99 protein-coding genes, 1 tRNA gene and 1 riboswitch (1 of these 101 running past the window's edge) are annotated in these 115343 nt (G+C 67.7%); of the genes, 49 read left to right on the forward strand and 51 right to left on the reverse strand.

What is annotated here, in order from left to right; all coding sequences use genetic code 11:
* The 7 genes from VI08_RS00880 to VI08_RS00910 all read right to left on the reverse strand — a co-directional run.
* Positions 1-1857: AAA family ATPase (locus tag VI08_RS00880; RefSeq protein ID WP_045827657.1), on the reverse strand; the 1857-nt coding region annotated here is incomplete at its 3' end.
* 202 nt (positions 1858-2059) lie between these two features.
* Positions 2060-2302: a BolA family protein gene (locus VI08_RS00885; RefSeq protein ID WP_045827740.1), complete on the reverse strand. Its 243-nt coding sequence runs from the start codon at positions 2300-2302 to the stop codon at positions 2060-2062.
* A 17-nt stretch (positions 2303-2319) separates the two neighbouring features.
* Positions 2320-2619 (reverse strand): YciI family protein, encoded by a 300-nt coding sequence (locus VI08_RS00890; RefSeq protein ID WP_045827658.1) that lies wholly within the window; start codon positions 2617-2619, stop codon positions 2320-2322.
* Between the two features lie 4 nt (positions 2620-2623).
* Positions 2624-4153 carry a lysine--tRNA ligase gene (gene lysS, locus VI08_RS00895; RefSeq protein ID WP_045827659.1) on the reverse strand — a complete coding sequence of 510 codons (1530 nt, stop codon included), beginning with the start codon at positions 4151-4153 and terminating at the stop codon, positions 2624-2626.
* 62 nt (positions 4154-4215) lie between these two features.
* Positions 4216-5341, reverse strand: a protein-coding gene (prfB, locus tag VI08_RS00900) for a peptide chain release factor 2 (RefSeq protein ID WP_157006193.1) whose coding sequence is annotated in 2 segments (ribosomal slippage) — positions 4216-5265 and positions 5267-5341 — 1125 coding nt in all. Because the reading frame shifts where the segments join, the coding sequence is not laid out codon by codon here.
* An 85-nt stretch (positions 5342-5426) separates the two neighbouring features.
* Positions 5427-7097 carry an asparagine synthase B gene (asnB, locus tag VI08_RS00905; RefSeq protein WP_045827660.1) on the reverse strand — a complete coding sequence of 557 codons (1671 nt, stop codon included), beginning with the start codon at positions 7095-7097 and terminating at the stop codon, positions 5427-5429.
* 310 nt (positions 7098-7407) lie between these two features.
* The gene (locus VI08_RS00910) at positions 7408-8760 is read right to left on the reverse strand and encodes a formimidoylglutamate deiminase (RefSeq protein ID WP_045827661.1); all 1353 of its coding nucleotides are present in this window, start codon (positions 8758-8760) and stop codon (positions 7408-7410) included.
* A 155-nt stretch (positions 8761-8915) separates the two neighbouring features.
* Between VI08_RS00910 and VI08_RS00915 the strand changes: the two genes are divergently transcribed.
* The 8 genes from VI08_RS00915 (at position 8916) to VI08_RS00950 (ending at position 19648) form a co-directional block, all read left to right on the forward strand.
* Entirely contained in the window at positions 8916-10487 is a 1572-nt protein-coding gene (locus VI08_RS00915; RefSeq protein WP_045827662.1) for a bifunctional GNAT family N-acetyltransferase/carbon-nitrogen hydrolase family protein, read from the forward strand.
* Positions 10488-10549: 62 nt separating this feature from the next.
* A complete protein-coding gene (locus VI08_RS00920; protein ID WP_045827742.1) occupies positions 10550-11863 on the forward strand; it encodes a chloride channel protein in 1314 nt (437 codons plus the stop codon).
* Positions 11860-13095, forward strand: coding sequence for an imidazolonepropionase (hutI, locus tag VI08_RS00925; RefSeq protein WP_045827663.1), 1236 nt, complete (start codon positions 11860-11862; stop codon positions 13093-13095). The genes VI08_RS00920 and hutI overlap by 4 nt, the downstream gene beginning before the upstream one ends.
* A gap of 224 nt (positions 13096-13319) precedes the next feature.
* The gene (locus VI08_RS00930; protein ID WP_157006196.1) at positions 13320-14792 is read left to right on the forward strand and encodes a hypothetical protein; all 1473 of its coding nucleotides are present in this window, start codon (positions 13320-13322) and stop codon (positions 14790-14792) included.
* Positions 14789-15499, forward strand: coding sequence for a hypothetical protein (locus VI08_RS00935; RefSeq protein ID WP_045827665.1), 711 nt, complete (start codon positions 14789-14791; stop codon positions 15497-15499). The genes VI08_RS00930 and VI08_RS00935 overlap by 4 nt, the downstream gene beginning before the upstream one ends.
* A gap of 263 nt (positions 15500-15762) precedes the next feature.
* Entirely contained in the window at positions 15763-17253 is a 1491-nt protein-coding gene (locus VI08_RS00940; protein ID WP_045827666.1) for a DUF4331 domain-containing protein, read from the forward strand.
* Between the two features lie 104 nt (positions 17254-17357).
* A complete protein-coding gene (locus tag VI08_RS00945) occupies positions 17358-18491 on the forward strand; it encodes a hypothetical protein (protein WP_052697603.1) in 1134 nt (377 codons plus the stop codon).
* Positions 18492-18499: 8 nt separating this feature from the next.
* The gene (locus tag VI08_RS00950) at positions 18500-19648 is read left to right on the forward strand and encodes a HupE/UreJ family protein (protein ID WP_198148807.1); all 1149 of its coding nucleotides are present in this window, start codon (positions 18500-18502) and stop codon (positions 19646-19648) included.
* 1 nt (position 19649) lies between these two features.
* On the opposite strand, the gene VI08_RS00955 is transcribed toward VI08_RS00950, so the two are convergent.
* The 4 genes from VI08_RS00955 to VI08_RS00965 all read right to left on the reverse strand — a co-directional run bounded on the left by VI08_RS00955 (position 19650) and on the right by VI08_RS00965 (position 23549).
* The gene (locus VI08_RS00955) at positions 19650-21728 is read right to left on the reverse strand and encodes a TonB-dependent receptor (RefSeq protein ID WP_052697604.1); all 2079 of its coding nucleotides are present in this window, start codon (positions 21726-21728) and stop codon (positions 19650-19652) included.
* A gap of 125 nt (positions 21729-21853) precedes the next feature.
* On the reverse strand, positions 21854-22012 hold the full coding sequence (locus tag VI08_RS21100) for a 30S ribosomal protein THX (RefSeq protein WP_084621150.1): 159 nt from the start codon (positions 22010-22012) through the stop codon (positions 21854-21856).
* A gap of 80 nt (positions 22013-22092) precedes the next feature.
* Positions 22093-23064, reverse strand: coding sequence for a cation diffusion facilitator family transporter (locus tag VI08_RS00960; protein ID WP_045827669.1), 972 nt, complete (start codon positions 23062-23064; stop codon positions 22093-22095).
* A gap of 38 nt (positions 23065-23102) precedes the next feature.
* On the reverse strand, positions 23103-23549 hold the full coding sequence (locus tag VI08_RS00965; RefSeq protein WP_045827744.1) for a MerC domain-containing protein: 447 nt from the start codon (positions 23547-23549) through the stop codon (positions 23103-23105).
* Positions 23550-23755: 206 nt separating this feature from the next.
* Here VI08_RS00965 and VI08_RS00970 point away from each other — a divergent pair, with 206 nt between their 5' ends.
* A complete protein-coding gene (locus tag VI08_RS00970; RefSeq protein ID WP_045827670.1) occupies positions 23756-25747 on the forward strand; it encodes a TonB-dependent receptor in 1992 nt (663 codons plus the stop codon).
* A gap of 137 nt (positions 25748-25884) precedes the next feature.
* On the opposite strand, the gene VI08_RS00975 is transcribed toward VI08_RS00970, so the two are convergent.
* From VI08_RS00975 to gltX, 3 genes are all read right to left on the reverse strand, one after another.
* Positions 25885-26364 (reverse strand): transcriptional repressor, encoded by a 480-nt coding sequence (locus VI08_RS00975; protein WP_045827671.1) that lies wholly within the window; start codon positions 26362-26364, stop codon positions 25885-25887.
* Between the two features lie 25 nt (positions 26365-26389).
* Positions 26390-26599, reverse strand: a complete 210-nt coding sequence (locus VI08_RS00980; protein WP_232309403.1) for a hypothetical protein — start codon at positions 26597-26599, stop codon at positions 26390-26392.
* Positions 26600-26673: 74 nt separating this feature from the next.
* Positions 26674-28074, reverse strand: a complete 1401-nt coding sequence (gene gltX, locus VI08_RS00985; protein ID WP_045827672.1) for a glutamate--tRNA ligase — start codon at positions 28072-28074, stop codon at positions 26674-26676.
* A gap of 170 nt (positions 28075-28244) precedes the next feature.
* Here gltX and VI08_RS00990 point away from each other — a divergent pair, with 170 nt between their 5' ends.
* The 3 genes from VI08_RS00990 to VI08_RS21580 all read left to right on the forward strand — a co-directional run bounded on the left by VI08_RS00990 (position 28245) and on the right by VI08_RS21580 (position 30336).
* The gene (locus VI08_RS00990) at positions 28245-29405 is read left to right on the forward strand and encodes a glycosyltransferase family 4 protein (RefSeq protein WP_045827673.1); all 1161 of its coding nucleotides are present in this window, start codon (positions 28245-28247) and stop codon (positions 29403-29405) included.
* Positions 29377-29913 (forward strand): phosphatase PAP2 family protein, encoded by a 537-nt coding sequence (locus tag VI08_RS00995; protein WP_045827674.1) that lies wholly within the window; start codon positions 29377-29379, stop codon positions 29911-29913. Before VI08_RS00990 ends, VI08_RS00995 begins: the two co-directional genes overlap by 29 nt.
* A gap of 66 nt (positions 29914-29979) precedes the next feature.
* Complete coding sequence (locus VI08_RS21580; protein WP_157006199.1) at positions 29980-30336, forward strand: hypothetical protein; 357 nt, start codon at positions 29980-29982, stop codon at positions 30334-30336.
* 152 nt (positions 30337-30488) lie between these two features.
* On the opposite strand, the gene VI08_RS21585 is transcribed toward VI08_RS21580, so the two are convergent.
* The 12 genes from VI08_RS21585 to prmB all read right to left on the reverse strand — a co-directional run bounded on the left by VI08_RS21585 (position 30489) and on the right by prmB (position 42389).
* The gene (locus tag VI08_RS21585; RefSeq protein WP_157006202.1) at positions 30489-30641 is read right to left on the reverse strand and encodes a hypothetical protein; all 153 of its coding nucleotides are present in this window, start codon (positions 30639-30641) and stop codon (positions 30489-30491) included.
* Positions 30642-30796: 155 nt separating this feature from the next.
* Positions 30797-31672 (reverse strand): acetyl-CoA carboxylase, carboxyltransferase subunit beta, encoded by an 876-nt coding sequence (accD, locus tag VI08_RS01005; RefSeq protein ID WP_045827676.1) that lies wholly within the window; start codon positions 31670-31672, stop codon positions 30797-30799.
* Positions 31673-31732: 60 nt separating this feature from the next.
* Positions 31733-32533 (reverse strand): tryptophan synthase subunit alpha, encoded by an 801-nt coding sequence (trpA, locus tag VI08_RS01010; RefSeq protein ID WP_045827677.1) that lies wholly within the window; start codon positions 32531-32533, stop codon positions 31733-31735.
* Positions 32533-33744: a tryptophan synthase subunit beta gene (gene trpB / locus VI08_RS01015; protein WP_045827678.1), complete on the reverse strand. Its 1212-nt coding sequence runs from the start codon at positions 33742-33744 to the stop codon at positions 32533-32535. The genes trpA and trpB overlap by 1 nt, the downstream gene beginning before the upstream one ends.
* 28 nt (positions 33745-33772) lie before the next feature.
* Entirely contained in the window at positions 33773-34396 is a 624-nt protein-coding gene (locus tag VI08_RS01020) for a phosphoribosylanthranilate isomerase (protein WP_045827679.1), read from the reverse strand.
* Complete coding sequence (gene truA, locus VI08_RS01025; RefSeq protein ID WP_045827680.1) at positions 34393-35160, reverse strand: tRNA pseudouridine(38-40) synthase TruA; 768 nt, start codon at positions 35158-35160, stop codon at positions 34393-34395. Before truA ends, VI08_RS01020 begins: the two co-directional genes overlap by 4 nt.
* Before the next feature lie 58 nt (positions 35161-35218).
* Complete coding sequence (locus tag VI08_RS01030; protein WP_045827681.1) at positions 35219-37813, reverse strand: FimV/HubP family polar landmark protein; 2595 nt, start codon at positions 37811-37813, stop codon at positions 35219-35221.
* 185 nt (positions 37814-37998) lie between these two features.
* Entirely contained in the window at positions 37999-38286 is a 288-nt protein-coding gene (locus VI08_RS01035; RefSeq protein WP_045827682.1) for a hypothetical protein, read from the reverse strand.
* The gene (locus VI08_RS01040) at positions 38286-39314 is read right to left on the reverse strand and encodes an aspartate-semialdehyde dehydrogenase (protein ID WP_045827683.1); all 1029 of its coding nucleotides are present in this window, start codon (positions 39312-39314) and stop codon (positions 38286-38288) included. The genes VI08_RS01035 and VI08_RS01040 overlap by 1 nt, the downstream gene beginning before the upstream one ends.
* A 30-nt stretch (positions 39315-39344) precedes the next feature.
* A complete protein-coding gene (locus VI08_RS01045; protein WP_045827684.1) occupies positions 39345-40343 on the reverse strand; it encodes a 2-hydroxyacid dehydrogenase in 999 nt (332 codons plus the stop codon).
* A gap of 3 nt (positions 40344-40346) precedes the next feature.
* Entirely contained in the window at positions 40347-41450 is a 1104-nt protein-coding gene (gene aroC, locus VI08_RS01050; protein WP_045827685.1) for a chorismate synthase, read from the reverse strand.
* Positions 41451-41468: 18 nt separating this feature from the next.
* Positions 41469-42389 (reverse strand): 50S ribosomal protein L3 N(5)-glutamine methyltransferase, encoded by a 921-nt coding sequence (gene prmB, locus VI08_RS01055; RefSeq protein WP_045827686.1) that lies wholly within the window; start codon positions 42387-42389, stop codon positions 41469-41471.
* 208 nt (positions 42390-42597) lie between these two features.
* Between prmB and VI08_RS01060 the strand changes: the two genes are divergently transcribed.
* Entirely contained in the window at positions 42598-44085 is a 1488-nt protein-coding gene (locus VI08_RS01060) for a hypothetical protein (RefSeq protein ID WP_052697606.1), read from the forward strand.
* Between the two features lie 18 nt (positions 44086-44103).
* Here VI08_RS01060 and VI08_RS01065 read toward each other — a convergent pair whose 3' ends face one another.
* Positions 44104-46224: a phosphocholine-specific phospholipase C gene (locus VI08_RS01065; protein WP_045827687.1), complete on the reverse strand. Its 2121-nt coding sequence runs from the start codon at positions 46222-46224 to the stop codon at positions 44104-44106.
* Positions 46225-46226: 2 nt separating this feature from the next.
* Positions 46227-47024: a histidinol-phosphatase gene (hisN, locus tag VI08_RS01070; protein WP_045827688.1), complete on the reverse strand. Its 798-nt coding sequence runs from the start codon at positions 47022-47024 to the stop codon at positions 46227-46229.
* Positions 47025-47200: 176 nt separating this feature from the next.
* On the opposite strand from hisN, the gene VI08_RS01075 reads away from it, so the two are divergent.
* The 6 genes from VI08_RS01075 (at position 47201) to VI08_RS01100 (ending at position 56701) form a co-directional block, all read left to right on the forward strand.
* Positions 47201-48202, forward strand: a complete 1002-nt coding sequence (locus tag VI08_RS01075; RefSeq protein WP_045827689.1) for an extracellular solute-binding protein — start codon at positions 47201-47203, stop codon at positions 48200-48202.
* Positions 48203-48232: 30 nt separating this feature from the next.
* Positions 48233-49234 carry an ABC transporter ATP-binding protein gene (locus VI08_RS01080; RefSeq protein WP_045827690.1) on the forward strand — a complete coding sequence of 334 codons (1002 nt, stop codon included), beginning with the start codon at positions 48233-48235 and terminating at the stop codon, positions 49232-49234.
* Positions 49231-50886 (forward strand): ABC transporter permease subunit, encoded by a 1656-nt coding sequence (locus tag VI08_RS01085; RefSeq protein WP_045827747.1) that lies wholly within the window; start codon positions 49231-49233, stop codon positions 50884-50886. The genes VI08_RS01080 and VI08_RS01085 overlap by 4 nt, the downstream gene beginning before the upstream one ends.
* On the forward strand, positions 50876-51631 hold the full coding sequence (locus VI08_RS01090; protein WP_045827691.1) for a DeoR/GlpR family DNA-binding transcription regulator: 756 nt from the start codon (positions 50876-50878) through the stop codon (positions 51629-51631). Before VI08_RS01085 ends, VI08_RS01090 begins: the two co-directional genes overlap by 11 nt.
* Positions 51632-51729: 98 nt before the next feature.
* Positions 51730-54747, forward strand: a complete 3018-nt coding sequence (locus VI08_RS01095; protein WP_045827692.1) for a TonB-dependent receptor — start codon at positions 51730-51732, stop codon at positions 54745-54747.
* A 10-nt stretch (positions 54748-54757) separates the two neighbouring features.
* Positions 54758-56701, forward strand: a complete 1944-nt coding sequence (locus VI08_RS01100) for a CocE/NonD family hydrolase (protein WP_045827693.1) — start codon at positions 54758-54760, stop codon at positions 56699-56701.
* Between the two features lie 93 nt (positions 56702-56794).
* Here VI08_RS01100 and VI08_RS01105 read toward each other — a convergent pair whose 3' ends face one another.
* Entirely contained in the window at positions 56795-62257 is a 5463-nt protein-coding gene (locus VI08_RS01105; RefSeq protein WP_052697608.1) for an autotransporter outer membrane beta-barrel domain-containing protein, read from the reverse strand.
* Positions 62258-62498: 241 nt separating this feature from the next.
* Here VI08_RS01105 and asd point away from each other — a divergent pair, with 241 nt between their 5' ends.
* Together asd and VI08_RS01115 are read left to right on the forward strand one after the other, a co-directional pair.
* The gene (gene asd, locus VI08_RS01110) at positions 62499-63344 is read left to right on the forward strand and encodes an archaetidylserine decarboxylase (RefSeq protein WP_045827694.1); all 846 of its coding nucleotides are present in this window, start codon (positions 62499-62501) and stop codon (positions 63342-63344) included.
* A gap of 138 nt (positions 63345-63482) precedes the next feature.
* Positions 63483-63926, forward strand: a complete 444-nt coding sequence (locus VI08_RS01115) for a hypothetical protein (protein WP_045827695.1) — start codon at positions 63483-63485, stop codon at positions 63924-63926.
* Between the two features lie 13 nt (positions 63927-63939).
* Here VI08_RS01115 and VI08_RS01120 read toward each other — a convergent pair whose 3' ends face one another.
* A complete protein-coding gene (locus tag VI08_RS01120; RefSeq protein ID WP_045827696.1) occupies positions 63940-65526 on the reverse strand; it encodes a transglycosylase SLT domain-containing protein in 1587 nt (528 codons plus the stop codon).
* A 132-nt stretch (positions 65527-65658) separates the two neighbouring features.
* On the opposite strand from VI08_RS01120, the gene VI08_RS01125 reads away from it, so the two are divergent.
* The 3 genes from VI08_RS01125 to greB are packed head-to-tail and all read left to right on the forward strand — an operon-like array spanning position 65659 to position 68920.
* A complete protein-coding gene (locus tag VI08_RS01125; protein ID WP_045827697.1) occupies positions 65659-67158 on the forward strand; it encodes a helicase HerA-like domain-containing protein in 1500 nt (499 codons plus the stop codon).
* A 2-nt stretch (positions 67159-67160) separates the two neighbouring features.
* Positions 67161-68423, forward strand: coding sequence for a hypothetical protein (locus tag VI08_RS01130; RefSeq protein WP_045827698.1), 1263 nt, complete (start codon positions 67161-67163; stop codon positions 68421-68423).
* A complete protein-coding gene (gene greB / locus VI08_RS01135; protein WP_045827699.1) occupies positions 68420-68920 on the forward strand; it encodes a transcription elongation factor GreB in 501 nt (166 codons plus the stop codon). The genes VI08_RS01130 and greB overlap by 4 nt, the downstream gene beginning before the upstream one ends.
* A gap of 119 nt (positions 68921-69039) precedes the next feature.
* Here the strand turns inward: greB and VI08_RS01140 are convergent, their stop codons facing one another.
* Positions 69040-72648 (reverse strand): ATP-binding protein, encoded by a 3609-nt coding sequence (locus VI08_RS01140; protein WP_198148808.1) that lies wholly within the window; start codon positions 72646-72648, stop codon positions 69040-69042.
* Between the two features lie 84 nt (positions 72649-72732).
* On the opposite strand from VI08_RS01140, the gene VI08_RS01145 reads away from it, so the two are divergent.
* Positions 72733-73368, forward strand: coding sequence for a response regulator transcription factor (locus VI08_RS01145; RefSeq protein WP_045827701.1), 636 nt, complete (start codon positions 72733-72735; stop codon positions 73366-73368).
* On the opposite strand, the gene VI08_RS01150 is transcribed toward VI08_RS01145, so the two are convergent.
* Both VI08_RS01150 and rimO read right to left on the reverse strand, forming a co-directional pair.
* A complete protein-coding gene (locus VI08_RS01150) occupies positions 73365-74162 on the reverse strand; it encodes a DUF3025 domain-containing protein (RefSeq protein WP_045827702.1) in 798 nt (265 codons plus the stop codon). The genes VI08_RS01145 and VI08_RS01150 overlap by 4 nt on opposite strands.
* Before the next feature lie 5 nt (positions 74163-74167).
* Positions 74168-75490: a 30S ribosomal protein S12 methylthiotransferase RimO gene (rimO, locus tag VI08_RS01155; RefSeq protein WP_045827703.1), complete on the reverse strand. Its 1323-nt coding sequence runs from the start codon at positions 75488-75490 to the stop codon at positions 74168-74170.
* 156 nt (positions 75491-75646) lie between these two features.
* On the opposite strand from rimO, the gene VI08_RS01160 reads away from it, so the two are divergent.
* A complete protein-coding gene (locus tag VI08_RS01160) occupies positions 75647-76318 on the forward strand; it encodes a dienelactone hydrolase family protein (RefSeq protein ID WP_045827704.1) in 672 nt (223 codons plus the stop codon).
* The gene (locus tag VI08_RS01165; protein ID WP_045827705.1) at positions 76315-76722 is read left to right on the forward strand and encodes an HIT domain-containing protein; all 408 of its coding nucleotides are present in this window, start codon (positions 76315-76317) and stop codon (positions 76720-76722) included. Before VI08_RS01160 ends, VI08_RS01165 begins: the two co-directional genes overlap by 4 nt.
* A gap of 130 nt (positions 76723-76852) precedes the next feature.
* Here the strand turns inward: VI08_RS01165 and VI08_RS01170 are convergent, their stop codons facing one another.
* The 3 genes from VI08_RS01170 to apbC form a co-directional block, all read right to left on the reverse strand.
* A complete protein-coding gene (locus VI08_RS01170) occupies positions 76853-77353 on the reverse strand; it encodes a hypothetical protein (protein WP_045827706.1) in 501 nt (166 codons plus the stop codon).
* Positions 77354-77439: 86 nt separating this feature from the next.
* On the reverse strand, positions 77440-78006 hold the full coding sequence (gene dcd / locus VI08_RS01175; protein ID WP_045827707.1) for a dCTP deaminase: 567 nt from the start codon (positions 78004-78006) through the stop codon (positions 77440-77442).
* Between the two features lie 33 nt (positions 78007-78039).
* Positions 78040-79125, reverse strand: coding sequence for an iron-sulfur cluster carrier protein ApbC (apbC, locus tag VI08_RS01180; RefSeq protein ID WP_045827708.1), 1086 nt, complete (start codon positions 79123-79125; stop codon positions 78040-78042).
* A 244-nt stretch (positions 79126-79369) separates the two neighbouring features.
* Here apbC and VI08_RS01185 point away from each other — a divergent pair, with 244 nt between their 5' ends.
* The 4 genes from VI08_RS01185 to nth are packed head-to-tail and all read left to right on the forward strand — an operon-like array spanning position 79370 to position 83246.
* On the forward strand, positions 79370-79816 hold the full coding sequence (locus tag VI08_RS01185) for a DUF2147 domain-containing protein (protein ID WP_045827709.1): 447 nt from the start codon (positions 79370-79372) through the stop codon (positions 79814-79816).
* Between the two features lie 53 nt (positions 79817-79869).
* Positions 79870-81981, forward strand: a complete 2112-nt coding sequence (metG, locus tag VI08_RS01190; protein WP_045827710.1) for a methionine--tRNA ligase — start codon at positions 79870-79872, stop codon at positions 81979-81981.
* Between the two features lie 24 nt (positions 81982-82005).
* Complete coding sequence (locus VI08_RS01195; RefSeq protein ID WP_045827711.1) at positions 82006-82614, forward strand: RnfABCDGE type electron transport complex subunit B; 609 nt, start codon at positions 82006-82008, stop codon at positions 82612-82614.
* On the forward strand, positions 82611-83246 hold the full coding sequence (gene nth, locus VI08_RS01200; RefSeq protein ID WP_045827712.1) for an endonuclease III: 636 nt from the start codon (positions 82611-82613) through the stop codon (positions 83244-83246). The genes VI08_RS01195 and nth overlap by 4 nt, the downstream gene beginning before the upstream one ends.
* A gap of 160 nt (positions 83247-83406) precedes the next feature.
* On the opposite strand, the gene VI08_RS01205 is transcribed toward nth, so the two are convergent.
* From VI08_RS01205 to VI08_RS01220, 4 genes are all read right to left on the reverse strand, one after another.
* Positions 83407-84927: a SulP family inorganic anion transporter gene (locus VI08_RS01205; protein ID WP_045827713.1), complete on the reverse strand. Its 1521-nt coding sequence runs from the start codon at positions 84925-84927 to the stop codon at positions 83407-83409.
* 15 nt (positions 84928-84942) lie between these two features.
* Positions 84943-85632: a carbonic anhydrase gene (locus tag VI08_RS01210; protein ID WP_045827714.1), complete on the reverse strand. Its 690-nt coding sequence runs from the start codon at positions 85630-85632 to the stop codon at positions 84943-84945.
* A gap of 212 nt (positions 85633-85844) precedes the next feature.
* Positions 85845-86189: a hypothetical protein gene (locus VI08_RS01215; RefSeq protein ID WP_157006208.1), complete on the reverse strand. Its 345-nt coding sequence runs from the start codon at positions 86187-86189 to the stop codon at positions 85845-85847.
* Between the two features lie 264 nt (positions 86190-86453).
* Positions 86454-87842, reverse strand: coding sequence for a hypothetical protein (locus VI08_RS01220; protein WP_045827716.1), 1389 nt, complete (start codon positions 87840-87842; stop codon positions 86454-86456).
* A 214-nt stretch (positions 87843-88056) separates the two neighbouring features.
* On the opposite strand from VI08_RS01220, the gene rnt reads away from it, so the two are divergent.
* From rnt to phoU, 6 genes are all read left to right on the forward strand, one after another.
* Positions 88057-88716, forward strand: a complete 660-nt coding sequence (rnt, locus tag VI08_RS01225; RefSeq protein ID WP_045827717.1) for a ribonuclease T — start codon at positions 88057-88059, stop codon at positions 88714-88716.
* A 146-nt stretch (positions 88717-88862) separates the two neighbouring features.
* A complete protein-coding gene (gene pstS / locus VI08_RS01230; protein ID WP_045827718.1) occupies positions 88863-89885 on the forward strand; it encodes a phosphate ABC transporter substrate-binding protein PstS in 1023 nt (340 codons plus the stop codon).
* 119 nt (positions 89886-90004) lie between these two features.
* The gene (gene pstC, locus VI08_RS01235) at positions 90005-91036 is read left to right on the forward strand and encodes a phosphate ABC transporter permease subunit PstC (RefSeq protein WP_045827719.1); all 1032 of its coding nucleotides are present in this window, start codon (positions 90005-90007) and stop codon (positions 91034-91036) included.
* Positions 91036-91902, forward strand: coding sequence for a phosphate ABC transporter permease PstA (pstA, locus tag VI08_RS01240; RefSeq protein ID WP_045827720.1), 867 nt, complete (start codon positions 91036-91038; stop codon positions 91900-91902). Before pstC ends, pstA begins: the two co-directional genes overlap by 1 nt.
* 82 nt (positions 91903-91984) lie before the next feature.
* Positions 91985-92728: a phosphate ABC transporter ATP-binding protein PstB gene (gene pstB, locus VI08_RS01245; protein WP_232309407.1), complete on the forward strand. Its 744-nt coding sequence runs from the start codon at positions 91985-91987 to the stop codon at positions 92726-92728.
* Positions 92729-92750: 22 nt separating this feature from the next.
* Positions 92751-93467, forward strand: coding sequence for a phosphate signaling complex protein PhoU (phoU, locus tag VI08_RS01250; RefSeq protein WP_045827721.1), 717 nt, complete (start codon positions 92751-92753; stop codon positions 93465-93467).
* Between the two features lie 110 nt (positions 93468-93577).
* On the opposite strand, the gene sugE is transcribed toward phoU, so the two are convergent.
* The 4 genes from sugE to rnr all read right to left on the reverse strand — a co-directional run bounded on the left by sugE (position 93578) and on the right by rnr (position 98089).
* Entirely contained in the window at positions 93578-93895 is a 318-nt protein-coding gene (gene sugE, locus VI08_RS01255; protein WP_045827722.1) for a quaternary ammonium compound efflux SMR transporter SugE, read from the reverse strand.
* A 247-nt stretch (positions 93896-94142) separates the two neighbouring features.
* Positions 94143-94415: a CBU_0592 family membrane protein gene (locus VI08_RS01260; RefSeq protein WP_045827723.1), complete on the reverse strand. Its 273-nt coding sequence runs from the start codon at positions 94413-94415 to the stop codon at positions 94143-94145.
* Positions 94412-95161, reverse strand: a complete 750-nt coding sequence (gene rlmB / locus VI08_RS01265) for a 23S rRNA (guanosine(2251)-2'-O)-methyltransferase RlmB (protein ID WP_045827724.1) — start codon at positions 95159-95161, stop codon at positions 94412-94414. Before rlmB ends, VI08_RS01260 begins: the two co-directional genes overlap by 4 nt.
* Before the next feature lie 3 nt (positions 95162-95164).
* A complete protein-coding gene (rnr, locus tag VI08_RS01270) occupies positions 95165-98089 on the reverse strand; it encodes a ribonuclease R (protein WP_428992124.1) in 2925 nt (974 codons plus the stop codon).
* A 127-nt stretch (positions 98090-98216) separates the two neighbouring features.
* Here rnr and VI08_RS01275 point away from each other — a divergent pair.
* The 3 genes from VI08_RS01275 (at position 98217) to VI08_RS01285 (ending at position 99070) form a co-directional block, all read left to right on the forward strand.
* Positions 98217-98301 (forward strand) — tRNA-Leu (locus tag VI08_RS01275).
* A gap of 147 nt (positions 98302-98448) precedes the next feature.
* Positions 98449-98679 carry a hypothetical protein gene (locus VI08_RS21590; protein WP_045827725.1) on the forward strand — a complete coding sequence of 77 codons (231 nt, stop codon included), beginning with the start codon at positions 98449-98451 and terminating at the stop codon, positions 98677-98679.
* Positions 98680-98689: 10 nt separating this feature from the next.
* Entirely contained in the window at positions 98690-99070 is a 381-nt protein-coding gene (locus VI08_RS01285; RefSeq protein ID WP_052697609.1) for a hypothetical protein, read from the forward strand.
* On the opposite strand, the gene VI08_RS21935 is transcribed toward VI08_RS01285, so the two are convergent.
* On the reverse strand, positions 99037-99351 hold the full coding sequence (locus tag VI08_RS21935) for a hypothetical protein (protein ID WP_198148809.1): 315 nt from the start codon (positions 99349-99351) through the stop codon (positions 99037-99039). The genes VI08_RS01285 and VI08_RS21935 overlap by 34 nt on opposite strands.
* A 159-nt stretch (positions 99352-99510) precedes the next feature.
* On the opposite strand from VI08_RS21935, the gene lptA reads away from it, so the two are divergent.
* Complete coding sequence (gene lptA, locus VI08_RS01295) at positions 99511-100017, forward strand: lipopolysaccharide transport periplasmic protein LptA (RefSeq protein ID WP_198148810.1); 507 nt, start codon at positions 99511-99513, stop codon at positions 100015-100017.
* Between the two features lie 12 nt (positions 100018-100029).
* Here lptA and VI08_RS01300 read toward each other — a convergent pair whose 3' ends face one another.
* From VI08_RS01300 to VI08_RS01310, 3 genes are all read right to left on the reverse strand, one after another.
* On the reverse strand, positions 100030-100704 hold the full coding sequence (locus VI08_RS01300; protein WP_045827728.1) for a hypothetical protein: 675 nt from the start codon (positions 100702-100704) through the stop codon (positions 100030-100032).
* 38 nt (positions 100705-100742) lie between these two features.
* Positions 100743-101519 (reverse strand): DUF4349 domain-containing protein, encoded by a 777-nt coding sequence (locus tag VI08_RS01305; protein WP_045827729.1) that lies wholly within the window; start codon positions 101517-101519, stop codon positions 100743-100745.
* A 90-nt stretch (positions 101520-101609) separates the two neighbouring features.
* Positions 101610-103580: a CocE/NonD family hydrolase gene (locus VI08_RS01310; protein ID WP_052697612.1), complete on the reverse strand. Its 1971-nt coding sequence runs from the start codon at positions 103578-103580 to the stop codon at positions 101610-101612.
* Positions 103581-103733: 153 nt separating this feature from the next.
* Between VI08_RS01310 and VI08_RS01315 the strand changes: the two genes are divergently transcribed.
* From VI08_RS01315 to VI08_RS01335, 5 genes are all read left to right on the forward strand, one after another.
* Positions 103734-104591 (forward strand): LysR substrate-binding domain-containing protein, encoded by an 858-nt coding sequence (locus tag VI08_RS01315; RefSeq protein WP_045827730.1) that lies wholly within the window; start codon positions 103734-103736, stop codon positions 104589-104591.
* A gap of 10 nt (positions 104592-104601) precedes the next feature.
* Positions 104602-105225 carry a LysE family translocator gene (locus tag VI08_RS01320; protein ID WP_045827731.1) on the forward strand — a complete coding sequence of 208 codons (624 nt, stop codon included), beginning with the start codon at positions 104602-104604 and terminating at the stop codon, positions 105223-105225.
* 121 nt (positions 105226-105346) lie between these two features.
* Positions 105347-105856 carry a type II toxin-antitoxin system HigB family toxin gene (locus VI08_RS21105; RefSeq protein WP_084621160.1) on the forward strand — a complete coding sequence of 170 codons (510 nt, stop codon included), beginning with the start codon at positions 105347-105349 and terminating at the stop codon, positions 105854-105856.
* Positions 105857-105889: 33 nt separating this feature from the next.
* Positions 105890-106117: a hypothetical protein gene (locus VI08_RS01330; protein WP_157006217.1), complete on the forward strand. Its 228-nt coding sequence runs from the start codon at positions 105890-105892 to the stop codon at positions 106115-106117.
* Positions 106118-106231: 114 nt separating this feature from the next.
* Complete coding sequence (locus VI08_RS01335) at positions 106232-107314, forward strand: DUF4272 domain-containing protein (protein WP_052697613.1); 1083 nt, start codon at positions 106232-106234, stop codon at positions 107312-107314.
* Positions 107315-107341: 27 nt separating this feature from the next.
* Here VI08_RS01335 and VI08_RS01340 read toward each other — a convergent pair whose 3' ends face one another.
* Complete coding sequence (locus tag VI08_RS01340; RefSeq protein ID WP_045827754.1) at positions 107342-107758, reverse strand: T6SS immunity protein Tdi1 domain-containing protein; 417 nt, start codon at positions 107756-107758, stop codon at positions 107342-107344.
* A gap of 276 nt (positions 107759-108034) precedes the next feature.
* Entirely contained in the window at positions 108035-108667 is a 633-nt protein-coding gene (locus tag VI08_RS01345) for a TetR/AcrR family transcriptional regulator (protein WP_045827734.1), read from the reverse strand.
* Between the two features lie 80 nt (positions 108668-108747).
* On the opposite strand from VI08_RS01345, the gene VI08_RS01350 reads away from it, so the two are divergent.
* Positions 108748-109479, forward strand: a complete 732-nt coding sequence (locus tag VI08_RS01350; RefSeq protein ID WP_045827735.1) for an SDR family oxidoreductase — start codon at positions 108748-108750, stop codon at positions 109477-109479.
* A gap of 8 nt (positions 109480-109487) precedes the next feature.
* Here the strand turns inward: VI08_RS01350 and VI08_RS01355 are convergent, their stop codons facing one another.
* The gene (locus VI08_RS01355; protein WP_045827736.1) at positions 109488-111287 is read right to left on the reverse strand and encodes an RICIN domain-containing protein; all 1800 of its coding nucleotides are present in this window, start codon (positions 111285-111287) and stop codon (positions 109488-109490) included.
* Positions 111288-111604: 317 nt separating this feature from the next.
* Positions 111605-111698: riboswitch (glycine riboswitch) on the forward strand.
* 41 nt (positions 111699-111739) lie between these two features.
* On the opposite strand from VI08_RS01355, the gene gcvP reads away from it, so the two are divergent.
* Positions 111740-114610 carry an aminomethyl-transferring glycine dehydrogenase gene (gcvP, locus tag VI08_RS01360; RefSeq protein ID WP_045827737.1) on the forward strand — a complete coding sequence of 957 codons (2871 nt, stop codon included), beginning with the start codon at positions 111740-111742 and terminating at the stop codon, positions 114608-114610.
* 162 nt (positions 114611-114772) lie between these two features.
* A protein-coding gene (locus VI08_RS01365; RefSeq protein ID WP_045827738.1) for a carbonic anhydrase crosses the window boundary here: on the forward strand, positions 114773-115343 show its 5' portion. The gene runs 95 nt beyond the window's last position; 571 of the gene's 666 nt are visible here — the first part of the coding sequence; it begins with the start codon at positions 114773-114775; the stop codon falls past the right edge of the window.

Below are 115343 nucleotides of genomic sequence, written 5' to 3' on the forward strand. Positions count from 1 at the left end.
CGCCGCGCGCGCGGCGGCGGCCTCGACCGAATCGGCGACAAACACCTGGGAGAGCAGCGCGATGGCGGCAACCGGGCCGCGCACGTGGCCGGCGAGCGTGCCGGTGGCACCGGGGCCACCCTTCTCGCTGCCGAACAGCGCCACATCGGCCTCGCCAAGCGCGTTGAACTCGGGCACCAGCGCGGCAGGCGCATCGACCAGCACGCCATCGAGCACGCCGGCCAGCACGGTTTCCACGGCGGATTCGAAACCGGCATCGACCTGCAGCGATTCGCCGAGGCGGCGGGCATCGGCCAGGCCCAGCCGCTTCAGCCAGCCCGTGGCGGCGGATTCTTCCTGGCCCAGCGCGGCGGTCTGCAGGGCTTCGAGCGAGGCCTGGCGGCCGCGGGCGGCCTGCAGCTGCTGGCGCGCGTCGTTGAGCGCCGACTGCACCTGTCGCTCGTCGTCGAGCACGCGCTCGTAGGCCACCTTATGCTGGTCGAGTACGCCGCCGAGCTGCTCCACGCGCTCGCGCTGGGTATCGTGTTCGGTATCGAGCTGCTCGGCCGCCGCATCGAGCGCGGCCACGTCGGTGGCCTTCTGCTCGGCCTCGAGCGCCTCGCGACGGCGCGCAAGGTCGACCGCCTGGCGGTCGAGGTAGGCGAGCTTGGTGCGTTCCACTTCCGCGGCACGGGTGGATTCGGACGCGCCACGGGTGTGGGTATCCCAGCGCTGCTGCCAGTCGGCCAGGCGTGATTCGGTGGCGCGCTGCGCCTCGCCCGTCTCGTCCTGGATCTGCTGCAGCGATTCGAGCTTCGGTTCGCCCTCGGCCAGCGCCATGCGCAGGGTTTCCACCTGCTCGCGGTCGGCGTCGATATGGCCCTGCAGTTCGCCGAATTCGCGGTCGGCGTCGGCCTTGGAACGGGTGAGCCGCTCGGTGAGGTCGCGGTTGTGGCGCACCTGCTGCTCGACGCGGGCGATCTCGGCGCCCACCTTGTAGACCTCGGCCTGCACCTGGTTGAGGTGCTCGGCGGCGCCCTGGTGGCGCTCGCGCACGGTTTCCATCTGCGCCTCGACCTGGCGCTGCGTGGCCGTGTGCTTTTCAATCTCGATTTCGTACTCGCGCAGCCCCGAGCCTTCGCCCTGGCGCTGGCGGTCGAGCGTGCGGTATTCCAGTGCGCGCAACTCCGCCTCGCGGCGGGTCTGCTCTTCCTTGAAGCCCTTCCAGCGCTCGGCGGCGCGGGCCTGGCGGTTCAGGTGGTCGAGCTGCTTTTCCACCTCGTCGCGCACGTCGCGGACGCGGTCGAGGTTCTCACGGGTGGACTTGATGCGGCTCTCGGTTTCCTTGCGGCGCTCCTTGTACTTGGAGATGCCGGCGGCTTCCTCGAGGTGGGTGCGCAGTTCTTCCGGCGCCGCCTCGATGATCTGGCTGATCATGCCCTGCTCGATGATCGAGTAGGAACGCGGGCCAAGCCCGGTGCCGAGGAACAGGTCGGTGATGTCGCGACGGCGGCAGCGCGCGCCATTGAGGTAGTACGACGACTGGCCGTCGCGGCTGACCACGCGCTTGACCGAGATCTCGGCGAAGCTGGCGTACTCGCCCTGGATGGTGCCGTCGCCATTGTCGAAGATGAGCTCAACGGCGGCCTGGCCCACCGGCTTGCGGGCGCTGGAGCCCGAGAAGATGACATCGGTGAGCGAATCACCACGCAGGCGGCTGGCCGCCGACTCGCCCATGACCCAGCGGATGGCGTCGATGATGTTCGACTTGCCGCAGCCGTTTGGGCCGACGACGCCGGTCATGTTGGTGGGCAGGTGCAGCGTGGTGGGGTCCACGAAGGACTTGAATCCCGCCAGCTTGATCGTGGTCAGACGCATGTTGGGTTCCGTTGGGACGCGACAGCCACCCCTTTGGCTGTTGGCCGATCACTTTGCCAAAGGGGGCTTCCGGGCGCAATGCGCGAAATGACACGAGGATAATAACGTAAGTCACTGATTGTGTGAGCGCGCTTGCGCGCGATGGCTTTTGGGAGGAGCTATCGCGCGCAAGCGCGCTCCCACAAGGGCTCCCACGAAGGCTTTATTCGCCCGGTGCCTTGGCGTCGATCGACAGGGCGTGGATCCCGTTGGGCATCATGTCGCCGAGGGCCTCGTAGACCATGCGGTGGCGCTGGATGGGGTTCTTGCCCGCGAAGGCCGTGCTGACGATGCGGGCAAAGAAATGGCCCTTGCCCTCGCCCGCGTGGCCGGCATGCTTGTGGCCCTCGTCGATCACGTCGAGCTCGGAGGGCACCAGCGCCTCGGTGAGGCGCTGGCGGATCATCGCGACCTTCTCGGCGGTCACGGCAGGGTCACGCGGAACGGACGGACCGTCACTTCCTTGTAGACGCCACCGGCGACGTAGGGGTCGGCATCGGCCCAGGCCTTCGCGGCTTCCAGGCTTTCGAACTCGGCAATGATGAGGCTGCCGCTGAAGCCGGCTTCGCCCGGGTCTTCCGCGTCGATGGCGGGGAATGGGCCGGCCAGCTTCAGGCGGCCTTCTTCCTTCAGGGCCGACAGGCGCGCCACGTGGGCCGGGCGGGCCGCGACGCGGTTGGCCAGCGAGTTCGGGTGGTCGATACCGGTGATGGCATAGAACATGGGATCAGGCCTCGGGGCGCATGGTCGGGAAGAGGAGCACGTCGCGGATGGACGACGAGCCGGTAAGCAGCATTACGAGGCGGTCGATGCCGACGCCCAGGCCGCCGGTGGGCGGCAGGCCCACTTCAAGCGCGCGGATGTAGTCGGCGTCGAAGTGCATGGCCTCGTCGTCGCCGGCGTCCTTCGCGTCCACCTGGGCCTGGAAGCGCGCGGCCTGGTCTTCGGAGTCGTTGAGCTCGGAGAAGCCGTTGGCAAGTTCCTTGCCGTTGACGAACAGCTCGAAGCGGTCGGTGATGCCCTTGTCGGTGTCGCTCTCGCGAGCCAGCGGCGAGACTTCCACCGGGTGGTCGGTAATAAACGTGGGCTGGACCAGGGTGTGCTCCACCGTGGCCTCGAAAACCTCGAGCAGCAGCTTGCCCCACCCGTAGCCCGGCTTCACCTGGATGCCCAGGCGGCTGGCATGGGCCGCCATGGCGTCGCGGTCGCGCAACTCGCCCGGCTTGATCTCGGGATTGAGCTCAAGCACGGCGTCCTCCATGCGCCAGCGGCGGAACGCCGGGCCCACGTCGACCGTGGCCCCATCCCACTCGATGACCGTGCTTCCGATCACATCGGTGGCGGCCGAACGGATGAGGCCCTCGGTGAGGTCCATGATCTCGTGGTACGTGGCGTACGCCTGGTACAGCTCGAGCATGGTGAACTCGGGGTTGTGCCGCGTGGACACGCCCTCGTTGCGGAAATTGCGATTGATCTCGTAGACGCGGTCGAAGCCGCCCACGGTGAGGCGCTTGAGGTAGAGCTCGGGCGCCACGCGCAGGAACAGCGGAATATCCAGCGCATTGTGGTGCGTGGTGAACGGGCGCGCCGTGGCACCGCCGGGGATCACGTGCATCATGGGCGTTTCCACCTCCATGAAGCGGCGCGGCGCGGCCTCGAGCCAGCGGCGCACGTGGCTGACGATCTTCGAACGCAGCTGGAAGGTACGGCGGGCTTCTTCGGTGACGATGAGGTCGACGTAGCGCTGGCGATAACGCTGCTCCACGTCGGCCATGCCATGGTGTTTATCGGGCAGGCCGCGCAGCGACTTGGTGAGCAGGCGCAGGCCGTCGACCTTCACCGAGAGCTCGCCCGTCTTCGTGCGCATGAGCACGCCGGTGGCGCCGACGATGTCGCCCAGGTCCCAGCGCTTGAACGCGTTGTACGTATCCTCGCCCACCGTGCCCTGGTGGATGAAGAGCTGGATGCGGCCGGTGCCGTCCTGCAGGGTGACGAAGCTGACCTTGCCCTGCCCGCGGCTGAGCAGGATGCGCCCGGCGATGGCCACCTGGCGCGGCGCGGCTTCGATGGCCTCGGCAGTCCAGGTGTCCTTGTCCTCGAACTCGCACTGCAGGTCGCCCGCGAAGCTGTCGACCTTGAAGTCGTTCGGGAACGCGATGCCCTGCTCGCGCAGCGCTTTCAGTTTCTCGCGGCGCTCGGCAATCAGTCGGTTCTCGTCGGAAGGGCCGGGCGGATTGTCGCGGGTATCGTCTGTCATGGCTTCGCTTGGGTGTCATTCGGGGGAACGGGGGCGCCCATGCGCCCCCGCGTGTGGCGGCATTACGCGTCGACGCGTTTCGAACCGGCTTCCAGGCCCGCCTTCAGGCTTGCTTCGACGAACTCGTCGAGGTCGCCATCGAGCACTTTTTGCGTGTCGGAGCGTTCGATGCCCGTACGCAGGTCCTTGATGCGGGACTGGTCGAGCACGTAGTTGCGGATCTGGCTGCCCCAGCCGATGTCGGACTTGGAGGCCTCCAGCGCATCCTTCTCGGCGTTGCGCTTCTGCACTTCCAGCTCGTACAGCTTCGCCTTCAGCATCTTCATCGCGCGGTCGCGGTTGGCATGCTGGCTGCGCTCGGTCTGGCAGGCCACCACGGTGTTGGTGGGCACGTGCGTGATGCGGACGGCCGATTCGGTCTTGTTGACGTGCTGGCCGCCGGCGCCGGACGAGCGGTACACGTCGGTGCGCAGGTCGGCCGGGTTGATGTCGATCTCGATGTCATCATCGACTTCGGGCGACACGAACACGGAGGTGAAGCTGGTATGGCGGCGGTTGTCGGAATCGAACGGGCTCTTGCGCACGAGGCGGTGCACGCCGATCTCGGTTTTCAGCCAGCCGTAGGCGTAATCGCCCTCGACGCGGAACGTGGCCGACTTGATGCCCGCCACTTCGCCGCCGCTGACTTCCATCAGTTCGGCCTTCCAGCCACGCGACTCGGCCCAGCGCAGGTACATGCGCAGCAGGATTTCGGCCCAATCCTGGGCCTCGGTGCCACCGGCGCCGGCCTGGATATCGACGAACGCGGGCGCGGCGTCGAGCTTGCCCGAGAACATGCGCTGGAACTCGAGCTTGCTGATGCGGGCGTCGACCTTGTTCACATCGTCGGCCACGGACTGCACGGTGGCCTCGTCGCCATCGGCGGCGGCCAATTCCAGCAGTTCCTTCGCATCGTCCAGCGCGGCGGTCATCTCTTCGATGCCGGTGACGATGGTGTCGAGCTGGGCGCGTTCGCGGCCGAGCTCCTGGGCGCGCTTGGGGTCGTCCCACACGGTGGGGCTCTCAAGCTCGCGGTTGACCTCTTCTAGCCGTTCTTTCTTGACGGCGTAGTCAAAGATACCCCCTAAGCGACTCGACGCGGCCCTTGAGGTCCGCGATCTGCGCGAGGATCGGATTGGTCTCGATCATGGATTTTGCCTGTTGTGGCCGAACGGTTTCGTGCGGCGTTAACAGGTGAGTGTAGCAAAAGCGGGGATGGGTGGCGGCCCCGCCGTCAGGCGGGCAAGGCCTGCTGGTGCACCCCGCGCACGGCGCGGCCCGAGGGATCGGCCGCCGCCGCGAACGACGGGTCCCAGGCCAGGGCGGCCGGGGAACTGCAGGCGATGGATTTGCCGCCGGGCACCGTGGCGGCGCAGGCCTCGCCGGGGAAGTGCTTCTCGAAGATCGTGCGGTAGAAGAAGGCTTCCTTGGTGGCCGGCGTGTTTACCGGGAAACGGGCGGCCGCGGCGGCGAATTCGCGGTCGCTGACCATGGCCTCGGCGTGGGCCTTCAGGCCGTCGATCCAGCCGTACCCTACCCCGTCGCTGAACTGCTCCTTTTGCCGCCACAGGATCGAGTCGGGCAACGCGCCCTCGAACGCCTCGCGGAGGATCCCTTTCTCGATGCCCTTGCGGGCCACCATCTTGGCTTCCGCGTCGAAGGCCATGGCGGCTTCGAGGAACTCGGTATCGAGGAACGGCACGCGGGCCTCGACGCCCCAGGCGGCCATCGACTTGTTCGCGCGCAGGCAGTCGTAGTAGTGCAGCGCATCCAGCTTGCGCACCGTTTCCTCATGGAATTCGCGGGCGTTAGGCGCCTTGTGGAAGTACAGGTAGCCGCCGAACACCTCGTCGGAGCCCTCGCCCGAAAGCACCATCTTCACCCCCATGGCCTTGATGCGCCGCGCGAGCAGGAACATCGGCGTGGAGGCGCGGATGGTGGTGACATCGTACGTTTCGATATGGCGGATCACTTCCGGCAGCGCGTCCAGGCCTTCCTCGAAGGTATAGACGAAGCCGTGGTGCACGGTGCCGAGCGCCTCGGCGGCCACCTCCGCGGCTTTCAGGTCGGGTGAGCCTTCGAGGCCGATGGCGAAGGAATGCAGGCGCGGCCACCACGCTTCACCACGGTCATCGTCCTCCACGCGGCGGCGAGCGAACCCCGCGGCCACGGCGGCGACCAGCGACGAATCCAGGCCGCCCGACAGCAGCACGCCGTACGGCACGTCGGTCATCATCTGGCGGTGCACGGCGGCTTCGAACGCGGTGCGCAGATCCTTCGGAGCGAGCACCTTGCCGGCGGTCGCGTCATAGTCACGCCAGGCCGGCACCCAGTAGCGCGTCGTCTCGCCCGTGGCGCTGTCGTGGACGTGGCCCGGCGGGAACGGGGCCACGTCGGCGCACACGCCCACCAGCGACTTCATTTCCGAGGCGACGCACAGGCGCCCCTGGCGGTCGTGGCCCCAGTACAGCGGGCACACGCCGACGGGGTCGCGGGCGATGAGCACCCGGCCCTTCGCGGCATCCCAGAGGGCGAAGGCGAAGATGCCGTTGAGCTTGCCGAGGAAATCCGCGCCGTGCTCGCGGTAGAGGGCGTTGATGACTTCGCAGTCCGAGCCCGTGGTGAAGGCGTAATCGCTGGCGGCGCGCAGTTCGCGATGGTTGTAGATCTCGCCGTTGACAGCCAGCGCCAGCTCGCCGTCCGTCGAGCGTAGCGGCTGGGCGCCGCTGGCCGGGTCGACGATGGCCAGGCGCTCGTGCACGAGGATGGCGCCCTCGCCCAGGTACACGCCACTCCAGTCCGGCCCGCGATGGCGTTGCCGCTGCGAAAGCTCCATGGCCTGCGTGCGCAGCGCCTGGCGGTCGTCGCCGGCCGCGAGGCCGAACATTCCGAAGATCGAACACATGGGCCTTGCTCCTTGGTACCGAGGGTTGGAAATGCGCAAAGAAAAAGGCCCGCCTGGGAGGGCGGGCCTTTCGTGTGATCCGGTGGTTTCAGTTGCAACCGCCTACACGCCGACCCTCCCGAATGAACGGGCATTATTATTGTTGGCGTTATTGGCGTTGAAACGGGTCATGGCTCGACTAAACCATGATTTCCGATGCGATGCAACAGGAAAAAACCCATGTAGGAGCCCGCTTGCGGGCGACAGCTTCTCGCGAAGAGCAACAAGGCCCGTGGCGTTATCTCAAAAGATGTCGCCCGCGAGCGGGCTCCTACAGGGCTGCAAGCTTCTCTACAGTTTTTCGATACATGTCGGCGGCGCGGTCTTCGATGACGTGCGCGCCACCGCGCACACGCCACTCGCCGCCCACCATCACGTCGCGCACCAGCGGCGTGTTGCCTGCGAACAGGAAGGTATCGATCACGTCGGCCTCGTCGCGCGCCGCGAGCAACGGCGAGCGATCGTCGAGCACCAGCAGGTCGGCGCGTGCGCCCTGCCCCAGCCTGCCGATGTCGGCGCCCGCGGCACGCGCGCCGCCCGCCAGCGCGCGCTGCCAGAGCGCGACGCCGGTGCTCTCCTCCGGCTTGCGCGAGGCTACGTTGCGGTGGCGGGTGACCAGGCGCTGGCCATATTCCAGCCAGCGCAGTTCTTCCACGGGCGATACCGAAATATGCGAATCGGACCCAATGCCCAGGGTGCCACCGGCATCGATGAAATCGGCGAGCGGAAACAGCCCGTCGCCGAGGTTCGCTTCGGTCGTGGGGCAAAGGCCGGCGACGGCACCACTCGCGGCGATGCGCTTCGTTTCATGGCCCGTGAGGTGCGTGGCATGGACCAGGGTCCAGCGTTGGTCCACATCGGCATGGTCAAGCAGCCACTCGACGGGGCGCGCGCCGCGCACCGCGAGGCAATCCTGCACTTCGCCGATCTGTTCCGCGATGTGGATGTGGATGGGCAGGCCCTTCGACACACCGGTCGCTAGCAGCGCGCGCATGGCGCCCACGGGCACGGCGCGCAGCGAATGCAGCGCGATGCCCACCTTGAGCATGTCGTGCTGCATCGGCACCAGCCGCTCCAGCAGCGTGATGTACTGGCCCACGTCGTGGCGGAAGCGCCGCTGGCGCTCGTTTAACGGGCGGCCATCGAAGCCGCCGGTCATGTAGAGCACGGGCAGAAGGGTGAGGCCGATGCCGGCGTCCTTCGCCGCCTCGATGAGCGCCAGGGACATGGCTGCTGGGTCCGCATACGGCGTGCCGCCCGGCCCGTGGTGCAGGTAATGGAATTCGCAGACCTGGGTGTACCCGGCCTTTACCATCTCGACATAGAGCTGGGTGGCGATGGCCTTCAGGTCATCGGGGTCGATGGCCTCGGCGAAGGCGTACATGGTTTCGCGCCAGGTCCAGAAGCTGTCCTCGCCCGGGCCGCGGCGCTCGGCCAGGCCGGCCATGGCGCGCTGGAACGCGTGCGAATGCAGGTTGGGCATGCCCGGCAGCACGAAACGGCCGATGCGCTCGCCGGCGTCGCCGTTGGGCGCGGCGAAGCGGCCCGCCCTGACGGCGAGCCCCGCCTCGGCCCAGGCACCGTCGGCCCAGAGGAAATCGGCGGTGAAATGCGTCTGCGACATATAAAAACCTATGTAGGAGCGCGCTTGCGCGCGATGGGGTGCGCGACAAGGTCCCATCGCGCGCAAGCGCGCTCCCACAGGATTCATGCCGGCCGTTTCGCACAGGATAGCCTGCCGATATGAACGGCTTCACATACCGGGGGCATAATGGGGGGATGAACGAGACCGCTCCCGCCCAGAACCCGAAGCTCACCCTGCGCCTGGCGCGCCCTGCGGATGTCCCTGAGCTGGTGGCACTCACCGCGCGCGTCTATACCGCCGAGTGGGGCCATTCGGCCGAGATGCTACAGGGCCAGCAGAACAACTTCCCGGAAGGCCAGTTCGTCGTCGAGTACGAGGGCCACATCGTGGGTTTTTGCGCCACGTTCCGCATCAACGAGGCGGTGGCCCTCGCCCCGCACACGTGGATGCAGGTCACGGGCGGCGGCTTTGCCTCGCGCCACGACCCCAAAGGCGACTGGCTGTACGGCATGGAGGTGGTGGTGCACCCCGACTACCGCGGCATGCGCATTGGCCAGCGCCTCTACCAGGCCCGCAAGCGCCTGTGCACCGACCTGAAACTGCGCGGCATCGTGTTCGGTGGCCGCATCCCGGGGCTGTCGCGCGCCATCGGCCGCTACGGTAGCGCCGAGGCCTACGTGCAGGCCGTGGTCGATGGCAGCCGCCGCGACCCCACGCTGAGCTTCCAGCTGCGCAACGGGTTCGAAGTGCTGGGCCTGCTGCGCGAGTACGTGCCTTCCGACCACGAATCGCTGGGCTACGCCGCTCACCTGGCCTGGCGCAACCCGCACCTGCACGACCACCCCGATACACCCCGCGTCTCGCACAGCCACCGCCTGCCCGATTCGGTGCGCGTGGCCTCGGTGCAGTACCAGCAGCGCCGCATCACGTCGTTCGCGGAGTTCGCCACGCAGGTGGAATACTTCGTCGACATCGCGGCGGATTACGACGCCGACTTCGTCGTGTTCCCCGAGCTGATCACGCTGCAGCTGCTTTCCATCGAGAACGCCGAGCTTTCGCCGGTGGATTCCATCCGCCGCCTCTCGGAGTACTCCGACGAGGTGAAGGCGCTGTTCCACCGCCTGGCCGTGCATTTCAACATCAACATCATCGGTGGCTCCCACCCCACGCGCCAGCCCAACGGCGATATCCACAACGTCTGCTACGTGGCCCTGCGCGACGGCTCGCTGCACGAGCGCGAGAAGCTGCACCCCACGCCCAGCGAAAAGAACGTGTGGAACATCACCGGCGGGGATTCCGCGGCCACGATCCAGACCGACTGCGGCCCCATCGGCGTCATGATCTGCTACGACTCCGAGTTCCCCGAGGTGGCGCGCCACCTCACCGACCAGGGCGCGCTCATCCTGTTCGTGCCGTTCTGCACCGATGTGCGCGAAGGCTACCTGCGCGTGCGCTACTGCTCGCAGGCCCGCGCCATCGAGAACCAGTGCTACGTGGTGCTATCGGGCAATGTCGGCAACCTGCCCGGCGTCAACAATTTCGACATCCAGTACGGGCAGAGCTGCATCCTCACGCCCAGCGACTTCCCGTTCGCCCGCGACGGCATCGCCGCGGACGCCACGCCGAACATCGAAACGGTGCTGTTCGCCGACCTGCGCCTGGAAAACCTGGCACGCGCCCGCAACTCGGGTGCCGTGCAGAACCTGAAAGACCGCCGCTACGACCTTTACCAGGTGCGCTGGACGCGGACAACGGAAACCAAGTGACCGAGATCCCAGGGGAAGGCGCGCCCGTATCGCGCTTCGAACGCCTGCGCCGCCATGAACTGATGTCGCCGACCGAATGGCGGCGGCGCATCCTGTTCTGGGCAGGCGCCATCATCGTCGGCCTCGCCGCGGTGTTCTTCGCCAAGGCCGCCGACTACGCGTTCGAGTTGTTCCGCGGCGTGGCGGCGCACGGTTGGTGGGTGCCGCTGCTCATCACGCCCGCCACGTTCGCCCTGCTCTGCTGGCTCACCCAGGGCGCGCTGAAAGCCACGCGCGGCTCGGGCATCCCCCAGGCCATCGCGGCGCTGAAGGTGGAGGACGAGGGCTTTCGCTCGCGCCTGCTCTCGCTGAAGGTGGCCGGCGGCAAGATGGCGCTGACGCTGGCCGCGCTGCTGGGCGGTGCCTCGGTAGGCCGTGAGGGCCCCACGGTGCATGTCGGTGCGGGGCTGTTGTATTCCATGGGCCGGCGCTTCGGCTTTGCCGACCCCGCCGCCGCGGGCCGCTTCATCCTGGCCGGCTCCGCCGCGGGCCTGGCCGCCGCGTTCAACACGCCGCTGGCGGGCGTGGTGTTCGCCATCGAGGAAATGTCGGGCACGTTCGAACACCGCATGAGCGGCACCCTGCTCACCGCCGTCATCGTGGCGGGCGTGGTGTCGCTGGGTGTCGTCGGCAACTATGCCTACTTCGGCGACATCACCGCCGCGCTGCCGCTGGGCAAGGCGTGGATCGCCGTACTGCTCACCGGCGCCGTCGGCGGCCTCGCTGGCGGGCTGTTCGCACGCCTGATCATCCCGTCGGCCCTCGGCTTCCGCGGGGCGCTTGCGCGGCTGCGCGGCAGGCAGCCGGTGGTGTTCGCCGCCTGCTGCGGGCTCGCCCTGGTGTTGCTCAGCCTCATGAGCGCGAACGGGCTCTACGGCACCGGCTATGCGCAGGCACGGGCCATCCTCGAGGGCCATGGCGATACCGGCCCCCTGTTCGGCGTGCTCAAGTTCCTCGGCAACATCGCCTCGTCGTGGGCCGGCATCCCCGGCGGCATTTTCTCGCCGGCCCTGGCCGTCGGCGCGGGCCTCGGCGGCAACATCGCCCACCTGCTGCCCGGCGCCGACGCGTCCGCGGTGGTGCTCCTCGGCATGGCCGCGTACCTCTCCGGCGTCACCCAGGCACCGCTGACCGCCGCGGTCATCTCGCTCGAACTCACCGCGAACCACCAGATGGCCCTGCCGATCATGGCCGCCTGCCTGCTGGCCCGCGCGGTCTCGGGCCTGGTCTGCCGGGTGCCCGTATACAAGGCGCTGGCGGATAACCTCGTCGCCCAGTACGAAGAGGAGCGCGCGCGCCGCGAGCCCCCGCCCGCCACGGAACCCGCCACGCCATGACCGCCGACACCCGCTGGGATCACCTGCTGCTCGAAGCTGGCCTCGCCACGCTGGCCGACAACGGCACGCCGTACGGCGCCATCGCCGATGGTGCGCTGGGCATCAAGGCGGGCCGCATCGTTTTCGTGGGCGCGCGCGCCGACCTGCCTGGCGACCCGCATGCGCTCGCGCACCGGGTCGAATCCCTGCACGGCACGTGGATCACGCCGGGCCTCGTCGATTGCCACACGCACCTCGTTTTCGGCGGCGACCGCGCGCAGGAATTCGAGATGCGCCTCGAAGGCGCCACGTACGAAGACATCGCCCGCGCGGGCGGCGGCATCGTCTCCAGCGTCCGCGCCACGCGCAGCGCCAGCGAAGACGAGCTTTTCGCCCAGTCGCTGCCGCGCGCGCAGGCCTTGCTGGCCGATGGCGTCACCACGCTCGAGATCAAATCCGGCTACGGCCTTGAGCCCGAGGCCGAGCGCCGCATGCTGCGCGTGGCCCGCCGCATCGGCGTGGCGCTCGGCATCGACGTGCGCACCAGCTTTCTCGGCATGCATGCGCTGCCGCCGGAATACGCGGGGCGCCGCGACGAGTACGTGGCCCTCGTGTGCGACACCATGCTGCCCTCGCTGGCGGACGAATCCCTGGTCGATGCCGTGGATGCATTCTGCGAGGGCATCGGCTTCAGCCACGCTGAAACCGAGCGGCTGTTCAAGAAAGCCAGCGAACTCGGCCTGCCGGTGAAACTGCACGCCGAGCAGCTTTCCGATCTCGGCGGCGCGGCCCTGGTCGCCCGCTACAACGGCCTCTCGGCCGACCACCTCGAGTGGACGAGTGAGGAAGGGATCCAGGCCATGGCCGCGGCGGGCACCGTCGCCGTGCTGCTGCCCGGCGCCTATTACGCCCTGCGCGATACGCGGCCACCGCCCATCGCGGGCTTTCGCGACCACGGCGTGGCCATGGCCGTCGCCACCGACCTGAACCCGGGTACATCACCCCTGCTGTCGCTGCGCCTGGCCATGGGCATGGCGTGCACGCTGTTCCGCCTGACGCCCGAGGAGGCGCTGCGCGGTGCCACACTGCACGCCGCGAAAGCACTGGGCCTCGACGACCGCGGCACGCTCGCCGTGGGCCAGCGCGCCGACCTGGCGGTATGGAACGTGCGCCACCTGCCCGAGCTCTGCTACTGGATCGGCGGCGGCCTGTTGCGCGAAACGTGGGTAGCGGGCGAGCGCCTCGCCACCTGAGAAACTTCGTAGGTTCTTTTCCGAATCCTTCCATCGATCCGCTGGCGAGGGTTGCCTAACATCAACGGAATCAGACGCGCCCGCCACGGCGCGCCCCAGGAAGCCCGTTGAACGTCCCATCGTCCCATCGCAAGGCGCCCCCACGCGCCTGCCTTCTTGCGCCCGTTTTCAGCGCATGCGTACTGCTGGGCGCATGCGCTGATGACCGCAAGGCCCGCGCTGCCATGGCGGCGGAACAAGCGCAACAACGGCGCGATGTACTGCGGATGGTCGATGCGATGGAAACGGCGCCTGATGGCATCGCGCCCGCGCCGTCGGTGGCGCTGCCGCCTTCCCTCGCGCCGGTGAAACGCCACGACGAACGAACGGTCGGCGCCGCCGCGCCTGCACGCGGGTATCGCGACCTGGCCCAGGGGGTGGCGGCCACCAGTGTGGCGGCCGTCGCGCTGACGGTGGCGTTGCTGGCATGGCGCCGCCACAAACGCCGCAGGTTGGCCGCCACGCCGTCGCCGGTTTCCATCGCGGCGCGGTTCGCCGAACCCGTACTACCGCAAGGCCCTGCGCATGGCCCCGCACCTGCACCGCCCCCCGGCCCCGAGCCCCTCGTCCCACCGGAAGACCCCGCCATGGCCAACCCGCCCGCCGCCGACTGGACCTACCAGCGCACGGCCTTCGAAGCCCCCAGCGTGCAGCTCACGCTGGAACCCGTCGACCTGCTTCCCCGGCAGCGCGCCGCGCCATTGCCGCGCGGCTTGCTGGAGCGCCTTCACTCGCCGGGTGAAACGGCCACGCTGTACCTCAGCGGCACGCGCGACCACCCCACGCTGCGCCATGTCGGCCTGCACCGCGACGACTTCGCGCACTGGGAAAACGTGCTGCGCGAGTACCTCGATGCGGGCGGCGAAGAAGGCCATCTCGCGCGGTGGCTGCTGCCGATGCTGCTATGTCAGCGGGCACCCTACGTTGGGCGAAGGGAGGCGGCGGCGCACATCGAAGAAGCCATCATGCTGTGCGACATCGCGCTCGACGACGCTGGCGCTGGCGATGGCGAACGGCCGTGGTGGCGCGCGCAGCAACTGCGCATGCAGCTCGCGCGGATCGCGCGGTTGTCGGGTGCCACGCGCCTGCTCGCCCTGCGCGACCTGGGCAGTGATGCCGACGACCACGACGCGCCCGCGCTCGATGCATGGGTGGACGTGCACCTCGCCTGGTCGGGTTGGCTGATGAGTGTGGCCGCGCGCGCCCGTCTCGACATCGCCGACGATGTCTGCGCTCGCCTGGCCGTGCACGACGAGCCGCACGCAGCACGGCGCCGCGCCGAAGTGATGATGCGCCGCGCCGCCCTGGCCAAGGGCGAGCCACGCCTCGCCCTGCTCGACCACGCCCACTCGCTACGCGACGCGGCACTCGCCGGCGGCGAAGACCCCGCCACGTTGTTGCTCTTCGCACGCTGCTCGCATGAGCGGGCGACGCTACTTCCACCGGGCGACGCTGCCGAAGCGTGCGCGTTCGCACTGGCCCACGCATTCGCCGCCGGTGAGCACCCGGCGTGGCGCATCGAATCCCTTGAGCTGCGGCTTGCCATCCAGCTCACCCACGACGCGTTGCCCGGCCAGGCCGCCACGGGGGACGTCGCCACGTTGCTCCGCCGCGAACTCGCCGACGCACGCGCCCTCTTCCGCACGAGAACCGCATGACCCGCGCCAAACCCCCTTCCCTCCTCAGCACCCGTTATGGCCTGTGTGCCCCGACACCCGGCGACCTGCCGGCCACCCGCTCGCTGCAGCTCTACGGCGAATGGGCCGAAGGCGAAACAGACCTGCTCAGCGGCCTCATCACGGATGGCCACCACATCGTCGAGGTGGGCGGTGATTTCGCCGCGCACACCTTGTGGCTGGCCCGCGCCGTGGGCGAGACCGGCGTCGTCCACGTCGTGGAACCGCGGCGCCTGCCGTTCCAGCAGCTCTGCGCCAACGTGGCGCTGAACCAGCTCGGCAACGTCCACGCGCACCACGCGTGGTTCGGCCCCGGCAGCGGCATGCGCGACCTCGATGGCGAAGCCGTGCGCACCGCCACGCTCGACAGCCTGGCGCTGCCTGCGCTGCATCTGCTCAAGGTGAACCTGGGCAACGCGCTCGTGGATGCGCTGGAAAGTGCGAAGGCCACGATCGACAGTTATCGTCCGCTCGTCTACAGCCGTCTCAGCGGCGTCGATACCGCCGAGGCGGAGGTGCAGGCCCTCAAGTCGCGCGGCTACCGTGTCTGGTCGCACACGCCTGCTCTGTACAACCCGGAGAACCACGCCGGCGCGTCGCGCAACGTGTTCCCCGGCATCCTCGCCTGCAACGTCGTCGCAGCGCACACTGAGAGCGGCGTCGACTTCGACCACCTCGCCGAGCTGTGACCTATATCGTTTGGCCTAAGTAGTTTTTCGCATCCGGGCGACGCCGGAGCGCGTATGTCTCTAGGCCTGCCACGGGAAGGGCGGGCCGATCAGGGGGGTCGAAGGGCGATCCGGGGGTGAAAACACGCTGGCCCGCACGCGGTGCGAGCCAGCGCGCCCGTCGCGCGTCGACGAAACATCGGGAGTACCTGCGTACCAGGTTCCGCGGGCCCCATGGCCCGCGGCCTATCCGATCGATTCGACGTGAGGAACCAACCGTGAAGATGACCTTGACCTGCCTCGCCGCGGCGATGGCACTGCTACCCGCGCTGGCCGCGGCATCGAGCCACCGGGAAGCGCCCTTCATCGCCACGCAGCCGCAGGTGGATGCGAGCGATTTCTACATGTTCATGAGCTACGAGGCGAACCGCCCCGGCTACGTCACCCTGCTCGCCAACTACGACCCGATGCAGGACGCATACAGCGGCCCGAATTTCCACTTCCTGGACGACAACGCCGTCTACGACTTCCACATCGACAGCACCGGAAGGGGCAAGTCGGACCTGACGTTCCGTTTCCACTTCAATAACCGCAACAAGGACCTGACGGTGCCCGCCGGTGGCGTCAACCAGGCGCAGCCGCTGCTGAACATCGGGCCCGTGAGCGCAACGGACCAGTCCAACCTCAACCGCACCGAGACCTACTCGGTGGAGGTGATGAAGGGCGAGTCACCCCTGTGGCGCGGACAGGCGCTGACGAACGCGGCAAGCGGCTCCGGCGTGTTCACCAAGCCCGTCGACAACATCGGCAACAAGTCGATCGCAAACTACGAGGCGTATGCGGGCAACTACGTCTACAACGTGAAGATCCCGGGTTGCGCGGCGCCGGGGCGCGTGTTCGCCGGCCAGCGCAAGGATGGCTTCGTCGCCGACCTGGGCGCCATCTTCGATCTCGTCAACCTCAACCCGCTTGGCCCGCGCGATGGCACGCCCAACGCGCTCACGCGCAAGAACGTCACCACGCTCGCGCTCGAGATCCCGGCGACGTGCCTGGGCGCCACGGCGAAGCAAACGATCATCGGCGGCTGGACCACGGCGAGCCAGCCGCGGTATCGGGTACTCAACAACAACGACGCGCCCTTCAGCTTCGCCGACCTCGTGCAGGTGTCGCGCCTGGGTTCGCCGCTGGTGAACGAGCTGGTCATCGGCCTGAAAGACAAGGACCGCTTCAACGCGAGCCAGCCGTCGCGTGACAAGCAATTCCTCAGCTATGTGACGAACCCCACCGTGCCGGTGCTGGTCAACGCTTTGTTCGGGGTGCCGCCGCCGCACACGCCGAGGAATGACCTGGTCAGTGTCTTCCTCACGGGCGTCGCCGGGCTCAACCAGCCGGCCAACGTGGTGCCTGCCGAGGAGCTGCGGCTGAACACGTCGATCGCACCGACGCCACCCGCCTCCCAGAACGACCTTGGCGTGCTCGGCAACGACCTGGCGGGATTCCCGAACGGGCGGCGCCCATACGACGACGTGGTGGACATCGCCTTGCGCGCCGAGGAAGGCGCGTTGTGCAGCACCGCCATCGGCACGTGCGGCGACCAGACCGCCGATCCGAACAACGGCGCGCCGCTCACGGATGGCGCCCGTGCCGCGGGCGCGACGGCGGCAACGTCAACGGTGAGCGGCAGCGTCTCGGCCGCGGATACGTACCTTGACCACTTCCCGTACCTCAACACCCCGGTACCTGGGTCGGTGAACGCGTCGATGGCGGCGCAGTAGGAAGCGCGGGGCGCATGGAGCACCTCTCGCCAGCACGATGCGGGGCAGCCAGGCGACCCTGGCTGCCCCGCCTGCTGATCGCCTTCATGGCATGCGGCGCGTGCATGGCGCGCGCCCAGGACGCTACACCGTACGTGCCTGCGCGCGACGACGTGGTATTGCAGCGCGTACCGCCGCGCACCGACCCGCGCGTGCGCCAGTTCGACACGCTCCGCGCTGCCGTGGCGGCCAAACCTGGTGACGTGGCCGTCGCCGTCGCACTGGCCCATGCCTACATCGACTACGGCCGCTCCACCGGGGATGCCCGATACCTCGGTCGCGCGATGGCGGTGATCGAGCCGTTCATGCGTACGGCGACGCCGCCGGTGCCCGTGGCGCTCGCCCACGCCACCATCCTGCAAAGCCGCCATGCGTTCAATGAGGCGCGCGCCGAACTCGAAGCCGTGCTGCGCCGTGACCCCGACAGCGCGCAGGGTTGGCTCACCCTCGCCAGCGTCGCCATGGTGCAGGGCGACTACGCGGCCGCGAACCATGCCTGCGTGCAGCTCGCCAATGCCGCGGGTGGCTTCATGGGCCAGGTGTGCAGCGCATCGCTGCGCTCACTGGACGGCCATGCCCCACAGGCCTATGCGCTGCTCACGATGATCGAAGACCCCGGCCCCCGCGCGCCGCCGGATATCCGCGCCTGGATCGAGGGGCTCATGGCCGATACCGCTGCGCGCATGGGCAAGCCCGATGTGGCCGACGGCCATTTCCGCAGCGCGCTGCGCTGGGCGCCGGGCGACAACTTCCTCCTCGCCGACTACGGTGAGTTCCTGCTCGACCAGGGGCGCGCCGCCGAAGCGCTGACCCTCGTCGCCGGCGACACCCAGTCGGATACCTCGTTCCTCGTGCGTGTTCGCGCGGAAGCGATGCTGGGCCTTCCGGCGGCCGCCATCGATACGGCCACGATGGACGCGCGCTTTGCCGACATGGCACGCCGCGGCGACCACCTCTTCCTGCGCGAGCAGGCCGACTTCCTGTTGCATATCCACCACGATGCAGCGGCGGCGCTGGCACTGGCCGAGCTGAACTGGAAGACCCAGCGCGCACCGAAGGATGCCCGGGTCTTCCTGGAAGCCGCACTCGCGGCGGGCCAGCCCAGGGCCGCTGCGCCCGTCATCGCGTTCGTTGCCGCGAGCGGCATGTCAGACCCGACCATCGACCCACTCGTCGCCAAAGTGAAGGCCCAGCCATGAGGCGCGTGATGTGCGCCGTCGCTACGCTGCTGGCGTTGGCCATGGCAACCAGCGTCTCGGCGCACAAGGAAAGCGACGCCTACCTCACGCTTCGCACCGACCCGACGGATACGCACCGCATGCGAGGGCAATGGGACATCGCCCTGCGCGACCTCGACTACGCCATCGGCATCGATGGCAACCATGATGGCAACATCACGTGGGGTGAGCTGAAAGCGCGCCGCGAAGCGGTGGAACGCTATGCGCTGGGCCATCTCGCCGTGCAAGGCGATGGCCTGGTCTGCACGCTGGAGCCCACGGGCCAGGCCGTGGACGAGCACACCGACGGAACCTACGCGGTGATCCTGTTCGACGCCGTGTGCGACAAGAACATACCCAGCCGGCTGACAGTGACCTATACCCTGATGTACGACATCGACCCCTACCACCGGGGCATCGTGACCCTGCACGCCGGCACGCGCACGGCGGGCGCCGCGCTCGGCCCCTCCCGCCCCAGCGCCAGCCTCGACATGCGCGAGCCCGACCGCTGGGGTGAATTCACCAGCTTCCTCGTGGACGGCATCTGGCACATCTGGAGCGGCATTGACCATATCCTCTTCCTGCTATCGCTGCTGTTCCCCGCGGTGCTGCTGCGGACGGACGGCTGGGTACCCGTCGAACGCTTCTGGACCGCCTGCCTGGACGTGGTGAAGATCGTCACTGCCTTCAGCGTGTCGCACTCCATCACGCTGTCGCTCGCCGTGCTCGGCTTCGTCCACGTGCCATCGCGGCTGGTGGAATCCGGCATTGCGCTCTCGGTGCTGGTCGCCGCGCTGAACAACATCGTGCCGCTGGTGCATCGGCGCGCGTGGCTGGTCGCCTTTGCATTCGGCCTGGTGCATGGCTTGGGCTTCGCCAGCGCGCTGACTGGCCTGCAGCTGCCACCGGGTGCCATGGCGGCGTCGCTCGGCGGCTTCAGCGTGGGCGTGGAAATCGGGCAGGAAGCCATCGTGCTGGCTTTCCTTCCCATCGCCTTCGCGCTGAGGAAAACGCGGTTCTATCGTCGCGGCCTGCTGCGCTGGGGCTCGTGGACCATCGCGGCCATCGCGCTGGGATGGTTCATCGAGCGAGCGTTCGACATCACGCTGCCTTGGTTCTCGGTGCTGATGCCGAATTGAGCTACAGCGTAATGCCGAGGGTGAGCCGGTATTCGCGCGGCTCGCCGGGGTGCACCGTGACGCCGTCGGCCACGACGGGAGCGGTGGGTGTCACGCGGTAGTCCTGGGCGTAGGCGATATCGAAGTAGCGCCGATTGAACGTGTTGAGCACGTCCAGGGTCAGCGCCACGCGTGGAGTGATGTCGCGTCGCACGCGCAGGTTCGTAACAACCGCCGGCGGCGCGCGCAGGGTGCCATCCTGGGAAAGCGGGTATCCGCCAACGTAGAGCATATCGACGTTGGCGGACCACGGCCCCACGCGCCGCAGCGACACACCGAGCGAAGCAACCCTGCCGACAGCGTTGGGGATCTGGTCGCCGGCTTCATCGTTGGCGCCGTCATGCGCGTAGCGTGCGTGGGTGATGGCGAGGTCGGCGTCAATGAGGACGTAAGTGCCGAGGGCGAGGTGGTTGTTCCATTCCACGCCGTGGCGCCGGCTCGCGCCGTTGATTTCGGTGCCGCCCGAATCCGCGCCGTAGACCAGTTCCGAATCGCTGTCGAGCCGCCACAACGCAAGCGAACTCTGCAGGCCCGGGATGAGTTCCGAGCGCATGCCCACTTCGTAACCCCTGCTTCCCGCCAGCGCGGGTGCACGCTCGACGGGCTCGCCCGTAGAGGCGTCGAACCGACTGACCACCCCGCGCGCGTCATTGCTGTGGAAGCCACCACCCGCGCTGGCGAAGAACTCCGTGCGCTGCCACGGCCCGAAAACGAACAGCAGCTTGGGCGACACCCTGTGGTCGTTCGCCGAGCCGCTGTTCGGCGCATAGGCGTGCGAGCGCACATCCATGGCCACGGCATCGGCGCGCACCCCCACGATGCTGCGGAACCAGGGCGCCCATGCCGTTTCTTCCTGAACGAAAACACCTGCCTGGGTCTCGCCCACCCCGTTATCGCTTACCGTGGCGAAGGCCTGGCGAGCCTGGGAGTCGTAGAGCGACACATGAATCTGGTCATGCCGGGCCTGCCCGCCCACGTCGACGCTTGTGTCGCGACCAAACCATCCCGTATTCCATCGCTTGACCAGGGCCCCGCCGAACAGGCTCCGTGCGTCGCGCTGATTGAACTGGTCGCCGCGGACCGGGTCGTCCTCGACGTACGTGAAGTTCGACCACAGCTGCAGGCGGTAATGCTCCACGTATGCGGATGCCTCGACGCTGCCCTGCGCATCGCTGGCATGCCATTCGCCGGATAACACGGCGCGTGCCGTGCGGCCGCCATCGGTCGGGTCCAACGCGCAGTACCGGCACAGGGCACCCGAGTCGATGAGTTCAAGGGGGACCTGGTCGGTCGAGTTCCAGCGCGCGGCATAGCCCTGCACATCCATCGTCCAGCCGCGCGCCGCATCGCCGCTGCTCGCTCGCAGCAAGCCATTGAGCTTACGCATGCGGTCGGGGTGGCGCCACGGGCCGTCCTCCTGCATGGATTCGAGTGCGCCGAGCAGGACGGGCCCCTGCGCCAGCGTCGTCGACCCAGCCAGCAGCGCCCGGCGGTAACCGTCGCTACCGGTGGTCACGTTGAGGAGGGGCGCGGGCAACACGGTGCGATAGCGCACGTCGGCCGAGCCCGCCGACGAAAAATCGCCATTGCCGGCGAAATAAGGGCCCTTGCGGTAGTCGATGCGCTCGACAAGCTCAGGGATCAGGAAGTTGATGTCGCTGTAGCCCTGGCCATGCCCGTTGGTGGGCATATTCACCGGCACCCCGTCGACGCGGGTGGCGAAGTCCGTGCCGTGGTCGAGGTTGTAGCCGCGCAGGAAGTACTGGTTGGCCTTGCCCTCGCCCGAATGCTGGGTCACCACGAGCCCGGGGATGGCCTCGAGGATCTCGCCTGGGCGGCGCACGGGGATGTCCTGCAGCAGGGTACCCAGCACGACGCCTTGCGATGCCGCGTCGGACTTGCCCACGCCGTTGTCGTAGTGGCCCTGCACCGCGACGGGCGCAAGCTCGGTGGCGTCCTGCGCCACCACGACCGCCGGCCCGCCGACCATGGCGGCGCACGCGATCGACACGACACCCCGCACGCCGGAAAACCACCCCATGGCATGGTCCACCCCCGCCGCCCACGCGGCGCCATGGAAGAGATACGGCGCCGATGGGATCGCAGATGCACGGGCATAAAAAAAGGCCCGCCGAAGCGAGCCTTTTTTCGTCCTGCAGGAAAGCCTTAGGCCTTCTTGCGGGCCGGAGCCTTCTTCGCGGCTGCCTTGGCGGCGGCCGGCTTGGCCACGGCGGCGCCGGTCACGATGTCGACGTGCGGACGGGCATTGCCGTAGCTGGAACGGTAGATCTTGCCGCGACGGGTGCGGCGGTCGCCCTTGCCCATGGGAAACTCCTTAATTCTGGAAGTGAAGTGGTACGGCCGGCCATCGTAGCAGCGGCCCGTAAAAGCGCAAGGGTGGCCGTTCAGTGAACGTGACGGCCGTTGGGGCCACAGCCCTCCAGCTCGTCGGGGCACGGGCCGGGATCGAACTGGACGGTGGCGTGGCCTACCCGCCAGCGCTCGCTCAGCATGGTCTTGATGGCGATGAGAACGCGGCCCTGGTCGGCGCCCTCGACCAGCTCGGCGTGCAGCGTGGCCATGCGCGAACCGGCGGTGACCTGCCACACATGCACGTGGTGTACGCCCACGATGGCCGGGTCGGCGCCCTGCAGGGCCGCCTGCACCTCGTTCAGGTGGACACCCTCGGGCGTGCCCTCGAGCAGGATGTGGCTGGTACGGCGCAGGAGCATCCAGGCGCTGCGCAGGATCAGCAGCGAGACCAGCACCGAAAGGACGGGATCGGCCCACAGCCAGCCGAGCCAGCGCACGGCCAGCGCCGCCAGCACGGCGGCCACGGAACCGAGCAGGTCGCCGAGCACATGCAGGCTAGCGCCCGCGATGTTCACGTCATCCGGGTCGTGGCCGTGCAAGGTACGCAGCACGACCACGTTGGCGATGAGGCCCGCGATGGCGACGCCCAGCATGACGCCGGAAAGGATGGGCTGCGGGCTGGAAAGCCGCTGCACGGCTTCGACGACGATGAAGATCACCAGCGCGAACTGGGTGAGCGCGTTGACGAAGCCGGCGAGCACCTCGATGCGGCCGTAGCCATAGGAACGGCGCGAATCGGCCGGCCGGGCCGCGAAGCGCGCGCCAAGGAACGCGAGCAGCAGCGCCAGTGCGTCGACCAGCATGTGGCCCGCATCGGCCAGCAACGCCAGCGAGCCAGAAAACAGGCCACCCGCGGCTTCGGCCACGAGCATGGCGGTGGTGAGCACGAACGCGAACAACAGCTTCCGCTCGCTGCTGCCAGCGAGGTGGTCGTGGGCGTGGTCGTGGCCATGCGCGTGGTCGTGCGCATGGTCATGCGCGTGGGCGTGGTGGTCGTGGGCCATGGTGTGGAAGGCTAGGCAATGCGCCCGCGGTTACACAATCACGGGTGGACGCAGGTGGGGCCGTGGACGTGCCCCGCATGGCCACTGCGGTCGACGCGCAGGTTCACGAAATGCGCCGCGGCGACCAGCAAGCCGCCACACGTGACGAGCACGCTGTGCACCAGCAGCGAGCCGCTGTGGAGGAACGTGACGCCGAGCACAAGCAGGAGCAAGCCGGGGATGGCGAACGCGAACGGCAGGCGGCGGCGATGGCGACGGTATCCGGAAATGAGCGCCGCCGACGCCAGCACGCAGGCAAACGACACGAACACCTCTTCGAACCGGTGGCTGGCAAGGAAGGACAAGCCGAGCAATGGCAGCACCGCGATGACGAACGGCAGCAGCGCGCAGTGGATGGCACACAGGAACGAGGCCATGGCACCCAGGCGGTCGGCGACATGCCACCAGCGGCGACGGGTTTCCAGAGCGGGGGCAGGTTCGGTCATGGCGTGCATAGCGTGAGGTCTGGAACCGTTCGAGGCAAGAGATGATACTTTATAACATACTGACCATACCAGCCCCGTCCCCGCCCTGACGATTCACGCTTCACGGTTCACGCTTCACCGAGCCGCTCGTGACTTCTTGCATAAGCGCAACATCCTGCTGATACTTTATAACATCACATCGAAGTCACCACGGAGCTCCACCCAAGATGCGCAAGACCCTCTTCGCCCTGACCCTCGCCGCGACGTTCGGCACGGCCCTGCCCGCCCTCGCCGATGACGCGGCACAGGACACCCAGGCGCCGGAAAAGACGAAAAAGCATGTCGACAAGCTCGAGGGGATCGTGGTGAACGCCGTCCCGGGCGGCCGCAACGCCGACCAGATCGTGGCCCCGGTGGCCGTGCTCGCCGGTTCGGCCCTCGACGACGCCAAGGGTGTCTCGCTGGGTGAAACCGTCTCGGCCATCCCTGGCGTGCAGACCTCGGCGTTGGGCACGGCGGTGGGTCGCCCGGTCATCCGCGGCCTCGACGGCCCCCGCGTGGCGGTGCTCGAGAACGGCCTGTCGTCGCAGGATGTCTCGAACGTCAGCCAGGACCACGCCGTCACCCTCGAGCCATTCCTCGCCGACCAGATCGAAGTCCTGAAGGGCCCGGCCACCCTCCTCTACGGTTCGGGCGCCATTGGCGGCGTCGTCAACGTGGTGGATGGCCGGGTGCCTGAGAAGGCGCCGGAGAATGGCTTCGCCGGCCGCGCCGAACTGCGCCACGACTCCGTTTCCGATGGCAAGACCGGCCTTGCCCGCTTCGACGCGGGCAACGACCAGTTCGCGTTGCATGTCGACGGCATGCACCGCGATAACGAGGACTACGACATCCCCGGCGGCACGCTCGCCAACAGCGCGGTGAAAACCACCTCGGGCTCGGTCGGCGCCTCGGTGCTGGGTAGCTGGGGCTACCTCGGCGTATCCATCTCGCGTTTCATGGATCTGTACGGCAGCCCGGCCGAGCCAGGCGATGCGGCGGAGGGCGAAGACCCGGTGCACATCAAGATGGCGCAGACGAACTACACCGTGAAGGGTGGCTTCGTGCAGCCCATCGACGGCATCAGCAAGATCGAATTCAGCCTTGGCCATGGCGCGTACCAGCACGTGGAATACGAAGGCGACGAGCCAGGCACCACGTTCTCGACCGACAGCAACCAGGGCCGCCTGGTGGTCACCCACGATGAACTCGCCGGCTGGACCGGTGCCTTCGGCGTGCAGACCCAGCACCGCAAGTTCTCGGCCGTGGGCGAAGAAACCTTCGTGCCGGCGACCACCACCAAGGGCGTCGGCGTGTTCCTCACCGAAACCCGCGACTTCGGCCCGGTAAAGGTCGAGCTCGGCGCGCGCCATGACAAGCAGAGCGTGGAACCGGTGGGTGGCGCGAAGCGCGATTACGCGCCGAACAGCTTCTCGGCGGGCTTCGCATGGCGCTTCGCCGAACAGTGGCATCTCTCGCTCAACCTCGACCACGCCGAGCGTGCGCCGTCGGAAGAAGAACTCTTCGCCAACGGCCCGCACGAGGCGTCGAACACGTTCGAAATCGGCAGCGACCTCGGCAAGGAGAAGAGCAACCAGGCCGAGCTGGGGCTGCATTTCCACGGTGACATCGTGGAAGGCAAGGTGGCCGTGTACTACAACAAGTACAAGAACTTCATCTATCTCGCCGATACGGGCGAGATCGAAGACGACCTGCCGGTGCGCGTGTGGTCGCAAAACGATGCCACGTTCCGCGGCGCCGAGGCCGAGGCCACGTTCCACCTGGCGGAAGGCCCCGAGGGCCACTGGGACCTGCGCGTGTTCGGCGACACCGTGCGCGCGACGCTCTCGGACGGCGGCGGCAACGTGCCGCGCATCCCCGCCGGCCGCATTGGCTCCACGCTCAGCTGGAGCGCCGATAGCCTGCGTGCCAGCCTGGGCGCGGTGCGTTACATGAAGCAGGACAAGGTGGCGGCCTTCGAGACCGACACCGCCGGCTACACGCTGGTGAACGCGCACTTCGCCTGGCAGTTCGTCAACAACGACCGCAACCAGTGGGAAGCCTTCGTCGACGGCAACAACCTCACCAACCAGACGGCCCGCCCGGCCACGTCCCTGTTCAAGGACGTCGCGCCGATGCCGGGCCGCAATGTGTCCGTAGGCGTCCGCGCCTATTTCTGAGTTCCTGGTTCCCGACGCCCACCTCCCTCCCCGGCGGGAACCGGATACGCGACGGGGCACCGCAGTGATGCGGCGCCCCGTTTTTTATGCACGGCCCTGTGGGAGCGCGCTTGCGCGCGATGCTCCTGTGGCGCGGCTTACGATTCGCGGCAGTTCTTGCAGATGCCGTGCACTTCCAGCGTCTGCGCCTGCGGCCGGAACCCAAAGGCCTTGGCCTGCGCCTCGATCAGCGAGGCCACGCGCTCGTCGCAGACTTCCTGCGCGCACTGGCACTTGTCGCAGATGAGGAACGGCACCTGGTGCGACTCCGCCGGGTGGTGGCAGGACACATAGGCGTTGATCGATTCGAGCTTGTGGATGAAGCCGTTCTCGAGCAGGAAATCGAGCGCGCGGTAGACCGTGGGCGGCGCGGCGTTGCCGTGCTTTTCGCGGAGGCGATCGAGCAGGTCGTACGCCTTGACCGGTTTGCCGGCCTCGGCCACCAGTTCGAGCACCTCGCGGCGCAGCGGCGTAAGCCGCAGGCCCCGCTCGCTGGAGGCGAGCTCGACGGCCTCGACGAAGCCGCGGGCGTCGTCGTGGTGCTCGTGGGCGTGGTGGTGGCTGGCATGCGTGCTCATGGCGTCATCCTAACATGGGGCCCTTTCACGGTTTTTTCGAGCCTGGCAGGGGCGGCGGCCCCGCCTGCGGCCGGGGCAGGAAGGGCACCGCCCAGCCGAAGGGACCCACCAGCAGCGAGGCCAGCACGGTGGCCCAGAAACGGCCCCGCCACCAGCCCAGCAACGCGCCCACCACGATGAACACCACCTGCCACAGGATGAGCTGGCCCCAGGGCACCAGCCGCATCAGGCTCATGAAGATGGTGACGAACGCGCCGGGGGCGCCGGGATCGACGCCATGGGTGGCCTTGGCGAGCAGTTCGTCCAGGTTTAGCGGGCCTTGGCGATGGCGTCGTCGATGCGGGCCAGCGCAACCTCTCGGCCGCACAGGTAGATGGTGTGCTCGATCGACGGCGAGACCTGGGTGCCGGTGATGGCGACGCGCAGCGGCGCGGCGACCTTGCCCATGCCCAGTTCAAGCGCGGCAGCGGTCTTTTCCACGGCCCCGTGCACGGCTTCGGGTGTCCATTCCGGCAGCGCGGCGAGTTCTTCCTTCGCTTTGGCGAGCACGGTGGGCGCCGTCTCGGTCCGCAGGTGCTTTTCGATGGCCTTCTCGTCCCATGCCACGATGGGGCCGTACCAGATCTTCGCGCGTTCAGCCATGTCGACGAATGTCTGCACGCGGTCGCGCAGGGCCACGACCACGTCGGCCGGGGCCGGCCCCGTGGCCGGGTCGATGCCGATGCGCTGCAGGTGGTAAGCCAGCTCGGGGCCCAGGGCAGCCGGGTCGTCCGTCTTCAGGTAGTGCTGGTTGAGCCACGAAAGCTTGGTGACGTCGAAGCGCGACGCCGCCTTGTTGACGTCGGCGGCATCGAACAGCTCGATCATCTCACCGACGGAGAAGATCTCCTGGTCGCCATGCGACCAGCCCAGGCGCACGAGGTAGTTCAGCAGGGCATGCGGCAGGAAGCCATCCTCGCGGTACTGCATGACGCTGACCGCGCCGTGGCGCTTCGACAGCTTCTGGCCATCAGGGCCAAGGATCATGGGCAGGTGCGCGAACTCCGGCACCGGCGCGCCGAGCGCCTTGTAGATGTTGATCTGGCGCGGCGTGTTGTTGACGTGGTCGTCGCCGCGGATCACCTCGGTGATACCCATGTCGATGTCGTCGACCACCACCGCGAAGTTGTAGGTGGGGAAGCCGTCGGAGCGGAAGATGACGAGATCGTCGAGCTCGGCGTTCGCCCACTCCACGCGGCCCTTCACCTTGTCGTCGAATACTACCGAGCCCGAGGTGGGGTTCTTGAAGCGGATGACGCGGTTGGGGTCGTCGCGGAGCGGCTCGTTGCGGTCGCGGTAGTAGCCGTTGTAGCGCGGCTTCTCGCCCGCGGCCATGGCGGCGTTGCGCATGGCCTCGATCTCGTCCTTCGTCTCGTACGCGTAGTAGGCCTTGCCCTCGCGCAGCAGCTGCTCGGCCACCTCGCGGTAACGGTCCATGCGCAGGGTCTGGTAGTACGGGCCCTCGTCGTGCGACAGGCCGAGCCATTGCATGCCATCGAGGATGGCCTGCACGGCTTCCTGCGTGGAACGCTCACGGTCCGTGTCCTCGATGCGCAGGATGAACTCACCGCCCCGCCGACGCGCTTCGAGCCAGCAGTACAGCGCGGTACGCGCGCCGCCAATGTGCAGGTAGCCGGTGGGACTGGGGGCGAAACGGGTGCGGACGGGCATGGGGGGGGATCGCTGCTTGGGGCAAGAGGAGGATTTTAGCGTAAGGGGCGTTTGGGAGGTGGGAGATGGGAAGTGGGGGCGCACCGCTGTAACGCCACGGTCATCCCCCTATAACCGCCGGGACACGGCCGGGGCCCAATCTGTGCCAAAGAGGCCAGAGGGGCAGCGCCATGCGAGTCGGCATCGTCACCGAGACCTACGCACCGGACGTGAACGGTGTCGCCCTTACCGTCCAGTCCCTCGCCCGCGGCCTTGTCCGCCGCGGCCACGCGGTCGACCTTATCCGCCCGACCCACCCGGGGACGCCGCCCCTGGCGGACGCGGGCATGGATGTCCTCGCGGTGGAAGGTGCCTCGGTTCCCCGCTATGCGGGCCTGCGCTTCGGCTTGCCCGCCCGCTTCCGCATTGAGCGCCGCTGGCGCGCCGAACGGCCGGATGCCATCTACGTGGCCACGGAAGGCCCGCTGGGCTGGAGCGCCGTGAGCGCCGCCCGCCGTCTCGGCATCCCGGTGGCCACCGGTTTCCACACCCGGTTCGATTTCTACGTGGGCCATTACGGCTTTGGCGCCTTCACCCCGGTGGTGCGCCGCTACCTGGCCCGCTTCCACCGCCGCGCGCAGACCACGCTGGTGCCCACCGGCCAGCTCGCTGGCGAGCTCAACGACCTGGGCGTGCACGACGTGCGCGTGCTGCGCCGCGCCGTGGACACCGTGCGCTTCCACCCGGAGCGCCGCGACGACGCGCTGCGCGCCTCGTGGGGCGCAGGCCCGGATACGCCGGTGATGCTTTGCGTGGGCCGCGTGGCGCCCGAGAAAAACCTGCACGTGGTGATCAACGCGTGGGAGGCCCTGCGCCGCCGCGTGCCGGATGCCCGCTGCATCATCGTCGGCGACGGCCCTGACCGCGCCACGCTGGAAGCCGCGCACCCGGGCGTCATGTTCGCCGGCACCCGCCGCGGCGACGACCTGGCCGCGTTCTATGCCAGTGCCGACCTCTTCGTGTTCCCGAGCCTCACCGAGACCTTCGGCAACGTGGTGCTCGAGGCCATGGCCTCCGGCGTGCCCGTGGTCGCGTACGCCGAGGCGGCCGCGCGCGAGTACATCCGCAACGGCCAGAACGGCATCCGCGTGGCGCCGGGCAACGAAGGTGGCCTCATCGAGCGCGCCGCGACGCTGGGTGCCGACCCCACGGTGCGCGCGGCCATGGGCCGCTCCGCCCGTGCTTCGGTCGCCAGCCTGTCGCCGGAATCGGTGGTCTGCGAATTCGAATCCATCATGCAGTCGCTTGCCGGGGAGAACCTCCATGAACGCAGCACCGCGGTCGCCGCGTAACCTCGACAGGCGCATGTGCGTCGCCGCCAACCGGTGGGGCGCGCGCCGCGCCATCGGCGTCTTCTTCGGCATCGTGAGCCGCCTGGGCGACGGCGTGTTCTGGTATGCCCTCATGAGTGTCATCGCCCTCGTGGGCGGCCTGCACGGCCTGGCCGTGGCGGCGCAGATGGCGCTGACCGGCCTCACGGCGTTGATGCTTTATCGCGTGCTGAAGCGCTGGACGAAGCGCCCGCGCCCGTTCCGCTCATGCCCCGGCGTGATCGCGCACGTGCCGCCGCTGGATGAGTTCAGCTTCCCCTCGGGCCATACCCTGCAAGCGGTGGCCTTCACCGTGGTGGCCGTGGCGCATTACCCGGTGCTTGCGCCGTTCCTGATCGGCTTCGCCGCGCTGATCGGCGCCTCGCGCGTGGTGCTGGGCCTGCATTACCCAAGCGATGTGCTGGCCGCCACCGCCATTGGCGGCACGCTGGGTGCGTTGTCGCTGTGGCTGGAGCGCGCTCTGTTCTGACTACGGGGCGCCGGAAGGTACCACCGACGGCAGCGCGGCCGTGGGTGAAGGGTGGCCGTACGTGACATGGACCGACCCGGCCATGGCCCTGTAAAGCCCGAAAAGAAGACCGAGCACGGCAACGCCGCCGAGGACGAGGCTTCGCCAGGTCTTCAGGTCGTTGACATCTTTCCTCGTCGCTTCCGCCAGCCGCCTGAGGTGCTGCAGCTCGGTTTCGATGCGGGGTACCGCATCCTTGATCTGCAGCAGGATCGACGTGGTGAGTTCATCGCCCAGCGTGTGCGGACGGGGTGCCGTCGACGCCTGATGGGGCGTGCGATCCCGATTCGGCTGTGGTGTGTGTGCCCGTTTCATGACGAAACCTTCGGCGTAACACGCTCGTTTGTCGAGCACTGGAAGGTGGCGCACAACGGCACGATATAGCAGCGGCAAAAAAACCTCATCACGGACAAGCACATTGCCGCGTCACCGACGACGCAGGCGCTGGCAGTGCTTCCGCCCGGCGCCGCCTGTGCGACTGTTACGTCCTGAGAACGGCCTGAAGCGCACGACCGAAACGTGCTGGCCGGCGATGCTCATTCGCCACTGACATGCTTCACTACGCGCCGCACCGCGACGGGGCGCCGGCGACGCTTGCCGCCGCCATGGACGAGGGCGAGCACGAGCAAGGCGAGCAGCTGGCCGATGACGACGCCGATGATCAGGCCGCTCCAGAACGTTTCGAACATGACGTCTCCTTGTGTGCGGCGAGACTAGCATTCAAACAACCGTTCTAGCGATGGGCCACCGGTGTGCGTTTTCGGCAATGGACCATGCAAAAAAAGCCCGGCACTTGGCCGGGCTTTGATCCTGTGACCATCGCGCGCAAGCGCGCTCCCACACTTTAGGCCGCGTCGACGCGGGGCATTTTCTCCAGGATACCGAGCATGGCGCCGAGCTTTTCGCGCATTTCGCGGCGGTCGACGATGACGTCGACCGCGCCGTGGTCGACGAGGAACTCGGAGCGCTGGAAACCCTCCGGCAGCGTCTCGCGCACGGTCTGCTCGATGACGCGCGGGCCGGCGAAGCCGATGAGCGCCTTCGGCTCGGCGACGTTGAGGTCACCGAGCATGCCAAGCGAGGCCGACACGCCACCGGTGGTCGGGTGCGTGAGCACCGAGATGTAGGGCACGCCCTTCTCGTGCATGCGGGCAATGGCTGCCGACGTCTTCGCCATCTGCATCAGCGAGAACAAGCCTTCCTGCATGCGCGCGCCACCCGTGGCGGAAAAACAAACCAGGGCGCTGTTTTCGGCAAGGGCTTTCTCCGCGGCGCGCGCGAACTTCTCGCCCACGACCGAACCCATGGAGCCGCCCATGAACGAAAACTCGAACGCCACGGCCACGGCCGGGCGACCGAGCAGCTTGCCCGACATGGCGATGAGGGCATCTTTCTCGCCCGTGTTCTTCTGCGCGGCGACGATGCGGTCCTTGTACTTCTTCTGATCCTTGAACTTGAGCGCGTCGACCGGCTCGAGCTTGGCCCACAGTTCGCTGGTGCTGCCTTCGTCAAAGAACGACAGCAGGCGCGCACGCGCGCCAATGGCATGGTGGTGGCCGCACTTGGGGCACACCATGAGCGACTTCTCGAGCTCGGGCTTGTAAAGGACCGTGCCGCAACCGGCGCACTTTTCCCACACGCCCTCGGGGACCTTGCCCTTGCCGCCGGCAGCGGCCGGGGCGCGGGTCTTCGGGGTCATGATTTTCTGCAGCCAGTTCATCGTTGTCTCCGGGTGTCGTGCAGGCATCGCGCGCAAGCGCGCTCCCACAAAATCTTCAAATCAGCGCGCGTCGAGCGCGGCGCGGATGGGTGCCAGGAAGTCGTTCGCCCTGCCCGCCGCATCCTCAGCGCTGCCGGCGCCCGCGAGGCGATCGACCAGGGCGCTGCCGATGACCACGGCATCGGCGAACGCACCGATGGCCTGGGCCGACGCGGCATCGCGGACACCGAAACCCACCGCCACCGGCGCCTTCGACCGCGCGCGGATGCCCGCGACGCGTTCGGCGATCTGGCCGGTGCTCAGCTGGGCCGCGCCGGTGATGCCGGCGAACGATACATAGTACAGGAAGCCCGACGCCGCCTCGCACAGCTGGGCCAGGCGGCCCTCGGCCGTGGTGGGCGAGGCCAGCAGGATCTGGTCGAGGCCGGCATCGCGCAGCGGCTTGAGCACGGCGGATTCCTCGAGCGGGCAATCCACCATCAGTATGCCATCGACACCAGCTTCGAGCGCATCTTCGGCGAACGACGCGTAACCGTACATCTCCACCGGGTTGAGGTAACCCATGAGGACGATGGGTGTTTCGTCATCGGTCTCACGGAATGCCGCGACCCAGGCGAGCACGTTGGCCAGGCCCACGCCCTTCGCGATGGCCCGCTCGGAGGCATGCTGGATGACCGGGCCATCTGCCATCGGGTCGGAAAACGGCACGCCCAGCTCGATGACATCGGCGCCCGCGGCCACCAGGCCGTGCAGCAGCGGCACCACGTGTTCGGGCGAGGGATCGCCCGCGGTGATGAAGGTAATGAGGCCGGTGCGGCCGGCGTCCTTGAGGGCCGCGAAGCGGCTGGCGATGCGGCTCATCAGAGTTCGATCCCCTCGCGCGCGGCGATGGTGTGCACGTCCTTGTCGCCACGGCCCGACAGGTTGGCCAGGACAAGGCCATCCTTGGGCAGCTCGCGGGCCAGCTTGATGGCCTGGGCGATGGCGTGGCTGGATTCCAGCGCGGCGAGGATGCCCTCGGTGCGCGCCAGCAGGTGGAAGGCTTCGAGCGCCTCGTCGTCGGTGACGCCCACGTACTCGGCGCGGCCCGCATCCTTCAGGAAGGCATGCTCGGGCCCCACGCCCGGGTAATCGAGGCCAGCCGATACCGAATGGGTTTCGATGATCTGGCCGTTGGCATCCGACAGCACATAAGTGCGGTTGCCGTGCAGCACGCCCGGCTTGCCGGCGGCGAGCGACGCGGCATGGCGGCCCGTACCGATGCCGTCGCCCGCGGCTTCGGCGCCGACGATGCGCACGCCGCTGTCGTTGAGGAACGCGTGGAACAGCCCGATGGCATTGGAGCCGCCGCCGACGCATGCCGTGATGACATCGGGCAGGCGGCCGAACTGCTCCAGTGTCTGCTCGCGCGCTTCGCGGCCCACGATGGCGTTGAAGTCACGCACCATCTGCGGGTACGGGTGCGGGCCGGCCACGGTGCCGATGATGTAGAAGGTATCGGCCACGTTGGTGACCCAATCGCGCATGGCGTCGTTGAGCGCGTCCTTCAGCGTCTGCGAGCCCGAGGTGACGGGCACCACCTCGGCGCCGAGCAGGCGCATGCGGTAGACGTTGATCTTTTGCCGCTCGATATCCACCGCGCCCATGTACACGACGCATTTGAGGCCCATGCGTGCCGCGACGGTGGCACTGGCGACGCCGTGCTGGCCCGCGCCTGTCTCGGCGATGATGCGGGTCTTGCCCATGTGCCGCGCGACGAGCGCCTGGCCCACGGTGTTGTTGATCTTGTGCGCGCCGGTGTGGTTCAGGTCCTCGCGCTTCAGGATGATGCGGGCGCCGCCCACGTGCTTCGTCAGGCGCTCGGCGAAGTACACCGGGCTGGGCCGGCCCACGTAGTACTTGAGGTCGCGGTCGAGCTCGGCGATGAAGGCCGGATCCTGGCGCAGGCGCTCGTACGCGGCCGTGAGTTCGGCGAGTGGCTCCATGAGCGTCTCGGCCACGTAGATGCCGCCGTAATCGCCGAAGCGCCCGTGCGCATCGGGATAGGCGTGGAAATCCGGGATCTGGGTCATTGCGTTACCGTGTGTTGCTAAAGGGGGCTCACGCGCTGGGGACGGCGCGCACGGCGGCGAGGAAGCGTTCCATCTTAGCCCGATCCTTCAGGCCCGGCGATGTCTCGATGCCGCTGGACAGGTCCACGCCCCATGGGCGGGCCACGCGGATGGCCTCGGCCACGTTGGCGGCGGTGAGTCCGCCCGCGAGCACCAGCGGTTGCGCCAGGTCGCGCGGCATGAGGTTCCAGTCGAAGGCCACGCCACTGCCGCCGGTCTCGCCCAGGCCGTGGCCGTCGAGCAACAGGCCGGTGGCGCGCGGGTAGGCACGCAGGCGGGCCAGCGCGCCCTGCCCTTCGCCCATGGCGATGGCCTTGAGGTAGCGCGTGCCATGTGCCGCGCAGGCCTCGTCGGTTTCCACCCCGTGGAACTGCAACATATCGGGGCGCACCTGGCGGACGATCTCGTCGACATAGGCCGGCTCGTCGTCCATGACAAGCACCACGGTGGTGACGAACGGGGGCACGGCCTCGCGCAGCGCGCGCGCCTGCTCGAGGCCGACATAGCGCTTGCTCTTGCGCGTCATGACGAAACCCACGGCATCGACACCGAGCGCGGCGGCGGCCTGCACGTCTTCCAGGCGGGTGAACCCGCAGTACTTCACGCGCGTCACAGTGTTACCTCCGCGGGCAGGCCCCAGTGCGCCTCGTAGCGCGGGCCAAGGAACGTCAGGCCCTCGGCGGGCGCGGTGGCACCGGCCACGTCGCGGTCGCGGCCCGCGAGCAGCTCGGCCATCCATGCGACCGGCTGCTCACCGCGGCCGATGGGAATGAGCGAGCCGACGATGTTGCGCACCATGTGGTGGAGGAACGCGTTGGCCTCGATCTCCACCACGATGTGGATATCGTCCTGGAACACGCGGATGGCACGCACGTTGCGCCGCGCATGCGCCGCCTGGCAGGCGATGGCGCGGAAAGCGGAAAAATCGTGCTCGCCGACGATGGCCTGCGCGGCATCGTGCATGCGCGAGGCATCGAGCGGTTTCTTTTCCCATGCGACGAAGCGGGCATCGAGCGCGGGGCGCACGAAGCGGGAAAGCAGGCGGTAGCGGTAACGCCGCGCACGGGCGGAGAAGCGCGCGTGGAAATCATCGTCGACCGGCTGCGCCCACGTGACCGCGACGCTGCGCGGCAGGTTCGAGCACGCACCCAGCACCCAGCCGCGCATGTCGCGCTGCACGTCGGTGTCGAAATGCACCACCTGGCAGCGGCCGTGCACGCCCGCGTCGGTGCGGCCGGCGGCGGTGGTCTCGATGGGCTGGTGGGCGACGAAGGAGAGGGCCTCCTCCAGGGCGCCCTGCACGGTCTTCGCATGGCTGAGCTTCTGCCAGCCAGAGAAGTCGGTGCCGTCGTATTCGACGCCTAGGGCGATGCGCATGGGGTCAGGTGGCGGTGGAAACCGGAAAGGTTACCACCGCCACCGCCCCGCTGGCAGGTCAGGCGATGCTGTCCAGGATGCGGCGAGCCGTGTCCTTCTGCATCTGGCTGCCCTCGTTGATCACTTCGTCGAGCATGAGGCGGGCACCTTCGGCGTCGCCCATGTCGAGGTACGCCCGTGCCAGGTCGAGCTTGGTATCGACCGGGTCGTCGCTGAACGTGTCGGGGCCCGCGTGCTCCACGGCCGGCTCCTCGTCCGGGAACGCCGGCTCGTCGAAGCGCGGCGGCTCGTCGAACTGCGGTGGTTCGTCAAAACGCGGCGGCTCGTCGAAGCGGGGCGGCTCGACCGGCGTGGTGGCCGGCGACGCGGGGTCTTCCTCGTCGAACGACCAGGTGGAACGCTCCCCGGCCGGGGCCTTCTCGTCGGCGAGGATGTCGCCGAACGACGCCGTGGCCGGCTCGTGGGCGTGTTCGCCCGCGCCCGCCTCGGTGTAAGGCGATTCGGGGGCGTCCACGTCGAAGACGTCCGGCGCGTGCGGGCGGCGGTCGGCCTCCGCGCGCTGGGTCGGGGTCAGGTCGAAGTTGAAATGGTATTCACTGTGCTTCTGCGGCGCCGGCGCCGGGTGCGCCTCGTCGTCCGGGCTGGTGACATAGCTGCCCAGGTCGAACGCCTCGAGCGCGTCGGCATCGGCAGGGTGTGCCGGGCCCGGCGTGTAGGTGTCGCGGCCGTAGTCGGCATCGTCGTACGGGTCGTCGATGCTGTCCACCGGCTGGCCGCCGAACAGCGGATGTGTGGGGGCGAGGTCCTCGCCCATCATCACGACCTCGCGCCATTCCGGCTGTTCCGGGTCGGCCACGTGGGCGTACATCGCCTCGGCCGCGGCTTCGAAATGTTCCACGTCGCGGCGGCCGTAATACAGGCTTACCAATTCGAGGTGCAGGCCGATGTCGTCCGGGTGTTCGGCCAGCGCATCGATGATCTCGCGCTGGTCCTGGTCCATCGGTTCGTGATCGTGGTCGTGGCCGTGGTCGTCCAGCTCGAAGTTGCCGAGCGTGGGCTCCTGGCTGAAGCGGTCGGCCAGCGACGCGGGCGCGGCGGCGGCCGGCTTCTTGCGACGGCCGAACACGGCGGCCACGAGCAGCAGCAGGATGACGACGGCACCGCCACCCCATGCCCAGGGCTGCATGAACCACTCGTCTTCGTCGGCGGTGGCCGGGGCCGCCTGCGGGTGTGGCGGCACGGCCGGCTTGGCGGCTGGCGGTGTCGCCTGCTGCGGCGCGCTGGCCGCCGGCGTGGCGAGCGGCGTGGTGGCGACCGTGCCCGCATGGGCAGGCGTGCTGGCGGCAGTGGCGGGCGCGCTTGTGGCCGTGGCGACGGTGGACGCCGCCACGGGCGCCTTGGCGACCGACTGCGCGGCGGCCGGTGCCGCGGTAGCCACGGCCGTGGTGGCCGGCATCGCAGCGCTGGCGGCGGCCGCGGGCTTACCGGCGTTCTTGCGGGCGTCCTCGAGCTTGCGCTGCAGCTCGGCGATCTCCGAATCCTTGAGGCTCAGCAGGCGTTCGTTCTTGGTGTTGATGGCCTCGAGGTCGGTAACGCGGGACTTCAGCTCGGCGCCCTGCTGCTTGAGCGAGGCGACCGCCTCCTGCGAGGTGCTGAGTTCCTGCTTGAGGCCGGCGACCTGGGCATCGCCCGTGCCGCCCTTGGTGCCGGCGCGGGTGGACGCGGCTTCAGCGCCCTCCTTGGCCGGGACCAGTGCGAGGCGATCGGCCTTGGCCGTGCTGGCCTTGCCCTTCGATTCGGTGGCGGAGGCGGCGCCATCGGCGACCGTGGCCGGCGTGCGGGCCGCGCCCGAGCGCCAGGTTTCGTTCTGGCGGCGCACCTCGGCCAGCGCGGCGGCGGCGCTCTGGGCCTGTACATCGTCCTGCGAAGGCACGCGCAACACCGCGCCCGTCTTCAGCGCGTTGATGTTGTCGCGATAGAAGGCATCCGGGTTGGCCTTGTGCAGGGCCAGGAGCATCTGGTTGATGTCGGCGCCGTTGGCGTTATCGCGGGCGATGGACGACAGGGTCTGCCCGCGCTGCACGGGGCCGATGGTGCCGTTCGTGGCCGTGGCGGCGGCTGGCGCGGCGGCGCGCGGCTGGGCCGGGGCACTGGCGCGCGACGGGCGCTCGGACCGGGCCGGCACGCGGGCGGGGACCGCCTCGGTGCGCGACGGGCGCGGTGCCGGGGCTTCCGCCGCGGAGACCGGGGCGGCCGGCGTGCCCGGCGGATCGAGCAGCATGGTGACTTCGCGGATGGCGGAGCCGTTCTTGCCGCTGGTGACCTCCACGAGGAAATCGAGGTAGGTGTCGCGGACCGGCGCGCTGCTGGTGACGTGGATCACCGGCTGGCCGGCGGCGTTCTTGCCGACGCTGAAATTGAGCTGCACCGGCAGCCCGGCCTTGTTGAGGCCGGCACGCGAGAAAGCTTCATCCGACGCCATGGTGACGCGGATATCGCTGGGATTGCCCGTGACACCCGTGAGCGGGATATCCGCCGACAGGGGTTGGTCCATCGTGGAGTGGACCTGCACGGCGCCAAGGCTCTGGGCCATGGCGTGGCTGCCACCCATGGCAAGCGCCAGCATGATCGACAGCTTCAAAGTACGGTTCATTACTCGCATCCCCCGAACAAATCCGTGCTGGCGGCGCGCCTCTTCGGGCGATCGGCCGCGAAGGCGCCACTGTAGTGCACCCCAGCAACAACTAACAATAGCGGCTACGGGCATTTACGCGACAAGTTTGACTCGTTCGCGAGGCCCGTACACGCCCCCCTTACATGTTCCCCCGAGCCCAGGGCTCAGGGATGCCGCTCGGCTTCCAGCTGCCGTTCGAGCTCCGCGATCTTGCGGTCCCGCGCCTCCAGGGCTTCCCTGGAGGTTTTCGAGTTCGATTCGAGCGCGTCGACGCGCTTCTTGAGGTCCTGCACTTTCTGGTCTTCGGCCTGCGCCTGGCCGCGCGTGGCGTCGAGCTTGGCACGGGTGGCCGCCGCCTGCTTCGCCTGCCCCGCCCCGCCCGCCTGCCCTGCCGCCGCCGCGGCAAGCGGCAGCGACAGGAGCAGGCAGGCGATGGCGGCGCGGGCACGCATCAGAGGTAATCCCTGATGAGCAGTTCGGCGATCTGCACGGCGTTGAGCGCCGCACCCTTGCGGATGTTGTCGGATACCACCCACATGTCGAGGCCGCGGTCGTGCGAAATATCTTCGCGGATGCGGCCCACGAACACGGCATCCTTGCCAGCCCCATCGGTGACCGGCGTGGGGTAGCCACCCGGCGCGCGGTCGTCGATGACCACGATGCCCTCGGCCTGCTCGAGCAGCTCGCGGGCCCGCTCGGCCGTGATCTTGTCGCGCGTCTCGACATGCACGGCCTCGGAGTGGCCGTAGAACACAGGCACGCGCACTGCCGTGGGGTTCACCTGGATGGAAGGATCTTCAAGGATCTTGCGGGTTTCCCACACCATCTTCATCTCTTCCTTCGTGTAGCCATTGGCCTGGAAGTCGTCGATGTGCGGGATGACGTTGAAGGCGATCTGCTTCGGGAACTTGGCCGTCTCCACGTCCTGGAAGTTCAGCATCTGCGCCGTCTGCTTGCCCAGCTCCTCGAGGCCGCTGCGGCCGGCGCCCGATACCGACTGGTAAGTGGCCACATTGATGCGCTCGATGCCGGCCTCGCGGTGGATGGGCGCCAGCGCCACCAGCATCTGCATGGTGGAGCAGTTGGGGTTAGCGATGATGCCCCGCACCGTGTAGTCGGCGATGGCGTGCGGGTTCACCTCGGACACCACCAGGGGGATATCGTCCTGGTAGCGGTACTCGGAGGTGTTATCGATGACGACGGCGCCCGCCGCGGCGGCACGCGGCGCGTGTTCGCGGCTGACCGAGCCCCCGGCGGAGAAGAAGGCGATATCCACGCCTTCGAAGTCGAATTTCGCCAGGTCTTTGACGACACAAGGTTTTCCAGCGAAATCGACGGTTCCGCCCGCCGAGCGCTCGCTCGCCAGGGGGATCAGTTCGCTCACGGGGAAATCCCGCTCGGCCAAGATCGAAAGGAGGGTTTCGCCGACCGCGCCGGTCGCGCCCACCATGGCCACCTTGTAACTCGTCTTCTTGCTCATCGTCGCTCTAATGTTGGCGTGGTTGGAAGGTCAGCTGGCGTCGGCCAGCACGCCCGGGTTGAGGATCGTGGGCGGCCGGCCGGCGCAGGGACCATGCCCAAACGCCGCCAGCACATTGTCCACAGCCAGCGACGCCATGTCGCGACGTGTGTCGCGACTTGCGCTGGCGATGTGCGGGCTGAGCACCACGTTGCCCTGTTCGAGCAGGGCCGGGTGCACCTGCGGTTCGCCCTCGAACACGTCGAGGGCCGCTGCGGCGATCTCGCCCGCGGCCAGCGCACGCGCCAGGGCCTCGTCGTCGACGATGCCCCCGCGGGCGATGTTGGTGAGCGTGGCCGTGGGCTTCATCGCCTTCAGTTCGCCCGCGCCGATGGTGTGCCGGTTCGCCGGGGTGAACGGCAGCACCAGGATGAGGTGGTCGGCCTGGGCCAGCAGCGTGGCCTTGTCGACGTAGCGGGCGCCGCACTCCCTTTCGATGGCGGCATCGAGGCGGGAGCGGTTGTGGTAGAGCACCGGTGCCCGGAAGCCCGCCGCCCGGCGCGCGATGGCCTGGCCGATGCGGCCCATGCCGAGGATGCCGATGGTCTTGCCATGCACGTCGGCGCCCAGCCAGCCCTCGAAGCGGGAACCCTGCCACTGCCCTGCCCGCAGCCAGCGCTCGGCCTCGCCCACGCGGCGGGCCGCGGCGAGCATCAGGGCCCAGGCGTAGTCGGCCACCGTTTCATTGAGCACGTCGGGGGTGTTCGAGGCACCCACGCCGGCCGCGGTGAGCGCGTCCAGGTCGAGGTTGTTGTAGCCCACGCCGAGGTTGGCGACGAAGCGCAGCCCGGGGGCATGCGCGAGCACACCCGCATCGATGCGATCGACGAGGCCGACGATGGCGGCATCGGCATCCTTGAGGCGCGCGGCCAGCTCATCCGGCGTGAACGAGCGTTCCTCCGGCTCCTGCACCACGTCGAAGTGCTCGCGGAGCCGGTCGACGATATCGGGGAAAAATGGCCGGGAGACCCAGGCCTTCGGCTTGCTCATCAATTACTCCTGCACGGTGCCGGGGATGCGCGGGGCCACCGCGGCCACGTCGCCGCACTGGGCGCGATGGCGCAGGGCCTGGTCCATCAGCACAAGCGCCAGCATGGCCTCGGCGATGGGGACGGCGCGGATGCCGACACAGGGATCATGGCGGCCCTTGGTGACCACCTCGGTGGCATGGCCGGCCCTGTCGACACTACGGCCGGGCACCAGGATGCTCGAGGTGGGCTTGAAGGCCATGGACACCACCACGGGCTGCCCCGTGGCGATGCCACCGAGGATGCCGCCCGCGTGGTTGGAAAGAAAACCCTGCGCCGTCATTTCGTCGCGATGCTGGGTACCGCGCTGGGCCACGGCATCGAAGCCGTCGCCGATCTCCACGCCCTTCACGGCGTTGATCGACATCATGGCCGCGGCGATCTCGCCGTCGAGCTTGCCGTAGATGGGCTCGCCCCAGCCCGGCGGCACGCCGTCGGCCACCACCGTGACGCGTGCGCCCACCGAATCACCCGACTTGCGCAAGGCATCCATGTACGCCTCGAGTTCGGGGATCTGTTCCGCGAAGGGCCAGAAGAACGGGCTGGTCTCGATGGCCGCGGGCTCGAAGCCGCGCGGCGTGACCTCGCCGACCTGGCTGACATGGCCCTGCACGGTGACACCATAACGGTGCGCCAGCCACTTCTTGGCGATGACGCCGGCGGCGACGCGCATGGTCGTTTCGCGGGCCGACGAGCGGCCACCGCCGCGCGGGTCGCGCACGCCGTACTTCTGCCAGTAAGTGTAGTCCGCGTGGCCCGGGCGGAAGGTGTCGAGGATGTTGCCGTAATCCTTCGAGCGCGCATCGGTGTTGCGGATGAGCAGCGCGATGGGGGTGCCGGTGGTGACACCCTCGTACACCCCCGAGAGGATCTCGATGTCATCCGCCTCGCGGCGCTGCGAGGTATGCCGCGAGCGGCCGGTGGCGCGCCGCTCGAGGTCCGCGCGGAACTCGCTCGCCTCCAGGGGCAGGCCAGGGGGGCAACCATCGACCACGCAGCCGATCGCCGGGCCGTGGCTTTCACCGAAGGTGGTGACGGAGAGGAGCTTGCCGAACGTATTGGAGGACACGGTGCTTCCGTTGGTGTGTTAGTCCCGCGCGCGGCGGGCGGCGGCGATGTCCGCGGCATGCTCGACGAGGTCGCGGCGCTCGAGGGCGAAGATGCCCATGGGGCCGACCTTGAACTCCAGCCACACGAACGGTACGCGCGGCAGGAGGTTGACGAGGGCGTGCTCGCTGTCGCCCACCTCGACGATAAGCAGGCCATCCTCGCTCAGGTGCGCGGCCGCTTCGTCGAGCATGCGCAGCGTGATATCCAGTCCATCATCGCCGGATGTCAGGCCGAGGACCGGTTCATGGCTATATTCGGCCGGCATGGCGGCGTATTCGTCGTTCGTGACATAGGGCGGGTTGGAGACGATCAGGTCGTAGACCTCGCCCTGCACGCCCGCGAAGAGATCGGACTTGATGGCCCGCACGCGCCCCTCGACGTGCTGGTAGACGATGTTCTCATTGGCGAGGCTGAGTGCATCGTCGCTGATGTCGACGATATCGACCTGCCAGTGCGGGTTGTACTCCGCCATGGCGATGCCGATGCAACCCGAGCCAGTGCACAGGTCGAGCGCCCGTTCCACGTGGCGGTCTTCCAGCCACGGGTTGAACCCGCCCTCGATAAGCTCGGCGATGGGCGAGCGCGGCACGAGGGCGCGGGTATCGCTCTTGAATTTCAGGCCCGCGAACCAGGTCTCGCCCACGAGGTAGGCCACCGGCACGCGCTCCTTGATGCGGCGTTCGATCAGGCCCAGCACTTTGTCTTTCTCCTCGGCGACGAGCTTGCCGGCGCCGTAGGCGGGAGGCAGGTCGGGCGGGAGGTGCAGCGCGGCCAGGACCAGGTGGGTGGCCTCGTCGATCGGATTGTCATGGCTATGGCCGAAGGTGAGGCCGGCGGCCGAGAAGCGGCTGGCGCCGTAGCGGATGAAATCGATGATGGAGCTGAGTTCGCTGGTCACGGGCGGGGACTTTTTTGGGGCTGACTGGGGAGTATAGCTTTCCGGGTGGGGCTGGGCGTTCATTCGCTGGCGCGAATGCACCGCCGACCGCCGCGAAGCCGAAGGCGAGCCCTCTCGGGCGGCTTAAGCCGTATTGCCGATGGGCCGGGCCGGGTGCCGGGCGTAGAGTGTTGGCGGCCCTTTCCGGGCCGACGTGAAGGACCTCCCCATGACCGCTCGCTGGCGCGTCCTGCTCCTCCTGGCGGCCACCGCCACCACCGCGCACGCCCAGGCCATGCACGACCACGACCACGGCGTGCCCGAGAAACTCGGCACCGTGTCGTTCCCCATCGCGTGCACCGCCTCCGTGCAGCAGCCCTTCAACCGGGCGGTGGCCCTGCTCCACTCGTTCGCCTTCGGTGCCGCGCAGAAAGCCTTCAAGGACGTTGCGGCGAAAGACCCCACCTGCGCCATGGCCCACTGGGGCGTGGCCATGACCTACTTCCACCCCGTGTGGCAGCCCGTGCTGCCGCCGGAAACGTTCGCCGCGGGCCAGAAGGAAATGCAGGAAGCCGTGCGCCTGCAGCCATCCGACCCACGCGGGCGTGGCTACATCCATGCGCTGGCCGAGCTCTACAAGCCGGACGCGAGCCTGAAGCCGGGCGACCGCACGCTTGCTTACGAAGCGGCCATGGCCAGCGTCGTCGCCGCCGATGGCAAGGATGTGGAGGCGAAGGTGTTCTACGCCGTGGCGTTGCTTTCGAACGCGTCGCCGACGGACCGTACGCATGCGAAGCAGAAGCAGGCTATCGCCATCCTCGACCCGCTGTTCAAGGCGAACCCCGATCACCCCGGCATCGCACACATCCTCATCCACGCCTGCGACAGCCCCGAGCTCGCGAAACAAGGCCTGGACGCGGCGCGCAAGTACGCGAGCATCGCGCCGTCGGCGTCGCATGCGTTGCACATGCCCTCGCACATCTTTACGCGGCTGGGCCTGTGGGACGACTCGATCCAGTCCAACATCGCCTCGGAGAAGGCCGCGCGCGAGCAAGGCGACACGATGGGCCAGCTGCACGCGATGGATTACCTCGTGTATGCGTACATGCAGACGGGGCGCGACAAGGAAGCGCGCCAGGTGCTTGCCGAGCTGAAGGCGCTGCCGAAGCTCGACATGTCGGATTTCGCCATCGCCTATGCGTCGACGGCCATGCCGATACGCGTCGCGGTGGAGGAAGCCCGCTGGGACGACGCCGTGGCCATCGTGCCGCCGAAGGGTGCGCCAGATTCGGTCGTGGCGATCGCGGTGTGGGCGAAGGGTATCGGGCTGGCCCGCAGCGGGCGCCCCGCCGATGCGAAGGCACAAGCCGACCGCCTGCACACGCTCGAGGCGCACTTGCGCATGGCCGGTGATACGTACTGGGCCGACCAGACAAGCATCCTTTCGTCAGAGGTCAGCGCATGGGCCGCGCAGGCCGCCGGGAACACGGCGGGCGCCACCGCCCTGCTCAGCGACGCGGCCGAGCGCGAAGACCGCATCGAAAAACGGCCCGTGACACCGGGGCCGATCGTGCCGGCGCGCGAGCAGCTGGGCGAGATGCTGCTGGCGCAGAACCAGCCGGGGCCGGCGCTGGCCGCGTTCCAGGATGCGCTGGCGCTGGCGCCGGGGCGGGCCGGGGCGATGCGGGGGGCGGCGAAAGCTACCTCGACGCAGTAAGGCAGGGGCTGGGGTTCGTTATGCGACGGGGCCGGGGTCGCTGGTGGCGGGCTTGCCGTCTTCGTGGTGGCCGGCCTGGCGGCGCAGGTAGCGTGGGGCCTCGGGCGTGGTCACGGTGATGTCGTACCAGCCGGCGCTGCCAGCAAGGTCGATGGCCACCGTTTCGGTGCTGCCCGGGGCCACGTTGATGTGCCGCGGCCCCTCGCCGTCATACGCGTTGGTGACGCGGCACGCGACGCGGCCCGTGCCGGTGTTCGTGATGCTGACCTCGATGCGGCGTTCGCCTGCGGCACCGTTGAACGCGGCTTCAAGGGTATCGTCCGCGAAACCGCGCAGGCCCGCGTAGAAGCCATTGGGGCCGTGGATGCGGCGGTCGTAGGCATCGCCGTTGGGTGCGAGCGGCCAGCCGTCCTCGATGCGGTCGCCGGCGCTGGCGGTGTAGCGGCGTGGCGGCGCATCGCGCCGCAGGCCGTCATAGACCAGGAACGCCGCGCCGAGGGCACCGCGGTTGTCGAAGGCGATGACGCTCTGGCCATCGCGCAACGCGTGCTCGACGCGCCATGCGTAGGCCAGGGCACGCGATGGGCGGGTACCCTCCTCCTGCACGGGCATTACCTGCCCGGCGGGCACGCTGATCGGCGCCTTGCCGTCCGAGCCACGTGGCACGGCGATGGCGGGCATGGTGTCGTCCTGGGCACCCGCGAAATCAAAGCAGCTGGTGAGGTCGCCACACACCGCGCGGCGCCAGGCGCTGATGTTGGGCTCCGCCACGCCGAAGCGCTTTTCAAGGAAGCGCAATACCGATGTGTGGTCGAACGTTTCACTGGATACCCAGCCACCGCGCGACCACGGCGAGACGACGATCATCGGCACGCGGTTGCCCAGGCCCACCACCTGCAGGCCCTTCGGGTCGCTGCCGGGCACGATGGGGCTGGAAATGCGCGGATGGGCGTCGAGGTCCATCACATCGTCGCGCAGGCCTTCCGCCAGCGCCGTGGAAACGACGCCACCCTCCCCGTTCCGCAATGGCGGCGCCGGGGGCGGCACGTGGTCGAAGAAGCCATCGTTTTCATCGTAGTTGAGGAACAGCACCGTGCGGCTCCACACCTTCGGGTTCGCGGTGAGGGCATCGAGCACGGCGCGGATGTAGAACGCGCCATCGGTCGGCGAGGAGGTGGGGTGTTCGCTGTACTTGTAGGGCGCGACGATCCAGGTCACCTGTGGCAGGCGGTCGTGGATCACGTCGTTGCGCAGGTCGCGCAGCGTGTGGTTCGAGACGCCGTTGCGCACCAGCGAGCCCGCCGGGTCCGCGCCTTCCTGCACCTGGTAGGCGGCAAAAAACTCCAGCGAGTTGTCGGTGTAGTTATCGGTGGGCGAACCCGGCTCGCCCGTGCCGCCCTGGTAGACGCGCCATGTGACGCCCGCCCTCTCGAGGCGCTCGGGGTAGGTGGTCCACGTGTAGCCGTTGGTGTTGGCCCGCTCTTCGGTGCCGGGCCCGTTGGGCTTCGAACCGAGGCGGCCCGCGGGATCGGACGTGCCGCTCCACAGGTAGATGCGGTTGATGGCGGTATCCGCCAGCGCGGACGCGTGGTAGGCGTCGCACACCGTGAATGCGTCAGCCAGCGCGTAGTGGAACGCGGCGTCCTCGCGGCGCAGGTAGGCCATGGTGAGCACATCCTGCTTCTGCTCGATCCAGCGGTCGTTGCGGCCGAGGTTCCACGCGCCGTGGCCGGTGCTCCAGCCGTGGTCGGTGCCCGCGTGGTGGTCGCCGCTCGCACGCGTATCAAGGTGGAACGGATACACCCACGCGGTGTCCGCGCCCACCCCGCGCGGCTTCCAGAACTTCGTGTGCGCGGCCGTCGTGGGCTGCTTCCATACCGGGTCGCCGTTGGCGAGCTCGAGCACGCGCGGGTCGGCGAAGCCGCGCACGCCGCGCAGGCTGCCGAAGTAGTGATCGAACGAGCGGTTTTCCTGCATGAGGATGACCACGTGGCCGACATCGTTGATAGTGCCGGTGCGGCGGTCGGGCGCGGTGGCCAGGGCGCGGGCGATGGACGCCGGGAAACCCTGCGCCAGCAGCGAGGCGGCCACGGTGGCGCCCGCGCCCTGCAGGAACCGGCGGCGATCGCGCGAGACCATCGCTAGCCCTTCAGCGACGCGATGAGCGCCGCGTGCAGGGCAGGCGTGGCCGCGGCCACGACGCGCCCGCCGCTGGCCATGCCGAGCGGGCGGCCCTCCCAGTCGGTCATGACGCCGCCGGCGGCTTGCACCACGGGGGTGATGGCGAGGTAGTCGTAGGGCATGAGGTTCGCTTCGATCACGGCATCGATGTGGCCGGAGGCCAGCATGCCGTAACCGTAGCAGTCGCCGCCGAAGCGGCGCGTGTAGGCGGCGCGGCTGGTGCGGTCGAACGCCTCCCACTCGGCGGGCGTGAACATGTCGGGCGTGGTCGTGTACAGCGTGGCTTCGCCCAACGCCTCGCACGCGCTGGCATGGCACGGCCGGCCATTCATCTCGGTACTCACCCCCACGTGGCCGACCCAGCGCTCGTCCAGGGCAGGCATGTCGAGGATACCCAGCACGGGCGTGCCGCCGCGCAGCAGGGCGATGAGGGTGCCCCACAGCGGCCAGCCCGAAATGAAGCTGCGGGTGCCGTCGATGGGGTCGATGCTCCACACGAACTCGGCATCGACGTGGCTGGCGCCGTATTCCTCGCCCAGCAGGCCGTGGCCGGGCCACGCCTGTTCGATCCGCTCGCGCAGCATCGACTCCACGCCACGGTCCACGGCGGTGACAGGGCTCATGTCGCCCTTGTGCGATACGTCCACGGGGCGGCGGAACCGTGGCAGGGACAGCGCGCGCGCATTGTTGGCGATGCCGGTGGCGAAAGCTTCGAACTCGGCCCGCTCTGCGGCGGACAACGGGGCATGGGAGGGCACGCGGGGCTCCGGAAAAAACGTGCGTGAACTAGCGTTTGCACGTTTCAGGTTAATGACTAAAACGCAAATTTTCCTGTGGACGGCGAGTCCACATGTTTGCAAATATACCCAAAACGCCACACGGGTGGGTGACACTTCCACTACCCCGTGGGCAGCGTGATAACCCGGGGCCATCCATGCGTCCAGTCCGCCACATCGCCAGCTCCATCGCGTTGCTCGCCGTGTGCGCCAGCGCACACGCCGGGGAACTGACGGTGTACTCGGCGCTTGAGAGCGACGAGATCGCGGCCTACCTAGATGCCGCCAGGCAGGCCCTTCCCGGCGTGGATATCCATGTGCTGCGCCTCTCCAGCGGCGACCTTGCCGCCCGCCTGCTGGCTGAGGCCGCCGAACCCCGTAACGACGTGGTCTGGGGCATGGCAGCCACCGACCTGCTCGACCCGCGCATCGCCGCCCTGCTCCAGCCGGTGCACAGCGCCGCCATCGACGCCCTGCCCGCGCGCTTTCGCGGCACCGACGGCCGCTGGTTCGCGCCCACCGGCTACATGGCGGCGCTGTGCGTGAACCGCGAGGCGCTCGCGGAGCACGGCCTGCCCATGCCGCGCACGTGGCGCGACCTGGCCTCGCCCATGTACCGCGGCCAACTGGCCATGCCCGACCCGGCGTCGTCCGGCACGGGCTACATGGTGCTGTCGTCGCTGAGCGATGCGGGCCGCGACACGACAGGCATGGCGCTCGTTACCGACATCGCCGCGAACATCGGCCAGGTGACCCTCTCGGGCTCGGCACCGTGCAAGCTCGCGCGCATCGGCGAGTTCCCCATCGGCGTGTCATTCGCGTTCTCGGCCATGCAGGCCATCCGCGAGGGCTACCCCGTCACCATGGTGTTGCCTGCGGACGGCACCGGTTACGAGCTCGAGGGCTCGGGGCTCATGAAGGGGGCGACGAACCCCACGGACGCGAAACGGTTCCTCGACTGGACCGCATCACCCGCGGCGGCCTCGCTGTACCGCGGTTACAAGGAAATCGTGGCGGCGCCCGGCGTGGTGCCCACGGCCGAACAACAGCGCGCGGGGTTGCCGGCCAACGTGGTCGGCACGCTGCCTGCGCGGGATTTCGAAGCGGCCGCGCGCGGGCGCGCGGCACTCATCGCACTATACAAACGCCTGACGCGCTGACGCGCGCGGGCCGGGGGAGACACAGGTTCCATGCACCTTCGCATCGACGGCATCAGCAAGGCCTGGGGCACCAGCACGGCGCTCGACCGCGTGTCGTTCAACGCGGGGGCCAGCGACTTCGTCTGCCTGCTCGGCCCCAGCGGCTGCGGCAAGACCACCTTGCTGCGCATCGTGGCGGGCCTGACCGAGCCCGATGCCGGCAGCGTGCACCTGGGCGGGCGGGACATCACGCGCCTGCCCGCCCGCGAGCGCGGCATGGGCATCGTGTTCCAGTCGTACTCGCTGTTCCCCGACCTTACCGCCGCCGCCAACGTCGGCTACCCGATGCGCCTGCGCGGCGTGGCGGTGGGCACCATCGCCACGCGCAGCACCGAACTGCTGGCGAAAGTCGGGCTGGGCGGCTTCGGCGGCCGCTTCCCCGATGAACTCTCCGGCGGCCAGCAACAACGCGTGGCACTGGCCCGCGCGCTGGCGGCTGAACCGGCGCTGCTGTTGCTCGACGAGCCGCTATCGGCACTGGACCCCGCCATCCGCGCGCAGCTGCGCGGCGAGATCCGCACGCTGCAGCGCTCGCTCGGCATCCCCACCATCATGGTCACGCACGACCAGGACGAGGCGCTCGCGCTCGCCGATACCATCGTGTGCATGCGTGCGGGGCACATCGAACAGATCGGCTCGCCGCGCGACCTTTACGAACGCCCGGCATCACGCTTCGTCGCCGATTTCATTGGCCGGGCCAACCTGTTGCCCACGCACTTCGTACGCGAGGTAATGCCCGGCTTCCTCGAGCGCCGCCCACCCGGCGCCGACGCCACGTGGGAACTCTGCCTGCGGCCCGAGGACATCGTCGTGGAAGCCGGCCCGGGCGGCGACGCCGTCGTGGCCGACGTGACTTTCCTCGGCAACCTGGCCCGCGCCCGTATCGACTGGCGCGGCCAGGTCCTGCTGGCCGAGCTGCCCGGCCGGAGCATGCTGGCGCCCGGCGAGCCCGTCGCCATCGGGGCCACGCGCGGCGCGTGGGTGGCCGCGTGAACGCGATCGCCGCCCCGCGCAGCGCCCCGCGCGCCCGCATCGGCGCGGTGCTGCTACTGGCCGTGCCTTGCCTGGGGCTGCTGCTGTTGTTCCTCCACCCCCTGTTCACCGTGGCGTCGCGCAGCCTCACCGACGCGTCGGGCGCCTTCACGCTGGCGAACTACGCGCGGCTGCTCGATGACCCGGGCCTGCCACGTGCCGCCCTGCACAGCGTCACCACGGGCCTCGTCACCACGCTTGCCACGGTGCTGCTCGGCCTGGCCCTGGCGATGGCGCTGCATCGCTCGCGCCTACCGGGCAAGGCGTTGATCCGCGCCACGCTGTTGCTGCCCATGCTCGCGCCTTCCCTCGTGCTGGGCCTCGGCCTGGTGCTGCTGCTGGGCCGCAACGGCCTCGTGCACCGCCTCACGGGCTGGCCCACCGATATCTATGGCTTCACCGGCCTGGTCATCGCGAACACGCTGTACGGCTTGCCACAGGTGGTGCTGATCGTTTCCGCGGCGCTGGCGCGCACGCCGGCCCGCCACTACGACGCCGCGGCGTCGATGGGTGCCACCGCGTGGCGCCAGTTCCTCGACGTGACGCTTCCACGCCTGCGCTTCGCCCTGCTCGCCGCAGCCTTCCTCGTCTTCACCGAGACACTTACCGACTTCGGCAGCGCCGTGATCGTCGGTGGGAACTACCGCGTGCTGGCGATGGAGATCTACAGCGAGGTGGTGGGGCAGCTCGATTTCGCCATGGGCGCGACGCTGGGCATGCTGCTCTTGCTGCCCGCCGTGCTCTCCGTATGGCTGGGCCGGCTGGCCAGGCGCCGCCAGGATAGCGGCGACGCCAGCCCGGGCCGCGCGCTCGTGCCATCGCGCGACACGCGCCGCGACCTCGTCCTCGGCGCCGTTGCGCTCGTCGCCTTGCTGCCGATGCTCGCCGTCGTCGGCACCGTCGCCTATGTCTCCTTCGTGAAGCTGTGGCCGTACCAGCCGTCGCTGACGCTGGCGAACTACACCGGCCTGACCGAAGGCTTCGGCCCGGTGTGGACCTCGCTCACCGTCTCGCTGGTGGCGGCTATCGCAGGCACGGTGCTGGTCTTCGCACTGTGCGCCGGCCTGCGCAAGGCGCCACCGGGCCTGGTGCGGCCCCTGCAGTTCGTCGCTTCGCTGCCGGCCGCCGTGCCGGGCATGGTCATCGGCCTCGGTTACGTGCTGGCGTTCAACCACGGGCCGGCCGCCCACTGGTTCCACGGCAGCCTGCTCGTCATCGCGGCCTGCAGCCTGTACCACTACCACGCCCAGGCGTTCCTCACGATGCAGACCGGCATGCGCCAGGTGCCCGATGCGCTGGACGATGCCGTGGCCGCGTTTGGTGGCGGCACGCGCGCGGTGCTGCGCGACGCCGTGCTGCCTTTCGCCGCGCCGGCCGCCATCGCCACGTTCTTCTACCTGTTCATGCGCTCGATGGTGACGCTCTCGGGCGTCATCTTCCTGGTCACCGCCGACCTGGGCCTGGCCTCGGTCACCGTCATGCGCCTGGACGAGAACGGTTTCCTGGCCCAGGCCGCGGCCTACGCCATGTGCGTGGTGCTGGCCGGTGCCATCGCCCTCGGCGCCATGCGCCTGCTCTTGCACATCCTCAAGGAACGACGCCATGTGGCATGAAGAACGACACACCCGCATCCGCGACCTGCTCCGCGCCAGCGGCCAGGTATCGGTGGAACGCATCGTCACCGAGCTGGGTGTCTCGCGCGAGACCATCCGCCGCGACCTCGTCGAACTGGCCGAGCGCGGCGAGATACGCCGCGTGCATGGCGGCGCCGTGCTTACCTCCGACGAACCGCCCATTGACGTGCGCCACGCCACCCGCGTGCGCGAGAAGCGCGCGATCGCCAAGGCCGTCGCCAACCTCGTCGAGAGCGGCCAGACGATCTTCATGGATGCCGGCAGCACGATGAACCTCGTCGCCGAGGCGCTGGCCACGCGCACGGGCCTCACCATCCTCACCAACGCCATCGACGTGGCCACGCGCTTCGCCGCGCGCCATGGCAACGAGGTGCACCTGCTCGGCGGGCGTTTCAACGCGCAGATCGGCTGCACGACGGGGCCTGCCACCATCGCGGAGATCCATCGCTACCAGGCGCACCTGGCCATCCTCTCGCCCGTGGGCGTGGATGCGAAGGCGGGCGCCAGCAGTTTCGAACTCGACGAGGTGGAGATCGCCCGCGCCATGTGCGGCAACGCACGCCAGGTGGTCCTCGCCGCCGACCATTCGAAGATCGGCGTCCGCAGCCGCGCCAGCTGGTGCGCGCCCGACCGCGTCGACGTGCTCGTTACCGACCGCAAGGCCGAGAAATCACGCGCGTTCGCCGCGGTCCGCAAGGCCGTGGGTGAGGTCGCGCTTGCCTGATCCACCCACAACACCGCGCCAGGAAGGCCGTCCTTCGCCCGCCACTTAAATCGATTCAAATCCGTCTGTCACAGACCAAGCCTTTCCGGAGCATCACCATGACGTCGTTCCCAGCCCTCCGCCGTACCCTGCTGTGTGCCGCGGTCGCCGCGACATTCAGCGGCCTGGCTTATGGCCAGGCCACTACCGGCCGCATCACCGGCACCGCGCCGGCCGCGGCCGGCGAAACCGTACTAATCGAAGGCAGCAACGGCCTCACCCGCGAAGTGGGCGTGGACGCGAACGACCGCTACACGGCCGAGTCGCTGCCACTGGCCACCTACAAGGTGAGCCTCAAGTCGAACGGCAACATCGTTGACAGCCGCGACAACGTCACTCTGCGTGTCGGCGCCGCCACCGATGTTTCGTTCGCCGGCGCCGCGCCCTCGGCCGCCGATGCGCAAAGCCTCGGTGCCGTCACCGTCTCGGCCAGCTCGCTGGCAAAAATCGACGTGGCGACCGTCGCCTCCAGCACGGTCATCACCTCGGCCGACCTCGCCCGCCTGCCCCTGCAGCGCTCGGCCGAGGCCGTGGCCCTGCTCGCCCCGGGCGCCTCGCCGGGCTACACCGGCTTCAAGAACGCGTTCGGCGGCAGCACGGTGAGCTTCGCCGGCTCGGCCGTCACCGAGAACGCGTACTACATCAACGGCATGAACACGACCGACCCGCTCAGCGGCTTCGGTGGCGTGACCCTGCCCTACGGTGCCATCGACCAGCAGGAGATACTGAGCGGCGGTTACTCGGCCATGTACGGCCGCTCCGACGGCGGCGTGATCAGCCAGGTGGGCAAGCGCGGCACCAACGAATGGCATTTTGGCGCCCAGGTGCTGTGGGAGCCGGACTTCGCCCGCGCCAGCGCGCGCAACATCACCTACGGGCACGACAACCCGGCGCCCCCGGGCAGCCTGCAGACCCGCAACGACCGTAACCACGAGTGGACCTCCACCATCAGCGCCTACGCCGGCGGCCCGCTGATCAAGGACAAGCTGTATGCGTTCGCCGCGGTGGAAATGGAGCGCAGCCAGGGCAATAGCATCGGCGACGTGAACCACGCGTACGATACGAAGTACACGTACAAAGACCCGAAGTGGTACGGCAAGCTCGACTGGAACATCAACGACAGCAACATCCTCGAACTCACGGGTATCAACCAGACCCACCGTTCGAACGGCAACAAGTACAACTACGACTACGACACCGATACCGTCGGCGATTTCGCCAGCCCGGATTCCACCTACAAGACCCGCGCCATGGTCTACGTGGCGAAATACACCAGCTACATCACCGACGACCTGACCCTCACCGCGCTGTACGGCAAGTCGAAGCTCACCTACTACAACGAGCCGCCCGATACCGGCATCGTCGGCCCGTTCATCGGCAACCTCAGCGCGCAGAACCCGGCACTGAATGGCGGCACGCCGATCAGCAACGGCCAGACGCTCGATACGGTGGATAACCCCGACCACGAATCGACCAACCGCAACCTGCGCATCGACCTGAACTACAAGATCGGCTCGCACTCGATCACGGCCGGTATCGATAACCAGGACTCGCACGACATCGACGATGGCACGACGATCGGCGGCGTGGGTTACGAGCTGTGGTACGCCAAGCAGGACCCGAACCTCAATATCAGCGACAGTCCGTTCGTCGACAAGCCGGCCAACTACCCGGGTGGTGCCACCGGCTATTACGGCTACTACCGCCACTACAACACGCTGGCCTCGGTGCGCGTGAAGCAGCGCGCCCAGTACATCATGGACGACTGGCAGATCAACGATCGCTGGCTGCTCTCGGTCGGCATCCGCAACGACCAGTTCACCAACTACAACCCTGCGGGCGAGCCGTACCTACGGCTCACCAAGCCGCAGTGGGCGCCACGCGTGGGCTTCAGCTGGGACGTGAACGGTGATTCGTTGTTCAAGGTGTACGGCAACGCGGGCCGCTACTTCCTGGCCATGCCGGCGTCGGTGGCACTGCGCACCTCGGCCGGCTCGCTGGCCACCAACCAGTACTTCACGTACACCGGCATCGACAACCAGGGCCTGCCCACCGGCGTGACCTTCGTGCAGTCCGCCACCGGTGGCGCCGTCTCCCCCAACGGCGAATACGGCCAGCCGCCCGACCCGAAGACCGTCAGCTCGAAGAACATCAAGTCGGAATACCAGGATGAATTCATCCTCGGTGCCGACAAGCAGCTCAACGCCGACTGGGTGGCCGGCGCCAAGGCCACGGTTCGCCGGCTGCGCAATGCCCTGGACGACGTGTGCGACAACGGCGCGATCAAGAATGCCGCGGAAGCACAGGGCGCCGACCTCGATAACCTCACGGTAGGCAGCTGCTACCTGTCGAACCCGGGGCGCGCCAATGTCTACTCGCTGAAGAACGCCGATGGCGGCTACACCGACGTGACCGTGACCAACGCCGACTTCGGCTTCCCGCACCTGAAGCGCAATTACTACGGCCTCGACCTGTACCTGTCGCATCCGTTCGATGGCACGTGGTCGGGCAAGGTGGATTACCTGTACTCACGCAGCTACGGCAACACCGAGGGCCAGGTGCGTTCGGACGTGGGCCAGGGCTCGGTGGCGGCATCGCGCGACTGGGATTACGCCACGCTGATGAACTACGCCAACGGCGACCTCGGCAACGACCGCAAGCACCAGATCAAGATCTACGGTTCGTACCAGGTCGCACCGGAATGGCTGCTTTCAGCCAACATCCTGATCCAGTCGGGCCTGCCGAAATCCTGCCTGGGCCGCTACGGCGCGGATGAAAGCGACCCGTCGGGCTATGGCAGCTACTACCACTTCTGCTTCGGTGAACCCTCCGCCTACGGCGCCAAGGGCCGCGAGCCGTGGGAAGAACTGGTGGACGTGAGCGCGGAATACCGCCCGCTGTGGGCCGACAAGAAGCTGGCCTTCTCGGTGTCGGTGTTCAACATCCTCAACCAGCAGCGTTCGCAGCGCACCAACCCGGTCTCGGGCAGCACGAACTCGGTGAACGATGGTTACCAGCAGGTGATCAGCTACACCCAGCCGCGCTACGCTCGCTTCGGCATCACGTACGACTTCTGACGGGGCGTCCATGCATCCACTCCTGCGACTGGGTATCGTCGCGCTTGCCGCCGGGGTCGTCGCGACCCCGGCGGTGGGCGGCGAGAAGACCTACAAAGACCTGCCGACGGAAATCCCGGCGCGCTTCACGCCTGCGAACCCCGGCTTCGACTACGAGCGCCGCACCATCGACATCCCGATGCGCGATGGCGTGAAGCTGCACACGGTGGTCCTGGTGCCGAAGGGCGCCACGCATGCCGGCATCCTGCTCACCCGCACCCCGTACGGCGCCGATGGCATGGGCCACCGCAGCGATAGCCCGCACCTGGGGCCCGCGCTGCGCGGCTACGACAACCCCGCCGACATCATCGTCCAGGACGGCTACATCCGCGTCATCCAGGATATCCGCGGCAAGAACGGTTCCGAAGGCGACTTCGTCATGAACCGGCCGCCCACCGGCCATGGCAACCCCACGTCCATCGATGAATCCACCGATATCTACGACACCATCGACTGGCTCGTGAAGCACGTGCCCGAGTCGAATGGCAAGGTCGGCATCATCGGTATCTCGTACGATGGTTTCGAGGCGATGATCGCCACGATCCGCCCCCACCCTGCGCTCAAGGTCGCCGTGCCGATCAACCCCATGATCGACGGCTGGATGGGCGACGACTGGTTCCACCGCGGCGCGTTCCGCCAGCAGATGATCCCGTACATCTACGGCATGGTGAACTCACGCCAGAGCAACATCGGCTGGACCACCGGCTACCGCGACGACTACGACCTGTACCTGCGCGGCGGCTCGGCGGGTGACATCGGCCGCGCCTACGGCATGGAGGCGCTGGGCTTCTGGCAGAAGCTGCTCGCCCACCCCGCCTACGACAGCTTCTGGTCCGACCAGGCGCTGGACAAAATCGCCGCGAAGGAACCCATGACGGTGCCCACCATGCTGGTGCACAGCCTGTGGGACCAGGAAGACAACTACGGCGACATGGCGGTGTACCGCGCGCTCGCGCCGCGCGACCCCGGCCACGAAAAGCTGTGGCTCGTCCTCGGCCCCTGGCGCCACGCCAAGACATGGGAAAACGCCAGCACCATCGGCGCCATCGAACTGGGCAGCGACACCGGCAAGACGTTCCGCCAGACGATGCTGCGCCCGTTCCTTGCGCAGTACCTGAAAGACGGCGCGCCGAAGGCCGACATCGCGCCGGTGAACGCGTTCGTCACCGGCGAAAACGCCTGGCGCAAGCTCGATGCGTGGCCGTCATCGTGCCGCGCGGGCTGCGCGCCGACCATGCAGCGGTGGTACGCCGAGCCTAACGGTGGCTTCGGCACGACCGTGCCAGCGCAGGGTGAAGACGCGTATGTTTCCGACCCGGCCAAGCCCGTGCCCTACCGCGTGCGGCCCATCCAGTCGTGGTCGCACGGCGTGGCCGACCGCGAAGACTCCTGGCCGGAATGGCTGGTGGACGACCAGCGCCAGTTCGCCACGCGCACTGACGTGCTCACGTATGTCTCGCCCGTGCTCGAACAGCCGCTGGGCGTATCAGGCGAGCCACTGGTCCACCTGCTCGCGTCCACCAGCGGCACCGACAGCGACTGGGTGGTGAAGCTGATCGACGTCTACCCCGATGAAGTGGAAGAAAAGCCCTCGATGGGCGGCTACCAGCTGCCCGTGGCCATGGAGATCTTCCGCGGGCGCTACCGCGAGGGCTACGACACGCCGAAGGCGCTGGAAGCGGGCAAGGCCTTGCCATACCGTTTTCCCCTGCCCACGGTGAACCACGTCTTCCAGCCCGGCCACCGCGTGATGGTGCAGGTGCAGTCAAGCTGGTTCCCGCTCTACGACCGCAACCCGCAGACGTTCGTGCCGAACATCTTCAACGCGAAGCCGGCGGATTACGTGAAGGCGACGCAGAAGGTGGTGCGGGATGGGGAGGATGGGACGTACGTCGAACTTCCCGTCGTGCGGTAAACGAGAGCATCGCGCGCAAGCGCGCTCCCACATGGGGTGGTGAGGACCATCCATGGCCCTTGTGGGAGCGCGCTTGCGCGCGATGGCGCTACCTCAGCCCCCGAAATCCCAACGCACGCCCAGGTTCGCCGACCAGCCACGCGCACCCGCGCTGCCGATCTTGTTCTGCCAGTCGGCCTCGCCGTACACCGAGAGCTTGTTCTTCCAGGCCCACGTGCCGCCCAGGCCCACTTCCATCATCTGGCCGAACTTGCCGCCGATGAACTGCTGCGTGGCGTCGAACCCTTCCTGGCCCACATCCACCTTGGCGACGCCGCCCCAGCCCTTGATGTAGTTCGCACGGGCGTACGGGGTGAAGGTGCTGCCGGCGTCCGTGGTCCAGGTGCGGTCGAAGCGCAGCCCGGCGCGGCCGATCGTCTGGTCCAGCGACTGGTAATGCGTCGTGACGCCTTCGAGGTCGGTCTGGTCGCGCAGGCCCACGTGCTGCCGTGTCAACTGCAGCTGCGGCTCCAGCTCCCAGCCGCCGGCGAAGCGGAACGGGTAGCCGGTTTCCACCGACCCTTCCCAGCCCGAGCCGCGCACGCGTGCCAGGTCCTTCGCACGGCCCGTGTCCAGGTCGCCCACGTGGCGGTCGCCCTGCGCCACGACGTCGACGTAGAAGCCGTTCTGCTGCTGCCACGTGACGAACATGGCGATGGAGTTGGTATCGAACTTGGAGTGGCTGTAGCCATCCGCCGCCTTCGGGTCGATGCGCGTCGTGCCGTGCGTATAGGCCACGCCGGCACGCAGGCTCGAGCGATCCATGTCGAGGGCGAAGATGTTGGCGCCGACCTGCACGCCGCGGGTATCCGAGCTGTAGTCGTAGCCGTACTGCCCGAACGAGCGGTTGCTGGAGACATCGTAGTCGCCACCGAAGTAGCGCACGAACGTCTCGCCTCCAAGGCCTTCGCCCAGGTCATCCATGTTGCGCGTTTCGCCCAGGCGGCGGTGCAGGTTATCGATGCTGCGGTAGCCATAGAGCGCCAGCGCCGACGGCGTGACGATCGCGTTGGGCACCTGAGGCACCACGGCCGGCCGGACGTTATCGCCCGCGGCGACCGGGGTGATGGGCGTGGCCGGCGTACCGGGCGGCGTGGCGTCCGCCGGTGGCACGTAAGGCTGCCCGGGCGGCGGCGTGGCTGGCGGCGTCGATGCCGTGGGCGCCGGGCACGGCCCATTGCACACCAGCACGTTGGCCAGGCGGTAATCCCAGTAGTTGCTGCCGGTGGTGGTGCCACCGACCAGGCGCTGGCCCGCGTCGGCCACGCCCGGCTGGAACGCGTACAACCCGTATTGGTACGGGCCGAAGCCGACGTAGCCACCGTTGAGCCGGAACGCCCCGCCGGTGGAATTACCCCCCACCTGCACGACGCTGATGCCTTCGCCCGACTGGACGAACCCGTTGCGGTCGAGGTCGGTGAGTGCGCCAGTGCTCAGCATCGACGGCGTGATGTTCAGCACCGTCTCGCCGCTGGCGTCGCCGTTGATCAGCAGGCGGTCGGTCGATTGGGTGGCCAGGGCGCCGCCCTCGTTGAGGGTCGAGACCAGGTTTACGCGGCCGCCGCTCGACGCATAGTTACCGTCGATGGTGAGCGTGTTGCCGGGTGAGCCGCTGCCGTTGGTGAGGTCGATGGTGCCGTTGTTGCTGACGTTTGCCGAGCCGGGCGTGCCGGCGGAGATCACCGGGTGGACGTTGTTGCCCGCGAGCAGCGCGGACGAGCCATCGATATTCACGTCGCTGCCGCCCATCACCAGGTTATCGGTGAGCTCGAACGTCGAACCGTTGGTGAGGTTGAACGTGTTCCACCCCGACAGGCGGATGCCCTTGTCGAGTGTATCGGCGGCGAACGTGCCGCCACGCGCCTGCGTGCCGTTGAAGGTCAGCGTGTTGCTGCCGCCGGTGCCGGCCAGCAGGTGGTAGGTCGACGAGGTATCGACCGCACCCAGCGTGGCGTTATTGCCCACGCCATCGCCCATGGTGAGGCCACCGTTGAGCGTGCCGCCGGTCCAGTTGAAGGTATCGCCGCCTTCACCCGTGGCGATCTCGCCCGTGACGGCGCCGGATGGCAGGGCCACCGTGTCATTGCCCGCGCTACCACGCACCGCGGTGGCCGATGGCGACGCCGCGGTGATCGTGCCGGTATTGGTGAACGTGGTGCCGGTGCCATTTGCCAGGTCCACCACGGGCGCGGCCGTGCTGGCCGACGTCAGCGTGCCGGCGTTGGCCACGGACGACGCCGTGCCGGCCACCAGCGCCGAACCACCGGCCGCGTTGAGGATGTTGACGGTCGCCGCGGAGTTCACCGCGCCGCTCGTGAGCGCCTGGATGCCCGTGCTGCCCGCGCCGTTGCCATGGATGGTGAAGCCATTGCCCAGCGTGAGGTCGCCCGTGGTGGCAGTGCCGTCCGCGTTGCGGAATGCATAGCCCGTGCCGCTGCCATCCACCTCCATCGTGGCGGTGGATGCCGGGTCGATGGCCGTGGCGGTGCGCAGCCCGGCGCCATTCCCCACGCGCAACGTCGCGTCGCTGAGCGTGATGGCGCCGATCTCCGCCGCGTTCTCGATCGCGTTGCCGGTGCCCAGGGTCGTCACCGTGGTGCCGTTCGCCAGCAGCGACGTGGCGCCCGTGTCGAGCAGGATGCCGTGGGCGCTGCCGTTGGTGGTGATGGCCGAATCACCGGCGCCCAGCTGCAGGCCCGCGCCGCTGGTGAGCTGCACGCCGGCCACGCCGTCGTCCACGTTGATGGTGCCGGCGGGGTTCAAGCGCTGGGTGCCCGTGCCTTCGACGCGCACGCCCGTGCCGTTGCCGACATGGATGGTGCCCGTGTTCGCCAGCGTGCCGCCGCTGCGCAGGATCGCGCCGGTGGCGCCAGGGCCGGAAAGATCGATGCTGCCGCTGTTCGTGGCCGCCGCGTTGCTTTCCACGACCATGCCGGTGGTGTTCGCGCCCGTGAAATTCAGCGCACCGGCGTTCGCCAGCGTGGCGCTGTTGCGGGCGATGAAGCCCGTGACACCCGAAGCCGACGACGTGATGGTGGCGAGGCTGCTGAGCGACGTCGCGGCCGTCGGCGCGCCAACGGCCGCCCCCGTGAGGTCGTGCTTCTGCCCATCGGATACGCCGGCCACGGCACCATCGCCCGTCAGGTTCATGGTCGTCGCGGCATCGATGGTGCCGGTGGCGCCGCCCTCGACGAGCACGCCTTGCGCACCGGCACCGGCGACATTGACCGACGCGTTGCGCGTGTTCAACACCGTGCCCGTGCCCGAGCCGAGGATGCCGGTCGCCTGCGCGCCCGACACCGAGGCGGCCAGCCCCGTGCCGTCGAAATCGGCGCCGCTATCGAGGCGGAACAGCGTCGAGCGCTGGGTGGATACATCCAGCGCGGAACCGCTGGCCACGTTGATATGGGCATCGTTGCCGTAGGCGAAGAAGCCGATCTGGTCGGTGCCATTGGCGAACGTCGGCGCCGCGCCGGCCGCCACGTTGACGGTGGCGCGGCCACGGGCGTGGATACCGATGGCGCCGTTGCCCGTGAGGTTCACCGCACCCTCGACGTTGCCGACCGACTCCGCGCTACCCTGCCCTTCCACCCATACGCCGTAGTTGCGCGTGCCGCTGACCGGGTCGGCGGCACCCGAGACATTGATGACGCCCGTGGACCGCACGAGCGAGCCCACGGCACCCGTCGACAGGGCCTTGATGCCCGTGCCGTTGACGCCCGCCACGTTGATCGTGCCCTTGTTGATGATGCCCGCGCCCGACGAACCGGCGTTCACCACAGAGATGCCGAAGTTATCGCGCGGCACGGCGGTGGCGCGGCCGTTGACGTTGATCGTGCCCGAGTTGGTGACGCTGGCGCCGTTCGCGCTGACGAGGATGCCCGCCGCGTTCTGGGTCAGCGTGCCAAGCGTGATGGTGCCCTGGTTATCCACCGTGCCCGCGCGCGCCACGTTGATACCGGCGCTGGTGGTGGCCTGGTTGAGCGCCACGTCCGCCGGGGTGTCGCTGGCCGTCGCCTGCGGCCCGCGGCCAAGGTAGATGAGGCCACCCGGCCCATTGGTGAACGTCGAGGTGGGTGTGTTGACCAGCACGCCGTTGATCGAGCCGTTCGAGCGCGAGCCGGTGACGGCGACATTGATGTTGCCGTTGTTGGTGGCGTTCGAGGTGGCGCCCAGGCGGATGCCGTTCGATTGGCCGGCACCGTTCACCGTGCCCAGGGCGGTATTGATGATGCCGCCAGCGTTGTTCGTGAACGTGCTGCCGTCGGCGAGGTCGACGGCATTCAGGCCATAGGTGCTCGGTAGCACCGCGGTGGCGCCGAAGAAACCGCCATTGATCACACCCGAGTTGGTGCCGCGCGAGCCGGATTGCAGGCTCAGCGCGACGCGATCGCCACTGGTACCGGCCGTGCCGATGGTACCCAGCACGTCGGCGGAGGCGCCGTTGGTGGCACGGATGAGGCCGCCATTGGTATTGACACCCTCGAGCGTCGCGCCCGATGCCACGGTGCCGTGGGCATTCGCACCATCGAGGCCCATCACCACGCGCAGGCCGACGGGCTGGAAGCCGTCTTCCTGGTCGTCGGCCGAAATGCCGTAGGTGATGCTCTCGTTGCTGTACGTGTAGCCCTGGTTGAACAGCGTGGTGTACTGCGTGTAGTTGATCGACCCGTTCTGGATGCCCGCGATGAGGAAGTTGTTGTAGTCCTTCAGCTGCGCGGCATTGGTCACCGTGTGCGACGTGGTGACGCCGTTGCGGTCGGTGATGGTGAACGTGCCGCCGTAATGCGAGACATACGTCACCGCATAGCCCTGCGTGGTGGCGGGGTTCTGGTCGCCCACGAAGGTGAAGCGGTTGTTCGACTGCCAGTTGATGTTGCTGGCGGCGGTGCCCGTGCCGTCCGCGGCAAACAGCGTGCTCTGCTTCGCGGCAAGGGTGAAGGCGTTGTTGCCGTTGACGCTCGAAGCGCCCGCGTCGCCCAGGTTCACATTGAGCGTGCCGCCGGCGTTGCTGACCTGCGCCACGCGCATGTTGATGTACTGGTTATCGCCGACATTGACGATGTCGGGCACCTGGTTGTCGTACGAGACCGGCGTCAGGTCGTTGAAGTTCGCCGAGTTGTAGACCGACACGACCCGGTTGGTGCCGGTGATCGGGTCACGCACGGTGATGCCCTGGTTCGCGCTGCCGGGGTTGAGTCGCGGCTGCCCGATCCATTGCTGTGTGTTGTTGGTGATGCGGCCGGCGTCGTACAACGCCTGCAAGGTGGTGTTCTGGTTGCCCGTCAGGCCGATTTCGAACTGACTCGAGTTGCCCACCAGCGTGGTCGTGCCGCCATTGGGCACCACCGTGACCCCGACCTGGTTATCGTTGTCGCGCGGGTTGTACGCCGGCACCGAAACGGTCTGGGCCTGCACCGCAGGCACGGCGAATGCCGCGGCGATGGCCATGGCGAGCAGCGCGCGGCGGCAGGCGCCTGGAGCCGGGCGGAAGGCAGGCGTGTGGTTCGTCTTCATATTGTCGTGTTCCCGTCGAAGCCGCCGTCCGGAGCGGCTTGTGACGCAGGCAGGCATCCCAGCCCGGAAGAGCGAGCCCCCTCACTCAGCTCTACCGGGGCCCGTTTGGCTACCGTGCAGAGCGGCGGCCAGCAACCTCACGTTGCAAAACGCGCCTCCAATCGCAGGATATACAAATCCGGCAATGAAGGTTTCGTGGACGGCGCCGTCATCGGCTTGAAACTCCCCTATACTCCGCGCGATGAAACCAAGCGTCCTGTTGCAGTACATCCTCCCGCACCGCTTCCTTTCCCGGATCGTCTACCAGGCGACCCGCTGGGAATGGGCACCGTGGAAGAATTTCCTGATCGAACAGATCGTGCGGCGCTACCACGTGGATATGTCGCAGGCGGCGCAGCCCGATCCGCTGGCCTATCCACACTTCAATGCGTTCTTCACCCGCAAGCTGAAACCGGGCGCGCGCGTGGCCGACCCCGACCCGCAGGCCATACTGTGCCCCGCCGACGGCCGCATCAGCCAGCTGGGCCGTATCCGCGATGGCCGCATCTTCCAGGCCAAGGGCCAGGAGTACACCGCGGCCGAGCTGCTCGGCAGCGAGGACGCCGCGGCGCCGTTCCGCAACGGCAGCTTCGCGACCATCTACCTTTCGCCGCGCGACTACCACCGCGTGCACATGCCGCTCGAGGGCGAACTGACGGGCACGACGCACGTGCCGGGCCGCATCTTCAGCGTGGCACCGTTCGCCGTCGAAGCCATCCCCCGCCTGTTCGCGCGCAACGAGCGCCTGGTGTGCCGCTTCGACGGCCAGCACGGCCCGTTCGTGTCGGTCATGGTTGGCGCCATCCTGGTCTCCAGCGTGGCCACCGTGTGGGACGGCCTGGCCATCCCGCCCTACGCCTCTGAGATCATCCGCACCGATTGCACGGGGCGGGGCGTGAAGCTTGAGCGCTTTGCCGAAATGGCCCGCTTCAACATGGGCTCCACGGTCATCCTGCTGCTGCCGGAAGGCTACGAATTCGACAATCTCCAGCCGCAACAACAGGTTATGGTTGGGCAGCGGCTCGGCCGGTGGGCTGGCGGCGCCTAAAACCGTATGACCTTACGCGTCACATAGTGACGAAAGCGTCTTACATTTGACGCAAGTCAGGCGTATGCTTCCCCCCTCGGACATCTTGCGTTCAGCAATTAAGTCCGTGACACGCAGTGCCGTATAGGGGAAGTCGTCATGCGTTTGGTCACCCATCTCATCGCCGTCAATCGCGAACTACGCCTTCGCCGCCAGCTGGCGGATATCGAACGCGTGGTGCTCGCCCTGCCTGTCCGCACGCATGCGGACCTGCAGCAGCTGGTCCGCCGCGAGATGGAACAGGCCGCCGCCTGCGATTTCCCCCACCTGTATGGCACGCCGCCGGAAGAGCGTTACAGCACCTATGGCCACGGGCCCGATCTGGGCCTGGGCAAGGCCCGCTCGGATAACCCGCTGATCGCCACCCGTGGCGTCGCCCTGTGGATCGCGGCGGTGTACCACGAAACCCTCGATTCGCGCCGCCCGGGCATGGAGGAGCTGCACCGCCAGGTGCTTCGCCTCATGCGCCAGATCAAGGAACTCTCACTGCCCGATCGCCGCGACTACGGCACCGAGTGGATGGAACCCTCCGCGCTCGCCTAGGCGACCCGCCGCCTCAGCGGCAGGTAGGCACCTTCAACGACTGGCCCACCTTCAGGACATGGCCCTTTAGGCCGTTCATCTTCGCGATGTCCTCCACATCGGCGCAGCTGCTCTTGCGCGCGATGCTCACCAGCGTGTCGCCCTTGCGCACGGTGTAGCTCTTCGCACCGGATGCGCCCTTCGGCGAGGACGACGCCCCGCCACTACCGTAGTTGTACTGCGGGCCCGGGCCATTCGGCCCGTTCGCACCGCCGCCACCGCCGCCGTTCGCCAGCTGGGCCGAGGTAGCCGCCGGGGCCGCGGGCGCGATGATCTTCACCGCGTTGTGCAGGTCGCTGGCCAGGATCGGCCATGGGCCGTCGGCGCAGCTGGCCATGTACGACTTCTCCAGCTGCTTCGGCACCTCGAGGCGCGTGCCGGCGGGCTGGCTCACCTGCGGATCGAGCCGCGGGTTGAGGTTGCGCAGCGTACGGAACCAGCCCTGCGGCATGTCGTCGGCCGAGCCCAGGCACACGGTGAGCTCGGCCAGCGACGCGGGCCGCGTCAGCGTGACCTGGCCCGGGGCGCCGTCGACACGGGGCCATTTCAGGTGGTAGCTGTCGGGGTGGAGGAACAGCCACGCGGCGGCTAGCACCATGGGCACGTAATCGCGCGTCTCGGCCGACATCTGGCCGTAAATGGCGGGGTCGTAGAAGCCGGCGCCGGGGCTAGCCGCGGCGATGCGGCGCATGCGGCCCTCGCCGCCGTTGTAGGCGGCCAGCGTCATTTCCAGGTTGTTGTTGAACTGGCCCAGCTGCTCGTTGATGTATTCGGCATTGGCCTGGGCCGACAAGCCCGGGTCAAAGCGCTGGTCGAAGCCGCCATCGCTGGACAGGCCGAACCGCAGCCCCGTGGCGTACATGAACTGGAGCGGGCCTGACGCGCCCGAGCGCGACACGGCGTGCACCTTGCCGCCGGATTCCTTCGCCATGATGCCGAACAGCAGCGCCTCGGGCAGGTCGGCTTTCTGGTACGCCGGCCACATCCTGTAACGCATCATCTGGTAGTTGACGTAGGCGTCCATGAGGTTCGGGCGCAGCTGGGTCAGCCACATCTCGAGCGCGGCCTTCACCGGGCCGTTCATCACCATCATGTCGCTGAACTTCTGCCCCTTCAGCAGCGTGACGCTGCGCTGGGCCTCGGGCAGCGCGCTGATGACCGACGAGCCGGCGGCATCGCCGGGCTGGGCGCCCACCTCGGCGGCCTGCTCGGTGTCATCCGAATCCTCGCCTTCGATGAAGCTGCCGTCCTTCAGGCGCAGCAGGCGGTCGAAGACGGCGGCGAAGCGTTGCGGATCGCACCCGGGCGTGAGGCCGCAGCGGGCCGAGGCATCCTTGAGCTGGTCGAGCGCCTGCTTGCGGGTTTTCGCCGCCTGCGCGGTATCGCCCCGGCGGGCCTGGTCGATGGCCGCCTCGTACCCCTTGCTCGCCTGGTTCATCCGGTCGTACAACGCATTCACCTCCGGCGTGGCCTTGCCGGGCCGCGGGGCGCCGCTGGAGGCACAACCGGCGAGGATGGCGAGGGGCAACAGGAGGGCGGTGTAACGGGCGCGCAGCGACATGCGTAGGACCAGGTCAGGCAGTGGCGCAACGTTACGCTGTAACCCTATGCGACTCAAGCATCCGCCTGGAAAAATCTCCATGGCGGCGCATCCTTGCGTAGACTTGTTCACGACCTTCTTAAGGATAGAGCCATGCCCAGCATCCTCATTGGCCGCAACGACGCGGCGGCCGTCGAGCTCGACTCGCGCTATGGCAACCGCCACGGCATGATCGCCGGCGCCACCGGCACCGGTAAATCGGTGACCCTGATGCTGATGGCCGAGGGGTTCTCCCGCCTGGGCGTGCCCTGCTTCCTCGCCGACGCCAAGGGCGACCTGGCCGGCCTTTCGCAAGCGGCCGCCGCGCCCTCCGACAAGCTGAAGGACCGGCTGGCGAAGCTGGGCCTGGCCGGCTGGGCCCCGCAGGCCAACCCCGTGGTGTTCTGGGATATCTACGGCAAGCTTGGCCACCCGGTACGCGCCACGGTATCCGAGATGGGCCCCACCCTGCTCTCGCGCATCCTGGAGCTCAACGACACCCAGGAGGGCGTGCTCGAGGTGGTGTTCCGCGTCGCCGACGACGAGGGCCTGCTGCTGCTCGACCTGGGCGACCTGCGCGCCATGCTGGCGTTCGCCGCGGAGCACGCGAAGGATATCTCCGCGAAGTACGGACTCATCAGCGCGCAGAGCGTCGCGGCCATCCAGCGCGCCCTGCTGAAACTGGAACAGGATGGCGCGGATAACTTCTTCGGCGAGCCCGCGCTCGAGCTCGCCGACCTGATGCGCCAGGACATGTCGGGCCGTGGCGTCATCAACGTGCTGGCAGCCGATACGCTGATCCTGAAGCCCCGGCTGTACTCGACGTTCCTGCTGTGGTTGCTGTCCGAGCTGTTCGAGCAGCTGCCCGAGGTGGGCGACCTCGACGTGCCGAAGATGGCGTTCTTCTTCGACGAGGCCCACCTGCTGTTCGACGACGCGCCAGCCGCCCTGCGCCAGCGCGTGGAGCAGGTGGTGCGGCTTATCCGTTCCAAGGGCGTGGGCGTGTACTTCTGCTCGCAGAACCCCGACGACGTACCTGGCGAGATCCTCGGCCAGCTGGGCAACCGCGTGCAGCACGCGCTGCGTGCCTACACGCCGCGCGACCAGAAGGCGGTGAAGGCCGCCGCGGAGACCTTCGCGAAGAACCCGCGGCTCGACGTGGTGGAAACCATCGGTACGCTGGGCACGGGCGAAGCGCTGGCCTCCACCCTGGGCGACGGCGGTGTTCCCTCCCCCGTGCAAAAAGTGATGGTGTCCACGCCCACCTGCCGCATCGGCGCGATCACGCCCGAGGAGCGCGGCACCATCCGCTCGCGTTCACCCGTGGGGGCGAAATACGACGCCGCCGTCAACCGCGAATCGGCGGAGGAGATGCTGGCCGCGCGGGCGACGGCGAAGAACGACGACGCGGCACCCCCGGTGAAGAGCGCCAGCAAGGGCGACGACGAGGGCAACGGCTGGGGCGGCGCCGTGCGCGATGCCGTGTTCGGCACGAAGCGCCGCCAGGGCATGCTCGAAACGATGGCGAAATCCATGGTGCGCACCGCAGGCTCGCGCGCGGGGCAGCAGATCGTGCGCGGCATCCTCGGCAGCATCTTTGGCGGAAAGCGCTGACCATGCCGCGTATCGTGCGTGCCGACGCGTCGGTGCCGTTCGGCCGGCGGATCATCACCGGCTTTCGCTACCCCATGCGCGGCGCGGCGCCGGTCACCATCGGCGCCATCGCCGCGTTCGACCTGCTCGCCTACGTCCCCATGATGGGCCTGCGCCTGCTCGTGGTGGGCCTGGGCTGGGTCGCGCTTTACGCCTATGCGTTCGCCTGCCTGCGCCACACGGCCGATGGTTTCGAGAACCCACCCGAGCTGGCGATGAACTCGGAAGACCGCGCGGCTGTCGCGCTGATCATCATCCAGCTGTTCGGCAACGCGCTAGCCATCCTCGCGCCGTTGCTGTTCGGCATCAGCGGCATCGTGGTGTCGCTGGGCGTGGCCTTCGTGCTGCCGGTGATGACGATGTCGCTCACATTCGATGGCGTGGGCGCGGCACTGAATCCGCTTACCTGGTTCGCGGCCATAGGGCGCATCGGCGCCGATTACTTCAAGTTGTTCAGCGTGGTGCTGGCCACGAGCCTGCTCCAGGCCGGTGCGCAGTACGCCATGCAGCAGCGAGGCCCGATGTTCCTCGGCACGGCGGTGTACTACCTCATCGCCAACTACCTTGCCATCTACAACTTCCACCTCATGGGGGCCCTGATACACCGCCACCACGAGCGGCTCGGTTACCGGCCCGAGGCCGACGTGCTCGCGGAGGCCAGCAACCCCGACGACGACGTGGCGCTGCTGCAGCATGCGAACCACGTGGCGCGCGACGACATCCACGCCGCCACCGATATCCTCACCGAGCGCTTGCGCGAGGGCATCGCGCCCGCGCCCATGCACGCACGCTACCGTGAACTGCTGCGCACGCAGGGCCGCCTGCCCGAGCTGCTTGTGCACGGGCAGATATGGATCGCGGCGCTGGTCGCCGGCGGCGAGACGCGCCGTGCGCTGGGCGTGGTGCAGGATTGCCTCGGCATCGACCCCGCTTTCATCCCCGATGCCACCCAGACTTGCGGGCCGCTCGCGGACGTGGCCGCGCACGGCGGCATGCCGCGCCTTGCCCTGCACCTTGCCTTGGGCTACCTGCGTGCATGGCCGGGCGACATGGGAGCGCCGAATTACGGGCTACTCGCCGCGACCATGCACATGCGCCTGGAGGAACGCGAGCAGGCGGCCGCCCTGGCCCGCCAGCTGCTGCGTGCCTACCCCGACCACCCGGTGGCGCAGGACCTGGCCGACATGCTCGACACGCTCGACCCGACGCGCACGGTGTCGCCATGAGCCGGTGGCGCCCGCCCTCGCCGTCGTCGACGGCCATCATCACACGCGACGGCTTCGAGCGCCTGAAGGCCGAACTCGACCACCTGTGGCACACCGTGCGGCCCGAGGTGGTCAAAGCACTCGCGGCCGCCGCCGCGGAGGGCGATCGCTCGGAGAACGCGGAGTACACGTACCGGAAGAAGCAACTCGGCGAGATCGACCGCCGCGTGCGCTACCTCAGCAAGCGCATCCCGGTGCTGAAAGTGGTGGAGGCGACGCCCGCGCAGGCCGACGCGGTGTTTTTCGGCGCCACCATCGAACTGGAAAACGTCGACAGCGGCGACACGGTTCGCTACCGCATCGTCGGCCCCGACGAGACCGACGCGAAGCTCGGCTGGATCAGCATCGATTCGCCCCTGGCGCGCGCCGTGTTGAAGAAACGCGTGGACGACGAGTTCGAGGCCGTTCTGCCCGGCGGCCCGACCCGCTTCGCGGTGGTGGCGGTCGACTACGCCTGAAGCGCCCCGCGCCACACCCCACCACGTAGGAGCCCACACCCGTGGGCGACAGCTTTTGCGCGACTGGGGCGAAGAGCTTTCGCCCACCGGTGTGGGCTCCTACAGGGGTATGCGGCGGGTCAGTGCGCTAGCGTCGCCCTGAAGCGCGCCAGCGCTTCGGTGAATGCCTCCACGTCGTTCGCGAAGCGCTTTACCGCGTCCGCATCCAGCGCGCCGCCTTCGCGCAGCCCGAGCTCCAGTGCCTCACCCAGCTGGGCCACCGGGGAGTCACCAAACACATTCACGCCACCCAGCACGTGGTGGATCCAGCCGGCCACCCGTTCGGGGTCCGCGCCGGCGATGACCTCGTCGAACGTGGCCAGGGCGCCGCGCGTGGCGGCGATGCCGGCGTCGATCACCGTGGCGATGTTGGCGTCGGAGCCGAAGGCGCGACGGAGCCGCTCCATGTCCACGGGCACGGGCTCACCGTCGGCTGCCGTGCCGGTGGCCGCGCCAGCCCCGGGCTCGGGTTCGGCCTCAGGCCCGGCCACGACGGCCACGCCCAGCCAGCGCGCCACGGCCTCGTGGAACGCTTCCAGGCGTATGGGTTTGCGTAGCAAATCGTCCATGCCCGCGGCCAGGCAGCGCTCGCGCTGGTCGGCGCGCGCATCGGCCGTCATCGCCACGATGGGCAGGTGGCGGCCGGTGCCCGCCTCGCCACGGCGAACCTCGCGGGCCACCGCGTAGCCGTCCATGCGCGGCATGTGGCAGTCGACCAGCAGCAGGTCGTAGTCGACGCCGGCAAGCGCGGCGAGCGCGGCCTCACCATCGTCCACGATGTCGCATCCGTAGCCGTGCAAGGCCAGCTGCGCGCGTACCAGCTGCTGGTTCACCGGGTGGTCCTCCGCGACGAGGATGCGCGCCGCCTGCACATGGCCCGCCGCCAAGCGTGCGCCATCGTCCGCCGCGGCGCGCGCGACGGATAGCGGATCGGCCATCGGCAGTTCCACCGTCGCCGTCACCACGGTGCCCTTGCCGGGCTCGCTGTGGATGACGATATGCCCCCCCATGCGCTCGATGAGGCGACGCGAAATACTCAGGCCAAGGCCCGTGCCACCGAAGCGGCGCGTGGTGGAGGACTCGGCCTGGCTGAACGGTGCGAACACGTGGCGCAATTTCGCCGCGTGGATGCCGATGCCGGTATCGGTCACCACGAAGCGCAGGCGCTGGCGGCCGCCGTGTTCCTCGTCCACGTGCACGTCGACGCGCACGTGGCCCTCGGCCGTGAACTTGATGGCATTGCCGATGAGGTTGAGCAGCACCTGGCGCAGGCGCCCGTCGTCCACGAGCACCGCGGGCGCCAGCGCCTCATCGATGGCGCTTTCGATGACCAGGCCCTTGGCCGAGGCCTGCCCCGACATGATGGCGACGGCATCCTCCACCAGCGCACGCGGGTTGGCCGGGCGTGGATCGAGTGCGAGGTGCCCCGCTTCGATCTTCGAGAAATCGAGCACGTCGTCGAGGATGTGCATGAGCGCCTCGGCCGAATGCTCGATCGTCGCCACCATGCGCCGCTGCTCGCCGTCGAGCGGCGTGCGTTCCAGCACATCGAGCAGGCCGATGACGCCATTCATGGGCGTGCGGATCTCGTGGCTGATGGTGGCGAGGAAATCGCTCTTTGCCCGCGTCGCCGCCTCGGCTTCGTCGCGCGCCTTGGCGAGGCCGCGCGAGGCAAGCTCTTGCGCGGTGACATCCACCCAGTAGCCGTTCCAGCGCACGCTGCCGTCGGCGGCGGCGAGCGGTACCGCGTCGGAGCTGAGGTAGCGCACGCGCTCGCCCACCTGCGCACGCACCGTGACATGCAACGGGGAGGTCTCGCGCGCCGAGCGCTCGAACGCCAGGCGCAGCGCCTCGCGGTCTTCGGCGGCCACCGGCGCCAGCAACGCCTCGCCTTCGGCCATCAGCTCGCCCGGCTGCATGCCCAGCAGGGTCTGCGGATCGCCGCCGACGTACGCCATGCTGTAGTGGCCGCCCGTGTCACGCACGGCCTCGTACACCACGGCGGGCACGTGCGCCGTCACCTCGGCGAGGCGCCGCTCGGTGCGCTCGCGGCGGCGCGTTTCGCGGCGCAGGTTGAGGTAGGCGTAGCTGATGGCGATGAGCGAGCCGAGCAGCACGGCGACGAAGGGCAGCACGCGGCTGGCGATCTCGCGCCAGGTGGGGCCCACCACGTAGTGCGATGCGAACCACGTGTTGCGGATCTCCTGCTGGCGGTGCGTCGGCAGGTTCACCAGCACGCGGTTGACGAGCGGCAGCAGGGGCGCGAGGTCGCGACGCACGCCGATGGCGATGGCCTCGCTCTCGCCCGTCGGCGCGGCCACCTTCAGCTGGCCGAGGAACTGGTCGCGGATGAGGTAGTCGACCGAGGCAAGGTTGCCCACGAAGGCATCCGCCTCGCCCGAGGCGAGGCGGCGCAGGCCGTCCGCCTCGGTGTCCACCGGGATGGCATGCACCCCGGGGATGCGCGCCAGCAGGCGGCGGATGGGTTCGCGCGTGGTGTTGCCCAGCACCACCTTGCCCGCCAGGTCGTCGCGGCCGGCGATCACCGGCGCGCCTTCGCGGGTGACGATCATGATGGGGAAATCGAGGTAGGACGTGCTCGGCTCGAGGTACGGCCAGGTGGCGCTTTGCGGGTTGATCGCCGCGACAAGATCCACCTCGCCGCGTTTCACGCTGGCCACGGTGCCGGCCCAGTTCTCGCTGGGCACCTGGGTGATGCGCAGGCCGAGCTCCGCGGCGATCTCGCGGACATAGTCGAGCGCGATGCCCTCGGCCTGGCCACGCCCGGTGATGAGGCTGAAGGGCGCGTAGCTGGGGTCGACGCCCAGGCGCAGCGGCGGCAGGTCGTGCAGCCACGCCTTCTCGCGCTCACTGAGCGGGATGGCGAATGACCGGGGCCGGGGGGCGATGTCGCGGCCCACCCAGGGCGCACGGAGCCGCCCGTGGTCGGCCGCCGTCAACGCCGCCAGGGCGTGGTCGATCGCACGCCCCAGGGGCGCCTCGCTGGCCGGCACGGCGAGCGCCAGCGCACTGATCGGCAGCGCCAGCGGCTCGCCCACGTGCAGCTCGTGCTCCAGGCCCAGCCGCGAGACGAACTCGCGGGCGGAATACGGGTTGTCGATATAGGCGCTGGCCTCGCCCATGCGCACCCGCTGCAGGGCTTCCGCCGTGGAAGCCACCTCGACGAGGGTGGTGTCGGGCAGCTCGCGGCGCAGGGCGGCCAGGTCGAAATACCCGGCATGCACCGCCAGCCGCTTGCCGCGCAGGTCGCTCGTGCGGTGGATGACCGGCGCATCGGCCTTCTGCACCAGCGCGGGCAGCGACTCGAAGTACGTGGCCCCCACCCGCACGCCTGGCATGCCCTGCTCCAGCGGCGTGACGCTGGTGGCCACGTCGATCTCGCCCCGGGCCAGGGCGGCCAGCAGCTGGGGCCAGGTGTCGTAGAGCCGGGTCTGGAAGGTGACCCCCAGCTCGGCCCCCACCTCGTGGAGGTAATCGGGGCCCAGGCCCTCCAGCTTGCCCTCCCGCACCTCCTCGAACGGCGGGTAGCCCTCCCGGTAGGCACCCACGGTGAGCACCGGGTGGTGGCGGATCCACTCGGCGTCCTCCCGGGCCAGGGGCACGTCGGGGGCCGCGTAGGCGATCCCTGACACAAAGGCGAGCAGTATCGGCAACAGGAATCGTGTCACTTGGCGGACTTCGTCAGGGGAACCATCGTGGGCATAATCGGATCGAACCACACGGCGCCGCTAGGTAGAAGGAGAAGAAGCAGCATGCCACTGAAAGTCATTCTGGCGGACGACCACCCGCTTGTGCTCGTAGGCGGCGCGCTTGCGCTGAGGAACGCCCATGTCGATGTCGTCGGCGAGGCCAAGGCCGCCGACGAGCTCCTCGCCATGCTGGCCGACCGCCCCTGCGATGTCGTTATTACGGATTTTCTCATGCCGAGCGATCGGCAGGACGACGGTTTCGCCCTGCTCGACACCATCGCCGAGAAATATCCCAACCTTGCCGTCATCGTCCTCACGATGATCAACCGCCCCGCCGCGCTCCAGTCCATGCTGGCCCGTGGCGCACGCGGCATCGTCGACAAGCGCGCCCCCATGGACGAGCTTGCCGTCGCCGCCAAGGCGGTGCGCGATGGCGAAACGTACCTGAGCGAAACGCTCCTCGACATCCTCAACGATGCCGACGACAACTCGGTGGCCATGCCGGGCGCACCGCTGTCGCCGCGCGAGAAGGAAGTCATTCGCGCGTTCGTCAACGGCATGTCGCTGCAGCAGATCGCCGACCGCGAGGGCAAGTCGGTCAAGACCATCAGCCGGCAGAAGCGCGATGCCATGCGCAAGCTGGGCGTCGATCACGACAGCCTGCTCGGCGACTACGTCCGCGACCACGGCCTGCTCTAGGCCGCGCCCCCAAGGGCGGGTGGGTACACCCGCCCTGCCCTCACGGGCTGGAAACACGGCGCCGAGGTGTAGAACGCCTCGTCCGCCGTGCCCTCGTGCCAGCCGGGCACGCCCGAGACGGGCAGCGGGCGCAGTTCCTGCGGGTCGTTGAGGATGCGCCCGTCGGCGATGGCCGCGGCGCAGGTCGCGACGGCATCGCTGCCACCCATCACCACCAGGGCCTTGCCGACCAGCAGCTTGCCGGGCGTCAATGCGTGTTCGAGCAAGGCGTGCCCGAAGACCTCCGCGCGTGCTTCGCCGCGTTGCCAAGCGTCGCGATGCGTCCAGAACAAGGCGTGCCAGTCGTGACGGTTCCAGGCATCGAGCATGGCCGCGTCACGCAGCACGACGACGATGCCCGCTTCGTCGAAATGCGTCAGCGCGCACTGCGGGCGCGAACGTTCGCGCGGGCCCATGCGGGCGATCTCGGCCACCTGGCGTGCGTTGAGCGCACGCTTCAGCGTGGGGTAACGGGCCCATACCAGGGCATTGAACAGGTCGTGCCAGTTCCGTGGCCGCGTGGCGATCGTGCCGCGCGCGATGCGCTCCTCGTAGTGGAGCCCATCGTCGAGCAAGGCCTTGTCCTGCGCTTCGAAACGCAGCGCGGGGCCGGCGGGCAGCAACGCGTTCAGCGCGACCACCTCGGGCCACGTTTCGCCTTCAAGCAGGTGGGCGTACGCCGCCCAGTGCGCCAGCGGCGGCGACGCCAGCACGCGGCGATCGAACGCTTCGCGCGCGGGCGCCACGTAGCGCATGGGCGTTACGCCAGGCGGCCGTAAAGGTCGTGGGCGTCGGCTTCTTCGACCAGCACGTCGACGAACTGGCCCGGCTTCAGCAGCTGGCCGTCGTCGATGCGGACCGCGCCATCGATCTCGGGTGCATCGGCGCTCGAACGGCCCCACGCGCCCTCGGCGTCGATTTCGTCCACCAGCACCTTGATGGTCTTGCCGACCTTGCGCTGCAGCCTGGCGGCGGAGATTTCCGCCTGCACCGCCATGAACTGCTCCAGGCGGTCTTCCTTCAGCTCTTCATCGATCTGGCCCGGCAGGTCGTTGGCCTTCGCGCCATCCACCGGCGAGTAGGCAAACGCGCCGACGCGATCGAGCTCGGCTTCGCGCAGGAAATCGAGCAGCTCGTTGAACTCCGCATCTGTCTCGCCGGGGAAGCCGACGATGAAGGTGCTGCGGATGGTGAGGTCCGGCACCTGGCGGCGCCAGTTCTGCACGCGCTCGAGCGTCTTGTCGACGTTGCCCGGGCGCTTCATCAGCTTGAGGATGCGCGGGCTGGCGTGCTGGAACGGAATATCGAGGTACGGAAGGATCTTGCCGTCGGCCATCAGCGGCATGATTTCGTCCACGTGCGGGTACGGGTACACGTAGTGCAGACGCGTCCACACGCCCAGTTCCGACAGGCCTTCGCACAGCTCCGTCATGCGGGTGCGGTAGGCCTTGCCGCGCCACTCGCGCTCGGCGTAGCGGGTGTCGACGCCGTAGGCGCTGGTGTCCTGCGAGATCACCAGCAGTTCCTTCACCCCGCCGCGGACCAGCTTCTCGGCTTCCATCAGCACCTGGTCGACCGGGCGGCTGACGAGGTCGCCGCGCATCGACGGGATGATGCAGAAGCTGCAGCGGTGGTTGCAGCCCTCGGAAATCTTGAGGTACGCGTAGTGCTTGGGCGTGAGCTTCACGCCGGTATCGGGCACCAGGTCGAGGAACTTGTTGCGCGTGGGCGGCAGCGCCTTGTGCACGGCGCCCATGACCGAGGCGTAATCCTGCGGGCCCGAGATGGCGAGCACGTCGGGGTAGCTTTCGCGGATAAGCTCCGAACGCTTGCCCAGGCAGCCGGTGACGATGACCTTGCCGTTCTCGTGCAGCGCCTCGCCGATGGCGTCGAGCGATTCCTGCACCGCCGAATCGATGAAGCCGCAGGTGTTGACGACGACGGCATCCGCCTCGCCATACGTGGGCACGATCTCGTAGCCCTCGACCTTCAGCTGGGTGAGGATGCGCTCGGAATCGACAAGGGCCTTGGGGCAACCAAGGCTGACAAAGCCGATCTTCTGGGTCTGGGCGGCCTGGGACATTGCCTTGGGTACCGGGGATAGGAAACCCGCAATGATACCTCACCCCCTGTGTGGGAGCGCGCTCGCGCGCGATGCCCTCCTCCGGGCGTCACCCCCACCGGACATTGCGCACGCTAAGCTCCCCGCACCTTTCTCACCCCACCCGGAGACTCCCCCATGGGTCGTACCCTGATCCTCGATACATCCCGCCCCCACGAGAGCGTCGACGCCTACCTGGCCGAGCCTGCGGGCACACCGAAGGGCGGCATCGTGGTGATCCAGGAGATCTTTGGCGTCAACGCGCATATCCGCAGCGTGGCCGACCGCTTCGCGGCGGAGGGCTACGTCGCCATCGCCCCGGCCCTTTTCGACCCGGTGGAGAAAGGCGTCGAGACGGGCTACGACCAGGAAGGCATGACCAAGGGCGTGAAGATGGTGGCCGAGCTGGGCCTGTTGCGCCCGACCCAGGACGTCGGCATCGCCGCACGCTATCTGGAGGATACCTACAAGGTGAAGGTGGGCACGGTGGGCTATTGCTGGGGCGGCACCGTCGCCGCGCTGGCCGCGCTGCGCCTTGGCCTACCCTCGTCGAGCTATTACGGCTCGCGCAACGTGCCGTTCCTTTCGGAGCCGGCCAAGGCCAATGTCATCTTCCATTTCGGCGAGCGCGACCATTCGATCCCGCCCGAGATGGTGGAGAAGCACCGTGAACTGAAACCGGAGATGGATACCTGGGTGTACCCGGCCGACCACGGCTTCAACTGCGACGTGCGCGGCAGCTACGACGAACCCAGCGCCACCCTGGCGTGGGAGCGCACCATGGCCTTCTTCGCCCGCGAGCTGGCATGAGCCCGGCGTTCGAGCTCGACCCGCGGCTGGCCGGCGATACGGTCGTCATCGGCGACATGCCCCTGTGCCGGGTGCTGCTGATGCGCGACAGCCGCTTCGCCTGGCTGGTGCTGGTGCCGCGCCAGCCGGGGCTGGTGGAGGTGGCCGACCTTGCCGAAGCCGACCGCGCCGCGCTGTGGCGCGAGGTGGACCTGGCGGGCGAGGCGCTGCGCGGCGCGGGGCCGTGCGACAAGCTCAACATCGGCGCGCTGGGCAACATCGTGCGCCAGCTGCACGTGCACGTGGTGGCGCGCGTGGAGGGCGACGCGGCGTGGCCGGGGCCGGTGTGGGGCTCGGGCAAGGCTGGGGTTTATGCGGATATCGAGGCGGTGGCAGCGCGGCTACGGGGTGCCTTGCACCTGTAGGAGCGCGCTCGCGCGCGACAGCTTTTCGCGGAAGAGCAGCAGGGCCTGTTGCGGTTGGGCGAAAAGCTTTCGCGCGCGAGCGCGCTCCCACAGGCAATAAAAGAAAGGCCGGCTTGCGCCGGCCTTCTGTTTATTGCTGGGTCTGCGGGTCGTAGGCGCCGCTGGATGCTTCCTTGCCCTTCATGCGGTCGGGCAGGTCGGCCTTGTGCGGGGTGTCTTCGAGCTGGCGGGCTTCGCTTTCCACCGCGTTGAGGCGGACGAGCTCACCCTTTTTGTCGTAGTACACGGCGAAGCCGTAATCCAGCGCCATGCGGGCCATGAAGCCCAGGTGGTTGTCGCGGATCTTCGAGTCGTCGCTGGGCAGCAGCAGCACCGTCTTGGGCAGCTTGCCGGTGTCCTTCAGGTAGGCGAAGTGGCTGCCGGCGTCAGCCGCCGAGAGCACGGCGCCGTCGGTGGTCTGGAACTGGCCGCTCTTGTAGGCCTTGAGCGTGTAATCGAACTGGCCCTGCTCCGACGAGGTGGCGATCTTGTCGCCCTTCGTCGCGCCACCGTGGCAGCCGGCGAGGACCAGCGTGCTGGCGAGGAACAGCGCCGCGCCGATGCGGGCCATCAGGGTGGGAACTCGGGTCATGCGTGTCTCCGTGGATCGTTGGAACGGGCAGGAAGGGCGAGTCTACCGCGCCCGGGTGTCGGGCGCGGGTGCGACCGTGAACGCGTTCAGGTGCTCGGCAGGGTGACGCCGCGCTGGCCCTGGTACTTACCGCCGCGGTCGGCGTAGGAGACCTCGCATACCTCGTCGGATTCCAGGAAGAGCATCTGCGCGACGCCCTCGTTGGCGTAGATTTTCGCGGGCAGCGGCGTGGTGTTGGAGAACTCCAGCGTGACGTGGCCCTCCCACTCCGGCTCCAGCGGGGTGACATTCACGATGATGCCGCAGCGCGCGTAGGTGCTCTTGCCCAGGCAGATGGTGAGCACGTTGCGCGGGATGCGGAAGTACTCGACCGTGCGCGCCAGGGCGAACGAGTTGGGCGGGATGATGCAGACATCGGACTTGATGTCGACGAAGCTGCCCTTGTCGAACGCCTTGGGGTCGACGATGGTGGAGTTGATGTTGGTGAACACCTTGAACTCGTCGGCGCAGCGCACGTCGTAGCCGTAGCTGGACGTGCCATACGACACGAGGCGGTGGCCGTCGCGCTCTTTCACCTGGCCAGGCGCATACGGCTCGATCATGCCGTGCTGCTCGGCCATGCGGCGGATCCACTTGTCGGACTTGATGCTCACTTACGGTCTCCCTCGCTCAAGCTGGAAAGGATATCAGGTGTTCTGGATGACGATCTTGGGGAACGAGATGGCCTTGTTGCGGGCCTGCAGCGACAGCCTGGCGGCCGCCGCGCGGGCGATGGCGCGGTAGCGCGCGGCCAGGTCGGAGTCGGGCATGGCCGCCACCGTAGGCTTGCCGTCGTCGGCCTGCTGGCGGATGCGGATATCCAGCGGCAGCTCGCCGAGGAAGGCGATGCCGGCCTCTTCCGCCATGCGGGCGCCGCCGCCGTGGCCGAAGATGTGTTCCTCATGGCCGCAGTTCGTGCACACGTGGGTGGCCATGTTCTCGACCACGCCCAGCACTGGCACTTCCACCTTGCGGAACATGCCCAGCGCCTTGCGGGCGTCGAGCAGCGCGATGTCCTGCGGGGTGGTGACGATGACGGCGCCGGAGACCGGCACCTTCTGCGACAGCGTGAGCTGGATATCGCCCGTGCCCGGTGGCAGATCGATGATGAGGTAATCCAGCTCGTCCCAGCGGGTGTCGTTGAGCAGCTGCATCAGCGCCTGGGTGACCATGGGGCCGCGCCAGATCATGGGGGTGTCTTCTTCGATGAGCACGCCGATGGACATGGCCTGCAGGCCGTGCGCGCGCATCGGCTCGATGCTCTTGCCATCGGGCGAGACGGGCTTGCCCGACAGGCCCAGCATGCGCTGCTGGCTGGGGCCGTAGATGTCGGCGTCGAGCAGGCCCACCCGGGCGCCCTCGGCCGCCAGGGCCAGGGCCAGGTTGACCGAGACGGTGGACTTGCCCACGCCGCCCTTGCCCGAGGCCACGGCGATGATGTTCTTCACCCCGGGCATCGGGGCCAGCTGCCCCTGCACCTTGTGGGCGTGGACCCGCCACGTGACCGAGACGGCGGCCGAGGCGATGCCCGGCTCGGCTTCGAGGGCGGCCCTGGCGTCCGCCGCGGCCTGCGCCACGTAACCTTCGGCCGGGTAGCCCAGCTGGAGGTCGACCGAGACGCGGTTGCCATCGACGCCCACGGCGCGGATAGCGGCGCCCAGCGGCTGGCCGGAATGAGGGTCGACGACGCGGTCGAGCACGCCGCGTACGAGGGTTTCGCTGGCCTGGGACATGGGGGAATGAGGAAAACCGAAGATGAAGCAATTATGGCACGGGGGGCTGGCCCCCATCGCCAGCAAGCTGGCTCCCACAGGAACCTGGCTCCACAATTCCCCACCCCACCATGGGCTGCCGGCACCCCCCTGTGGGAGCCAGCTTGCTGGCGATAAGCCCCCCCGGTGCGGTGCAGCTTGACGCCATGACACACCTTTCGTCAGTCTCCAGCCGTACCTGACCGTATGGGGAGCCCACGAGCCTATGAAGCACCTGATCCGCACCGCCGCCGCCCTCGCCCTCGCGACGGCCGCCCTCCCGGCCCTTGCCGCCACCAACTCACCGGTCGGCAAGTGGAAGACCATCGACGACAAGACCCACGAGGTGAAGTCCATCGTCGAGATCACCGAAAGCAACGGCGCGCTCGAGGGCAAGGTGCTCCAGGTGCTGAAATCCGACAAGGGCCCGCACCCCACCTGCGACGAGTGCAGCGGCGACCGCAAGGGCAAGCCCATCGAGGGCATGGTTATCATGTGGGGCCTGAAGCCCGATGGCGACGAATGGTCGGGCGGCCAGATCCTCGACCCGGCCAAGGGCAAAATTTACAAGGTGACACTCAAGCTCGAAGACGGCGGCAAGAAGCTCGACGTCCACGGTTACATCGGCTTCTCGCTCATCGGCCGCAGCCAGGAGTGGGTCCGCGCCGACTAAAGGCAGGGCGGGCCATGCCATAATCCCCGGTCCCATAGCCGACCGTGCAAACCATGGCCCGCCGCATCCTTGTCACCAACGCCCTCCCCTACGCCAATGGCCCGCTCCACCTGGGCCATATGCTCGGCTACATCCAAGCCGATATCTGGGCCCGGGCGCAGCGCATGCAGGGCAACGAGGTGTGGTACGTGGCCGGCGAAGACGCCCACGGCACGCCCATCATGCTCGCGGCCGAGAAGGTCGGCAAAACCGCCGAGGAATACATCGCCGGCATCCGCGCCAGCCACGAGGCGGATTTCACCGATTTCCACTTCAGCTACGACCAGTACCACACCACGCATTCGCCGGAGAACCAGGAGCTCGCCACCGCGATCTACCTGAAGCTGCGCGAGGGCGGCTATATCACCCGCCGCGATATCCAGCAGCTGTACGACCCCACGCGCGACATGTTCCTGCCCGACCGCTACATCAAGGGCACCTGCCCGGTGTGCGGCACGCCCGACCAGTACGGCGACAACTGCGAGAACTGCGGCGCCACCTATGCGCCCACCGAGCTCGTCAACCCGTACTCGGTCATGTCCGGCGCCACGCCGGTACTGCGCGATTCCGAGCATTATTTCTTCGAGCTGGGCAAGTTCGAGGCGCTGCTGCGCGACTGGTTCGCCGGCAAGTTCACGCACGGCAAGCCCACCGCCGACAGCAGCGTCGTCGCCAAGCTGGGCGAGTGGATCGAAGGTGGCCTGCGCGATTGGGATATCTCCCGCGACGCACCCTACTTCGGCTTCCCCATCCCCGACGCGCCGGGCAAGTTCTTCTACGTGTGGCTCGACGCGCCCGTGGGCTACCTCGCGGCGTTCAAGGCGCTGTGCGAGCGCAAGGGTATCGTCTTCGACGAGTTCCTCGGCGCCGGCAGCACCGCCGAGATGCACCACTTCATCGGCAAGGACATCATCAACTTCCATGGCCTGTTCTGGCCGGCCATGCTGCACGGCGCGGGTTTCCGCGTGCCGACGGCGCTGCACACCAACGGCTACCTGACGGTGAACGGCGCGAAGATGTCCAAGTCGCGCGGCACCTTCATCCAGGCGCGCACGTACCTCGATGCCGGCCTCGACCCCGAGGCGCTGCGCTACTACTTCGCCACCATGCTCGGCCCCACCCCGGTGGATGTCGACCTCGACCTCAAGTCGTTCGAGGAGCGGGTGAACTCGCACCTGGTGGGCAAGTGGGCCAACATCGCCAGCCGCACCGCCGGCTTCGTCAACACGCACTTCGCGGGCAAGCTGGCCGAGCGCTTCGACGACGAGGCCACCGCACTGTGGCGCGAGCTCCTGGCGCAGTACGACGGCATCGAGGCCCTGTACGAAGCCGATGAGTACGCCGAAGCCACGCGCCGCTTCGTCGCCATGGCCGATGCGGTCAACGGCTACATCGCCGCGAAGGCCCCGTGGGTCATCGCGAAGGACGAGGCACGCCGCGACGAGCTGCAGCAGGTCTGCACGTTCGCGCTCAACGCGTTCCGCCTGCTCTCCGGCCTGCTCAAGCCCATCATCCCCGTCACCGTCGCCGCCGCCGAGCAGTTCCTCGGCGCGCCCATCGCCACGTTCGCCGATGCCCGCCGGGAGCTGTTCGGCCACACCGTCAACGCCTTCACGCCGCTGTTCAGCCGGCTCGATCCGAAGAAAATCGACACCATGGTCGAATCGTCGAAAGAATCGCTGACGCCCGCCGAACAGGCCCGCGAGGCCGCCGCGGCCGACGCGAAGAAAACCAAAGCCAAGCCCAAAGAAGCCCCGAAAGCCATGACCGACGCCACCGCCAGCACCGAGACCACCACCATTTCCATCGACGACTTCGCCAGGCTCGACCTCCGCGTCGGCAAGGTGGTGGCGTGCGAATTCGTCGAGGGCTCGGACAAGCTGTTGCGCTTTGAACTGGATGCCGGCCCGCTGGGCACCCGCCAGATCTTCTCGGGCATCCGCGCCGCCTATGGCGAGCCGGAAAAACTCGTGGGCCGCAACGTCGTGTTCATCGCCAACCTGGCCCCGCGCAAGATGCGCTTCGGCTTGTCCGAGGGCATGATCCTCTCCGCCGGCGACGGCGGCGCGGACCTGTTCCTGCTCGACGCCGACCAGGGCGCGGCGCCGGGCGCAACGGTCCGCTAAACCCCGATCGGCCTTGCGCCAGCCATGACGCCAACGCTTGCCGACCGCATCGACGCCCTGCTGCCGCAGACCCAGTGCGAGCAGTGCGGGTTCCACGGCTGCCGCCCCTACGCCGAGGCCATCGCCGCCAGCGAAGCGCCCATCAACCGCTGCCCGCCGGGCGGCGCGCTGGGCATCGAAAGGCTGGCCGCCCTGCTCGGCCAGCCGGTGCTGCCGCTGGACCCCGTGCATGGCGAGGAGAAGCCCCGCACGCTGGCGCGCGTGGTCGAAGCCGAGTGCATCGGCTGCACCAAGTGCATCCAGGCCTGCCCCGTCGACGCCATCCTCGGCGCCGCCAAGGTGATGCACACGGTGGTGAGCGATCTGTGCACCGGATGCGAGCTTTGCGTGCCGGCCTGCCCCGTCGATTGCATCACGCTCGATCCGATGCCGCTTGCACAGGCGGGCGACCGGGCGTACGCCGACGCGGCGCGCCTGCGCTTCCAGCGCCGCGAGGGCCGCCTTGGCCGCGAGCGCGATGCCCGCGAACAGCAGTTGGCCGCAAGCAAGCGCGATGTCGGCGCGCCCGCCGCGCGCAACGCGGTGCTCGATGCATTGGCCCGTGCCAAGGCGAAGAAGAAGGACACGCCGTGAAGAAGGCCGACATCGTCGAGATGTTCACCCGCCTGCGCGAGCTGAACCCGCACCCGAAAACCGAGCTCGAATACACCACGCCGTTCGAACTGCTCTCGGCCGTGGCGCTATCGGCGCAGGCCACCGACGTGGGCGTGAACAAGGCCACGCGCAAGCTCTTCCCGGTGGCCAACACGCCGCAGAAGATACTGAAGCTGGGCCTGGAAAAACTGAAGGGCTACATCAGCACCATTGGCCTGTACAACAACAAGGCCAAGAACCTCATCGCGATGAGCCAGATCCTCGTCGACCAGTATGGCGGCGAGGTGCCCGAATCACGCGAGGCGCTGGAATCGCTGCCGGGCGTGGGCCGCAAGACGGCCAACGTGGTGCTCAACACGGCCTTCGGCCAGCCCACCATCGCGGTGGACACGCATATCTTCCGCGTCGCCAACCGCACCGGCCTGGCACCGGGGCCCGATGTGCGCAAGGTGGAAGACAAGCTGGAAAAAGTGATCCCGAAGGCATTCATCCAGGACGCCCACCACTGGCTGATCCTGCACGGGCGCTACGTATGCAAGGCGCGCAAGCCCGAATGCCCCGAGTGCGCCATCCGCGATCTTTGCGCCTACAAGCAAAAGACGAAAGCCTAACGGCGCTGCATCGCCTGGTGTAGGAGCCCACTCCGTGGGCGACGCCTTTCGTACAGCCGCCACAGCGCCTGCCGCGCTTTCGCGAAAGATGTCGCCCACAAAGTGAGCTCCTACATCGCGTTGTGGCGACGGCCCCATTGCCGTCGCCACCCTGTTGTTGCTACGCCGGTTGGCGCGAGCCTTCGACGCGTCGGTTGAGCTCCTGCCAGTCGACCACCAGCTCGCAGCCGCGCTTGGAAGCATTTCGGCCCCATTCGCGCAGCAGTTCGAGGGACGCCTGGTCGACGTGCTGCAGGCGGTCCATCGCCACCTGCAGGCGCGTATTCGGCGGGATGCCTTCGAGCGTGCGGGCCATGGTCGGCACCTTGAGGAACGTGGCCGAGCCTTCCAGATGCAGCGTGGCGTGGCCGGGCTTTTCGTCGTGGTGCTTGAGGTCGAGCTTGAGCTTCGACGAGAGCAGCGCGAGGCGGAACAGCGAGAGGCCGAAGCCGACGATGACGCCGGTGAGCAGGTCGGTCGCGACGATGGCCACGGTGGTGGCGACATAGACGGCGGCGGTGCCCTTGCCGTAGGCGGCGAGGTCCTTGATCTGCTTCGGGTTCACCATCTTGACACCGGTGAATACCAGGATGCCGGCCAGGCACGAGACCGGGGTCATGCGCATGATCCACGGCAACAGCATGACGAACGCCAGCAGCCACGTGCCGTGCATGATGGTGGCCATGCGGGTGGCGGAACCCGCCTGCACATTGGCCGCGCTACGCACGATCACGCCGGTCATGGGCAACGCGCCGAGGAAGCCGCACACCAGGTTGCCCACGCCCTGCGCCGTCAGCTCACGGTCGTAGTTCGTGCGCACGCCGTCGTGCATGCGGTCCACGGCCGCGGCGGAGAGCAGCGTTTCCGCGCTCGCGATGAATGCGAACGTGGCGGCGGCCACCAGCAGCGTGCTGTCGAACAGGCCAAACAGCGTGCCCATGCTCGGGATGTTCACCGCCGAGAACAGGTTGGCCGGCACGTCGACGCGCTTGACGTCGAGGGCCGCCAGCTGGGCGGTGAGCGTCATGGCGATGACGGCAAGCAGGGCGCCCGGGACGAAGCGCAGCTTCGCGGGGCGCAGCTTTTCCCAGCCCAGCATGATGCCGATGGTGCCCAGGCCGATCATGAGGGCCGTCATGCCCTGCCCTTCGCCCGCCCCGCTGACGGTCTCGAAGGCCGCGCCCGGCAGCGCTGCGAAGTTCTCGAGGCCACGGGCCAGCGGGATCGCGTCCATGAGCACGTGCGACTGCGATGCCACGATGAGGATGCCGATGCCCGACAACATGCCCGCCACGACGGCCGGGGATGTCATGCGGAACCACACGCCGACCTTGCACAGGCCCGCGACGACCTGGATGGCGCCGGCGAGGAGCACGACGGGGCCAAGGGCGGCCACGCCGTGCTCGCGCACCAGTTCAAACACCAGGACCGCCAGGCCCGCCGCCGGGCCGCTGACCTGCAGCGGCGAACCGGCGATGGCGCCCACCACGATGCCGCCCACGATGCCCGTGATGAGGCCCGCGCTCGGTGGCATGCCCGATGCGATGGCGATACCCATGCACAACGGGAGTGCGACAAGAAAAACGACCACCGATCCTAGGAGGTCGCGGCCAAAGAGGCCCTGGGAGAAGTAAGTGCGCATGTGCGGCTTTCCTTGTTAGGCGGCGGACGCCACCGCCGTCGGCACGGAGAAGCGTGCGTGCGGCGTGGCGTCGCGAACATCGGCCGGGTCAGCCGCGAGCGGGCTGAAACGGCCTTCGAGCGGATCGAAGGCGGTGATCTCCGTCTTCGCGATGTCGTAGATCCAGCCGTGGATGCGCAGGCTGCCATTGGCCATGGCGGCGGCGACCGCCGGCAGCGTGCGCAGGTGCTCCAGCTGGCCCACGACGTTTTCTTCGGTGAGGTAGCGAAGCCCTTCCTCGCCCTGGATGGTGGGGCGGTTCTCGGCCACCACGTAGCGCGCCACGTCGGCGTGCTTCAGCCACTGCTCCACCGAGGGCTTGCCCTTCAGCGCGGCCGGGTTCTGCAGCGCCTTCATGGCGCCGCAATCGGAGTGGCCGCAGATGACGATGTGCTGCACCTTCAGCGCGGTGACTGCGTACTCGATGGCCGCGACGACGCCGCTGACGTGCTGCGCGTACGGCGGCACGATGTTGCCGACGTTGCGGTACACGAACAGGTCGCCCGGCTGCGCGTTGAACATCAGCTCGGGCATCACGCGCGAATCGGCGCAGGTGATGAACATGGTGTGCGGGGTCTGGCCGGAGGCGAGGCGCGCGAACGTGGCGCGCTGCTCGTCGGTCATGTCACGGCGAAACTGGTCAAAGCCCTGGATGAGACGTTCCATGGTGTTCTCTCTCTTTGCGTGAGGGATGGGGTTTGCGGGCGCGATGGCCCGCTGGCGTGCCGCGGTACGGTGCGCCGAATCAATGGGGAAAGGGTGTAACGGGGGTCATGTAGGAGCGCACTTGTGCGCGACGCCTTTCGCGAAAGAGCCACAGGCCCTGCTGCATTGAGGCGAAAGATGTCGCGCGCGGAGCGCGCTCCTACAACAGCGGGTTAGGCCGCGATGGGGGGGCGCAGCTCGAAGCTGTGGTGGTGCGCGTGGGGCGGCGGCGGTGGCGCGGGGGGATGCGCGGCCAGGGCCTTGCCCAGGGGCATGACATGCTGGGGAGGCACGTCGAAGGTGTCGTCGAGGCTGAGGGTGTTGTCCTCGATCGATGGGGCCGGGTCGATGGCATCGCCCGCGGCGGTGTCGTCGATGGCCAGCGTGGCATGCACGGCATGCTCCAGCGGCGCATCGCACGGCGTGGCCTGCACCGACGCGCATGCGATAAACAGCGCGAACAGCACGAAACACGTGCTGGCGGCGCGGCGCATGAAGCGGGTGAGGACAGTAGCCATGGGGCCGAACCTAGCCAGCGCGTGTGACAGTTGCAAGTAGCGCAGCGCAGCAAATTCAGGATCGGGGGCAAAAAAAGGCTGAAAACAAGGCCTGGCGCACAGTTGGTGGCGCGTCCAGGCCCGTGCACGCCTTGGTTCGTTCAGGATTTGGCCATCCGAACGATCGATCCCGGGTGAGACGATTCGGAGCAGACGCAAAAAAAACGGCGGGCACAGGGCCCGCCGTCCGATTCGTCCTTGAGCAGAACTCCGTTCCGATACCGCTTAGAAGCTCAGCATGCCCCAGAAGCCCACTTCGTTGGTCTTGTAGTGGTACGGGGTGGCAACCGGGCCGTTCATCTCGTTGTGCTTGTAGACGAGGGCCAGCTTCAGGTTCTTGAGGACGTCGTACGACACACCGGCGTTGTAGTACTTGTCCTTGATCTCGCGCTCGATGTTGGTCGGCGACGTGTACTTGTAGTTCAGGTGATCGTAGCGGGCGAACACGGCGAACTGGTCGTAGAACTTCCAGTCAGCCCAGGCCGAGTAGCCGTCGGTCTTGTCCTTGATGGACAGCGGGCCGCTCGGGGCACCCGTGCCGGTGCCGTTGCGCAGGATGTCGTCCCAGTTGCTGGCGTGGAAGTATTCCGCGCCCACGCCCCAGGTCTTGTCGCGCCACGCGATCATGGCATCGCCACGCGAGGCCGTGCGGGTCGGGACGAAGGTGGCGACGTCGGAGTCGAGGCCGCGCTTGCCGCTGTAGCCACCGATCGCGATCACCATCTGCTCGATCGGCGAGTAGCCGATGCGGCCTTCCGCGTCCACGCCCTTCGAGCGGGTCAGGTTGCGGTAGCCGCGGCCGTTGACGACCGACAGCTGGTAGTTGATCGAGTTATCACCCTTGGTCTCGCCGAGGGCGTGGATACCCCAGTCGGACGAGTTGCCGAACGCGCCCACGCCCGCCGTGACGGTCGGGGTACCGCGGCCGCCTTCGAACGAGCGGTCGGTGATGGTGTTCTCGACGTAGCGGTAGCCGTACCACTTCTCGACGAACGGGATCCACGGCATGTCGGCCGCACCGAAGCGCACGGTGAAGAGCGGATCGAACTTGCCCTGCACGTAGGCCTTCTTGACGAACAGGCTGGTGGAGCTGATGGCCGACTGGTAGCTGAAGTCGGTGGTGAGGTTGGCCGACCAGATATCGTCGAAAGTGTGGTCGACGACCAGGTAGAAGCGCTTGACGTCGAAGCCGGTGCCGTTCACGGCGCCGTGGCCGTCGACGACGTGTTCGCGACCGGTGCCCACGCGTTCCTTGTGGTTCATGTCGGTCAGGTCGAAGAACATGGTGCCGCCGATCTTCGTGTCGTTCACGAACTTCGCCAGCTTGTCGACCTTCTTGCCAAGGTCTTCGGTCGGCTTGGCAGCGGCGACCTGCACGTCGTTCACCGCCTTGGCGGTCTCGACCTGGGCATCAGCCTGCGCTTCCTGCTTGGCCTGCAGGTCGGCGACCTGGGCCTGGAGGGCAGCCAGCTGCGCCTGGAGCTGCTGGAGGGTGGCGGCGTCGACCGTGACGCGAGCCGGCTGCGACGACTGGTGCTTGGTGGCAGCCAGGGCCGAGAAGCTCGTCACGCCCAGACCGGCAGCGATGGCCACCGTGAGCAACTTGGAACGCATGGGATTTCTCCGCTTGGTATGAAAGTGTGTGTGTGGACCCCTGTGCCCCCGGGCTGAGGTATTTCTGTCCGAAACTTCTCAACCGGGGCCAACGGCGCGAAGGATGGGTGAAGGGCTTTACGGTTCGATGGTTTTTTTGTGACAGGATGACGACAGCCGCACATTCGCTTAACGTCTGGTGCCGGTCTGGCCGGGGGCTGGTATCCTTCACGGCATGGATACGACCAGTAACAGCACCGCCACGGCCATGGCCGGGCGGTTCCGGGGCTTCCTGCCTGTCATCGTGGATGTGGAAACGGGCGGCTTCGATGCCGAACGCGATGCCCTGCTGGAGATCGCCGTCGTGGCGGTGCGGATGGAGCCCTCCGGTTTCCTGGTGCCGCAGCCCGCGGTGTCGGCCAATGTGGAGCCCTTCCCGGGCGCCAACATCGACCCCCGCTCCCTCGAGGTGACTGGCATCGACCCCGACCACCCGTTCCGTGGTGCCCTGCCCGAGCGGCAGGCGCTCGACCACGTCTTCAACGCGGTGCGCGAGGCGGTCAAGGTGGCGGAGTGCCAGCGGGCCGTCCTGGTGGGGCACAACGCCGCGTTCGATCTCGCCTTCCTAAATGCGGCCGTGCGCCGGGTCGGCCACAAGCGCAACCCGTTCCACCCCTTCAGCTGCTTCGACACGGCCACACTGGGCGGCCTGGCCTACGGGCAAACCGTGCTGAGCAAGGCGGCCATCGCGGCCGGCCTCAGCTTCGACACCCGCGAGGCCCACTCGGCGGTCTACGATGCGGAACGCACCGCGGAGCTCTTCTGCGAGATCGTGAACAAGTGGCGCCGGCTGGAGCTTGCTGAACGCGATCGCGTGACGCCCATCGCAGTTTGAGCCAATTCGTAAGCTTTTGAATATGACAGCAAATCGCTCGCTGTCATGACGCTGAAACATTCGACACATTTCATTGCAACACGGCAGGGCTGGAATACGGCCCCGGGCGGGCATCGCCCGACTCTCATTCCTCCGAGGACTACACCGTGTTCACACGCAAACTCCGCATCGCCGCCCTGGTGGCTGCTTCGCTGTTCGGCATGGGCGCCGCCCAGGCCACCGACATCACCGGCGCCGGTTCGAGCTTCGTCTACCCCGTCATCTCCAAGTGGTCGGCGAAGTACGCCGAGGCCACGGGTAACAAGCTGAACTACCAGTCGGTCGGTTCGGGTGCCGGTATCGCCCAGATCAAGGAAGGCACCATCGACTTCGGCGCCTCCGACGCCCCGATGAGCAGCGAAGACCTCACCAAGTTCGGCCTGGGCCAGTTCCCCAGCGTCGTCGGCGGCATCGTGCCGGTGGTGAACCTCCAGGGCGTGCAGGCGGGCCAGCTGAAGCTGACCGGCGCCGTCCTCGCCGACATCTACCTCGGCAAGATCGCCAAGTGGGACGACCCGGCCATCACCGCGCTGAACCCGGGCCTGAAGATCCCCAGCAACAAGATCACCGTCGTGCACCGCTCGGACGGCTCGGGCACCTCGTTCAACTTCACCAACTACCTGTCGAAGGTGAGCCCGGAGTGGGCCTCGAAGGTGAAGTTCGGCACGGCCGTCGAATGGCCGGCCGGCGTCGGCGGCAAGGGTAACGAAGGCGTGTCGCAGTACGTCCGCCAGATCCCCGGTTCCATCGGCTACGTCGAATACGCCTACGCCAAGAAGAACAGCATCTCGTTCGCGCAGATGCAGAACGCCGCCGGCAAGTGGGTCCAGCCGAACGCTGAAACCTTCGGCGCCGCCGCTGGCACGGCTGACTGGGCCTCGGCCAAGGACTTCAACGTGATCATGACCAACGCCCCGGGCGACCAGGCATGGCCGATCACCGCGACGACCTGGATCATCATGTACAAGAAGTCGAAGAACCCGTCGCACACCAAGGTGGCGTTCGACTTCTTCAAGTGGTCGCTCGAGAAGGGCCAGGCCGACGCCTCGTCGCTCGACTATGTCGCGCTGCCGGCCACGCTGGTGCAGAAGATCGAAGGCTACTGGGCTTCCGACTTCGGCAACAAGTAATAGGGTTTTGCCATCCGGCTGCAATCTAAGCCGGTCACGGTAACTACCCACCGGGGGTCGCCGCCCAACCACGGGCGGCGGCCCTCACGTTTGCACAGGCCCCAGGAAACCGCATCCGCATGCACGCCACCGTCAGCAACGCCGTTCCCAGTGCCGAGCGCGCCGCCGAAGCGGCCCGCAATGCCAAGGACACGCGCGACGACCGCATCTTCGCCTGGATCCTCAAGGGCTGCGCCCTCATCGTGCTGCTGGCGCTCGTCGGCGCCGCGGGCTCCACGCTGTGGCTGGGCTCGGACGCGTTCCATACCTTCGGCTTCGGCTTCCTCACCAGCGCCGCCTGGGACCCGAGCAACGACCAGTACGGTGCGCTCGTACCCATCATGGGCACCATCGGCACCGCCTTCATCGCGCTGCTGTTCGCCGTGCCCGTGAGCTTCGGCATCGCCCTCTTCCTCACCGAGATCGCCCCGCAGTGGCTGCGCGGTCCGGTCAGCTCCGCCATCGAACTGCTCGCCGGCATCCCGTCGATCATCTACGGCATGTGGGGCCTCTTCATCTTCGCCCCGTTCGTGGCCGAGCACATCAAGCCCTGGCTGATGAACAACTTCAGCGCCGACCCGCCGGATGGCCAGGTCAGCTGGCTCGTGACGCACGTGCCGGGCATCGCGAAGTTCTTCTCCAGCGAATACCCGTTCTTCGGCGCGGGCGTGCTTACCGCCGGCCTGGTGCTCGCCGTGATGATCATCCCGTTCATCTCCTCGGTGATGCGCGAGGTGTTCCAGACCGTGCCGACGCGCCTGAAAGAGTCGGCCTACGCGCTGGGTTCCAGCACGTGGGAAGTGGTGTGGGATATCGTCGTGCCCTACACCCGCACGGCCGTCATTGGCGGCGTGTTCCTTGGCCTGGGCCGCGCGCTGGGCGAGACGATGGCGGTGGCCTTCGTGCTCGGCAACACGTTCAAGTTCTCGCTCTCGTTCCTTGAAACGAGCAGCTCCATCGCCTCGACCATCGCCAACCAGTTCGGCGAGGCACAGGGCCTGCAGCGCTCGGCGCTGATGGCGCTGGCCTTCCTGCTGTTCGTGGTGACCTTCATCGTGCTGCTCATCGCCCGCCTCATGCTGCGCCGCCTGGCCACGAAGGAGGGCAAGTAATGTCCACCTCGCTCTATACCAAGCGCCGCATCAAGAACATCATCGCGATGACGCTGAGCATGTTCGCCACGGCGATCGGCCTGCTGTTCCTGGCGTGGATCCTGTGGGAAACGCTGAGCCAGGGCATCGCCGGACTCAAGCCGCAGCTGTTCACCAAGATCAGCGCCTACCGCGAGGAAGGCGGCCTGGCCAACGCCATGGTCGGCAGCCTCATCCTCAACATCCTCGGCATCCTCATCGCCACGCCCATCGGCGTGTGCGCCGGCACGTGGCTGGCCGAGTACTCGTTGCGCTCGAAGCTGGGCCCCACCATCCGCTTCCTCAACGATATCCTGCTCTCGGCGCCGTCGATCGTGCTGGGCCTGTTCGTCTACACCATCGTGGTGCTGCCCTCGAAGTACCTTACCGACGGCAACGTCACCTTCTCCGGCCTGGCCGGCGGCATCGCCCTCGCCCTCATCGCCCTGCCCGTGATCGTGCGTACCACCGACGAGATGCTGCGCCTGGTGCCCGGCACGCTGCGCGAGGCGGCCCTTTCGCTCGGCGTGCCGCAGTGGAAGCTCACCATGCAGATCCTGGTGCGCTCGGCCCGCTCAGGCATCGTCACCGGCATCCTGCTGGCCCTGGCCCGCATCAGCGGCGAAACCGCCCCGCTGCTGTTCACGGCGTTCGGCAACAACTTCATGACGTTCAACCCCCTCGACAAGATGCCGAGCCTGCCGCAGATCATCTACGAGTACACCAAGGACCCGAGCCCGGACATCAACGTCCTCGCCTGGGCCGGTGCCTTCGTGCTGACCATGTTCGTGCTGGCGCTCAGCCTCATCGCCCGCTTCGCCTTCCGCTCCAAGGTGTCCCATGACTAACATGAACGAAGTCGCCTCCCAGCCGGGCTTCGGCACGTCGCCGCACCACGCCGGCGTCGACCTGGGCCAGGTGCCCGCGAAGATGACCGTGCGCGACCTCAACTTCTACTACGGCGAATTCCACGCGCTGAAGCACATCGGGCTGGATGTGCCGGAGAAGAAGGTCACGGCCATCATCGGGCCCTCGGGCTGCGGCAAGTCCACCCTGCTGCGCATCTTCAACCGCATCTACGCGATTTACCCCGGCATGCGCGCCGCAGGCGAGATCGTGCTGGACGGCGAGAACATCCTCGACCCGAAGTACTCCATGAACCGCCTGCGCAGCAAGGTGGGCATGGTGTTCCAGAAACCCGTGCCGTTCCCGATGACCATCTTCGAAAACGTGGCCTACGGCATCCGCCACCACGAGAGGCTGGGCCGCTCGGCCATGGAAGAACGCGTGGAGCAGGCCCTGCGCGGCGCGGCGCTGTGGGACGAGGTGAAGGACAAACTCAAGCAGAGCGCGCTGGGCCTCTCCGGCGGCCAGCAGCAGCGCCTGTGCATCGCCCGCGGCATCGCCCTGAAGCCGGAAGTGCTGCTGCTCGACGAGCCCACCTCGGCGCTCGACCCGATCGCCACCAGCCGCATCGAGCAGCTCGTGGAAGAACTGAAGAAGGACTTCACGATCGTCATCGTCACGCACAACATGCAGCAGGCTGCGCGTTGCTCGGACATGACCGCCTTCATGTACATGGGCGAGCTGATCGAGTTCGACAAGACCGAAAAGATCTTCACGAAGCCGGACAAGAAACAGACCGAAGATTACATCACCGGCCGTTTCGGCTAAGCACCCACTTCCGAGGCATGGCATGAATACCCCGCACCAGCACATCATCAAGAGCTACGACGACGAGCTGAAGCGCCTGACCGGCGAAATCGTGAAGATGGGCGAGCTCGCCGTGAAGCAGCTCGAAGCCGCCATCGAAGTGGTGGAACGGCGCGACGAGCGCGCCGCGCAGCGCGTGGTCGACAACGATGAAGCCATCGACGCGCTCGAGCACGACATCAGCCAGGACGTCGTTCGCCTGCTCGCGCTGCGCGCGCCCATCGCCGGCGACCTGCGCAACGTGTTCGCGGCCCTGCGCATCGCGGCCGATATCGAACGCATCGGCGATTACGCCGCCAACGTGGCCAAGCGCTCCATCCCTCTCAGCCGCGTGGCACCGATCAGCGCCGCCGGTGGCCTGGCCAACCTGGCCGAGCTCGCCGCCGAGCAGTTGCAGAACGTGCTCAAGGCCTACCACGACCAGGACGCCGAGGCGGCGTACGAAGTGTGGAAGTCCGACGCCGAGCTCGACGAAGCCTACACGGTGGTGTTCCGCGCCCTCCTCACCTACATGATGGAAGACCCGCGCAACATCACCCCGTGCACGCACCTGCTGTTCATGGCCAAGAACATCGAGCGCATCGGTGACCACGCCACCAACATCGCCGAGAACGTGTGGTTCGTCGTCCACGGCGAGCCCCTGGTGGCCCCGCGCACCAAGCGCGACGACACCGCCAGCCCGGATTTCACGGTCAAGTAAGCAACACCTGTAGGAGCCCACACTGTGGGCGACATCTTTTCGCGACAACGCAACACCTGTTGTCCTTTCGCCGAGAGCTGTCGCCCACAGGGTGGGCTCCTACAATGGCTTTAAGCCGAGGTGAGCTTCAGGCCGATGATGCCGGCCACGATGAGGCCCACGCACAGCAGCCGCAACGGCTGCGCCGATTCGCCGAACAGCACGATGCCTAGCGTGACGGCACCCACCGCGCCAATACCCGTCCATACCGCGTAGGCGGTGCCCAGGGGCAGCTTCTTCGTGGCGTACGCCAGCAGCACGATGCTGACCAGCATGGCCCCGGCGGTCAGCGCCGTGGGCACGAGCTTCGTAAAGCCTTCGGTGTATTTCAGGCCAACGGCCCACGCGATCTCGAAAAGACCGGCCAGAACAAGGATTGCCCAGTACATGACACTGGCTCCGCCAAGGCGGGGTCGTCCCCGCGGAGTCTTCACCGCCACCGGGTCGTCCCGGCGGGGGAACCCACGTTGCGCGGGTTCGGGAGGCATTGTACAGGCCGTGCCTGACCCCTGTGTAACCCGTACGCACGTAGGAGCCCACCCCGTGGGCGACATCCTTTCGCGACAAAGCAAACAGGGTCTGCTGCGTTTCGCAAGGAGCTGTCGCCCACCCGGTGGGCTCCTACCGAGGGCTGTGTCAGGGAACGATCTGCGCAGCCTTGCGCGCCCTGACGCCGCGCACGATGCCGTAGACGCTAATCAGGAACCACGCCATCTCCTGCAGGAACGCGGAGAGGTTGAAGGTGCCGAAGATCAGCGACAGCAGGATGCCGAACGCGCCCAGCAGGTTCATCACCTGGTACGGGTAGCCCTGCCCCGAGAGCTTGTGCGCCTGGAGCAGGAAAAACGCGATGAGGACCAACGCGACGCCCACCAGGCCACACCAGTCGTGCCACATCAGGCTATTCATTTCTTCACACCTCGCTGGCGCAGGGCCTCGAACAGCACGATGCCGGTGGCGACGGAGACATTAAGGCTTTCCATGCCGCCGGGCATCGGGATCTTGGCGATGAAATCGCAGGTTTCGCGGGTGAGGTGGCGCATGCCATCGCCCTCGCTGCCGAGCACCAGGGCCGCGGGGCCCTTGAAATCGACCTCGTAGATCGATTGCTCGGTCTCGCCGGCGAGGCCGGTGATCCACACGCCGGCATCCTTCATCGAACGCAGCGCGCGGGCCAGGTTCGTCACCGCCACGAGCGGCACGAGGTCGGCACCACCTGCGGAGGCGCGACGCACGGTGGGAGTGAGGCCCACGGCACGGTCCTTCGGCACCACCACGGCGGTGACCTTCGCCGCCGCGGCGCTGCGCAGGCATGCGCCGAGGTTGTGCGGGTCGGTGACGCCATCGAGCACGAGCACGAGGCAATCCGGGCCCGCCTTTTCGACGAGGCTTTCCAGTTCGTTCTCGCCCAGCATGGGCGGGGTTTCGTACCTTGCGACGACGCCCTGGTGGCGCGCCTCGCCGCTCATTTTCTCCAGCTGGTCCTTGCCCATCGTGCGGACCTGGATGCCGTGCTTGCGCGCGGCGGCCAGGATCTCGTTGATGCGGGCGTTCTTCGAGTTCTGCTCGACCAGCAGTTCACGGACACGCCCCGGGTCGTTGGCGAGCGCGCCTTCGACCGGGTTGATGCCGACGATCCAGGTTTCTTGCGCCATGGTTTACGACTTGCCTTTGTTCGTGCGCGGCGCGGCGGCCTTCTTGGCCGGCGCCTTCTTTACGGGAGCCTTCTTCGTCGCCGCCTTCGTCACCGCGGCTTTCTTTGCTGCGGCCTTGGGCGGCGTGGCGGGCTGCCTGGCGGCGGCCTTGGCCGGGGGAGCTTTCTTGGCCGCGGCTTTTTTCGCGGCGGGCTGCTTTGCTGCCGCCTGCTTCGTCGGAGCCTGCTTCGTCGGCACCGCCTTGGCAGCCGCCTTCTTCACCGCGGGCAACGGCGGAAGCGCGGGGAGCGGATGATCCGCGACCGGGGCCGCCGGGGCAACCTCGGGCTTCCTGGACGCCTTGATCGCGGGTGCCTTCGGCGCCGCCGGTGCTTTCGACACCACCGGGACATGGGGCGCTTGCGGCTTTGCGGAGGCCTTCGGGGCGGGCGCCGTTGATGCCGGGGCCTTCTTCTTCGATGCCGGAGCCTTCGGCACAACCGCCTTGGGCGCCGGTGCGGCGATTTCTGCGGCCGGCGCCTTCTTCTTACCGACCAGCTTCTCGGCCACCTTCTTCACTACACGGCCCAGCGCCTTGCCCACTTCGGCCACGGTGCCCACCGGCTTGACCGGCGACGGCGCGACGACCGGGGGCGGAGCCACCTTGGGCAGCGCATCGAGGCGAGCCTTCAGGCGGAAATCGATCTTGCGGTCTTCCATGCTCGCGCGCAGCACCTGCACGCTCACGTAGTCGCCGAGACGGTAGGCCGCACCGGTGCGCTCGCCAGCGAGCAGGTGCCGTACCGGGTCGAACTTGTAGTAGTCGTTGGGCAGCTGCGAGACATGCACCAGGCCGGAGACACGCGAAGCGGCCAGTTCCACGAACAGGCCAAACGAGGTGACGCCGGTGACGGTGCCAGCGAACTCCTCGCCCACGTGCTTTTCCATCCATGCGCACTTGAAGCGCTCGTCGACATCGCGCTCGGCCTCTTCCGCGCGGCGCTCGCGCTGCGAGCAGTGCACGGCCATCTTTTCCATCTGGCCCTCGGTGTACACGTAATCAGCCGGCTTGCCCTTGGTGAGGGCGTAGCGGATGGCGCGATGCACGAGCAGATCGGGGTAGCGGCGGATCGGCGACGTGAAGTGGGCGTACGCGTCGAGCGCGAGGCCGAAGTGGCCATCGTTCAGCGGCGTATACACCGCCATGCTCTGCGAGCGCAGCAGCACCGACTGGATCAGCTCGGCCTCGGGGCGGTCGTGCACCTTCTTCAACAGCGCGGAGAAATCCGCCGGCGTGACTTCATCGTTGGGCGGCAGGCGCAGCTTGAACTCGCGCAGGAACTGCAGCAGGTCTTCGTACTTCTCGACCGGTGGCGGCGCGTGCACGCGGTACAGCGCGGGAATCTTGCGCTTGGAGAGGAACTTCGCCGCCTGCACATTGGCGGCGATCATGCATTCCTCGATGAGCTTGTGCGCGTCGTTGCGGTCGGTGGCCCCCATGGCCATGACATCGCCCGACGGCGTGAGGCGGAACTTCACCTCGGGCGTTTCGAAATCGATGGCGCCACGGCGCTTGCGGGCCTTGGCCATGGCCTTGTACAGCCGGTGCAGGTTCTCGACCTGCGGCAGCACGTCGGCGATTTCCTCGCGCACGGCCTGGTTATGCTCGCCCACCGCTTGCCACACCTTGTTGTAGGTGAGGCGCGCGTGCGAGTACATGACCGCTTCATAGAACTTCGAATGCTGCACGTCGCCCTCGGCATCCACCTCCATGTCGCAGACCATGCACAGGCGATCGACCCTTGGGTTGAGCGAGCAGATACCGTTGCTGAGGGTCTCCGGCAACATCGGCACGACGAAGCCGGGGAAGTACGTGGAGGTGCTGCGCTCGTAGGCTTCCATGTCGAGCGGCGTGCCCACCGGCACGTAGTGCGAGACGTCGGCGATGGCCACGATGAGGCGGAAGCCACCATGCTTCAGGGGCTCGGCATAGACCGCGTCGTCGAAATCACGGGCGTCCTCGCCATCGATGGTGACCAGCGGCAGCTTGCGCAGGTCGACCTTGCCCTGGCGCTCGGCGGCGGTGACCTTGGGTTCCACCTCCTCGGCCTGGCGGACCACCTGCGGCGGCCACTCATGCGGCAGGTCGTGGCTGGCGATGGCCATCTCGACCACCAGCGAGGGCTGCAGGCGCTCGCCCAGCACGGCACGGATGGTACCCATGGGGCCGCGGTGCTGGCTCGGCGGGTCGGTGATCTCGACCACCACGATCTCGCCCGAGCGGGCGCCGGCATCGCGGCCCGTGGGGATCATGATGTTCTGGTGCAGGCGGCGGTCGTCCGGCTCGACCAGGGTGACGCCGTTCTCGACCACGACACGGCCAACCAGGCGCGGCGAGCGGCGCTCGAGCACCTCGACGATGGCGCCCTGGCGGCGGCCACGGCGATCGATGCCGACGACGCTGGCCAGCACGCGGTCGCCGTGGAGCACGCTGCGCATCTGCTGGGGCGAGAGGTAGAGGTCATCCCCACCCTCGTCCGGGCGGAGGAAGCCATAGCCCTCGGCGTTGGCGATGACACGGCCGGGGATGAGGTTGAGCTTCTCGGCCGGCGCGTAGCCGTTGCGGCGGTTACGCAGCAGCTGGCCGTCGCGGACCATGGCGCCCAGGCGCCGGTCGAGCGCGTTGATCTCGTAATCGGTGAACAGGCGGAGCGCGCGGGCGATGTCCTCGGCCGCCATGATCTCGCCGCGCTGCTCGAGCAGGGCCAGGATGGCTTCGCGGCTGGGGATGGGCTGCTCGTAGCGCTGCGCCTCGCGGGCGGCATGCGGATCGGCCGCGACGGGCGCCGCGCCGCGCTCATGGAACTTGGCCAGCGCCTTGCCGGGGCGGCTCGCCTTGGGCTTGCGGGGCCCCTTGCGGGCACCGGAACCTTTCTTTTTTTTCGTCACAGAGGGACCTTGGAAGGGGGAAGCGGAATTTTTCCACTCCCTATTTGAAAAATCGTTGACAAGTTTACCCGACCTGCCTAATCTACGCGGCTCACGGGGCAGCTACCTTGCTGCTACCGAGTCACCTGCCCAGGTGGCGGAATTGGTAGACGCACTAGTTTCAGGTACTAGCGGGTAAAACCGTGGAGGTTCGAGTCCTCTCCTGGGCACCAATTATAAGACAAAGCCCCGCAGCGATGCGGGGCTTTGTTTTTTGGCTCCCACCCCTCCCCCTGTGGGAGCGCGCTTGCGCGCGACACCCTTCCGACAGCAACCCATCAGACGTACCATCCGCAAAAACCCTAGCGAGGTACTTAAGGATGACTGCCCGCCTCCCACGCCACCTTGCCGCCATTCGTGCGGGTGCGTTCTACGGAATCCTCATCGCCTTCGCCTTGGTCGTCCTCCTTCCCAAGGGACTGGACAGCGTGTTCGGCATGACGCTTCCTAACGGCTGGGGCCTCGGCAACCTTGCCGCCCCCTTATGCCTCCTCGGCGCTATTCCCGGCGCCCTTTTATTCGCGCTCGCGAACCGCAAATTCAGATCATGATGATTCTCGGATGCAGCCCGATCGCATGGCCACCCAGTTGACACCGGAGGCGAAGGCCTACCTCAGCCATGCCGCCGAAGCACGTGAGGCCATGGATCGCGCCGCCCACGACACAACCGTCGCTGCCGACGAATTGCGCCGCTACGCGAAGTTCTCAAAACCTGGCCAGCCTTCCGCGCACATCGTGCAGTTGCGGCAGCGCCAGGCGGCGGCGCGGATGGATTCGGCACGGGCGAAGCAGGCGTTCCTGAAAGCTGCGCAGGCGTTTGTCCATTCAAGCGGGTTAGAGGTGCCTCCGCGTTCATCGCTGGAAGCGTTCGTCGTGGGATGGATCAAGACGACGGCTGCAGCAAGCGATCACGATGCCTCTTCGCCCTCGTCGAGCATGTAATTCACATCGCTGTTTTCGATGGCCACGTCCAGGTCGCGATACACGATCGGCCCACGCGCAAGCCTATGCGCAAGCACCTGCGCGACGAGATCGGTATTGCGGATCGTGAGCGGAAACTGCCGCGCCCGCAGGTAGAAGAAAATGTAGTTCTGCATTTCCCATGGCACGACTTTCCATGCCGCTGCCGCACCCGCGTCGCGTGGTTCATTCGTCGCCAGGCTTCTCCTTGACCTGGCATGGGCGAAGCAAGTTGCGCGCCACGCTTTGCCGGCCAACGGCATGGGCCGCCCCTGACCCGTCCGCGGACACAAGCTGGGCGGACAGCCGGACACTGCGGGGCCCTAACCGGGGCCGTGCTAGATTCGGGCAATCCGACGTATCGCAGGGAGAGGACGATGGCGTTTCGACGTGCTTGGGTTCCCGTGGGCATGGTTGCGACCATGGTGGCTGTGCTGGTGGCACCGCATGTGGCGGCGAAGTCGTCGGATCGCATGGCGCCCGCCACGGTCGATGGCTCGAAGTTCAGCGGCGTTATCGCACCGAACACGAAATCCACCATCGACGGGAGAGTCTTGATCCTCCAGGGAACCCTGAAGATCACCGGCATCCATGCGGATCTCTACTCCGACGGCACGGGCGCGCTGAAGCGAGCGGTCGTCACCGGCGAGCACGCGCATATCGAGCAACTGGACGACGCGAATGCGCTGATGCAGGGCGATGCCGAATCCATCGACTACTCCGTCGACACGGGGATCGCGATACTCACGGGCTCGGCGCGCGCGGCGAAACAGAACAGCAGCACGGTCGCCGGCGATACCTTGCGCTACAACACGGGCACCGGTGTGTTCGATGCCGAGAGCACGGGTTCGGCGCTGGTGCGCGTCACGTTCCAGCCAAAAGCATCTGCGGCGGCACCGGCACCGGCACCAAGCCAAACGGCAAAGTAGGATGAACGCGACTCAGCCTTGGCGCGCCAGCCGCCGCATGTCGCCGTTCTCATAGAAGGCCACCCCGCCCTTCCCCGTGCCGGCCAGGCATTCGGCCACGAAGGCGCGGGCCATGTCGTCCTGTTCGACGGTGCCGAAGCCGCCCGGAACGAGCCGACCCAGGAAAGCGACGTAGCCCGGCGTATGCACGTTCCCCGCGATGATGCCGGGGCGGAAGATCGCCAGCCGCCGGAAACCGACGGCTTCGATGGCTTCTTCCTTCAGGCCCATGACCCGCACGTAACGAAAACGGCTCGTCGAGCTGCTGCCCACCGCGGACAGCAGGCAGAAGTGCTGGATGCTGCCCGCGAGGCAGCCACGGGCGAAGCCGCCCACGATGCCGACTTCGAGCGCCTTCAGCTCGTCCTCGCTCCACTTCAGGCTGCCCGAGCCAACGCCGACACAGGAAATGCCGACGACCGGCTCGCCCTTGTCGACCAGGGACGGCGCCAGCGACGCGATCGCCTCGCTGAAATCCGGCGAGCCGGTATCGAGGACCACCTCGCGAACCTTCGGATCGGTGCTGGCACCGACCACCCGCCGATTCACCATCACCAGTTCGGTGCACGCCGGCTCGGCGACAAGCGCCCGCACGACGGCGGCGCCCACCTGTCCCGTTCCGCCGATGATCACTACGCGAAAGGCCATGTTCCACCCCGCCAGTCAGGTTCCGGGCCAAAACTACATCAAGGCTTCCGCCAACGCCGCGTCACCTTCCGCCAGGCCAGCCACCACAGCAGCGCGAGCGGGAACGCGATGACGATGTAGGGAAGGCCTTCGGCCGCCATCTGCAAGGCACCACGGGTGCCTTCTATAGCGCCGTCGACCATGCCGGAGCCGATGTCGCCGAAGGCCGGCCCACCCGGGCGCACGTGGGGATCGTTGAAGCTGATACGAAGCACGTTGGTATCGAGGCGCAGCTGTTGGTAGGCCGCCGTGGCCTCAAGCCCCCGCCTTTTCTCGGCGACGGCCGCCTGTTCCTTGCTGACGGCGATGAGGTCGGAAACGGCGAGGTCTGTCCGCGATGCGATCTCATCGAGGTGCTTTCCATACGCTTCAAGCTCGGCGCGCTCGCGGCGGGTATCGTTGACGGCCGTGCTGATGTCCTCGGCCGAGGTCCGCCGCGTGGTCACCTTGCCGCCCTGCACCGCAAGGGCCGAGAGCGGCTGGACGCCCTCGGGGACGACACGTACGGCGATGGACCCGCCCGCGCTTTGCTGGTCAAGCGCGAGGATGTTGCACGTACCGTGCGAGCCATCGAGGCAGGCGGCGCGCACCGCCTCGATGCGCGCCGGGATATCGGCGATGGGCATCTGCACATCGATCTGGTGCGAGTAGGCAAGCATGGCGCTCGCCCTGCCCTTCTCACCGGCGACAGACGGTGCGCCCGCCACCGTGGTCTTCTTCGAGCAACCCGCGAGGCCCACTGCCACCGCGGCAACCATGACTATCCAGCGATTCATTCCCTGATCCCCCGTGGATTTACGGGGACGATGCCATGGGAAGCCGCGCGGTGGCTAGGGGCATCGCGCGCAAGCGCGCTCCCACAGGGGTCAGGGAGTCGTCGATTTCCCGACAACCGGCAGCCACACCGCGCTGGGCTGGCTGTCCGAGCGCAGCACCGTGATGGTGGCCGGTTGGTAGTCGCCTGGCTTCGCATTGAAGATGTTCGGTACGAAGGTCTGTGGGTTGCGGTCGTAGAGGGGGAACAGCGTCGACTGCACCTGCACCATGATGCGGTGGCCCGGCTTGAAGACGTGGTTCACGTTGGGCAGCTCGAAGGCGTAGGCCTGCGGTGTGTTCGCCGGGATGGCCGTCGGGTGTTCGAAGCTTTCGCGGTAGCGGCCGCGGAGGATGTCCATGGCGATGGCCATCTGGTAGCCACCCATCGCGGGGTCGCTGGGGACGGACGGCGGGAACACGTCGATGAGCTTGACGACGAAGTCGCCGTCGGTGCCCGTCGTCATGGCCCGCAGGTCGACCTTCGGCGTGCCCTGCACGCGCACCGCCGATGTAAGCACCGGCGTCTCGTAGGTGAGCACGTCGCTGCGCCCGTCGACGAATCGCTGGTCGTGCAGCAGCCATGAACTCCACGGGATATAGCCCGCGAAATCGGTGCCGTAGCCGAAGAACGGGTCGAGCACGGGCCGCGGCAGGAACGGGACGGGCTTGGCCGGGTCACTGACGTACGTGTCGGCCGCCTGGGCATCAGCTGGTTTGTCGAACGCCAGTGACGCGCCCTTCGACAGGTACAGCGGTGTCAACGCGGTGCCGCAGCCCTTGGCGCATGAGGTCGGCCAGTCGTCAAACGCGTCCCACCGATCATCGCCCGTGTTGTAGATATTCACGCGGGCGAGCTTGGCGGGCTGCCCGTCGCGCAGGTACTGCTCGAAGAACGGCAGCACCATCTGCCGGTTGTAGAACCGCGCCGTATCGCCTTCCCATTTGAACGGCCCGACGTTGTAGCCCTTGCCGTTGACCTGGCTATGCGACCACGGCCCCATCACCAGCCAGTTGTTCGCGGCATGGCCCGCCGCTTTCAACGCCAGCCAGGCGTGGTTGGCACCCCACATGTCTTCCTGGTCGAACAGGCCCTGCTCCCACAACGTGGGCACGTTCGAGGGCTTGGCCGCCATGAGCCTGGCCAGGTCCTGGCCCTGCCAGAAACTATCGTAGGCCGGGTGCGCCATCATGCGTGCGACGAAGGGGAGTTTCTCGAGGCCGCGGCTGCGGATGTAATCGCCGACGGAACCAGCGCGCAGGTATTCCTCGTACTTGTCGTAGGTGTCGGTGGGCGTTACCGCGCCCGCGCCCTTCTGCACGGTCTGCATGTGTACGTAGCCGAGCATCATCTGGCGGAAGGCGCCGTAGTGGAACCAGTCGTCACCCATGTAGGTATCGATCATGGGGCTTTCCGGCACCGCGGCTTTCAAGGCCGGATGCGGATCGAGCAGCGCCATGGCCACCGTTTCGCCTTCGTACGAGGAGCCAATCATGCCCACGCGGCCATTCGATTCGGGAATGTGCTTCACCAGCCAGTCGATGGTGTCCCAGCCGTCGGTGGTTTCGTCGGTCTTGGTCGGGTTCAACGGGCCGCGCGGCGGGTACATCATGATGTACTTGCCTTCGGAGCCGTACTTGCCGCGCACGTCCTGGTAAACGCGGATGTACCCGGCTTCGACAAAGGCGGCATCGGCAAGCGGTACCGCATCGCCGATCGTCATGGCCTTTGGATTGCCCGCGCGCTCGCCGGCGTTGTAGGGCGTACGGGTGAGGATCATCGGTGCATCCTTTGCACCCTTTGGGATAATGATGACGGTGAATAGCTTCGTGCCGTCACGCATGGGGATCATCACCTCCTTGCGGGTGAAGTCCTGGCCACCCGGTATCACGTCGTCGAAGGTCTTGGGAATATCGTCCCGGGCCACGAGCGATGCGTCCTGCGCATGCGCCATGGGTGCCGTCGCCGCCAGCGCCATGCCGATGAAGGCCGCCAGGCTCGCCTGCTTCACGAATGCGTGCATCTGAAGTTTCCCTCGGTTTTCCCCTGGAGACGTGCCGATCTTAAGCACAGCCTGCACGTGACCGGCAGCAAGAAGTTCTAATGCGCGCCATAAGCGCCGCTTACACCTTACGCCAGCCATTGCAGGCGCGCACGGTTGCCGTAGCATGGGGCCATGACGCTGCGCCTCGACATCGCCCTGCTCCGCAACTTCGTCGCCATCGCCGAGGCCGCGGCACTCAGCCGCGCGGCCGACCAGGTGGGGCGCACGCAGGCGGCGCTGAGCCAGCAGATCAAGAAGCTCGAGGAGGCGATTGGGCAGCCATTGATGAACCGCACGGGCCGAGGCATCGCGCTGACCGTGCATGGCGAACGCCTGCTCGCCCACGCGCACAAGATCCTCCGTGCGCACGACGAAGCCGTGGCGGAACTCTCGGGCACGAGCCTCTCCGGGCGCATCCGTTTCGGCTGCCCGGACGACTACGCACGCATCTTCCTGCCCGAATTGCTCGAGACGTTCGCGCGCCAGCACCCGCAGGTCTTTATCGAAGTGGTCTGCGCGTCGACACCGCGGCTCGTCGAGCAGCTAAAGGAGCAGTCACTGGATATCGCCGTGGTTTCGCTGCCCGACAGCCCCGAGCGCGACCTGTTCCTGCGCTGCGAGCCGTTCGTTTGGGTCGCGGCGAAGGGTAGCGAGGCATACCGGCGCGACCCGTTGCAGCTCGCCCTCTCCGATCCCGATGCCCTCGACCACCTCGCCGCGACGGCAAGCCTCGAAAAAGCCGGTCGCAGGTATCGCATCGCCTACGCCAGCGGCAGCGTCGCGGGGCTGACGGCCGTGGTGCGTTCGGGCCAGGCCATCACCGTCATGACGCTCACCGGTGTGCCACCCGACCTGCAGGTGCTGCCGCCCTCCAGCGGCCTGCCGATGCTGCCGTCGGTGGGCATCAGCGTACAGACCGCACGCAAGCACCCTTCCCGCCTCCTGCACCTCTTCGAAGCCCACGTACGGACCGTCCTTCCCACGCTCTAGGGCCGCCGCCATGGACCTGCATACCTCCCTCTTGTTCGCCGGCGCCAGCGTGGCGCTCTACCTCGTGCCCGGGCCGGACATGCTGTTCCTGTTCGGCCGCACCATGGCCCACGGGCGCCGTGCCGGCACATGGGCCGCGATCGGCATCAACCTCGGTTCCTACGTGCACTTGTGTGCGGCGGTGACCGGGCTTTCGGCGCTGGTACTCACCTCGGCCACCGCCTTTGCGGTGGTGAAGTACGTCGGCGCCGCCTACCTCTTGTTCCTCGGCTGGCAGGCGTTCCGGTCGAAGGCGGGGTTCGCCGTGTCGACGGGCCGGCCCGCGGCCACCACCGCCCAGCATCTTTGGCAGGGCTTCCTCAACGACGTGCTCAACCCGAAGGTGGCGCTGTTCTACCTCGCGCTGCTGCCGCAGTTCATCAACGCGGGGGATCCGCATTCGGTGAGGCATCTGTTGTTGCTGGGGTTGATCGCTAGTGCGATTGGGTTGGTGATGAGTCTTGGGTATGTGGGGCTTGCCGAGAAGGTAACCCGTGCTGTGTATCGCCGACCCGCCGCGGTCAAATGGGTCAATCGCACAATGGGCATGTTGTTCGTTGGGCTGGGACTTCGGCTGGCCACGCAGAAGCTGTAGGGGCTGCGAGGCTACCAGTGCGCTGATTCAGAAAAACCCTACACAAGGACGAGCGCAAGCCCTCTTAGAATCGCGCGACGTACGTGCAAAGCTTGAGGTCGATCATCTTTGCGGACCATCGATGCAAATCACTGGAAACAGGCTTCTTCGCGCGTTCGCCAACGAATATCCTGATGCCGAAAAACCGCTACGCACTTGGCAGAAGCACATACGTTCGCGAGACTATCGAAGCTTCGCCGACCTACGAACCACCTTCGGCAGCGCCGATATCGTGAGCCCTTGGACGGTTTTCGATATCCGTGGAAACCGATACCGATTGATCGTCACGCTCAATCTCACTACGCAGATCTGCCACGTTGAGGCAGTCCTAACACACGCTGACTACGACCGGAGAAACTGGATGAGAAACCTTACTGTCAGGGACGCGCCCGCAATCGTATGGGGGCCGTTCGATCACCCCACGACGGTTCGACCGCTTCGCGACGAACGCGACTACGACGTCGCTCTTGCGTCGCTTACCAAGCTTGGCTGGCAAGGCGCTGCAGAATCGGCGCACCCGAAGCACGAGCTGCTCGGCCTCGTCATGCGCGCCGTGCTCGACTACGAGCAGGTCCACCATGTTTTTCCGTGAAACCGGCGCCGCTGCGCTGACTGGTGACAACGCTTGACCATGATGAAACCGGCCGACCGCATCGTTAGTCCCGCCCCATTCGAGCATGTCGATACGATCCGGCCACTGCTTTCGGAATTCGACCATGATCTGGCGCTTTCAGTCATTGACCGTATGGCGGAGGACGGCGCGATGCACGACGCCGCCCACCCACGGTACGAGGCCTTCGACCTGCTCTTCGACGTCATCTACGACTACGAACATGTCCACTGCCTGTTCTAAGGAAGCAGCCTGCTCCTACCACCGCGCCGCCGCCTGCAAATACGCGCGTGGCTAGACGCGGGACCGAGCCCCGGTGCAGTATCCGCCCAACCCCTCGGCGCCAAGGAAGCGGAGATGTGGAATCGCGTCAAAGGCCTATTCGCCAAGCCACGGCAGGACCAGCAAGGCGAGCAATTCGTTCTGCTTAATACCTACGGCACGGTCCTGCCCTCGCCACCCCGGACATTCCCGCACCAAACCCTGGCCGAGCGAGATATGCGCGATCCCGAGCTTGTCGAGCACCTCCGGGGCTTTGTCGGCTATGTCGCTAGCCGCGGGAACAAAGAGATGACCACCACCCGGTACCACCTCATGCGGCACATCGAGCGCGTGCGGTACCAGGTAAGCATGCAGGTACCTGCCGGATCACTTGACGCCTTTGCCGCCTGGGCCGTCCAAGCCAATGCGGTGGTGTTCGTACCCGACGGCAGCGTTCGCGATCCGTGGCATCGGGTGCTCATCGACGCCAATGGCGTAACCGATGGCACGGCACAGATTCCCTACCCACGCGATGCGGTCGAGCGGCAATCCCGCACGGAGACGGAACTCGAGCGTGAACGTATCCACGTGGCCAGGAGCCTTTCGCCGGTCGTGGGCGTCGACGAGGTGCGGTTGCGGGATGCAGCGGAAGTAGCGGGCCGCGTCAGGGCACTCCTCGTCGTGAGCACGTTCGCGGAAAGCGTCAGGGACAACGACCCGATACCCATGGAGCGTATGCGCGAGGTACTTCCTGGCGCCTTCGACCACCTGACCCCGGTGGAAAGCGCCTTCCTCGCCGATCCCTCCGATGCGCAAGCGGTGGTAAACCAGCTGGGGTGGCGTTACGAATCGCTGGCCCTGCTGGCGTGGGCGCTAGGCATTAAGCCGGAACTCCCGTTTCCCTCATCGATCTGCGATGTCGCCAACCTGGCCCGGACCTTGCTGGACGCGGCAACCTCTGGTGACCTCGATCGCTCCCGCCTGCGTGCGGACGGCGAGATCCTTGATGCCCTGGACTTCCACTATCGACTGCACTGGGCCATCCGCGAGGCTGACCTGGGCCATCGCCCGTCGTTAGACAACGTCGTTCCCGGTGTTGTCGTCGAGCGGCATTACGCGCTGAACTGGCTGGTGCGGTTCGAAGACGCTGCGTGGGATGACGTCGACACGCCGACCTGACGCGGCCTGCGCGCCGACACCACCACGCTATATCCCCACTACCTGGCCGTAAATCTCCAGGTAAACCCACACGCTGCCCTTGTCGTACGTTTCGGGCGCACCCGACCCGCCGAGGGCGGGATACGGGACGGGGAAATACACCTCGTTTTGCCCAAGCGGCCCGAGCCGGGACGCCACGGCACGATGCTTTTCCCCCTGGAAGAATCCATCACGCATCTTCTCGTCCACGAGCACGGCCTGGCGGAAGGCCTCCACCGAGGTCGCCTCCATCGGGAAAAGTTCGGGGCGCTCCGTCGCCAGGATAGCTAGCGTATCGCCCGCCGCATTGCTGATGAACAGATGGCCAAACGATGAATAGCCGAACACCTGCGGGTACTCAGGCACGCGCGTGGCCCAGCGCGGTGCAAGGTCTTCCAGTGCTGCCGGCTCGAACAACGCAAACATCGGGGCATCGGCGGACGAGCTGCCACTGCCTGGCGATGCATCCTCGCCTTTGTCGCCGCCAACGGCGGACTTCAACCGATTCCATAGGTTGCCCATGTGCGCTCCCTGAATGACGTTCGGGCGACCTGCCCGGTGGCGAGGGTCGAAGATAGCGCGGTTATGTGTCCGGTACAGCCCCAGTCCCCGACGGCAGGCCGTAGGACAACCTGCGCCACGTCAGCGTGCCGCTGGAAACGTACTTCGTACTCGAGGGTGACTGAGCCGCCGTTCGCGGGATCAGTGCGTCGCTGACGCCACCAGGTACGACCGGCACATCACCGGCAGTTCGGCGCGCAGCATCGCCACGGCGGCGGGCGTGCCGTCGCTTTCGATCACGGCACGCACCACGCCCACCAGCATGGTGCGGTAGGCGAACGTCACGGCATCCACATCATCGAAACGCGCGTCCGCGGCGGTGGCGAGGGTCCGCGCAATGATTTCGTCCGAGCGCCGCACGATGTCGTCCACTAGGCCCGCGGTCTCAAGCTGCGCGGCCACCACGTAGAGCGCGCGCGCACCCGGCATCTGCCGCATCTTTGCGTCGAGGTAGGCAAGGGTCAGCCCATCCGACATCTCGGCCAGCCGCTTACCCGCCAGCTGCCCGGCCGCCTCGTCCAGTGCCACCACCACGTCCTCGAGGTAATCCTCCAGCACGGCGTAGAGCAGCGCCTCCTTGTGCGGGAAGTACTGGTACATCGTGCCGACCGAGACCCCTGCCCGGGAGGCCACCCGGGTGGTGGTCAGGCCGGCGTAGCCATCGGTCAGCAAAACCTGAATGGCGGCCTCGAAAATGGCGTCCACGGTGGCCGCCGAACGGGCCTGGCGCGGGGTTTTCCGGGGCTTCAGGGCATCTGTGGGGGCGGCGGGCATATGCGAATGTAAAAGCCGGTCATGGGATCCTAGATCAAGGGATGGGGCTACCCCTCTCTTATTCAACAAGGAAACCACGCATGAGCCAGCCGAACCGCATCACCCTCGTTACCGGTGCCAACAAGGGCATCGGCCTGGAAGTCGCCCGCCAGCTGGGCAAGGCGGGCCACCGCATCCTGCTCGGCGCCCGAGACGCCGGCCGCGGCCAGGCGGCTGCCGATACCCTCCGTGGCGAGGGCATCGACGTGCGCTTCGTCCCGCTCGACCTGGGCGACACCGCCTCGCTGGCCAGGGCCGCCGCAGACATCGAGGCCAACGAAGGCCGCATCGATGTCCTCATCAACAACGCGGGCGTGGCGCTCGAGGGTGATGGCAACGCCACCACCGCCAACCTCGACGCCGTGCGCCGCATCTTCGATACCAACTACTTCGGTACCGTGGCCGCCACCCAGGCCTTGCTGCCGCTCGTGAAGAAGGCCGGCGACGGCCGCGTCATCAACGTCTCCAGCCGCCTGGGTTCCATCACGCTAAACGCCGACCCGGGCTGGGATTACGCGGCGGTGAAGCTGGTGGGCTACAACGCCTCCAAGGCGGCGTTGAACATGTTCAGCGTCATCCTGGCCGATGAGTTGAAGGACACCGGCATCACCGTGCACGTGGCCTGCCCCGGCTACACGGCCACCGACCTCAACGGCAACAGCGGCCCGCAGACGGTCGAGGAAGGCGCCGAGGAGATCGTCCGCCTGGCGACGGCCGCCAACCCGGCGCCCACGGGCTCGTTCACCGGCAAGGAAGGCCCGGCGCCCTGGTAAGGCTGCGCCTACAGCATGCCGGCCCGCAGCACGATGGGTGTCCATCGCTGCTCCGGGCCCACCTCGCCGATGCGGCCTTCCAGGGCCGCCGGCACGTGGCCGGCCTGGCGGCCGAACGGTGCGGGCACGAGTTCGCCCGCGATCGGCGCCTTCGGGTAGCCCGCCCACGGCTTCAGGGCATCGTGGTGCGGGTTCAGCGGGATATCGTCGAACGTGCCGTCTTCGACGAAGAAGCGCAGGTCACCGCCGTCGACATGCAGGCGATGGGTGCCGTTGCCGTATGCGCTGTGGATACGGTCGGCCCGCCAGTGCCACGCCTGCGCGTTCACCAGCGAGCACGGTGCAGTGACCACCCGTTTATCGTCGATGCGCGCCTCCAGGCACTCGCCATTGGCGCGGTTGATATAGCGGCGCTCGCTGTCCAGGCCCCACATCTGTTCCCTGCTGGCCTTGTCGCAGGGGGCCAGCACCACCTTGCCACCCTTCTGCGCCAGGCAATCGCCCACGCCATCGCTCGTGCGCAGGAGCACCGTCGTTTCCCGTGTGAGGAAGGGATGCGACAGGTCGATGTCGTAGCCGACGCTCCGCATCACCACGGGCGTGGTTTCCTCGTGCACCCATTGGGGGCCATCCCATCGCCACTCCTTCTGGTTGAGGTCGTAACCCGCCTGCACCGTGACGTGCGCGATGCCTTCGTAATCGCCGGGCAACTCCCACACCGAAGTGGTGGGTAGCGTCGCGCTGCGCATCATCGGCGTCATCCGCTTTTCGGATACCACCGCGCGGTCGGCCCCCGCGTGTTCGACAAGGACATGCTTGAGCATCTCGTTGATCGGCGCATCCCACTGCACGCGCGCACCGTTCTCGACCGGCCGGGCATACATCGAGTAATCAGGGAAGGTGTAGCGCAGCTCGTTGCGAACCAGGTGCCGATACGAGGCCGAGAAATTGAACGGCAGCTTGGCGGCAAGGCCCGCGTCGGCCTGGCCGTCTTCCGAGATGCTGTTGCCCTGGCTGCCGCCGATGCCCACCTCGCGTTCGTCGATCTCGGTCTTCTCGAACTCCGAGGGCCCGGCCGACACCGGTGCGTAGTGGACAAGCGCGGGCTCGACGCCGCTGGCCGTGACCTCGTGCGCCGTGCGGTAGGCCCAGGGAAGATAGGCGCCGGTGATGTTCCGGCCCTGCTCGTGGCCCTTGTCGACGCCCGCCTTCGCCGGCGTGATCACCGGCGCCACGGTGACGTGGATCTCCTTGTCATCGTCGGTGGCGGTGGCGCTGCGGAACACGGTGATCGACACGGTGCCCGTGATTTCGTCGCTATTCGTCTTCAGCTGGCCCTCGTGGACCTTGTACATGGGAAGCCCCGCGACATCGCCCGCCGGCGGCGTGGGTACGTCGGCGCGGGGCGGCCGTTCGTCCTTCGCCTGGAAGGTGGCCAGGGATGCAGCAGTGGCCGCCGTCCAGCGCGGCGACCAGCCCGCCTCACCGGGCGGTGCGCGCAGCACGTCGAGATCGCCGCCTGCCTCGCGGACGAAGATCGCATCGCCCTCGCTGGGCGCGGCACCGAAGACACGGGCCACCGCGGGGCGGCTGCCGGCATCCATGCGCACCAGCACGGGCGCACCCGCCTCGAATTGCGCAAGGAGGGCCGCCCGGGCCGGGCTGGCGTCGGCGAGTTCGTGGCCGTCGACGTGGACCAGGCCGCCCTGCCATGTGGCGGCACGGACGGGGCCGGCGGGGGCCGCGGTGGCCAGGGCCACGGCGAGCGCCAGGGCCAGGGAGCGGGGGGTGGGGAAGCTGGACGTCATGGGGTCTCCTTGTCCGGGGTGGTGTCCAAGGGGCAGGACCCTACACGGACGTGCCCTGAAGCGCCTCCCGATCCTTCTCAACGCCGCGCGAGCGACCGGATGGCCATTTGACGGACGTTGCCGCCCATGCGGCGGCGATAGCGACCCGATCGCGCATTTGTAGGGTTTCCCCTAGCCGCAGCCTCGGCAAAATCTGACGCCACGGATCGGCTTTCGCCTTGTATAATCCCGGCCTTACCTCACGGTGGGAGAAGCGGACGGATCCGCTGCCGAAGGCGCAACGCCCGTAATCGCTCAGGCCCCCATACCACCGCGTGGCACATCACTCTGGAGAGACCGGTTCAATCCGGCGCCGAAGGTGCAAGGGGTGACCACCCCCAAACTCTCAGGCAAAAGGACAGAGGGGCGCCCCACGTGCCGGCACGGCACGTTCTTTCGGATGCCCCTACGCCATGAGCCAGAAATCCCCTATCTCGCTGCGTGACCTCGAGAACCACGGCGCGTTCATCGAACGCCACATCGGCCCCAACGACGCCGAGATCGCGGAGATGCTTGGCGTCGTCGGCCACGGCACGCTCGACGCGCTCACCGATGCCATCGTCCCCGGCTCGATCAAGTCGCCCGCCCCCCTCGCGCTGCCCCGCGCCGTGACCGAGGAAGAGGCGCTGGCCAAGATCCGCAAGGTGGCCGACCGCAACCAGGTGTTCCGCAGCTTCATCGGCCAGGGCTATTACGGCACGCTCACCCCGAACGTCATCCTGCGCAACGTGCTCGAGAACCCGGCGTGGTACACGGCTTACACGCCGTACCAGGCGGAGATCTCGCAGGGCCGCATGGAGGCGCTCATCAACTTCCAGACCATGGTCACCGACCTCACGGGCATGGATATCTCCAACGCGTCGCTGCTCGACGAGGCCACCGCGGCCGCCGAGGCGATGACGCTGGCGAAGCGCTCGGCCAAGTCCAAGTCGAAGGTGTTCTTCGTCTCGAACGGCGTGCACCCGCAGACCATCGAAGTGCTGCGCACGCGCGCCGATGGCGTGGACATCGAAGTGCACGTGGGCGATGACGCCGACGCCGGCACGGTCGAGAGCTTCGGCGTGCTGCTGCAGTACCCGGATACGTTCGGCCGCATCCACGATTACAAGGCCATCGCCGACGCCACGCACGCCCGCGGCGGCATCGTCTGCGTCGCCACCGACCTGCTCGCCCTCACCGTCATCGCCTCGCCGGGCAGCTGGGGTGCCGATATCGTCGTCGGCAACACGCAGCGTTTCGGCGTGCCGTTCGGCTTCGGCGGCCCGCACGCCGCCTACCTTGCCTGCCGCGACGCCTACAAGCGCAGCATGCCGGGCCGCCTGATCGGCGTCTCGGTCGATACCGAAGGCAAGCCGGCCTACCGCCTCACCCTGCAGACGCGCGAACAGCACATCCGCCGCGAGAAGGCCACCTCGAACATCTGTACCGCGCAGGTGCTGCTGGCCGTCATGGCGAGCATGTACGCCGTCTACCACGGCCCCGAAGGCCTGGTGCGCATCGCGCGCCGCGTCCACCGCATGGCGGCGATCCTCGCCGGCGCGCTGGCCAAGGCCGGCGCGGCGGTGGGCGCTGACTACTTCGACACGCTGCATGTGACGGGCGTCGACGCGAAGGCCCTGCACGCCAGGGCCGCCGCCGCGAAGATCAACCTGCGCGCCATCGATGCCGCCTCGGTGGGCATCAGCCTCGACGAGACCACCACGCGCGCGGACATCATCGCGCTGGCCGCCGTCTTCGGTGCGGACGCGAACGACATCGACGCGCTGGACGCCGCCACGGCCGACGCGCTGCCGGGCGCGCTGCTGCGCGAGGTCGACTTCCTGCAGCACCCGGTGTTCAACACGCACCACAGCGAGCACGAGCTGCTCCGCTACCTGCGTGGCCTGGCCGACAAGGACCTCGCGCTCGACCGCACCATGATCCCGCTGGGCTCGTGCACCATGAAGCTCAACGCCACCGCCGAGATGATCCCGGTGACGTGGCCGGAGTTCGCCAACATCCACCCGCTGGCCCCGGCCGACCAGGCGCAGGGCTACAAGCAGCTCATCGACGAGCTCGAGGCCATGCTCGTCGAGTGCACGGGCTACGACTCGGTCAGCCTGCAGCCGAACTCTGGCGCGCAGGGTGAATACGCCGGCCTGCTGGCCATCCGCGCCTACCACCGCTCGCGCAACGAAGGCCACCGCGATATCTGCCTCATCCCCGAATCGGCCCACGGCACGAACCCGGCCTCGGCGCAGATGTGCGGCATGCAGGTGGTGGTCACGCGCTGCGACGCCAACGGCAACGTCGATGTCGAGCACATCCGTGAGATGGCCGAGAAGTACAGCGACCGCCTCGCGGCCATCATGATCACCTACCCCTCCACGCACGGCGTGTTCGAGGAAGACGTGGTCGCCATCTGCGACGTGGTGCACAAGCACGGCGGCCAGGTGTACACCGACGGCGCCAACATGAACGCCCTGGTGGGCGTGGCCAAGCCGGGCAAGTGGGGTTCGGATGTCTCGCACCTCAACCTGCACAAGACCTTCTGCATCCCGCACGGCGGCGGCGGCCCGGGCGTGGGCCCGTGCGCGGTCAAGTCGCACCTGGCCCCGTTCCTGCCGCGCGCGTTCGGCAGCGAAGGCGACGTGGGCATGGTCAGCGCCGCGACCTTTGGCTCGGCCTCCATCCTGCCCATCTCGTGGATGTACATCACGCTGATGGGTACCGAAGGCCTGCGCAAGGCCACCCAGGTGGCCCTGCTCAACGCCAACTACATCGCGAAGCGCCTGGCCCCGCACTACAAGACGCTCTACACGGGCCGTAACGGCCTGGTGGCGCACGAGTGCATCCTCGACCTGCGCCCGCTGAAGGATGCCACGGGCATCGGCGCCGAGGACGTGGCCAAGCGCCTCATCGACTTCGGCTTCCACGCCCCGACGCTGTCGTTCCCGGTGGCCGGCACGCTGATGGTCGAGCCGACCGAGAGCGAATCGCAGCACGAGCTCGATCGCTTCATCGACGCCATGATCCAGATCCGCGACGAAATCCGCGCCGTGGAAGATGGCCGCCTCGACCGCGAGGACAACCCGCTGCGCAACGCTCCGCACACCGCCACCATGGTGACGGGCACGGAGTGGACCCACGCCTACCCGCGCGAGCTGGCCGCCTTCCCGCTGCCGTCGCTGAAGCTCAGCAAGTACTGGCCGCCGGTATCGCGCGTCGACAACGTGTACGGCGACAAGAACGTCATGTGCGCCTGCATCCCGGTGGATGCGTACAAGGAAGACGCCGAAGCCTGATACCCCCGGCTTCTTGTAGGAGCCCACACAGTGGGCGACAGCTCTTCGCGAGAAGCTGTCGCCCACGGGTGTGGGCTCCTACAGTACGCCGGGTCCATACCGCTGCGCATTTCCATCACCCGGCTTTGGCATACACTCCACCACCTACGCCAAGGTGATGCCATGACCCAGGAAACCCCACGCGACGACAGCCTGCTCGGCCTCCTCAGGGGCGTCGAGGATTTCAGCGCCAACGTCTTCCCCGAGACCCAGCAGCTGTTCAGCGAGCTGGCCGAGGGCCAGAGCCCGCATACCCTCTTCATCACCTGCGCGGATTCGCGCGTGGTGCCGGAGATGATCACCCAGACCCAGCCGGGCGACCTCTTCGTCTGCCGCAACATCGGCAACATCGTGCCGGGCTACGGCGAGATGCTCGGCGGCGTCTCCGCCGTGGTCGAGTTCGCGGTGGCCGTGCTGCGCGTGCGCCACGTGGTCATCTGCGGCCACAGCGATTGCGGCGCCATGAAGGGCCTGCTGAACCCCGATTCGCTCAAGGCCATCCCCACCGTCGAAGCCTGGCTGCGCAACGCCGCGGCGGCCAAGAGCGCCGTGTTCGCCCGCGCGCCCGAGCCGGCCAGCGTGCTGAAGGACGTGACCCAGGAAAACGTGCGCCTGCAGCTGGCCCACCTGCGCACCCACCCCGCCGTCACCGCCGCGCTGGCCAACCACGCCATCACGCTGCAGGGCTGGGTGT

The sequence above is a fragment of the Luteibacter yeojuensis genome, from assembly GCF_000964085.1.
GTDB lineage: Bacteria > Pseudomonadota > Gammaproteobacteria > Xanthomonadales > Rhodanobacteraceae > Luteibacter > Luteibacter yeojuensis_A.

Bases quoted from the DNA above. Each gene is read 5' to 3' on its own strand.
- VI08_RS21590 (WP_045827725.1), top strand. From the start codon at position 98,449: ATGACTGCCCGCCTCCCACGCCACCTTGCCGCCATTCGTGCGGGTGCG.
- trpA (WP_045827677.1), bottom strand. From the start codon at position 32,533: ATGAGCCGCATCGCCAGCCGCTTCGCGGCCCTCAAGGACGCCGGCCGC.
- VI08_RS01045 (WP_045827684.1), bottom strand. From the start codon at position 40,343: ATGAGCAAGCCGAAGGCCTGGGTCTCCCGGCCATTTTTCCCCGATATC.
- VI08_RS01170 (WP_045827706.1), bottom strand. From the start codon at position 77,353: ATGACCCGAGTTCCCACCCTGATGGCCCGCATCGGCGCGGCGCTGTTC.
- VI08_RS00970 (WP_045827670.1), top strand. From the start codon at position 23,756: ATGCGCAAGACCCTCTTCGCCCTGACCCTCGCCGCGACGTTCGGCACG.
- VI08_RS01030 (WP_045827681.1), bottom strand. From the start codon at position 37,813: ATGAACCGTACTTTGAAGCTGTCGATCATGCTGGCGCTTGCCATGGGT.
- VI08_RS00935 (WP_045827665.1), top strand. From the start codon at position 14,789: ATGACCCGCGCCAAACCCCCTTCCCTCCTCAGCACCCGTTATGGCCTG.
- VI08_RS01350 (WP_045827735.1), top strand. From the start codon at position 108,748: ATGAGCCAGCCGAACCGCATCACCCTCGTTACCGGTGCCAACAAGGGC.
- VI08_RS01120 (WP_045827696.1), bottom strand. From the start codon at position 65,526: ATGTCGCTGCGCGCCCGTTACACCGCCCTCCTGTTGCCCCTCGCCATC.
- VI08_RS00940 (WP_045827666.1), top strand. From the start codon at position 15,763: ATGACCTTGACCTGCCTCGCCGCGGCGATGGCACTGCTACCCGCGCTG.
- VI08_RS00885 (WP_045827740.1), bottom strand. From the start codon at position 2,302: ATGATCCGCCAGCGCCTCACCGAGGCGCTGGTGCCCTCCGAGCTCGAC.
- pstA (WP_045827720.1), top strand. From the start codon at position 91,036: ATGTCCACCTCGCTCTATACCAAGCGCCGCATCAAGAACATCATCGCG.
- VI08_RS21105 (WP_084621160.1), top strand. From the start codon at position 105,347: ATGCAAATCACTGGAAACAGGCTTCTTCGCGCGTTCGCCAACGAATAT.
- VI08_RS01355 (WP_045827736.1), bottom strand. From the start codon at position 111,287: ATGACGTCCAGCTTCCCCACCCCCCGCTCCCTGGCCCTGGCGCTCGCC.
- VI08_RS00910 (WP_045827661.1), bottom strand. From the start codon at position 8,760: ATGTCGCAGACGCATTTCACCGCCGATTTCCTCTGGGCCGACGGTGCC.
- greB (WP_045827699.1), top strand. From the start codon at position 68,420: ATGAGCCGGTGGCGCCCGCCCTCGCCGTCGTCGACGGCCATCATCACA.
- VI08_RS01195 (WP_045827711.1), top strand. From the start codon at position 82,006: ATGACGCCAACGCTTGCCGACCGCATCGACGCCCTGCTGCCGCAGACC.
- pstC (WP_045827719.1), top strand. From the start codon at position 90,005: ATGCACGCCACCGTCAGCAACGCCGTTCCCAGTGCCGAGCGCGCCGCC.
- gcvP (WP_045827737.1), top strand. From the start codon at position 111,740: ATGAGCCAGAAATCCCCTATCTCGCTGCGTGACCTCGAGAACCACGGC.
- VI08_RS00965 (WP_045827744.1), bottom strand. From the start codon at position 23,549: ATGACCGAACCTGCCCCCGCTCTGGAAACCCGTCGCCGCTGGTGGCAT.
- VI08_RS01115 (WP_045827695.1), top strand. From the start codon at position 63,483: ATGCGTTTGGTCACCCATCTCATCGCCGTCAATCGCGAACTACGCCTT.
- VI08_RS00915 (WP_045827662.1), top strand. From the start codon at position 8,916: ATGAACGAGACCGCTCCCGCCCAGAACCCGAAGCTCACCCTGCGCCTG.
- VI08_RS00990 (WP_045827673.1), top strand. From the start codon at position 28,245: ATGCGAGTCGGCATCGTCACCGAGACCTACGCACCGGACGTGAACGGT.
- VI08_RS01090 (WP_045827691.1), top strand. From the start codon at position 50,876: ATGTGGCATGAAGAACGACACACCCGCATCCGCGACCTGCTCCGCGCC.
- VI08_RS01035 (WP_045827682.1), bottom strand. From the start codon at position 38,286: ATGCGTGCCCGCGCCGCCATCGCCTGCCTGCTCCTGTCGCTGCCGCTT.
- VI08_RS00945 (WP_052697603.1), top strand. From the start codon at position 17,358: ATGGCGCGCGCCCAGGACGCTACACCGTACGTGCCTGCGCGCGACGAC.
- VI08_RS00975 (WP_045827671.1), bottom strand. From the start codon at position 26,364: ATGAGCACGCATGCCAGCCACCACCACGCCCACGAGCACCACGACGAC.
- VI08_RS00960 (WP_045827669.1), bottom strand. From the start codon at position 23,064: ATGGCCCACGACCACCACGCCCACGCGCATGACCATGCGCACGACCAC.
- VI08_RS01075 (WP_045827689.1), top strand. From the start codon at position 47,201: ATGCGTCCAGTCCGCCACATCGCCAGCTCCATCGCGTTGCTCGCCGTG.
- VI08_RS01285 (WP_052697609.1), top strand. From the start codon at position 98,690: ATGCAGCCCGATCGCATGGCCACCCAGTTGACACCGGAGGCGAAGGCC.
- VI08_RS01125 (WP_045827697.1), top strand. From the start codon at position 65,659: ATGCCCAGCATCCTCATTGGCCGCAACGACGCGGCGGCCGTCGAGCTC.
- lptA (WP_198148810.1), top strand. From the start codon at position 99,511: ATGGTGGCTGTGCTGGTGGCACCGCATGTGGCGGCGAAGTCGTCGGAT.
- VI08_RS00995 (WP_045827674.1), top strand. From the start codon at position 29,377: ATGAACGCAGCACCGCGGTCGCCGCGTAACCTCGACAGGCGCATGTGC.
- VI08_RS01210 (WP_045827714.1), bottom strand. From the start codon at position 85,632: ATGGAACGTCTCATCCAGGGCTTTGACCAGTTTCGCCGTGACATGACC.
- VI08_RS01105 (WP_052697608.1), bottom strand. From the start codon at position 62,257: ATGAAGACGAACCACACGCCTGCCTTCCGCCCGGCTCCAGGCGCCTGC.
- VI08_RS01315 (WP_045827730.1), top strand. From the start codon at position 103,734: ATGACGCTGCGCCTCGACATCGCCCTGCTCCGCAACTTCGTCGCCATC.
- VI08_RS01320 (WP_045827731.1), top strand. From the start codon at position 104,602: ATGGACCTGCATACCTCCCTCTTGTTCGCCGGCGCCAGCGTGGCGCTC.
- VI08_RS01065 (WP_045827687.1), bottom strand. From the start codon at position 46,224: ATGGTCTCGCGCGATCGCCGCCGGTTCCTGCAGGGCGCGGGCGCCACC.
- rlmB (WP_045827724.1), bottom strand. From the start codon at position 95,161: ATGGCGCAAGAAACCTGGATCGTCGGCATCAACCCGGTCGAAGGCGCG.
- trpB (WP_045827678.1), bottom strand. From the start codon at position 33,744: ATGACCCAGATCCCGGATTTCCACGCCTATCCCGATGCGCACGGGCGC.
- VI08_RS01205 (WP_045827713.1), bottom strand. From the start codon at position 84,927: ATGCGCACTTACTTCTCCCAGGGCCTCTTTGGCCGCGACCTCCTAGGA.
- VI08_RS01145 (WP_045827701.1), top strand. From the start codon at position 72,733: ATGCCACTGAAAGTCATTCTGGCGGACGACCACCCGCTTGTGCTCGTA.
- truA (WP_045827680.1), bottom strand. From the start codon at position 35,160: ATGCGCATCGCCCTAGGCGTCGAATACGACGGCACCGACTTCTCTGGC.
- apbC (WP_045827708.1), bottom strand. From the start codon at position 79,125: ATGTCCCAGGCCAGCGAAACCCTCGTACGCGGCGTGCTCGACCGCGTC.
- phoU (WP_045827721.1), top strand. From the start codon at position 92,751: ATGAATACCCCGCACCAGCACATCATCAAGAGCTACGACGACGAGCTG.
- VI08_RS00980 (WP_232309403.1), bottom strand. From the start codon at position 26,599: ATGAGCCTGATGCGGCTGGTGCCCTGGGGCCAGCTCATCCTGTGGCAG.
- pstB (WP_232309407.1), top strand. From the start codon at position 91,985: ATGACCGTGCGCGACCTCAACTTCTACTACGGCGAATTCCACGCGCTG.
- hutI (WP_045827663.1), top strand. From the start codon at position 11,860: ATGACCGCCGACACCCGCTGGGATCACCTGCTGCTCGAAGCTGGCCTC.
- VI08_RS21580 (WP_157006199.1), top strand. From the start codon at position 29,980: ATGGACCGACCCGGCCATGGCCCTGTAAAGCCCGAAAAGAAGACCGAG.
- VI08_RS01340 (WP_045827754.1), bottom strand. From the start codon at position 107,758: ATGTTTGCGTTGTTCGAGCCGGCAGCACTGGAAGACCTTGCACCGCGC.
- gltX (WP_045827672.1), bottom strand. From the start codon at position 28,074: ATGCCCGTCCGCACCCGTTTCGCCCCCAGTCCCACCGGCTACCTGCAC.
- VI08_RS01310 (WP_052697612.1), bottom strand. From the start codon at position 103,580: ATGCACGCATTCGTGAAGCAGGCGAGCCTGGCGGCCTTCATCGGCATG.
- VI08_RS01100 (WP_045827693.1), top strand. From the start codon at position 54,758: ATGCATCCACTCCTGCGACTGGGTATCGTCGCGCTTGCCGCCGGGGTC.
- asnB (WP_045827660.1), bottom strand. From the start codon at position 7,097: ATGTGTTCGATCTTCGGAATGTTCGGCCTCGCGGCCGGCGACGACCGC.
- VI08_RS00955 (WP_052697604.1), bottom strand. From the start codon at position 21,728: ATGGGGTGGTTTTCCGGCGTGCGGGGTGTCGTGTCGATCGCGTGCGCC.
- VI08_RS21100 (WP_084621150.1), bottom strand. From the start codon at position 22,012: ATGGGCAAGGGCGACCGCCGCACCCGTCGCGGCAAGATCTACCGTTCC.
- VI08_RS01185 (WP_045827709.1), top strand. From the start codon at position 79,370: ATGAAGCACCTGATCCGCACCGCCGCCGCCCTCGCCCTCGCGACGGCC.
- VI08_RS01060 (WP_052697606.1), top strand. From the start codon at position 42,598: ATGACCGCTCGCTGGCGCGTCCTGCTCCTCCTGGCGGCCACCGCCACC.
- VI08_RS01160 (WP_045827704.1), top strand. From the start codon at position 75,647: ATGGGTCGTACCCTGATCCTCGATACATCCCGCCCCCACGAGAGCGTC.
- VI08_RS00950 (WP_198148807.1), top strand. From the start codon at position 18,500: ATGTGCGCCGTCGCTACGCTGCTGGCGTTGGCCATGGCAACCAGCGTC.
- VI08_RS01335 (WP_052697613.1), top strand. From the start codon at position 106,232: ATGTGGAATCGCGTCAAAGGCCTATTCGCCAAGCCACGGCAGGACCAG.
- lysS (WP_045827659.1), bottom strand. From the start codon at position 4,153: ATGACAGACGATACCCGCGACAATCCGCCCGGCCCTTCCGACGAGAAC.
- VI08_RS01080 (WP_045827690.1), top strand. From the start codon at position 48,233: ATGCACCTTCGCATCGACGGCATCAGCAAGGCCTGGGGCACCAGCACG.
- sugE (WP_045827722.1), bottom strand. From the start codon at position 93,895: ATGTACTGGGCAATCCTTGTTCTGGCCGGTCTTTTCGAGATCGCGTGG.
- metG (WP_045827710.1), top strand. From the start codon at position 79,870: ATGGCCCGCCGCATCCTTGTCACCAACGCCCTCCCCTACGCCAATGGC.
- VI08_RS01215 (WP_157006208.1), bottom strand. From the start codon at position 86,189: ATGGCTACTGTCCTCACCCGCTTCATGCGCCGCGCCGCCAGCACGTGT.
- rnt (WP_045827717.1), top strand. From the start codon at position 88,057: ATGGATACGACCAGTAACAGCACCGCCACGGCCATGGCCGGGCGGTTC.
- asd (WP_045827694.1), top strand. From the start codon at position 62,499: ATGAAACCAAGCGTCCTGTTGCAGTACATCCTCCCGCACCGCTTCCTT.
- VI08_RS21935 (WP_198148809.1), bottom strand. From the start codon at position 99,351: ATGCCGTTGGCCGGCAAAGCGTGGCGCGCAACTTGCTTCGCCCATGCC.
- VI08_RS00930 (WP_157006196.1), top strand. From the start codon at position 13,320: ATGGCGGCGGAACAAGCGCAACAACGGCGCGATGTACTGCGGATGGTC.
- VI08_RS01130 (WP_045827698.1), top strand. From the start codon at position 67,161: ATGCCGCGTATCGTGCGTGCCGACGCGTCGGTGCCGTTCGGCCGGCGG.
- VI08_RS01305 (WP_045827729.1), bottom strand. From the start codon at position 101,519: ATGAATCGCTGGATAGTCATGGTTGCCGCGGTGGCAGTGGGCCTCGCG.
- VI08_RS01260 (WP_045827723.1), bottom strand. From the start codon at position 94,415: ATGAATAGCCTGATGTGGCACGACTGGTGTGGCCTGGTGGGCGTCGCG.
- VI08_RS21585 (WP_157006202.1), bottom strand. From the start codon at position 30,641: ATGTTCGAAACGTTCTGGAGCGGCCTGATCATCGGCGTCGTCATCGGC.
- VI08_RS01040 (WP_045827683.1), bottom strand. From the start codon at position 39,314: ATGAGCAAGAAGACGAGTTACAAGGTGGCCATGGTGGGCGCGACCGGC.
- VI08_RS01150 (WP_045827702.1), bottom strand. From the start codon at position 74,162: ATGCGCTACGTGGCGCCCGCGCGCGAAGCGTTCGATCGCCGCGTGCTG.
- VI08_RS00890 (WP_045827658.1), bottom strand. From the start codon at position 2,619: ATGTTCTATGCCATCACCGGTATCGACCACCCGAACTCGCTGGCCAAC.
- VI08_RS01300 (WP_045827728.1), bottom strand. From the start codon at position 100,704: ATGGCCTTTCGCGTAGTGATCATCGGCGGAACGGGACAGGTGGGCGCC.
- accD (WP_045827676.1), bottom strand. From the start codon at position 31,672: ATGAACTGGCTGCAGAAAATCATGACCCCGAAGACCCGCGCCCCGGCC.
- VI08_RS01095 (WP_045827692.1), top strand. From the start codon at position 51,730: ATGACGTCGTTCCCAGCCCTCCGCCGTACCCTGCTGTGTGCCGCGGTC.
- VI08_RS01165 (WP_045827705.1), top strand. From the start codon at position 76,315: ATGAGCCCGGCGTTCGAGCTCGACCCGCGGCTGGCCGGCGATACGGTC.
- VI08_RS00920 (WP_045827742.1), top strand. From the start codon at position 10,550: ATGTCGCCGACCGAATGGCGGCGGCGCATCCTGTTCTGGGCAGGCGCC.
- VI08_RS01220 (WP_045827716.1), bottom strand. From the start codon at position 87,842: ATGCGTTCCAAGTTGCTCACGGTGGCCATCGCTGCCGGTCTGGGCGTG.
- rimO (WP_045827703.1), bottom strand. From the start codon at position 75,490: ATGTCCCAGGCCGCCCAGACCCAGAAGATCGGCTTTGTCAGCCTTGGT.
- VI08_RS01345 (WP_045827734.1), bottom strand. From the start codon at position 108,667: ATGCCCGCCGCCCCCACAGATGCCCTGAAGCCCCGGAAAACCCCGCGC.